Consider the following 115,343-nt stretch of genomic DNA (forward strand, 5'->3'; position numbering starts at 1 on the left):
AAATGCCGTCGGTTGCAAAGGCCATGGTGGAACTCAAGAAGATGGGCCTTGTGAGGCAGGAACCTTACAGCGGCGTGGAACTCACCGAAGAGGGCGAACGCGTTGCCGCCATGATTTTAAACCGTCATATTCTTCTGAAGGGTTTCCTGATTAAGTTAGGCGTGTCCGAAGCGATTGCCGACAAGGATGCTTGCAGCATGGAGCACATTCTTTCGGCAGAAACTCTCGGTAAGATTGAAGATTTTGTGAAGCCGACGGACGCGATTTCGTCGGCTAAAAAATTAAAACCCGCCGCGAAAAACGGCAAAAAAGCAGGTGAATAGTAACATGAGCTGTAATTGTGGTTGCGGCGGCAAGTCGCATACGAAAAAATGGAGTACCGAGCCCAAGTTCTCGGAACTCAAGAAGGGCGACAAGGTAGAGATCGTCGGTTATAACGAGGGCGATTCTGCTTATAAGTCCAAGTTGCTTTCGATGGGCCTTGTGCGTGGCGTGCAGATTGAAGTCTTGCAGGCGGCCCCGCTTGGCGACCCGATTGAAGTGGCGGTGCTTTCTTATAGACTCTCGCTCCGCAAAGAAGAAGCCAACGTTCTCAAGCTGAGGAGGGTATAATGGCTGCCAGAAAACTTTTGACGATTGCAATTGCCGGTAACCCGAACTGCGGTAAGACGGCTCTCTTTAACGCGCTTACGGGTGCACGCCAGCATGTGGGTAACTGGCCCGGCGTGACGGTCGAAAAGAAGGAAGGTTACTTTGAACTGGGCGACCGCCAGATTCGCCTGGTGGACCTTCCGGGTACTTACGCTTTGTTCGCAAATGCCGAAGACGAACGCGCTGCTGTCGACTACTTGCTTAGCCGCGAAGCGAGCCTGATTATTAACATTGTCGATGCGACGAACCTGGAACGCAACCTGTTCCTTACGAGCCAGCTTGCCGACATGAAGATTCCGATGGTGATTGCCGTCAACATGATGGACATTGCCGAAAATCGCGGAATTCAGCTGGACCTCGACGAACTTTCTGATTTCTACGGTGTGCCGTGCATTCCGCTTTCTGCCGTGAGCGAAAAGAGCGTCACTAACTTTATTAGCCAGATGGGCCACGTGCTTGCCAGCCCGATGCCGCTCCCGAAGCAGATGGTTTACGGCGACAAGGTCGAAGAAGCCGTAAAGGTGTTGGAGCCGAAGGTGGCTCCGGTCGCAGAACTTTTGTCGGCCGATGCCCGCTGGGTTTCGCTCATGTACTTGGGCAACGAGAAGAGCTATGCGGATAAGTTTGCCGAAGCGGGCGTGAAGCTTGACAAGGCTGAAGTCGTGAAGATTCTGGGCGAAGAGCCGGAATTCGCGATGGCCGAAAACCGCTACTCCATTTCGCACGAGGTGGCGGGCAAGGCGATTGTTTCTGCGCGCGCCAAGAAGACTTTCTCCGACAAGCTTGACGCAGTTCTTTTGAACCGCTGGGCTGCACTCCCGATTTTCCTGGTCATCATGTATCTGGTGTTCTGGATTGCGGTGACGATCGGTTCTGCGTTCATTGATTTCTTTGACGTGCTGTTCGGTGCAATTTTCGTGGATGGCCTCGGCTACCTGCTGGGCGATGTACTCGGCTGCCCCTCCTTTGTCACGGCAATTCTCGCCGACGGTATCGGTGCCGGTATCCAGACGGTTTCGACCTTCATCCCGGTTATCTTCTTCATGTTCCTTTGCCTTTCGTTCTTGGAAGACTCGGGTTACATGGCCCGCGCGGCCTTTGTTGCGGACCGTTTCATGAGATTCCTCGGGCTCCCGGGTCGTGCCTTCGTGCCGATGATGGTGGGCTTCGGCTGCGGTGTGCCGGGCATTATGGGCTCTCGCGTGCTGGAATCCAAGCGTGAACGCTTCCTCACCATCTTCCTGGTGCCGTTCATGAGTTGCGGCGCTCGCCTTCCGGTGTATGCGCTGTTTGCGGCGGCATTCTTTGGCAAGATGGCGGGCACGGTCGTGTTCCTGCTTTACCTCGCTGGCGTTCTGTTCGCCGTTGCCTACGGTCTCTTCTTGAAGAAGTCCCTATTCCAGGGGCAGGCCAGCAACTTTGTGATGGAACTTCCGCCGTATCATTTGCCCAAGGTCAAGTCCTTGATGATCCACTGCTGGCAGCGCCTGCGCGACTACATCTGGCGCGCCGGTAAGGTGATTACGCTTGCGGTTGCTGTTCTCGGCTTCCTCAATAGTTTTGGTATTGTCGAAAAGATGTATGTCGATGTGAACGGTACCGAGACTGAAATCGTCAAGTCTGAAGATGGCTACCAGATGGTCAAGGAAAACGAGGAAGGCGAAGCTGAAAATGTCGCTCTCCCTGAAGGATTCGTGGTTGATGAAACTAAGGTGGTGAAGGCTAATGAATTCACTGCCGGTAACGGTGACTCCGAAAACAGCTTGCTTTCTACCATCGGTAAGGCGATTACGCCGGTATTCGAACCCTTCGGCGTCGAAAAGGAAAACTGGCCGGCCTCTGTGTCTCTGTTCACGGGCCTTTTGGCCAAGGAAGCCGTTATCGGTACCATGAACTCGCTGTATTCCATGGTGGGGGAAAATGCCGAGGCTCCTGCAGATGGCAAGGCCGCGGAACCCGTTGAAGAACCGAAGGCTGAAGAACCTGCACCGGAACAAGTTGCAGTTGCGGACTCTGCTGCTACAGATAGCGTGAAGGCTGATTCGACTTTTGCCGCTGCTGATTCCGCTGCAATTGCCGATAGTGCCGCAGCACCTGCTGAATCCGCAGAAGTTGTTGCCGAAGCCGCTCCTGCCGAGGCTCCCGCAGAAGAAGCCGCCGCGGAACCTGCTGCAGAAGAAAAGCCGCTTATCGCCGGTGTGGATGAATGCCCCGCCGAAGAAGAGGAAGAAGGTGGCGCACCCGATATCAAGGGCGCTGTGCTCGAAGCTCTCGGCTCGATTCCTGCTAACCTCGCCGAAGTCTTCGGCTCGCTCACCGACCCGCTCGGAACCACCGGCGAATTGGAAGGCCAGGAAGCCGCTGAACTCAAGAAGGAAACTCTTGACAAGATTACCGATGCCAAGGTGCTGACCTGCGAAGAATTCGCTGCCATCGAAACCTTCGGCGAAGAAGAAGAGGATGAAAAGACCCGCGAAGCCGTGTTTGCTAAGCTCGCTGCCGCAGGCCTCGAACTCTCCGAAGACGAAATGGGCGCTCTCGAAGAAGGCGACCTTTCCGAAACCGCCGACATCTATGCGAACCTCCGCTCTTACTTCCACAATCCGGACAAGAACGGTAACCCGGTGGATGGCTTTAACTGGCAGGTGTTTGCGTTCCTCATCTTTATCTTGCTTTATGTGCCGTGCCTTGCCGCCATGGGCGTGGTTGCCCGTGAAATCGGCCTCGGTCTCGCTGTGCTCATGGCGACCGTGCAGACGCTCCTTGCCTGGGCAATTGCCGTGCTCCTCTACCAGGTCCCCGTTGGCGGAAACATGACATGGATTGTCGCCGCCATAGTGGTGCTCGTGGGTACGGGAATCTTCCTCAAGCTCTTCGGCATGAAGGCGAATAAAGAAAAGCGCTTCGAAGACTAACGTTTGGAATCAAGAATAGGGCTGGTGGGCCCAAAACCTGCCAGCCCTTCATTAAAAAGTTTAAGTTAGATTGGTCTAACAAACAAATTAACAAAAAAAACTTGGCACGCATTTTGCAACAACAGCATGTAGAAGGCGATTGCCGAGCGTTTTTGTAGCACTATATGTAAAAACTTGACGGAGTGTTACAGAAACGGGAAAATAGTCCGTCATAGGAGAGAAATATGAAGAACCGTTTGTCATCTAACCTTTTGTTCGGCCTTGCTGCCGCCACCGTGTTTGCGATGCCGGCGTTCGCTCAGGATGTTGCCCCTGCTGCTGAAGCACCCGCGGCAACTCCCGCTGCTGAAGCTCCTGCCCAAGCTGCCCCGGCCCCTGCACAGGATGCCCTTGCTGCAGCACCTGCAGAACAGGCTGCTCCAGCTCCCGCCGCAGAACAGGCAAAGGCCGAAGAACCGGCTTCCGCTGAAGAAAAGGCTCCTGCCGAAAACACGAACCCCGGTGAAGTTGCTGCCGCTGCAGGTAACGCTCTCGATATGCTCAAGGCGAGCATGAGTGAAGCAACTTCTGCCGCCAACATGGAAGTCAAGTTCTCTGGCGAAGTCGAATTCGATGCCTATACGGGCGACGTTTTGAACGATGACGACCTGAACCATGAATACGCATCTACGTTTGACCTGAATGTGGAAGTGAAGTTCAACGAAAAGTGGTCTGCATTCGTGGGCCTCGAAGCCGATGGCGAGACGGATAGCCCCGCTGCTGTCTATAACGGCGCCTACGTTCAGTACCAGCCGGCCGATTTCTTCGCCGTCAAGCTGGGTGACCTGACCTTCTCGGAAGGTGCGTTCAATGCCTACTACGGCTACGATGATCCGGCCGACAATGCTGCGGGCATGAAGGAACACGATATTCGCGGTCTTGAAATTGACTTGGCGGGCCTCGTGCTCGGTTTCGGTTTTGGTCGTGGCGATAACGACTTTGCCGATGACGAAGGCGCAAAGGTCTACGACATTCACGCTGCCTACGATTTCGATATCGCCGGTCAGCACCTGCGTCCGTTCGTTGACTACAAGAGCTTCCAGACGGCTCAGCACAACGAATTCCATGCCGGTGTCGAGGCGGGCCTGAATATCGGTGGCTTTGGCTTTAGGGCCGTGTACGGCTTCCATGCCGATTACCTGGGTGACGACGGCGACGTGGTCGATGGTCAGGACTGGACTTCTACTGCCCACGCCTTCTTGGTCGAGCCGACTTTTGAAGTGGGTATGTTCGATATCAAGACGACCGCCTTCTATGCCATTGTCGATAGGGGCGATGCCGACGAAGATGCGAGCGACCTTGATAACGGCGAAATTCCGGAATACTTCTTCGTGTATGCCGAACCCGCCTTCAAGCTTGCTGAATTCATCAAGCTCGGCATTCCTGTAGAATATCACACCAATACAATGGATGATGACGATGATTCCGCCGCTACGTTCGATGTCGGTGCCCGCGCCTACATTACACCGGTGGAAAACCTCGAAATCACGGCCTTCGGCATGGTGGATATTCCCGTGCAGGATAACGAGGACGATACCGCACTGCGCTTCGGTCTCGAAACCGTATTCAGCTTCTAATTACTTCATAGAATGCTCAAAAAGGGGCTGCGGCAATTGCCGCGGCCCTTTTTGATATGCTTTTCAAGGTTTAGCCTTTACTAATTAGCCGAGGCTTTCTAAATTTAGCGTTGACTAATATATAAGGTGTGTTTTTCGTCTAATCGGAGCCGTCCTATGGAACAAGTAAAGTTAAGCCAGAGCCTTGAAGACTACTTGGAAATGGTGCACATGCTGCGCCTTGCGAACGGGATTGCCCGTGTCCGCGACATTGCGGCGGCGCTCAAGGTCAAGATGCCGTCGGTTGCCAAGGCGGTGATTGAACTCAAGAAACTGGGACTTGTGACGCAGGAACCCTACAGCGGCATTGAACTCACCTCTGAAGGCGCTCTTGTCGCGTCCCAGATTCTGAACCGTCATATTTTGCTGAAGGGTTTCCTGATCAAGCTCGGCGTGTCTGAGGCGATTGCCGACAAGGACGCCTGCTGCATGGAGCACATTCTTTCGGCGGAGACGCTCGAAAAAATCGAGGAGTTTGTGAACACGCCCAGTGAACCGTCGAAAAAGTCGAACGCCGCTAAATCTAAGAAAAAGTAAATCGTTGGTGTATGAATAACGAACCGAAGTTTTCGGAACTAAAAAAAGGCGACAAGGCCGAAATTATTGGATACAACACGGGTGATTCTCAGTACAAGTCCAAGCTTTTATCGATGGGGCTTGTGCGCGGCGTGGTGCTGCAGGTTTTGCAGGTGGCACCGCTCGGCGACCCGGTCGAGGTGAGCGTGCTTTCGTACAGGCTTTCGCTCCGTAAACAAGAAGCCAACGTGCTCAAGTTGAGGAGAGTCTGATGCCTATCGAGAAAGAAGTTTTCACGATTGCGATTGCGGGCAACCCGAACTGCGGAAAGACGGCGCTCTTTAACTCGCTTACTGGCTCGAACCAGATTGTGGGCAACTGGCCTGGCGTGACTGTCGAAAAGAAGGAAGGCCAGTTTAAGCTCGACAACCACACGATTCGCGTGGTGGACTTGCCGGGTATTTATGCACTGTTTGCAAACTCCGAAGACGAGCGTGCCGCTCTCGATTACCTGCTCAAGGGCGAAGCAGACCTGGTCGTGAATATCTTGGATGCCACGAACCTGGAACGCAACCTGTTCCTCACGAGCCAGCTGATGGAAAAGGGCGTGCCGATGGTCTTGGCGGTGAACATGATGGACATCGCGGCGAGCCGCGGCATCCATGTGGACCTGCACAAGCTCGAAGAAATCCTCGGCGTGACGGCGATTGGCCTCACGGCGGTTTCGCCCAAGAGCTGCGAAGGCTTCGTGAACGACTTGCACAAGCTGCTGCACAATAGCCGCGAACTCCCGCTCCCGAAGGCGGTCAAGCATTCCGAAGTCCTGGAAAAACTGATTGAAGAAATTGCGGTGCCGCTCAAGCCCGTAGCCGATAAGCTTGGCGCAAGCCCGCGCTGGACTGCGGTGCAGTATTTGGAGCATAGCGGGCGAGTACTGGAACTTGCCGACGAACTCGGTGTCGAAATTCCGCACGACAAGATTGAAGAAGACTTGGGCGAAGAGGTGGAATTCGCGCTGGCCGATTCCCGCTATTCCTACGCCCGCGACATCGCGAAGGCGGTCATCCGCGACAATACTACCAAGCGCACGCGAACTGACAAGCTCGACAAACTATTCCTCAACCGCATCCTGGGAATCCCGCTTTTCCTTGTCGCCATGTATCTGGTGTTCTGGTTTGCGGTGAAAGTCGGCAGCGCGTTTATCGACTTCTTCGACATTTTGTTCGGTGGAATTTTCGTGGACGGCATGACTGAACTCTTGACTAAGATTGGCGCTCCGGGCGTTGTCGTGGCGCTCTTGGCGAACGGCATCGGTACGGGCATCCAGACGGTATCGACGTTCATTCCGGTCATCTTCTTCATGTTCCTTTGCCTTTCGTTCCTCGAGGATTCTGGCTACATGTCGCGTGCGGCGTTCGTGGCGGATCGATTTATGCGGTTCCTCGGGCTCCCGGGCAAGGCGTTCGTGCCGATGATTGTAGGCTTCGGCTGCTCGGTGCCGGCGCTCATGGGCACGCGTACGCTCGAAAACAAGCGCGAAAGGTTCCTTACTTTGTTCCTGGTGCCGTTCATGAGCTGCGGCGCGCGCCTTCCGGTGTATGCGCTATTTGGTGCGGCGTTCTTCGGCGAAAGCGCAGGGACGCTCGTGTTCGGAATTTACCTGACGGGCATCGTGATTGCGTTGATTTACGGCCTGCTCTTGCGCCATACGGTTTTCATGGGCAAGGAATCAACGTTTATCATGGAACTGCCGCCTTACCATTTGCCCAAGGTGCGCAACCTTTTCCGCCACGCATGGCTCCGCCTCAAGGAATTCGTTTTCCGTGCGGGCAAGGTCGTGCTCATCATGGTGACGGTGCTTGGCTTTATGGGCTCCGTCGGTACTGACGGAAGTTTCGGCAACGACAATAACGAAAAGTCGGTGCTGAGTGCCGTGGGGACGGTGATTACGCCGGTGTTCGAACCCTTCGGTGTCGAACGCGACAACTGGCCTGCATCTGTCGCGCTCTTTACGGGGCTCTTCGCGAAAGAAGCGATTGTCGGAACGCTCAATTCGCTGTATGCGATTGAAGGCACGGGTGGTGCAAACGCTGCAGAAAAGGCGGGGGAGGCCGGCGCGCTTACTACTGCCGACGCGGCCCCGGAAGAAACTGCCGCGGACGAGGGCTTTAGCCTGAAATCTACGGTGAAAGATGCTCTCGTGAGCGTCCCGGCTAACCTGGTAGAAGTCTTTACGTCCATCGCGAACCCGCTGGGCGTCAAGGATGCTATCGAAGAGAGCGAAGGTGCTGAAAACGAAGGGGCGTACAAGACGATGCAGGCGCATTTCAACCTCGGGCGTTTCCAGGTGCTGGCCTACCTGTTATTTATATTGCTCTATGTGCCGTGCCTTGCTGCCATGGGAACCGCCTTCCGCGAGCTTGGGCGCTTCTACGGAACGCTCATGATGGTGTTCCAGACGGTTATCGGCTGGAGCCTCTCGGTGCTGTTCTTCCAGGTGACCTGCGGACATTCTACCGCATGGATCGTCACCTCGGTAGCGCTCCTCGCCGGTGTGGTCGTGAGCCTCGTGTTTATCGGTCGTGACCAGCGCAAAAAGAAGGTCTTCGAGTAGATTTTTGAGGTGCGAAAATCGTAAAGGGCGGCAATGAAAATGCCGCCTTTTTGCTTTACGTGTAGTGTAAATATGGTGTAGTGTTTTACAGAAATTGAAATCTGAAAACGAGCGAAAGCGGCCTGTAATCCTTGTCTTTTACATTTTTGACCATATTTTCAATAATTGGCGAGTGCTTTACATAATTGGCACGATTTTTGCAAATAAAGAGCGCAAAAAGCAAGAAAAGGACTTTTATGAACGCTCAAGCTCTTTACGACCCGATGAACGAACACGACGCCTGCGGTGTCGGCCTGGTCGCCAATATTAATAATGTTGCCTCGCACCAGATAGTGCTGCAGGGCATTACTGTTTTGAAAAGGCTCATGCACCGCGGTGCAGCAGGTGGAGACCCGGAAACCGGCGACGGTGCGGGTCTTTTGCTTTCTATGCCGCACAAGTTCTTCCGCAAGGTGAACGCGAACCTGCCGGAACGCTATGGCGTGGCGATGTTCTTTGTGGACAATACGCTCGAGGCTACTGCCTTTGACGCGAAGATCAAGGAGATTGCCGCTGCCGAGGGCATGCCGGTGCTGAACTTCCGCGAGGTTCCTGTGAATGCCGACAAGATCGGTCGCACGGCCCGCGAAACCCTGCCGCATATCCGCCAGGCGTTCTTCGACGGTTCCGCTTTCGAATCCGACAGTGCGTTCGATATCAAGCTCTATGTGGCTCGCCGCCTGATGGAAAAGGCCTGCAAGGGCTTGTATGTTTGTAGCTGCAGCCGCCGTAGCATCGTGTACAAGGGCCTGTTGCTTGCAAGCCAAATCGAGGGCTTCTACAAGGACCTGAACGATCTCGATTTCGAGACTCCGATTGCGCTTGTCCACCAGCGCTACTCCACGAATACTTTCCCGACTTGGCCGCTGGCGCACCCGTTCCGCTACCTCGCTCACAACGGCGAAATCAACACCCTGCGCGGTAACCTCAACAGCCTGCGTGCCCGCGAGCCGCACCTGAAGAGCGAGATTATCGGTGACGACCTGCAGAAGCTTCTCCCGCTCGTTCCGGCGGGCCAGAGCGACTCGGCCAGCCTTGACAACATGTTTGAGCTTCTCGTCGCAGCGGGTCGTAGCCTCCCGCATGCGATGATGATGCTCATGCCTCAGGCCTGGGGCAAAAAGCATTACCTGGGCCGCGATGTGCGCGGTTTCTTCGAATACGAATCCATGCTTATGGAACCGTGGGATGGCCCTGCCGCCGTCGCGTTTAGTGATGGCGTGAACGCGGGTGCGATTCTCGACCGCAACGGCCTCCGTCCGGCACGTTACACTTTGTGTAAAGATGGCCTCTTTGTGATGGCCTCCGAGACGGGCGTTCTCGACCTCCGCGATGACGAAGTGGAAGAAAAGGGCCGCCTGAAACCCGGTGAAATCATCTACCTCGACCTCGAAAACCACAGGATTTTGAAGAACGCCGAAATGAAGGCTCAGGTGGCGAGAGCCAAGCCTTACCGCCGTTGGGTTGCCGAGAACAAGATGAGCGTCCGCGGGCTCTTCAGCGAGATCAACCCGTCCGACGTTCCGGAAGATATTTTGGTGCAGCAGAAGCGCTTCGGCTACTCGGCAGAAGACCTGAGCATCATTCTGCAGCCGATGGCGAAGAACGGTGCAGAACCTATCGGCTCCATGGGTAACGATGCCGCGCTCGCCGTGCTTTCGGACAAGCCGCAGCCGCTGTTCAACTACTTCAAGCAGCTGTTTGCGCAGGTCACTAACCCGCCGATTGACCCGATCCGCGAAGAGCTCGTGATGAGCCTTACGACCTACATCGGTAACCACGGCAACATTCTGGAAGAAACTCCGGAGCAGGCGCACCTCATCAAGATTCCGCGCCCGATCGTGACCGAAGACGAAATCCGCCGCTTTGAAAATATCGGCGACAAGGCGTTCAAGGCGAAGGTGCTCAAGATGCAGTTCCCGTTGGGCGGTGACGGTTCCGTGCTGGAAGCGGCCTTGCAGAACTTGGCCGGCGATGCCGTGCGCGCCGTGCAGGACAACTACGACATCATCGTGCTTTCGGATAAAAACATCGACTGGGGCTACGTGCCCATGCCTTCGCTTTTGGCAACGGCTTGCGTGAACCGCGCCCTGGTGGAAGCGGGCGTTCGCCCCGAAATCGGCTTGATTGTGCAGAGCGGTGAAGTCCGCGAAGTGATGCACTTTGCGCTCTTGCTCGGTTACGGAGCGACGGTCATCAACCCGTATCTCGCATTCGAGAGCATCACCAATATGTGCCACAACGGCGACCTGGATGTGGACCCGGTGACGGCTGCCGCGAACTACGTGAAGGCTGTGGACAAGGGCCTGTTGAAGATTATGTCGAAGATGGGTATCTCCACGCTCCGCAGCTACCGCAGCGCCCAGATTTTCGAAGCCGTGGGACTGAATCACGAACTCATCGAGAAGTTCCTGCCGGGTACGGCAAGCCGTATCGAAGGTATCGGCCTCGAAGAGATTGCCCGCGAAGTGGGCGAACGTCAGAAGATTGCATTTGCCGATGCAAGCAAGGTTTTGCAGTCGGGTGGCCAGTATGCATTCCGCAAGGAAGGCGAGAAGCACCTGTGGACTCCGCAGTCGCTTGCCGCATTCCGCCAGGCAGTGCAGGGTGGCGACTACGAGAAGTTCAAGGTCTACAGCAAACTCATCAACGACCAGTCTGAACGTCAGGCAACTTTGCGCGGTCTCTTCAAGTTCAAGAAGGCGACCCCGATTGACATTAGCGAAGTCGAATCTCGCGAATCCATTATCCATCACTTTGTGGCGGGCGCGATGAGTCTTGGCTCCTTGAGCCCGGAAGCCCACGAGACGATTGCCATTGCGATGAACCGCATCGGTGCCATGAGCAACTGCGGCGAAGGTGGTGAAGACCCCGACCGCGATACTCCGGCACCGAACGGCGATATCCGCAGTTCTGCGATTCGCCAGGTTGCCTCGGGCCGCTTTGGCGTGACGATTGACTACCTGCGCCATGCGAAGGATTTGCAGATTAAGATGGCCCAGGGCGCAAAGCCCGGTGAAGGTGGCCAGTTGCCGGCTCACAAGGTGAACGAGTTCGTGGCGCGTATCCGTCACTCCATCCCGAACGTGTCGCTGATTTCTCCGCCGCCGCACCATGATATTTACTCCATCGAAGACCTGGCGCAGTTGATTTACGACTTGCGCAACGCCAACCCGAAGGCCCGTGTTTCAGTGAAGCTCGTGTCCGAAGTGGGCGTGGGTACGATTGCCGCGGGTGTGGCGAAGGCTCATGCCGACGTGGTTCTGATTTCCGGTCACGATGGCGGTACGGGTGCATCTCCGCTCACATCCATCAAGCATGCCGGCCTCCCGTGGGAACTCGGTATTGCCGAAGCGGAACAGACGCTCGTGCTTAACGACTTGCGCGGCCGCATCAAACTCCAGGTCGATGGCCAGCTCAAGACGGGCCGTGACGTGGTGGTGGCCGCCCTCCTCGGTGCCGAAGAATTCGGATTTGCCACGAACCTTCTCGTAAGCCTTGGCTGCGTGATGGATCGCAAGTGCCATACCAACAAGTGCCCCATGGGTATCGCCACGCAGGATGCGGATTACCGCAAGCGCTTTGCGGGCAAGCCCGAATACGTGGAAAACTTCCTTTACTTCATTGCCGATGAAGTCCGCGAAATTCTTGCAAGCCTTGGCCTGCGCTCGTTGGCAGAAGCCTGCGGCCGCAGCGACCTCCTGGAACGCGACGAGGCGATTGCCTTCTACAAGGCTCACAACCTCGACTTCTCCAAGATTTTCGAAACCGTCAATGGCGGCATCAAGTCCTTCGATAAGAACTTTGTGAAGGAACCGCTTGAAAACTTCGACCGTCGTGAACTCCTGCCGTTCGTGGCCGACACGCTCAAGAGCGGCAAGGCTGTGGAACTCTGCACGGTGGTACACAACGTCGACCGTACGGTCGGTACGGAACTTTCCGGCGAGGTGGACGAACACTTCGGCGTGAAGGGCCTCCCCGAAGATACCATCAAGGTTCATCTTCAGGGTGTCGCGGGCCAGAGCTTCGGAGCATTCCTCGCTCCGGGTATTACGCTCGACCTCGAGGGCGAAGCGAACGACTTTATGGGCAAGGGCCTCTCGGGCGGTAAGATTATCGTGCGCCCGCCTAGCAATGCAAGCTTCAAGGCCGAAGACAACGTGATTGCAGGTAACGTCATCGGTTACGGTGGAACCTCGGGCAAGATCTTCATCAACGGTCTCGCCGGCGAACGCTTCGGTATCCGTAACTCGGGTATGCTCCTGGTGAGCGAAGGCGTGGGTGATCACGGCTGTGAATACATGACCGGCGGTAGGGTAGTGGTGCTCGGCCGCGTGGGCGTGAACTTCGCCGCAGGTATGACGGGTGGCTTTGCCTACGTGTACGACGAGACGGGTCACTTTGACCTGAGCTGCAACGTGGATTCTGCCGACCTTGAAAGCGTGCTTCCGGGTACCGAGAGCGAAAGCGAACTTCTCGATATCATCAACCAGCACGTTCAGGCGACGGGTAGCGAGAAGGGCAAGCGCATTCTCGAGAACTGGAATAGCGAACGTCCGAAGTTCGTGAAGATATTCCCGGTGGATTACAGGAACGCTCTTTTGAAGGCCCAGAAGGCATAGGGATTTGAGGTTAATATGCAGGAAATCAACCGAATCGCAGACATCTACCGCCCTGTCGAAGAGCGTGTCAAGGACAACAACGAAGTCGAGCGCAAGCTCACCTCGATCGAGGTCATCAATCAGGCGAGCCGCTGTCACACCTGCGGAATCCCGTTCTGCCATGGTGCGGGTTGCCCGCTCGGAAACCTCGTTCCCGAATTCAATGCGGCCATTGCTGCCGGGAATGCGGAACGCGCTTACGATATCATCAGCAAGACGGCGTTCTTCCCGGAGTTTACGGGCCGCGTTTGCCCGGCGCTCTGCGAATCCGCCTGTACCGGCAATGTGCATAACGACCCGGTGATGGTGCGCCAGATCGAAAAGTTCATCATCGAGACCGCCTTCGAGGAAGGTCGCGTGGTGTTGCCGACGGCTGAACCCAACGGCAAGTCTGCCGCTGTCATCGGTTCCGGTCCTTCGGGCCTGTTCGCAGCCGAGGCATTGCGCCGCAAGGGCTATGCCGTCACGGTCTTCGAAAAGCAACCGAAGGCGGGTGGCCTGCTGCGCTACGGCATTCCGAACTGGAAACTCGACAAGTCCATTATCGACCGGCGTATCGCCTTGCTCGAAGCTGCCGGCATCAAGTTTGTCTACAATACCGAAATCGGCAAGGACGTTGCCGCGGAATACATCCATAAGAATTTTGACGAAGTGTTCCTCGCCATCGGTACGCCGAACGCACGTGACCTGAAAATCCCGGGCCGCGAAGCCGAAGGAATCTTCCTTGCTCTCGACTTCTTGCATGGTGCCGAAAAGCCGGGTGAAACCAATCCCGAAAAGTTCAGCGCGAAGGGCCGCAAGGTCTTGGTGATTGGCGGTGGCGACACGGGTAACGACTGTGTGGGTAAAGCCATCCGTGAAGGATGCGAAAGCGTGCTTCAGGTGGAATTCATGCCCAAGCCGCCCGAGGAACGTTCCCCGTCTACGCCGTGGCCCGACTGGCCGTATATGCTGCGCACCAGTTATGCCCAGCACGAAGGCGGTGAACGCCGCTGGAATGTTTCTTCCAAGCAGTTCATTGTGAAAGACGGCCGCGTGGCTGGCGTGGAAGCGGTTCGCGTGGAATGGGAAATGTCCCCGCAGGGTCGTCCGCTCAAGCCGAACGAAGTCCCGAATTCTACCGAAGTCATCGACACCGACCTGGTGGTGCTCGCCATGGGATTCACCGGCGTGCCTGCCGAAGGTATCGTGAACGACCTTGGTCTGCAACTCACTCCGCGTACGGCGATTATCGCTGATCCGGCCCGACACATCCATGCGGTGGGCGACTGTGCGAACGGCGCCTCCCTCGTGGTGCGTGCCATGGCCGACGCGAAGGCGAAAGTCGCGGCGCTGAAGTAACTCTTTGGAGCTGCCCGCGGAACTATGTTCGGATTTTACCGTTTCGCATGCGTTTCTCCGGTGTTGAAGGTGGCCGATACCGCCTACAATACCGAGGAAATTATCAGAAGCGCGAAAATTGCTGCCTCTAACGGGGCGGCTTTTGTCGTTTTCCCGGAACTCTGCATTACGGGTTATACCTGCAGCGACTTGTTCCATCAGGAACTGCTTTTGCAGAACAGTACGCGCAGCTTGTTGAAAATTGCGGAAGCCTTGAAAGATAGCGACGCCGTGATTGCGGTTGGCCTGCCTTTGCGTATATTTGGCCGGCTGTATAACTGCGCCGCCTTCGTGCAGCGCGGCAAGGTGATTGCGGTAACGCCCAAGATACACTTGCCGAACCAGCGCGAGTTCTACGAGAAACGGCATTTTTCCAGCGGGCGCGATTTACTGCGTGGCAATGCGGGTAATGGCTGCGCGCCTCTCCGTTGCTTTATCGAGGGCGCGGGCGAGGTGCCTATCACGAATTTTATTACTGTGAAGGGCTGCGCATCTTGTAATTCGGGTTCCGAAGTTCGCGTGGGCGTGGAACTTTGCGAAGACTTGTGGACTCCTGCGCCACCTAGCGGGGAACTTGCCCTTGCTGGCGCGAACGTTATCGTGAATCTCTCTGCAAGCGATGCGCTGGTAGGCAAGCGCGATTATCGCAGAAACTTGGTGATGAACCAGTCGGCGCGTTGCATGGCGGCCTACGTGTATGCTTCTGCCGGAGTGCACGAATCTACGACGGATATGGTTTTTAGCGGCCACTTGATGATTGCGGAGAACGGGAGCATGCTTGCCGAAAGCAAGCCGTTCTCGCGCGAAACTGAAATTGTCTATGCTGACGTGGACGTGGAACGCCTGAATATGCAGCGTCTGAGCGAAGGTTCGTTCCAGGATTTTGACAGCCGTGCCATTATTGCGCGTGCGGCGACTCTTGACTGCCTGCGTGGTTGCGATATGCTCCAGTACCGCTATGTTTCGCCGACGCCCTTTGTGCCGGGGAATACGGAAACCCGCGATACATCTTGCACCGAGATTTTTAACATACAGTGTGCAGGGCTTGCTAAGCGCCTGGAGGCGACCCGCAGCAAGCGTGCTGTAATTGGCCTGAGCGGCGGGCTTGATTCTACGCTTGCGCTTCTTGTGGTTGCGGAAACGTTCAAGCTGTTGAACCGCCCTGCAAAAGAAATTCTCGCGCTCACGATGCCCGGATTCGGCACGACCAAGCGCACCAAGAACAATGCGGTTGAACTTGCGAAACTCCTGGGCGTGGAACTGCGCACTGTCGATATCCAGAAGGCCTGCCTCCAGCATTTTAACGACATCGGACACGACCCGCAAAAACTCGACGTTACCTACGAGAACGTGCAGGCCCGCGAGCGCACGCAAATCCTGATGGACATCGCGAACAGCGAAGGCGGAATCGTCATCGGTACGGGCGACCTCTCCGAAATTGCGCTTGGCTGGAGCACCTACAATGCCGATCACATGTCCATGTATGCGGTGAACTGCGACATACCCAAGACGCTCGTGCGCCATATCGTAAGCTGGTATGCCGACCGGTCCGCCGCCCTCGCCGCCGTTCTCAAAGACATTCTCGATACGCCCGTCTCTCCGGAACTTCTGCCCGCCGATTCAAGCGGCCAGATTGCGCAAAAGACAGAAAGCATTCTCGGCGCCTACGAGATTCACGACTTCTTTCTGTATCATTTCGCGAAATACGGCGCCACTCCCGAAAAACTGCGCTACCTCGCGAAATACGCCTTCAAGGGCCTGCATATCGACGAAGAAATCGACAAGGCGCTCGCCGTCTTTATCAGGCGATTCTTTACGCAGCAATTCAAGCGCAGCTGTATTCCCGACGGTCCAAAAGTCGGTACCATCTCTCTATCGCCCCGTGCCGACTGGCGTATGCCCAGCGACGCAAGTTTTGGGGACTGGTTCAAAGAAGTTTAATCGTAAAAAAATGTAAGTGTTTTCGCCTCCATATCGAGGCTTTTTTATTTTAATCTAAAATTGAGAAAACCCCGAGACGTTTGTCCCGGGGCTTCTATCATTGTGTGAGGAGTATGTGGATTATGGATAAACCGATTACATGTTGCTGAAGATTTGGAATCCGCTGTAGGATTCTTGTCCGTGTTCGCTTTGGTCGAGGCCGCGGAGTTCTTGCCTTTCCGTGACACGCAGGCCCATTGTCTTCTTGATGACGAAGAAGATCAGGCTAGCTGCACCGAAGCAGGGCAGGGCGTAGGCGGCAACACCGATGAGCTGAGTGAGCACGCTGTAGTTGCCCGTCATGTCGAAGATGCCCACAGCGATTGTGCCCCACACACCGTTCACCAGGTGAACAGAGAGTGCACCGACCGGGTCGTCCAAGTGAAGGCGGTCGAACATGAACACTGCACCGACTACGAGTACGCCAGCGATGGCACCGATAATCCAGGAGGAGAGCGGAGTAACCACGTCTGCACCGGCAGTGATTGCCACGAGGCCGGCAAGGCATCCGTTGAGGGCCATGGTGGCGTCGGGCTTCTTCGAGACAATCCAGCTCGTGAGCGTTGCGGTAATGATGCCTGCGACAGCGGCGAGGTTTGTGGTCACGAGAATCCAGCTAGTAGCCTTCGGGTCACCGCTGAGGGCGGAACCGGCGTTGAATCCCCACCAACCGAACCACAGCATGAATACACCGATGGTTGCAAGCGGGATGTTGTGTGCCGGAATGGCGTGTACCTTGCCGTTCACGTACTTGCCGATACGCGGTCCGAGGATCATCACGCCGGCAAGCGCTGCCCAGCCGCCCACGGAGTGCACGAGGGTAGAACCGGCGAGGTCATGGAAGCCAGCCTTGCCGATGGTGCTAAGCCAGCCGCCGCCCCATGTCCAGCTACCCACAATCGGGTAGACGAGAGCTACGTAGACAATGGTGAATACGAGGAAGGAATTGAGCTTTACGCGTTCGGCTACGGCACCGGACACGATTGTCGCGGCTGTGGCGGCGAACATGGCCTGGAAAAGCCAGTCGGCAAACAGCGTAAAGTGGCCGTTGTAGGCAGAGGTGAAGCTTGCCGGGTTGGCCCAGTCGCCAATGCCGAAGCCTGCGAAACCGAGAATCCCGTTGAAGGTGCCCGGATACATGAGGCCAAAGCCGAGCAAGGCGTACATCGTGATACCGATGGCGGGGACCGCGATGTTCTTGAAGGCAACGTTGGCGGCGCACTTCGCACGCACGAGACCCGCTTCAACGCAGGCGAATCCAAGACCCATGATGAACACCAGCATGGCGCTAATCATGATCCAGATGTTTTCTGTCATAAAGATGGCGTCGCTGACAGGTACGACTTGTGTAACTTCGTTCATTGTTTAAATCCTTTGTGTTTGAATCCCTTGTGTTTAACCAATCGCATCCGATCCCGTTTCGCCGGTGCGGATTCTAATGCACTGTTCCAGGCTCGTGACGAAAATCTTTCCGTCGCCGATTTCGCCTGTGCGTGCGCCCGCGATAATCGCGTCGATGCAGGGCTGCACAAAGTCGTCGTTCACCGCGATCTTTAAGCAAATCTTCTTGAGCAAATTCACTTCGGTAACGACACCACGGAAGCGTTGGTTATAACCCTTCTGCTGGCCGCAACCTAGAACGTTAGTGACAGACATCTTGAAAATGTTTTTCTCGTAAAGGGCTTGCTTTACAAGGTTTAGTCTTTCGGGTTGGATATAAGCTGTAACGAGCTTCATGTTCCTATCCTTTGGTTGAGGTTATCTTGTTACGCCACACCCTATGCAAAAGCCATGCCAAAATTTTTGAAATCGTTGAAATCCTGCGAAAAACAATGAAAATTGCAAATAGTTTCTTGTTTTTTGTATAACGCGACGAGGACTCTGGTTTGGAGACTTTTACGTTTCTTATTCGCGTAATGGAAAAAATTCATAAAATGTAAAAGTCGTTTTTTGCGCTGAGAAATTTTTTAGTATAGGTGCAAGAGTTGAGCAAATCTGCCGTAGGGTTTTTCACTTTTTTGCAGAAAAATTTTCTTCTTTTTGTGCATTGTTGAACGAGAATTTCGTTGCTATATTTTTCCGCGTTCCGCTTCCCTGCTTGCATCCGTACGGATGGGCTGTGACCTTCGAGGTAGGGGAGGCTTAAAATTCAAAGAGGCGATATGCTCGAAGAATTGCATGAAGAATGCGGCGTTATCGGAATCTATAACGGAGATAACGTTGTTCGTAATGTCACCATGGGTCTCTACGCACTTCAGCACCGCGGTCAGGAAAGCGCTGGCTTCGCGGTAACGGATGGCGAAAAAGTCCGCGTCCGTAAATCCATGGGTCTGGTTTCCACGCTTTTAAGAGAACACAACGTCGATGAACTGCAGGGCTTTGCGGGCATCGGACATGTGCGCTACAGCACCACAGGTGCAAGCACTCTTGCGAATGCTCAGCCGATCCTCGTGAGTTGCAAGTGGGGGCAGCTTGCCGTTGTGCATAACGGCAACATCACCAACGCGAACGAACTCCGCGCCGAGATGGAAGCCGATGGTCACATTTTCCAGACGACGTCTGATTCCGAAATCTTGCTACACGAAATCGCGCGCACTCATGCAGATACTTTGGGCGAAGCCATCAAGAAGGCGATAATGAAATTTACCGGGAGCTTTTGCCTGGTGTTCATCAGCAAGGATACGATGTATGTCGCGCGCGACGGATTCGGATTCCGCCCGCTTTCTATTGCCCGCATGGGGAAGGCCTGGTGTGTTGCAAGCGAAACCTGTGCGTTCGACCTGCTTGGCGCGAACTACGTGCGCGATATCCAGCCGGGAGAATTCCTCACCATCACGAATAACGGTTTGCATTCCGAGCGCTTCACGCACAAGGAACGGCAGGCCCATTGCATTTTCGAATACATCTACTTCAGTCGCCCGGATTCTGTAATCTTTGAACAGAGTTGCGACAAGGTGCGCCGCAAGATGGGCAAGCAGCTTGCGAAGGAATGCCCCGTCGATGCTGACATCGTTATTTCGGTGCCCGACAGCGCGACTACGGCGGCACTCGGCTATTCGCAGGCGAGCGGCATCCGTTTTGAGATCGGCCTGCTGCGTAACCATTATGTGGGTCGCACCTTCATTGACCCCACGCAGAACGTACGCGAACAGAAAGTGAAACTCAAGTTCAACCCCATCGTTGGCGTGCTCAAGAACAAGCGCGTGTGTGTCGTCGAGGATTCCATCGTTCGCGGGACAACGCTGAAGATCCTGTCCAGGATGCTCCGTGACGCAGGTGCCCTAGAAGTTCATATCCGTATCGCTTCGCCTCCGGTAGCGCATCCGTGTTTCTTCGGGATGGATTTCCCGAGTCAGGGTGAACTTGCCGCAAGTTCCATGACCCCTGAAGAGATTGCCAAGATGCTGGGAGTCGAGAGTCTCGGTTACCTGAGCGTGGAGGGCATGAAGGAATGCACCGGTGAGGGCGAACATTACTGCGCCGCCTGCTTCGACAACGATTATCCTGATTATATCGGCAGTGACTACCACAAGACCCGCTGCGGTTAAGTTCTAGCCCACCCTTCGGGGTGGGCTTTTTTATGCGTTTTTTGGCGTGAAAAATCACGCAATTATTCCCTTTTGCAATATTCTAGTGTATATTATCAACTTGTTTTGCCACAATTGTATCATGGCAAAAATGCTGAAATTGAAGAAATTTGGCCAAAAGTGCTTAAATTTTACAAAAAATTTGAATTTTGTATCATGAAACTATTGCGTTTCGAAAAAAAAGAGTATATATTCAGTATTGTATGAAACGTGTGATGGAATACCAGAATTTTCGCATCTATGTGCGTGACTTCTATACGGAGCGTAAGCGTAGTTCCGGTTTCACCTGGCGTGATTTTGCCAAGGCTGCCGGGTATTCCTCTCCGGTGTTTCTCAAGTTGGTCTGTGACGACAAGGCTAATTTGAGTGATGTGGGTATCGAACGTGTGGCCAATGCAATGGGCCTCACCGGTGCCGACCTTCAGTATTTCCGCGTGCTGGTGAATTTCAACCAGGAAAAGGATTCCGCGAAGAAGAAGGAACTCTTCAAGGAACTCCGGGCCATCGCCAAGGATAACGAGATGACTCTCGTGGGCGAGGACCAGTACGATTATTACGAATCGTGGATTAACCCTGTGTTGCGCGAATTGGTGCCGCAGGTTCCCGATGCCACACCGGCCCAGATGGCCGACATGCTCGCGTTCGATACGCAGGCAGCTGAAGTGAAGAAGGCGCTCAAGCTCCTGCAGAAGGTGGGGTTACTGGACAAGGATTCCGAAGGCCGTTACGAGCAGTCCTCCAAGGCCATTACCACCGGCAATATCGAAGTGGCGAGCCTTTCTGTGCGTGAGATGCATCGCCAAATGGGGCAACTCGCCGTGCGCTCCCTGGACGAAGTCCCCGTGAATGAGCGCGATGTCTCGGGCCTTACGATTGGTGTTTCTGAAGATGCATACTACCGTATAACGAAGGAAATTGAAGATTTCCGCCGTCGCATTGCATCTATTGTCATGCAGGATACGGATGAAGATCGCGTTTACCGCCTGAACGTCCAGCTTTTCCCGCTGACAAAGAAGATTAAGAAGGGGGAGAAGAATGTTTAACTTCAAGCACATATCCTTGTGTGCAGCAGGGCTAGCGTTCGGCCTCGCCGGTTTGCATTTTGTGGCTTGTACAACCGAAGTTGCGAACGGTGTTAGCGAGGAGACGAATACTGTTGCGGGAATCCTGATGGACGGCTCCGGAAAGGCTGTCGCCGGAGTCCCGGTTTGTGCCCGTCATTTCATGTTCGATACGATCTCGGTAGTTGATACGACAGATTCCGATGGCAAGTTTGGGCTTGCGATTAGCCGCCAGGGACAGTACGGCTTGAGCGCTAGCAAGGATAAGTTTGCCTATTACGGTACTATTAACTACGACGGTTCTGAGGTGAACGTCTCTGCGACGCTCGAAAAGACGGGGAAGGTGGAAGGCGAAATTTACCTGCGTCAGGATACCGCTGCTGCGGGTGTCAAGGTCTACATTCCGGGTTCCCCGTGGGAAACGGAAACCGACAAGGATGGCGCCTTTACCCTCAAGAACGTTCCTGTCGGAGTCCTGCCGCTACTTGCGAAGTCTCCGGACCCGATTCACTTTGTTGATGCTGTCTATGTCGTGAGTGTTTCGCAGAAGTCTACCAGTTTCCGCGGGCCCATACCTACGGGCATGTTTGAATACTTCGCGCAGTCTACCGTCGAGGAAGAACCGGTTGACGATATCGTGAATAACATTGATGCGGTCGGTTCTGCAGAACTGCTGTTCCCGCTTTCTCCGGAATACGGGCTCAGAAGCTGGTGGCCGATGGACTACCTCGCCGATGCCGGAAAGGACACGAAGAAGGTGAACGATGCGCGTGGCGGTACCGATGGTATTCTGCTCTATGGCGTGGATTCGCTCGAGGAAGGGGCTACGGAGAAGGCGCTTGCGCTCTATGGTAGCGACCAGTTCGGTGTTATCGAGGGCGAACGCAGCATTCTCGACAGTGCGAAGGCATTGACGCTCGAAGCCTGGATCCGCCTGGAAAAACCGAGTTCGAAGAACTACCGCATGAACCTTATCGGCAAGCTCGGTTTCGGCTCCAGCGAAGACAAGGACGTATTCAGCCTGGCTCTCGTGCAGGGCGAATGCGGCCGCAAGAATGTTTCGCTCGGGTTCTTTATCGCGGACGGCTCCAGCAATTCGCTTGATTGCGAAGATGCTGCCTTCGTGGATTACAAGCTCTTTGATGAATGGGTGTATGTGACAGCGGTATGGGATGGGAATACTTCTGCGTTATACGTTAATGGGGTAAAGGTGGCCGACAAGGCTGTCTCGGTAACGCAGATAGGTGTTTCTTCCGAGCCGATATTCTTCGGCAAGGAATCCGTAAATCTCAAACTAGACGATGTTCGGTTGAGTACTTCGGCCATAGGAGAATCCGATGTGCTCTACCGTTACTATCTCAAGGGAGGTGCCATATGATCGACAACGAAAACAACCTCGACATCGCTCGCTTCGAAGTCAACCAGAGCGGTCGTATTCTTTCGGGAAACAAGCGGTTCTGCCGCATGTTCGGGTTCTCCGAATCCGAAGTCGTGTGGCATTACATTACCGATTGCTACCGTTATCACGGCGACTGGGAAACCTTCAGCAGCTGTGACAACCTTTCGCAGACGAAGTTCATCTTCCGCATGCGCAACCGTAAGGGCCGTAGTTTCAAGTGCTGCCTCTCGCGTGAAGTTGTGCAGGACGAAAATGGCAGGGTGACCTTCCGCAATACCGTGAGCCGCCTCGGCGAACCCGTGCTTGCCAAGGAAGTCCCGCATGTCGAAGAGAGCCGTTCCGTGGTGTTCATCAACAAGTGTGCCCACTGTGGGGAACAGGTTCGCGTAAATTCGCTTGCCGAAACCCGCATGCGCGTGCTTTGCGATGCCTGTGCCGCGAAGGCTTACCCGGAAGCGTTCAACCTCGCTGCGGCTCAGGTGTAGTTAGATTTCTCGCTCTTCTAGAGCGATTTGGAGGGGAAAAAAACAAATGCCCTGTAATATGGGCATTTGTTTTTCATATTTCATGAAAGGGCGTTATTTCACCGTAATCATCGGGCTCGTTTCGCTCAGTAGGTAGTCCCATTCCTCGCGAATCTTGTTGTATTCGCTCGGGTCGGCGTACAGCGCGAACGTCGTCCAGTTGATGGAGGCCTGGGCCCCTGCGCTTACGCCCTTCTCGAAGCTCACGTAGTCCACGTCGCGGGCGAGTGCCTTCGGGCCGACAACATTCACGCTCTTCCCGTCAGCCGCCTTCACGGTGAGGCTGTAGTGGAACTGCGTCTCGTGCGGCATGCGGATGGGGTGGTGGCGCTTTGCGACCTTGGGCATCTTGAAGAGGCTGCGCTCCCAAACGTTGGGGAACCGCCCCTTCATTTCGCCGCCCTGCCCGAAGTACGCCTTGGACCCGTAGGTGGTAACGAGAACGAGAGGCTTGTTGAAGTCGCCCAGGTTCTTGATTTCGACCTTCGAGATGTTTACATCCGGGATTCCCTGCGACATGAAGTCTTCCATCAGCTTTTCCTGCTCCTTGACTTCGCGACCGTAGAACTTGTTGCGAATCGCCGAAGCAAACTTGCCTTCGAGTGTTACGGAATCGCGGAATTCGCAGGTGCCGTCGTTCCCGATAAAGAGCCTGTGGTCAATCGCAATCTTGTGTTCCTGGTTGTCTTCGAGAATTGGCGTCTGCGTCACGCGGCTGTTCTCGCCGTCGATGATGAGGGCCACCTTGCCTTCCATGTCGAGCGGAACGGGGCGGTCGTTGCCCGTCTTGTCGGTCGCGTCAATCCACATTTCGCTTATGCGGTCCTGCTTGGGCACGTAGAGAATCATGTGGTTGAATTGCTGGATGGTCGGCAGCTGCGAGAAGCCTTCTTCGGTGAGATGGATGGCCGTGAGGTAACTCTTGACGCCGATGGTCGCGAGCATTTCCTTGAGGAGGAGCGCCATGTCTTTGCAGTCGCCGCGGCGTTCCTTTAGTGTCACTTCGGCAGTCTGCGGGATAAGGCTGTGCCCGCCGAATCGGATGTCGCGGTAGCGGATGTCATGGCGCACGAAGTTCGCGATGGCCTTCACGGCCTCGTTCCCGAGCTTGTTGCCTTTAACTTCGAACGCCTTCTCGCGCACGCTCACAGCCTGCTTGAACTGGTGCTTGATGAGGTTCTGGTAGTCTTCGCCGACTTCCTTCCACTGCTGCTTGCCGGTGAGCATCAGGCCTGCGCCAAAATCGCGGTACACGGGCATGTAGAGTTCCTTGCGCGTAACGACCGGGCTCTCGATTTTCCATTCGCGCCCGCCCTTGATGTTCTCGCGCTCGAGCGGTCCGTATTCCTCGGTGGTGAACGCGTTCGTGTCGGCGTACACGCGGAATATGGACTGGCCCACGGGAACGTCCTTGCTGCTCACGAAGTCGGTGTAGGGGATCATGCCCTTCGCCTCGATGGCGGTGCGGCTGAACTGCAGGTAGATGAAGTCGCCCGGTGCGAGTTCCGAGAGCGGAAAGTGCGCCATCTGGCTTTCGTTCTTGCCGCCGATTTCGGTTGCGTAGGTGATGTAGGCTCCGTTCAGGCTTGCCTTCTGTTTCAGGTTCCAGTTGCTGTCGTACACTTCAAGCGCGTTGAGGAATATGCGGTCGTAGCCCGGCAAAAAGTCGAATGTGAACTCGCGGTAGATGGCGGCACCGCGCACGTCGAGGATTTCCATGAGCATTTCTTCGCTCCTGCTCCACGGCTGGTTCTTTTCGGCCTTCAGGCATTCCTTGCGGTAGTGGACCACGGCGGGGAAGTCTCCTTCGACGGCTTCCTGCTTGGCCTTTGTGCTGAGGAGACTCTTGAGATTCGCGGTACGTTCTTCCACGGGTGTGATAGGTTTCTGCAACGTGCGGTTGTCGGCCTTGCCCAAGAATGCCTTCGTGGCACTTAGGTAACTCTTCGCGTCTTCGTTATCCGGCTTGAGCGAGAGCGCCTTGGTGAGGGCCTTTTCTGCCTCGCGGTAGTTGTGGCTGTAGAAGAGGATCTTGCCGTGCATGGTCCAGAGCTTGTAATCGTTCTTGTCCTTCAGGAGCGTCTCTTCGCTGATGGCGCGGGCTTCCTCGTAGCGGCCAAGGAATACGAGCGCGTCCATGAGCGTTTCGCCAAGGTCCTTGCTCATGCCGAACCTGCCGCGGATGCCGTAGAGGATTTCGACGGCTTCGGCGTACTGGTCGAGGCCCATGTAGGTCTTTGCGAGGTACACGCCCAGGCGGCTGCTCGGTTGCGTGTCGTAGAGGCGTTGCACCACAACAAGCGATTGGTGGCGCTGTCCGAGGCCCCAGAGGGCGTCGCTCAGGTTGATGACGTATTCGGGGTTGTTCGGTGTGAACTGGAGGGCCGCTTCCGCACATTCGCGGGCGTGGCTGTAGTCGAACAGGACTTCGTACATTTCGCCCAAAATAGAGAGAAGCTTGCCGTTCTTGCGTACGAGCGGCATCTGGCTTGTAAAGTAGGCGATGCCCGGGCCGTAAAGTTCCTTCATCTGGTAGATAAACCCGCAGTTCACGAGATAGAGCGGTTCTTCGGGGTCCATCTTGTTCGCGCGTTCAAAGTAGCTGAGCGCCACGAGCGGCTGGTCTTCCACAAGGCGGAGGATGCCCACCTGGTTCATCACGGCGGCGTTGAATTTGTTCTGCTTTTGGTCGTCCTTGATTTCGGGTACAGCTCCGGTCTTCAAACCTTCAATAGCGTTATCGATGGCCTTCGCATATTTCTTCTGCGTTGCGCCCTGCGTCCAGGCGGCAATCAAGATTCCGCGGCCGTTCTCGTAGAAGAACCTTCCCTTGTAGGCGAAATCGAAATTCCCGACCATGTGGGTGAGCGTGAATTCCTGGGCGTAGCGGTCGCCGACCTTCACGCGGCGCGCATCGAGGGTCTTGTTGTTCGGGTCTACGCCCAGGCGGGTGAGGAGCACCTTGAACATATCCTGCTGGTTAATCACGTCGGGCGGGAGGATGGCTCCATATACGAATAGCGAGACTTCCTCAGACTTGTCGGTGAGCACCAGGTCAGGGTCGTTGTTCTGCTTCGCGATGCCGTTCCAGAAGTGCCAAAGCGTGTCCTTCGTGCTCCAGGTGTAGCCGAGCGCTGCGGAAGTGTGGCTCTGGATGCGTTCCAGAGAGAGTTCCGGGCCCTGTTCTTCGGCGACTTCGTTCAGGGTAAATCCCTTGAAGAATTCCTTCCATTCCTTCTTTAGGGCGCCTTTTGCAGGCACGTTGTCGGTTGCCGCGAGCGTGAGGGTATAGACGCTGCTGCCGTTGCCGGTAACGAGGCCGCATGCCTCGTACGGGGTCTCGTAGCGCTTGCCCGCGATGTCGAAGAACGCGCCGGTCGTTCCGAACGCCTCTTCGGGATTGAGCTCGCTGAAGGTCGCCTTCTTGCCGCTCGCTTCCAGGCTCTGCATTTCCATCTGGGCGCGGTCCATCAGGTTCATCGGTTCGCCCTCGTCGAGCGCGACTTCGCGCAGCACCGCCCTGCGGCCGGTTGTCGCGTTGTAGAACTCGTAGGGTGCGCCGTCTTCGCCGCCGATCATCGTCCAGTCGCCGCCGGGGAATTTGAAGCTGAAGCCCGCGTTGCCTATTGTGCCGTCCGGGTTGCGAACCGCACTTGCGTTCGCACCCGAGCCCGTCGAAGCAACTTGGTCGCTGTAGTCGTAGTAGTTCTGCGCCGCCGAACTTTCGGATGGGCCCTGTTGCGGGTCAGCATCGGTCAGGGGCTGACCGTTGCCCGCACAAGATACAAGGAAAAACAGCCCGAACAGCGGGGCGCAAAGACTAGCAGTACGAATAAATTTTTCAAGCGTGGAGTTTCTCATGGAGACAAAGATACAAAAACGATTTTGCGAAACCACGCCTCGCTTAATCCCAAGTGGAATATGCCGTCTTGATTGTAAAAATATTTTTTAGATATTGCTGCCGAAAGGCGCCTCTTTCCCGGTATGGAACCCCGTCCGGTTACACGCCGAATTTTTTGTGATGTTATGTTTGGCGGATATTTGGAAATTTCGTTCGATTGTTAGCAGAGAGTTTTTGCCCAGGGGCGTATAAAAAGGTTGATTTTCTTTGTTATATACGCCCTTTTGTTATTTTGTACGTATTTACCGCAAGTGAGTTGTCTTTTTGGGGCGTATAAATTAAGCGTCCTTCGTGGTTTTATACGCCCCTGAGGTAAAAAAAGAATTTTTTTATTGTATATTTCTTTACGGATGTGTGAAGGAGTAAAAAATGAGACATTTGGGATTTTTGGCCCTGGCCTTCACAGCATTCCTTGTCGCCTGTGGTGACGACGCATCCTCTAGTCCGGTAGACAATCCGGTTTCTTCCAGCATTGAAATAAGCAGTTCCGACGAAGCCACGCCGGAGTCGAGTTCCAGCAGCAGTTCCACACTGTCGTCATCCTCGGCGGAGCCTGCCCTGAGCTCAGCCGAAGGGATCGAGGATCTGTCGAGTAGTTCTGCTAAATCTTCGGCAGATATTGCCTTTGGCACCCTCACGGACGAACGCGACGGCAAGACCTACAAGACGGTCGTCATCGGGAAACAGACGTGGATGGCTGAAAACCTCAACTATGAATCGAGATACAGCTACTGCTACGAAGACAAGGCCGAAAACTGTGCCAAGTATGGCAGGCTCTACACGTGGAGCGGTGCGTTGGAATCGTGCCCTGCGGGGTGGGGTTTGCCTTCGCTAGAAGAATTCCAGATCCTCCTTGCTGCAGTAGGCGGGCAGGCCATTGCAGGGAAGGTGCTCAAGTCCACCGAAGGCTGGAAAGACGGCGGCAATGGTACGGACGAATACGGCTTCTCCGCGCTCCCCGCAGGCTACATGCAAGAAGACTCGACGTTCCACAATGTGGGGGAATATGCCCAGTTCTGGAGCACTTCGGGAACAACCTGGGTGTATCAGCTGGAAGCTACCTTCGACAATGATAGTTCGTTCCTGTTCAGTGTCTACAAGGAATTCGCTCTTAGTGTCCGCTGCCTCAAGAGTGCAGGCTCTACGAACGAGGTCAAGGCGACGCCCTGCAAGACTGACAGCACGGATACCTGCGAATACGGCTCGGTGAAGGATGATCGCGACGGGCAGACGTACAAGACCGTGAAAATCGCCAATCAGTGGTGGATGGCGCAGAACCTGAACCTCGAGACAGAAAACAGCTACTGCACCGCCGATTCTATATGCGCCAAGAACGGCCGCTTCTACACCTGGGGCGCCGCCATGGACAGCGTCGGCAAATGGTCCGAGGGGGGCAAGGGATGCGGTCTTAATAAAACCTGCTCGCCGAGTTATCCGGTGCGGGGCGTTTGCCCCTCCGGCTGGCACGTGCCCAGCAAGGATGAATTCGAAATCTTGCGGACGCTTGTTGGCGAATCCGGCCCTGCAGGTACGTTGCTGAAGTCAGTAGACGGCTGGATTGGCGGATTTGTGAATAAGACCGGTGGCCTGATTGTCTATGATAGCCTTGCGACTAACGGCAAGGGCACGGACAACTTCGGGTTTACGGCCTTGCCTACCGGTTATTGGGACGAAATAGTCATGCAGGACAATGGTTTTGTCACGACGTTCTGGAGTTCCTCTGAATACGAGCCCAGCAGGGCAACTCTGCTGTATTTGTCGGCTCTCATGGAAAATACGATGATAGACAGCGGCTCTAAGGGCTCTGCGCGTTCCGTCCGCTGCGTAAAGGATGCTGACTAGCGAGTGCCTTAGTTAGAGCCGAACCGCCCCTGCCGGTCGAGGGGAGGGGCCTGTGGAGTTCCTGTCACAAAAAACATGTTTTTTTCGTCTAGGACTAGTCCTCCGGGGCTATTTTTAGTAAATTTGACGCCAGCAAAGCACCACCCAGAAGGTGGCTAGCAATTTCACAATAAACAAAAGGATCCAATAATGGCTCTCAAACTCGGTATCAATGGTTTCGGTCGTATCGGCCGTATGGTCTTCCGCGCTGCTGTGGAAAACTTCTCCAAGGACATTCAGGTTGTCGGTATCAACGACCTCCTCGACGTCGACTACCTCGCTTACATGCTGAAGTATGACTCCGTGCACGGCGCTTTCAAGCACGACGTTTCTTTCGAAGGCAACTTCCTCATCGTCGATGGCAACAAGATTCAGGTGTTCGCCGAAAAGGATCCGACCAACATCACTTGGGGTGCCCTCGGTGTTGACGTTGTCGTGGAATCCACTGGCTTCTTCCTGACCGACGAACTCGCTCGCGCCCACATCAAGGCCGGTGCCAAGAAGGTCATCATGTCCGCTCCGTCCAAGGACGCTACCCCGATGTTCGTTTACGGTGTGAACCACCAGACCTACGCCGGCCAGGACATCATCTCCAACGCTTCCTGCACCACCAACTGCCTCGCCCCGATGTCCAAGGTCCTCAACGACAAGTTCGGCATCAAGCGTGGCCTCATGACCACCGTTCACGCTGCTACTGCTACGCAGAAGACCGTCGACGGCCCGTCCAAGAAGGATTGGCGCGGTGGCCGCGGCATCCTCGAAAACATCATCCCGTCTTCTACGGGTGCTGCTAAGGCCGTGGGCAAGGTTCTCCCGCAGCTCAACGGTAAGCTCACCGGTATGAGCCTCCGCGTTCCGACCTCCGACGTTTCCTTCGTCGACCTCACTGCCGAACTCGAAAAGCCGGCTACCTACGAAGAAATCTGCAAGGCCATGAAGGAAGCTTCTGAAGGCGAACTCAAGGGCATCCTCGGTTACACCGACGAAGCTCTCGTCTCTACCGACTTCCGCAACGACGCTCGCACTTCCATCTTCGACGTCAAGGCTGGCATCCAGCTCGACCCGACCTTCGTGAAGGTTTGCGCCTGGTACGATAACGAATGGGGCTACAGCAACAAGGTTTGCGAAATGGCCCGCGTCATCACCAAGTAATTGATTTCGGATAAGCGCTAGTGGCGCGGATGTAACGGCCTTCGGGCAACTTGATTTCCGCGCTTCCGCTTGAAACTTTTACAAGAAGCCCCGCTCAATCGAGCGGGGTTCTCTTTTTTATTGAAAGCGTGTTCCCGATAAACTATATTTTAAGATATGAAGTATAGATTTCTTGCTCTCTTGATTTCGTCGGCGTTTATGTTTGCTGCTTGCGGCGACGACAGTTCTTCCACTTCTGTTGACCCATCTTCCGAAGAATCTTCTTCTATAGCAATTCCTGAGGGAACCCGCATCGCAAAACTGGAAGACCTGCTGAAGAATATGGAACTCAAGCTGTTTGACCAGACCGTTTACCTTTCTACTGGCCGCAAGCAGGGGCTTATGGCTTTCCGCATTCCGGACGAATTGTGGGTGGTCACCTATACGGATTTTGCCGATGGCGTAGTGAGCATTGAAAAGGGCAATAGCGGCGTGCAGTATAGCGAAACCGATGCCGCCAAAAAGATTGTGGAAAAAGTGAACGAAGGCTTCAAAATGTCGTTCGTTGTCGATGCGGAAGACAGGATTCTCTATTCCGTAGATGGCTCGGACTATAGCGAAGCCATCAAGGCCAGCGTCGCGGTTCAGAAGGATAAACTTTCCAAGGCCGATTCAATCCAGAATAAGATTTACGAATGCTCTGACGGCGATTCTACGAAGATTTTTAAATTCCTCGATAGTTCGTACGCCTATGAAACTTCGGCCGGCGACAATGTGGTGAACAAGCATGAAGGTCACTACGATATCCAGCGCTCCACGTTGCTGATGCTCCCGTTACGCGAAGAGGATGCATCGCTTTCGATGTTCATCTATTCTGTGGGTACCGACAGCACGATTACCTCACAGGCGGGCGAGTCCATGGATTGCACGATTAAGGATGTCGAGTAAGCTTGGCTGAACCTTGAAAATTGAAAAAGACCTGCTTGTGAGCAGGCCTTTTTTGTACTTTCGCAGCGCTCAAGCGCCAATTGAATTACAGCTTCATATCGGAGAGGCGCGTGTGTTCCACAGCATCAAACTCTTCCTGAATCTCTTTGCTGGGGGCCTTGGTGCAGAGGCTCACGATCACGATGGTCGCAAAGCTAAGCACGAATCCGGGAACGAGCTCGTAAATCTGGAAGATTTCGGCGGAGAAACCGGAGAGGTAGAACTTCCACACGAATGCAGTAATACCGCCGACGAGCATGCCTGCGATGGCGCCCGGAAGCGTGGTACGTTTCCAGAACAGGGCAAGGAGCATAATCGGGCCGAAGCAGGCGCCGAATCCACCCCACGCGAAGCTTACGAGGCTCATTACCACGTCGAGGAAACTCTTGCCCTGTTTAGCGCCTTCGGCGCCGGGCGCTCCCTGCATGGCGACAATGACGGCAATGACGGTAATAAGCACGACCACGCCGCGGCTCACCCACATGACTTCCTTGTTGCTCGCATTCTTGCGGAACAGGTGCTTGTAGAGGTCGTTACTGAAGGCAGACGCCGAAACCAGCAGCTGGGAGTCGGCGGTACTCATGATGGCGGCAAGGATGGCAGCCATGAGGATGGCGGCGACAGCCGGATGGCAGAGCGTCTGGCAGAGAATCATGAAGATGCGTTCCGGGTCGGCGACGGTAATGCCGTTCGCTTCCACATAGTAGCGGCCGAGGATTGCAATCATGATGGCGGCACCGAGGCAGATGGTGACCCAGGTCATGGCGACGCGGCGGGAGAACTTGATGTCTTCGGCGTTCTTGATGCTCATGAAGCGCACCAGAATGTGCGGCATGCCGAAGTAGCCGAGGCCCCAGGCGAGGCTAGAAATCAACGCAATCAGCCCGATGGACTTGCCGGTGGTAGCGTTCGTGAACAGGCTCATCAGGTAGGGATTCTGCGCGTTCACCGCATCCATGGTGGCTGCAAAACCGCCCGAGCCAGCCATGATAATCGAGGGAATGGCGATGACGGCAATGAGCATCATGGTCGCCTGGATAAAGTCGGTCCAGCACACGGCGAAGAAACCGCCCATGAAGGTGTAGCTCACCACGACGACCGCACCGATGATAAGGCCGGTGGTGTAGTTCATGCCGAAGATGGTGCCGAACAATTTAGCGCTCGCCACAAAACCCGAAACCGTATAGAACAGGAAGAACGCGAGAATGAAAATCGAGGCGATGACGCGGATGATTCCCTTGTTGTCGCGGAAGCGGTTCGCAAAGAAGTCGGGGAGCGTGATGGAGTCGCCGCAGAAGTGGCTGTACTTGCGGAGCCTGCGGCCCACGATTTTCCAGTTGAGGTATGTGCCGATCACGAGACCGATACCGATCCATGCTTCCGAGAAACCGCTCACGAAGATAGCGCCCGGGAGGCCCATCAAAAGCCAGCCGCTCATGTCGGAGGCCTGTGCGGACATCGCCACGACCCACTTGTTCATGCCGCGGTTGCCGAGGTAGTAGGCGTTCAGGCTGTTCGCCTTGCGTGAAAAGTACGCCCCGATGCCGAGCATCATGAGCAGGTACAGGATAAATACAGTCAGAACCATGTTTTGCTCCTTTTTTTCCGAAAGATAAATAAAAAATGGATAACATTTTTTTACCTGCCGATTTTGGATGTGATTATGCTTACAAGAGTGGATGGATGTGGCCTTTCCGAAAGAGCGATGACCGATTTTGGATATATTTTAAAAGGATATTTTTTTATTATTTAAATGTGAAGTTGAGCCGAACGGTATGTCGCTATACATTTCTGTAAACATGCTTTGCGCCGTAATGATCATCATCCTGATGTTCATGGTACATCGTGGCGTAATGCATGAGGCAGACCAGAAGACCTTTTTCAACCTTTGCTTCCACACACAACTGCTTTTTTCACTAGATGTTTTCTGGGAACTCCTGGATGGATCCGCTTTTCCTGGTGCCAGGGTCCTGAACTACATTGTCAATGCGGCGTATTTCGCCCAGTGTGGCATCCTCTGCTACTACTGGAGCCAGTATTCCCTATTCCTTTCGGGGAGTTGCCGCTTCTCGGGTACATTCTACAAGGTGCTATTCGCCTTGCCGATGGCCGTCGAGGTGGTGCTATCGATTGCTTCCGTCTGGACGGGCTGGTACTTCACGATTGATTCGGCGAACCATTATCACCGTGGTGACTGGCTCTTTATCCAGGTCACTGTTATGTTTATCTACCTGGTCTATTCGCTGCTTGTGGCGGTCTTTACAATCAAGCGCCAGCGCGACGTGGTGAACAGGAACAAACTTTATGCGATTTCTGCTCTCGGGTTCCTCCCGTTCTTTTCGCAGGTCTTGCAGGCCCAGTTTCCCGGCGTGTCGGTGTTTTGTACCGGTGCGACTCTCGGACTCCTCATCGTATTCTTGGAAATCCAGCGCGAAATGATTTCCCTGGACCCGCTGACGCGCCTCAATAACAGGAACCAGGCTAGCATCTACCTAAGTTCGCGGTTCAAGCAGGACATTCCGGGCAAGAGACTCTACCAGTTTATTATCGACTTGGACAAGTTCAAGGGCATTAACGATACCTACGGCCATATGGAGGGGGATAATGCTCTTGTAATTGTATCTACAGTGCTAAAGCTCGTCTGTGGCCCGCGCGGACACTTTATTTCACGCTATGGTGGAGACGAGTTTGTCGTTTTTGCGAATCTACCGAACAATGCGGCTGCCGATGAGCTTTGCCGTATGCTCGAGAAGAAACTTTCGGACTATTCGAAGGCGCTCCCGTATACGCTTGCGATGAGCATAGGGTATGCAGCCCTTAGGGATGGCGAAAAGGAAGAAGAACTCATGAGCAGGGCAGATGCTTCGCTATACGAAATCAAGAAACGGAAACATGCGGAACGGTAACAGAAATGGATATGTTCAGTTACATAGAGACTAATTTGTTCTGCATCGCGGTTCTCGTGGTAATGCTTATTGCGCTCCGTACTAGCCTGAGTCGCCTTACGAACCAGACTATCCTTACGCACGTGTTCGTGATGCTCATTTGCATGCTGGTTCTGGATACGCTAAAGCTTTTACTGAATGGAGTGTATTTCACTGGTTCGAATTTGCTGACTTGCTCCTTGGCATCGGTTTTCCATGTCATTACCGTATTGCTCTATTTCCAGTGGCTACGCTTTGTGGGTTACAATATGCAACTCCGTTTTTGGCGCGACCGTCGCCTGATGACTCTGATCGCCTTGCCTGGAGTTTTCGCCATTGCGCTCGTGGCAGGGAGCATCAAGTTTGGTTGGGTTTGGAGCGTTGATGAAAATAATCTGCTTTCGCGTGGCCCTTATTATCCAGTATATATCACATGTTGCGGCATCTATATGGTCTTTGCCTGCATTCTGGCTGGGCATCGTATTCCGCTTAAGCGGTATTTTTCGGACCGAGTCCTCTATACCTCGCTTGCCATGTTCGGACTTTTCCCGCTGATCGGTTTGTCTTTTGAACAGACCACCGATTCGGCGCCTTATTCCGTGTATGCGATGGTGCTTTCCGTCTTGCTCGTGTTCCTGGAAATGCAGTCCCGCATGATCTCGACGGACCCGCTTACCAAGCTCAACAACAAGAACCAGTTGAATTCATTCCTGGATTCAAAAATTGGGCAATATACCGAGAATCGCAGGGTCTACCTCTTTGTGCTGGACCTGGACAAGTTCAAGGGAATCAACGATACCTACGGACATACCGAGGGCGATAGCGCGCTGAACATGGTGGCGGATGTGCTAAAGCGTGTTTGTGGTCCGATGGGCTGCTTTATCTCTCGTTTCGGGGGTGACGAGTTCAATCTGGTCGCCTTCCTGGCTAGCGATGCGGATGCGGAATCCCTCAGCAAGACGATTAAGGACGACTTGGCGAGGACATCTGCTTCGCTTCCGTATTCGCTCACCGTGAGTATCGGGTATGCGGCAAGCCGTGGCCGTTCTGAAACCGTGGTGGACTTATTTGCGCGCGCCGATGAGGCGCTGTTCGCTGAAAAGAAGGCGAAACACTAAAATGCGGCCAGTGTTGACTGGTCGCATTAAATTTTTACTTGTCATGCCGGGCTTGTCTCGGCATTGCTGTTGTTAAACGTCGCCGACTTCGCCGGTCGCCACAAAGTTGCGGACGGCTCTTGTGATGCGCATTGAACAGAAGTTCGGCCCGCACATGCTGCAGAAGTGGCTTGCCTTCGCCTGGCTGCCGGGGAGCGTCTTGTCGTGGAATTCCATGGCCTTTTCGGGGTCCAAAGAAAGCGCAAACTGGTCGTTCCAGCGGAAGTCAAAGCGGGCGCGCGAAAGGGCGTCGTCGCGGAACTGCGCTGCAAAGTGCCCTTTCGCAAGGTCAGCCGCGTGAGCGGCGAGCTTGTAGGTGACCACACCGGCGCGCACGTCGTCGCGGTCGGGGAGCCCGAGGTGTTCCTTCGGTGTCACGTAGCAGAGCATCGCGGTGCCGTACCAGCCGATTTGTGCCGCGCCGATGGCCGACGTAATGTGGTCGTAACCGGGGGCAATGTCAGTGGTGAGTGGGCCGAGCGTGTAGAACGGGGCTCCGTGGCACTTTTCGAGCTGGCGCGCCATGTTGTCCTGAATCTTGTGCATGGGCACGTGGCCCGGGCCTTCGATAATCACCTGCACGCCGTATTCCCAGGCAATTTTCGTGAGTTCGCCGAGCGTGTCCAGTTCTCCGAACTGGGCCGCGTCGTTGGCATCGGCGAGGCTTCCCGGACGCAGACCATCGCCCAAGGAAACGGCAACGTCGTAGGCGGCGAGAATCTCGCAGATTTCGCGGAAGTGCGTGTACAAGAAGTTCTGCTGGTGGTGGCGCATCTGCCACAAGGCAAGGATGGAACCGCCGCGGCTCACGATACCCGTGGTGCGCTTGGCGGTGAGCGGAATGTGCTCCAGCAAGAGGCCTGCATGGATGGTGAAGTAGTCCACGCCCTGTTCCGCCTGCTCGATGAGCGTGTCGCGGTACAGTTCCCACGTGAGTTCTTCGGCCTTGCCGTTCACCTTCTCGAGCGCCTGGTAAATAGGCACAGTCCCTATAGGCACGGGACTGTTGCGGATAATCCATTCGCGCGTCTCGTGGATGTGCTTGCCGGTGGAAAGGTCCATCACGGTGTCGGCACCCCAGCGCACGGACCAGGCCATCTTCTCGACTTCTTCTTCGATCGAAGAGGTAATGGCCGAGTTGCCGATGTTACTGTTGATTTTCGTGAGGAAGTTCGTACCGATAATCATCGGTTCGCATTCCGGGTGGTTGATGTTCCCCGGCAGAATCGCGCGGCCCGCGGCGATTTCGTCGCGTACGAATTCCGGCGTAATGGGGGAGCCGGCGAGTTTGATCTTGCCCTCGGCCATCATCTCGTCAAGGCGCTGGTTTTCGCGGATGGCCACGTATTCCATTTCCTTGGTGACAATACCCTTGCGGGCGTAGTCCAGCTGCGTCAGGTGGTGCCCGGCCTTCGCGCGGAGCGGGTGGTGTTCCGCATTAAAGCGCAGGTGGTCGAGCTCATGGTTTGCGCGACGGGCGCGGCCATAAGCAGACGTCATGTCGTCGAGCTGTTCGGCATCGCCACGTTCCATAATCCACGGCTCGCGGAAACGCTCGATACCCTTTGTCACGTCCAGTTTTGCATCCGGATCGCTGTAAGGGCCACTTGTGTCGTACACTGGGACTACGGGCGTCTCGGGGTCTTCGGTCAAAATTTCGCGCATTCCCACGCGGATGTCCGGGTAAATCTTGCCCGGAACATACACCTTGCGGGAATTCATAAATGGTTTAAGTAGAGAATCCATCAGTTCCTCAATTTTTACGCCCGAAATTTAGAAAAAAATGGACTAGTGAAGGACAAATACCGCGATAAACGCTAGCGCAGCAATGACTGCCGCAATTGTGCCGATAATTCCACCGAAGCCGTTCTTCTTTTTTGCGTAGGGGCTGTCCGGGGCGTCGCCGAATTCATTCTCCAAAATCTCATCATAATCCGGCGTTTCGAGGTCGGTAAACTCTGCGCCTTCCTTCCAGCCGGTGTCGGCATCGCTCCCGCAGTGCGGGCAGAACGTGGCATCGTCTTTCAATTCAGAGTGGCAGTGAGGGCAGTACATAATTGATGATTGATAATGGATGATTGATAATGGATGATTGATGATGGATGATGGGGGATGATATTGTCATGCCCGCGCAGGCGGGCATCTCCTTTACTGCATTATAAGTTTTAAGTGCAGCTTCTTTTCTTCTTCGGGGATGATGTCTTCGAGCTTGCCTGTATTGATGTTGTAGCGGTAGAAAAACTTTTCGTATTTATGAGATTTGGGGCTTTTTAAGTTCATGACTTCAAAAATCAGGATTGGATTGTTCCTTATCAGATAATAGTGTTTTATCTTCATGTCAGGAATCTTGACGACTTTTGTTTCCTGAGAATCGATGTCATAGAGATAAAAATCACTGTTGTCGTCATAGTTCAGGAAGCCGTCTTCATTTGAATCAACCCTTGTCCCGATATATGCCAGATAGCGCTTTTTCCCAATTCGAATATAGTTGAGTTCCCAACCGGTAAATCTTTCGTTTATCAATGTTTTGTGAATTTTCTCTATTGATTTTTCGTAAACGAGATTTACAAACAATTCATTGCTAAACACTTTGAGATACGTTGTATCTGGTTTCTTTTCCGGTTTATTTTCTCCGTCTATCGAGAAACTTGACGAATTGTCACTGTCGTCAAAAATCACTTCATCAACTACGGCTTCGTTCAATCTGAATCGTTCCGTGTAAGGTTCCGGCTTTTCCATAGTCCTTGCAATTACGGGAATGACGAATTCCTGCGATTCATTGTCCAATACGTACATATTCTTGTACGAAATGTATTGGTTATATTCTTTTTCCTTAGCGTTTTTTGCCGCTTTGTCTTGCGATATGACTCCGTTGTTTTGATCGTATTTCGCATGCCTTTCCGGTAGCACTTGACAAACCATCATGAAAGCAAAGATGCTCATGGTGATGAAGGTGGGGACTGAAATAATTGCAAACGCAATTCGATTGTATTTTTGAAGCTTGCTCATATAAGTGAATCTATAAAAATAAATCAGCCGTAAAGGTAAAAAAAGAAAAACCGCGCGGTTTAACCCGTGCGGCTTCTAAGTTTTTTGCTTTGTTTGCACTTTCCCGTGAGCAACAAAGCCCTCGGGTGTTAGCCGAGGGCGGTTGCGAGAGCGAGCGCTTGCCGGAGTAATTTAATATCCTAGTGAAGCGCGAGCGGTCTCATTAGAGCTTGTTGTTAGAACCAAGAACGTCGACGATCTTGTGTTCGTACATCTTCTGCATGTTTTCGCGAGCCGGCTTGAGGTACTGGCGCGGGTCGAAGTGTTCCGGATGTTCGTCGAAATACTTACGGATAGCGGCAGTCATGGCGAGACGGCTGTCAGAGTCGATGTTGATCTTGCAAACAGCGGACTTGGAAGCTTCGCGGAGCTGTTCCTCCGGAATACCGACGGCATCCGGGAGCTTGCCACCGTGGGCGTTGATGGTGTCAACTTCGTCCTGCGGGACAGAAGAAGAACCGTGGAGCACGATCGGGAAGCCCGGGAGCTTCTGTTCGATGGCGTGGAGCACGTCGAATGCCAGGGGAGGCGGAACGAGCTTGCCAGTCTTCGGGTCGCGAGTGCACTGTTCCGGCTTGAACTTGTAAGCACCGTGGCTGGTACCGATGGAGATAGCGAGGGAGTCGCAGCCCGTACGGGTAGCGAAGTCGATCACTTCTTCCGGCTTGGTGTAGTGGGATTCTTCAGCCTGGACTTCGTCTTCCACACCGGCGAGCACGCCGAGTTCAGCTTCGACGGTCACGTCGTGCTGGTGAGCGTATTCAACAACCTTCTTGGTGAGGGCGATGTTGTCTTCGTACGGAAGAGCGGAACCGTCGATCATCACGGAAGAGAAACCGTTGTCGATGCAGTCCTTGCAGAGTTCGAAAGAGTCACCGTGGTCGAGGTGGAGCACGATCTGCGGATTGGCGCAGCCGAGTTCCTTGGCGTATTCAACAGCACCCTGGGCCATGTAGCGGAGGATGGTGCCGTTGGCGTAGTTGCGGGCACCCTTAGAGACCTGCATGATCACCGGAGACTTCTGCTTCACAGCAGCCTGCACGATGGCCTGCATCTGTTCCATGGTGTTGAAGTTGAAAGCCGGGATAGCGTAGCCACCCTTAACAGCCTTTGCAAACATTTCCCTGGTGTTCACCAGGCCGAGTTCCTTGTAAGAAACTGCCATTTGTTTTACCTCTTGATTCTTTGGCGACTTGCATCGCCGGTTAAAAGTTACGGGGCTAAAGATAGCATTTTCACCCTGTTTTGTCCACCAATTTCGTCGCCGTTCCGCGCATGCCTGTCCGATTTTCTTGTTTTTACTTGCGCGCCTTGCTGGAGGAATGTATATTAGTGGAGGTGTCTGGTTTTAAGGAGTATCTATGCTTTTCAAGAGAAGCCTGCTAGCGGTGTCGGCCATTGCCTTTATGGCGGTATTTTCGCATGCCGAGGTCACCTACACGCTCCACAAGTCCGCGAACCCGACTGCCGACGAGCAGGACGCCTACAAGCGCATTACGGCCGTGATGGATTCGGCGGTCAAGCTCTACAACACCTACTCTAACCTTTCGAAGTTCATCAACGTTTACTACGCGCCGGGCGTACCCACAGCCGAGGCCAGTAGCAACGGCGACCTCCGGTTTGGAGAGAACCGCAGTTACATGGTGGTGCCCACGGCCATGCACGAGATGGGTCATACGATGGGTATCGGTACGACCCAGGAATACTGGGATGTATGCAAGGATGGTGTTTTCAGGAACGACAAGGTGCAGGCGAAGCTCCGCGAACTGGACAACGACCCGACCAAGGAACTCCATTGCGACTCCCAGCATATCTGGCCCTATGGCCTGAACCAGGCGAGCGAAGCCAAGTCCGAAAAGGACCTGATTAACCATGTGATTCTCGTGGAGACCATTTACCAGCAGCTGTTCAAGGTGGCGTTCTTCAAGGAGGGGAGGATCAAGTCCCTCTCCGAGAGAAAGTGCATGGGCATAACCGCTGACAACGCGCTCGAACTGATGGACTGCTCCGACAATGCGACGTTCGTGAAGATTTTCTCGGTGGGCGACAACCCCGTTACCTACTATGTGCAACTTGGCTCGCGCGTCATCGACATCCCGAACGAGTCGACTGCGGCGGGCGTGAAGGCCTCTACCTATGGCTACAACGGTGGGGCTCACCAGCGCTACGTGTTCGAAGATGCGGGCGTGAACACTCCGCTCACGTTCTTCTTCAAGAACGCCAAGAGCGGGCATTATTTGCAGGCGGTGGGGAATACTGTGGTGCAGAACCCGAAGAAGAATTCCGACGACTTCATCTGGCAGATTATCGAGGACGAAGCTCAGGACACCTCCAAGGTCGATACGAGCGTCGTAGATACGGGCAAGACGGATTCCGCCGGCGATACATCGTCCGTGAAGATCGTGCGCCTGCGGGATACGCGTGTGGACCTGGCTCCGGCAAGGACGTTCGACCTCAAGGGCAGGAGCATCGGCAGGCAGCCCCTCGGCCGCAGCCGCAATACGCACAGGGTCCTTTTCAAGAAGTAAAAACGGCTCATTGCCTGACAATGCAAAAAGCCCGGCTAAAAAGCCGGGCGAAATTTTTGTTTGTTTTAGCGATTACACACCGAAGGCGGCGTCGGCAGCGGCGGCGTTTTCGGCCACGGTTTCCGGGGCGGCGGATTCAGCTGCTGCGGCTTCTGTAGCGGCGAGCGCTTCTTCAGTCACGTCGTTGCTCGCCTTTTCGCTCATGGAAAGCTTGCCTTCCTTGAACTTGTACATGGCGATGGTGGTGGGCTTCTTGTTGAGCTGGATGTAACCCTGACCGGCCTGGTTGTTGAGGAAACGGGCTTCGTGTGCCATCATGACAACGGCACGGAAGACAGAGCCTTGACATTCCTTGCTAGCATAGATATCGTCAAGATAGACTCTCTGATCGGACATCGGGGTACCTCCGAAAAATTTTAGAAGAGGGAGAGGGATTCGAACCCTCGTTACCGTAAAGTAAACACGCTTTCCAAGCGTGCGCCTTCAACCACTCGGCCATCCCTCCAGGATGTGAGGCCAAATATAGATTGATTTCTATCTCTTGTCAACCGATTTTGGCCATTTTTCGCATAAAATTTAGACTTTTTTGCGAAAATTATGAAAAATTATGGTTTCTTATTTCAATTCGTCCCAGACGACCTGCATAAGCGGTTCGAGCGTCTTGGGGGAGAAGTCGAACTTGATGTTTGCGGCCTCGAAGAGCTCCTTTACGGGGCGGCTGCTGCCGAGACTTTCGGCCTTGAAAAGGTCATCGATGGCCTTTTTTGGGTCTTTTTTGAAGTTCGCCCACACCTGCAGTGCCCCAATCTGGGCAATCCCGTACTCGATGTAGTAGAACGGACACTCGAAAATATGGAGCTGTTTTTGCCAGAGGTTCCTACGGACGGCCTCGAGCCCGGTGTAATCCACGCCGGCGTCGTAGCGGTCCATGATTTCGTCCCAGATGTCACTGCGGTCTTCCGCCGTATGGGTGGGGTAGTTGTAGAGCCTGTGCTGGAAACTGTCGACGCTTGCCACCCACGGGAACAGCCAGACGACGTCTTCGAGTTCGCCGAGGGTACTGCGTTCGATGGCTTCCTTGTCGTCGCCGTAGAAAGGCTTCAGGTTCGACATGCCGATGAGTTCCATGCTCATGCTCGCCACCTCGGCAAATTCTGCTGGAACGTCGCGGTACGGGAAAATCGGCTGGCCCGCAAGTGCAAACTGGTGGAAGGAGTGGCCGGATTCGTGCAGGAGCGTGTAGATGTCGCGGTCCGTGCAGGCGGAATTCATGAAAATGAAGGGGAGGCGGCTCTCGTCAAAACCGATTTGGTAGCCACCCGGAGCCTTACCGAGCCTGGAATCCGGGTCGATAAGCTTTTTCGCCTGCATCTCGCGGGCCCACTTGCCTGCCTGCGGGTGGATGCTTTCGAATATCTGGTCCACTTTCTCGATAAGTTCATCGCCGGAAGTGTAGGGCTTGAGCGGTGCGCGGTTCTGCGGGTCTACGCTCAAATCCCAAGGGCGGAGGCGTTCAAGGCCCATTTTCTGGGCGCGGCGCCTGTACATTTCCTTCTGCATCGGGAGAACGAGTTTCTCGATGCTCTCGTGGAAGGCCTCGCAGTCGGCGGGGGAATAGTCAAAGCGGTGCTTCGCAAGGAATATATAGTCGATAAAGTCCTTGCAGTGGGCGTTCTTCGCAATCTTCTTGCGGAGCGAGAACAGGTTGTCGAACGATTTGTCGAGCGCTTCCTTGTCCTGGAGGCGGCGTTCCCACATCGTGCGCCAGGCGCGTTCACGGAGTTCGCGGTCTGTACGCTCCATGTAGGTGGCCATCTGCTGCATGGTCTTCGTTTCGCCTTCGAATTCCACGCTCATGCCGCCGGTAATCTTCTGGTATGCCTGGATTTCCTTGTTTTCTTCGGTCTCGAGCGGAATATTTTCGGGGGAGAACAAATCAAGTGAAACCTGTACGCCCTTGAACCATTCACCAAACTCGCCCTTGAGCGCATCCTTTGCCGGGTGTGCCACGAGTTTCTTGTTCAGTTTGTCGTCGTACTCGTTCATCACGGGCTGGATATTTTCGACAAAGTCCTCGTATGCCTTGGCGGCCTTCTCATCGGCCGTATTGCAGGTCATCGCCACGTAGCGGCGGCAGCTGACTTCGCCGAGCACGGATTCAAGTTCGCTCCAGTCCAGTATCCACTGGCGGAGTTTCTCGGAATCAACCGGTATGTCGCGTTGCAAAAGGGATTGGTAAAGGGCGGCGACGGCTCGGCTGTCGTCTGGATTCAAATCATTGGGAACAAAGTTGCGGTTCATATTCTCTCCTCTAGAATTTTATCGATCCGACCCAGTCGCTTAGAATGCTGTTCAGTACGGACTGCCGTAGGCTATCTTCGAGCGCGACAAGTTCTTCATGCGGGATGTTGTGCCGGATGTTGAAATCGAACGGAACGGATTCGCCTTCTTGCTCAAGTGCGACGACGAGCACTCCCTTGGCATTCAGGCCGGTAATATCCTTGAGCTTGAAAATCCTGTTGTCGATGGGGAAGCTGGTGGAAAGCCGCACCTTCGTTATACCGGGCGCAAGGCGTGTAGAATCCTTGAGCTGTAGCGGCAATTCCATGAGCGAATCCAGGTTTATGCTTGCCGTGAAATCGCGCAGCCAGAGTGTGTCCTGTGCGGAATTCCTGACATCCAGGACAATTCCGAGGTGTGCGCTGCCGACGTCAATCTGGATGATTCCCTTGGCGATGTTCTGCACGAACGCGACGACATTCGGGTTCGGCAGGAGCCCCCCGACAATCGCTCCGCCCAGCTGTTGCATGATGTCGGGGTTGACCGAGACGGAATCGAGCGTCATTTCGCTGAATTCGACCTTTGTCTTGGAAAGGATATCTGCTGCGGAAAGTTTTCGCGCCATGGCGCAGCCCCCGATGGCAAGGACAACGCCGAGAATTGCTACTACGGCGAGCCATGCCCAAGTATTCTTCTTGCAGAAAGCCTTTCGGAGGTTGCGCATGTCGTTCGGTCCTTTACTATTCGCCGAGGCAGTTGTCCATCGCGGCGATAATCTTCTTCTTGTCCATGTGTTGGCCGATGAATACGAGACGGATGATGCGGTCGCCGTATTTCTCGTCCCACACCTTCACCAGGTCGGGATTTTCGCGCAGCAGGCGCTTCTGCTCCTCTTCGCTTTCGCTAGCGAACCAGGGCCCGAAATTCTGTGCGGAAGCCTGCTTGCCGGCCTGCTCGAACAGGTAGCTGTTGTTGCGTTCGTCCTCGAACCACACGAGGCCCTTGGTGCGGATGATGCTCGTGGGGTAGTTGTCAAGGAACGTCTCGAACTTGTCGCGGACAAGCGGACGGCGGCGTTCGTACACGAACGTGCTGATGCCGTACTCGTCGCCGTGCGGATGGTCCTTGTCGTGGTGGTGGCCGCAGTGGCACACGCCGTGCTCGTGGTCGCAGTGGCTATGGTCCTCGTGGTCGTCATCATGGTCGTGATGATGATGATGCTCATGCTCGTCGTGGTCATCATCATGGTCGTGGTGATGATGCTCGTGTTCGTCATGGTCATCACCATCTTCGTTTTCGGGCTTCGTCTCTTTCATGAGTTCCTTGGCCCAGGCGGCAGAGTTCCCGACCTTCTCGAAGTCGAACTGCTTGGTGTCGAGGATATCTTTCATCTCGACCTTGCCGTAGTTGGTCTCGATCATCTTGGCTTCGGGCTGCAGCGCGCGGACAACCGCCTTCACGTGCTCGAGGTCGTTCTTGCTGATGGAATCGACCTTGTTCATGATGATTGTGTTGCAGAATTCGATCTGCTGGATAAGCAGGTTCGCGATGTCTTCTTCTTCGATGTCCTTGGCAAGCAGCTTCTGGCCGCCTGCAAATTCATCGGCGAGGCGTGCCACGTCCACCACGGAGACGATGTTGTCGAGGTGACAGGCGAGGGGGCGACCGTCGCGGCTCTGCAGCTGGCTACCCGCCATGCAGATGGTCTGCGCGATAGGCACGGGCTCGCAAATACCGCTTGCTTCGATGAGGATGTAGTCGAACTTGTTCATCTCGAGGAGTTCGGCAATCTGTTCCAGGAGGTCGGTCTTGAGGCTGCAGCAGATGCATCCGTTGGAAAGCGGCACCACCTTGCCGGAATCTTCCTTCGTGATGTTCCCGCCCTTCTCGATGAGCGTCTGGTCGATGTTCACTTCGCCGATGTCGTTCACGATGACAGCGACGTGGTAACCCTGCTGGTTGTTGAGCACAAAGTTCAGGAGGGTCGTCTTTCCGGCTCCGAGGTAACCGGTGAGCAGCGTTATAGGTACAGATTTCATTTTTATATCCTTCGGATGAAAGTTTTTTTCTTTAAAAAAGGCCGCAGGCCCTGGAGCCGACGACCTGGATTACGTTTTGCGCGAACAGCGGTCGCCTTGTGAGCGACAAGTGCCTAGTATTGACTAGGCGCGGTCGCGAGAGTGAGCGCAGACCGGAGAATAAATCCCCGAGTCTAGCGCAAACGGTCTCATTACAGTTCCGGCTGCTTGCCAGTGAGGCGCACGAAGATCTCTTCGTACTTCGCGAGCGTGTTCTTCACGACGTCTGCCGGAATTTCCGGACCCGGGTAGGTCTTGCCCCAGTCGAGAGTTTCGAGCCAGTCACGGACGTACTGCTTGTCGAAGCTTTCCTGGTTCTTGCCCACCTGGTACTTGTCTGCCGGCCAGTAGCGGCTAGAGTCCGGAGTCAGCACTTCGTCGATCAGGATGGTTTCGCCGTCAATCTCACCGAATTCGAACTTGGTGTCAGCGAGGATGATGCCCTTGGAGGCAGCGTAGTCGCGGGCCTTCGTGTAGATGTCCAAAGACATGTCACGGAGAGTCGTTGCGACCTTTTCGCCAACGATATCGAAAGTCTGTTCGAAGCTGATGTTTTCGTCGTGGCCAACGTCGGGCTTGGTGCTCGGCGTGTAGAGCGGCTTTTCGAGCTTCTGGCAGAGCTGCAGGCCTTCGGGGAGGACATGACCGCAGATCTTACCGGTCTTCTGGTAGTCCTTCCAGCCGGAACCCACGATGTAGCCGCGCACGATGCATTCCACGGAATGGCGGTGGGCCTTCTTCACGATCATGGAACGGCCGCGGAGGTAGTCGGCGTGCTTCTTGAGTACTTCCGGGTATTCGTTCACGTCGGCGGTGATGAGGTGGTTCTTCATGCCGAGGTGCTGGAACCAGAACAGCGAAAGCTGGTTGAGGATTTTGCCCTTACCAGGAATCGGGGTGGGGAGCACCACGTCAAAAGCGGAAAGACGGTCGCTGGCGACCATCAGGAAGCTGTCGCCCAGGTCGTACATGTCGCGTACCTTGCCCTGGTGGAACAGCGGAACTTCGGTAATGGGAGTATCAAATTTTAAGCTCATAGTGAGCCCAAATATAGCAAAAATCAATTAAAATTGCTAAATTTGCCCCCGTCAGGGCCTATCATCCAGGTAGGTTCCTAGTCCGGCACGCCAAAGCGCCTGCCGATAAAGGATTATAAAATGGCAAAGAAAGTTCAGGATGCCCTCAAGGACATCATCTCCCTCTGCAAGCGCCGCGGTTTCATTTTCCCCGGCTCCGAAATTTACGACGGCCTCGCCAACACTTGGGACTACGGTCCGTATGGCGTGGAACTGAAGCGCAACATCAAGAACCTCTGGTGGAAGAAGTTTGTTACGAGCCGCCAGGATGTGCTCGGTCTTGATAGCTCTATTCTTTTGAACCCCCGCGTCTGGAAGGCCTCTGGCCACGTGGGCAACTTCTCCGACCCGCTGGTCGACTGCCTCGCTTGCCACGAACGTTTCCGTGCCGACCAACTCTTGGAAGACAAGCTCGGCGAAGGCTGCTGCGCCGGCAAGAACTTTGACGAAGTCCACCAGATGATGATGGACAATAAGATTGAATGCCCGACCTGCGGCAAGACCGACTGGACCAAGCCCCGCGCATTCAACCTGATGTTCCAGACCGAAATCGGCGTGATCGAAGGCGAAGGCAACAAGGTGTACCTCCGTCCGGAAACCGCTCAGGGCATCTTCGTCGACTTCAAGAACATTGTCGATAACGTCCGCCCGCGCATCCCGTTCGGTGTGGGCCAGATTGGTAAGTCCTTCCGTAACGAAATCACTCCGGGTAACTTCATTTTCCGTACCCGCGAATTCGAACAGATGGAGCTGGAATTCTTCTGTGAACCGGGCACCGAACTTGACTGGTACAACTTCTGGCGCAAGTACTGCTTCGACTGGCTCGTGAACGACCTCGGCGTGAACAAGGAAAAACTCCGCCTCCGCGAACATGCCAAGGAAGAACTTTCTCACTACTCCAACGGTACCACCGACGTCGAATACGAATTCCCGTTCGGTTGGGGCGAACTCTGGGGTATTGCCAGCCGTACGAACTACGACTTGACGCAGCACCAGAACGAATCCAAGGTCAAGCAGGAATACATTGACCCGGTGCAGAACAAGCGCTACATCCCGTATGTGGTGGAACCGTCCCTCGGTGTGGAACGCCTGCTCCTCGTGCTCCTCTGCGACGCCTACGACGTGGAAAAGCTCGAAAACGACGAACGTACCGTGCTCCACTTTGATCCGAAGATTGCTCCGGTGAAGGTCGCCGTTCTCCCGCTCGTGAAGAAGGGCCAGGTGAAGGCCAAGGCCGAAGAACTCTACCAGAAGCTCCTCAACCGTTGGAACGTGGAATACGACGAAACGCAGTCCATCGGTAAGCGCTACCGCCGTCAGGACGAACTCGGCACGCCGTTCTGCGTGACCGTCGACTTCGACACGGTGGGCGAGGGTGAATCCGATCCGGCAAAGCTCGGCTTCGTGACCGTTCGCGAACGCGACTCCATGAAGCAGGAACTGGTCAAGATCGACGAACTCGAAGCTTACCTCTCTGCTAAGCTCGGTTGTTAAGATTCCCTTTGGAATCCTTCCTAGAAATACGTAAAAGGGCCCGGAAACGGGCCTTTTTGCATTTTTGCTCTTGCGAATAAACTTGTAAAAGGTATATTTAATTATCATGAAGAAGAAAAGTCTTTTAGCAATGATTTCGGTGCCGTTCCTGTTTTTCCAGGCGTGCACTACCGATGCTGGTTACGACCCCAGTAAGGACTACAGCAATAAAGAGGCATCTTACAAGGTTGAAGATTTGTATGAAATGCCCTATTGCAGAAAAAATCTTGAATCTATGGTTGTTTATGCCGAATGGGAAGGCTACGATTTCGTGTGTAGTGAAGGCTTCTGGGTGAAACTTCGCCACAATGAAAATGGCTCTAAACTCGACGATCTTCCCGAGTCGTATTATTCCAACGACAATGACGGAGACGATGATAATGGCGGAAACAACAGCGGACTGGATTACCAAACATCCACGATGACGGATTCCCGCGACGGTAAGACATACAAGACTGTCACCATCGGTAACCAGACCTGGATGGCCGAGAACCTTGCCTATAAGACCCTGTATAGCTTTGAATATGATTGGCCCATCGATGATATGAAAATGGGATTGTTCTACGATTGGGATTATGCCGTATATGGAGGTCTCAACAAGAGAGATATCTGTCCGAGCGGCTGGCACTTGCCTTCGAAGAATGAGTGGAGCCAATTGATTGAACATGTCGGTGGCAAGGAGTATGCTTTTAACCTTAAATCAAAAGATTATTGGGATTACGAATCCGGTGTTACGAGTGGGGTCGACAAGTATGGTTTTTCTGCTGTTCCGGCTGGTTACAGGGAAGACGGTCAGAATTACATACAACAAGGCTATAGCTTGGCCGCATTCTGGACAAGTGACGGCTATGATGGGGGAGAAACCTATGCATATGCCTGCATGATGTCTTCTGCTAGCGATAAAATAACCCTGCCGACGGAACAGATTTATAGTTACCTCAACGTGCGCTGCATAAAGGATTAGACAGCCATGAGATATTTTACACTCAGTATTCTTGCGCTATTGATGTTCCTTCTTACATCGTGTGCTTCCGTGCCTTATACCATGACCGGAACGCCCAAGAACCCGAAACCGCTGGATCCATCGGTAGAGGTCGTTGTAGTGAATGCGAAATCGGTACCAGTGCTGCCATTTGATTACACCTATCTGGGCACAATCGAGACGGAGGCTTCCGTGGGTTGCTCAACCGGAGGTACGGTAGAACAGCTTCGCCAGATGGCCCGCGAACTTGGCGCGAACCTTGTTTATGTCAAGAAGGTTGATACCGGCATAGCCTTTGTTTATACGGGCATCGTGATGATGTCGTCACAATGCCTTACCTTGCTTGCTGACTTTATCTATGCGGAATCTCCCCTGATTACCAAATGGCAAGAAGAGGACAAGAAAGCAAAGGCCAAAAAAGAGGGTAAGGAGTAAGGCGATATGATTATACGTAAAGCATATTTTGTTCTGGCCTTTTTCTTTGCTGTGCTGGCTTCGGCTTCGGATCTCTCGGATTTCGAAAAGTCGCTTACCCAGGGTGCTGGAGACTCCGCCTCGGCGTCTTCGGGCAATTCCTTCGAGCAGTCGCTGATGAGTGAGGACGGCTCCAGCATGTCTTATGTCTATCGTGGGCGCGAAGCGCTTATGCAAGCCATCAAGAGCGGGGATACCGCCGAAATCTCGCAGAAGATTTCTGACCTCGACAACATGAAGACGGACGCTGTTTTCCCCTTGGTGAACATTGAGAAGGAAGTCATCTACATGGACAAGAAAATGTGGCGCCAGCTGCTGCAGCACGAAGTGAACCTTTTCAAGACGTATTACGATTCCATCGAACCACCCGATGTGCAATATGCCGAAAATGACGAACTCATGATTTACGTGAAGGACAAGATTGCCAAGATTGACACACAGTCGACCTTGTTCAGTACGGTATCGAGTCAGATAGAAAGATCGAACCTGCAAGAACACGAGAAGATGGAACTCGAAATCGTCCTTCTGCTTCACAATGCATACTCCATGGGCGCTTACCGAAGAATAGCGGAACTTTCGAAGACGTTCTGCGAAAAGTACCCGGACCATCCCGATGTCCCGTGGATAAAGAAGAGCGTCGCCGCCCCGGCCGAACGCATGGACGTGCGCAAGATGTACTATGCGGAACGTGCCGAACGCAAGGAAGAATTTATTGCGAAGAATTTCTACACCGGTGGATTAGGCGTGAACCTGTTCTTTTTGCCGGGAGGCCTTGCTTTCGGGTTCGATGACATGTACCGTTCCGACCTGTTTGAACCGCAGGATCCGGGCCTTTATGCGGAAATTTATCTGCAGGTAAAGAGGTTCTCGCTGAGTGGTGAAATTCTTGGCTCTGGCGTTACAGGGCTTGCTTCGTATAGCCTGGGCCTGGGCTATGTGGTGTACGATAGCCGTTACCTCAAGGTGCGTCCGTATGCCGCTATAGGTTTTCCAGAATTGATTCTAGATGCGAAAGATGATTTCAAGGGTCCGGCTCGTGGTAATGGCGAGGTAACGGTTTTACATAAAGGGAGTACCGAGAGTGTTTCCGAAGGCATGACTGCTACGCTTGCCGTGAACGTTGATTTCAAGTTCATCACTGCGTTCCTTTTCACTTCGAATAACAAATTCTTTAGCATGTCTCTCGTAGGCAAGTTCGGGGTGTCATACATCGAAGCTGAAGGCTATGCTGTTAATGGTTCTGGCGTAACACCGTTCTGTAACTTTGGCCTCGGGTTCCATTTCTGGTAATCAATATGAAAAAACTTATTGTAATTCTTCTGGTTCTGGCTTCTTTCTGTTTCTCGCAAGAACAGGAAGGCGTAAAAAAAGATATCTACAACACTCCTTCCAAGAAGGAACTCTTTAGCCGTGCGCGCGACGTGTTAAAGAAGTCCCTCGAGAGCAAGGATTTCGAAAGGGCGGGCGAGGCGTACGCCTACTTGCAGGCCAACTTGAACGACGGTGCCCCGCTCAGCATTTTCGAAGAATACCTTATTGACATGGAAATGGGGAAATATGCCGACGGTGTCCGCAAGTACGCAAGCCAGCGCCGCATATTGCTGGATTCCTCGTACACGCCCGAAAAGAAGGACGAACGCTATTACGAGAAGGACGCCCTCCACAAGTACCTTTACGACAAGTTCGACCCGTTCACGGAGGCCAAGGCGGATTCCATGGTGAAGCTCGTCGATGCGTCTGATGTGAGCGAAGAAATCAAGGACCTCTATGCGACGATGATCTATGGTGAACTCACCATCGGTTTCGATTTCTACAAGTTCCGCTCGAACACCTTCATTTATCGCAATGTCCGTGATACCGCACGTGCCGACCAGTTCCTGGAACGTGCAAAATCCTTTGTCGAGAAGAACCCCTACACGGAACATACCGGCTACCTCAAGAACAGTGTTATTCCCTTTGTCGAAAAAATTGTGCAGCGCTTGCGCGACTTCCGCAAGGATCCTCTAAAGCACAAGTACTACACCGGCGGTATGGGTGTGTATGCGGGTTTTTGGGCGGGCTTCTTGACGGGCGACGCTACCGACTACCTCCACACGGAAATGGGGTCGAGCTTCAATTTCGAAGGCTCATTGCAGTGGGGGCGCATCTCGCTTAACTTCTTCTATAATTACGGGCTTATAAGCAGGCCGGCGGATTATCAGTGGGATGATTACGAAGACGAACTGATTGGGCTTACGCTGGGCTTTACCGCCTTCGATTCCCGTTTCGTGAGGGTTGAACCGTTTATCGGCTTTGCTACCTACGATTTTATGTGTGCCGACGCTAGCTCCAATGTCTTTGTTCTCGGTCTCAATACGGATGTTCGCCTCTTTGTCAAGAAACCGCAACATTACGGCGGTTTCGCGTTTGCCCTTGTGGCGCGTCTCAAGTACCAGGCGAATTTCGGAACTCTCGATTACTACGAACGCGGCATCATTGATGATTCGGAAACGGGTAAGGATATTGAAGCGGGATTTGTTGCCCACCAGTTCGGCATAAACCTTGGCCTGTTCCTCTGGTAGGGCGTGTTTCTTTTCTTCACTCAATAAACGAAAAAGACCTTCATTTGAAGGTCTTTTATCGCGGGATAGACGAGGCTTGAACTCGCAACCTCCGGCGTGACAGGCCGGTGCTCTAACCAAAATTGAGCTACCACCCCAAATCGTTTCCGATTTTCGGTAGTGGGCGATAACGGATTCGAACCGCTGACATTCTGCTTGTAAGGCAGACGCTCTGAACCAACTGAGCTAATCGCCCGGAATTTTAATCCTGCTTGTCCTGCTTTTTGCCGGTGAAGAGGATTCCGAGGGGAATCACGACCATGTAGGCAACAACCAGGATAAGGGGTGCAACCGTGAGGCTGACCGGATTATCTGCAGGGCCAGTGGCGAGGCAGAGGAATCCAATAACGAGCAGTAAAACGCCGATGGCAATAAGAATGATATTCTTTTTATTCAACATTTACTACGTCCTCTTGATTACGTGCCAAATATAAAAATATTTCCCTTGTTGTCAACCAAAAATAAAGAATGCGGGCGAATTTTTGCCCGCAAATGACTTAGTATTCCTGTAATCCCTCGTTGTCGACAGGTACGGGTTGGGGCGGAGGAGTTTGCTCTTGCCTTACGGCCTTGGGCTCGTTGGTTCCGTTATCCCATGCGCTCCCGTTGGACTGGAACGGGGAGGTGTTCCAAGCGTCGCCGCCAGCAAAGCCTCCGTTGTATTTTCCTTGCTCGTTGACAATCGGGTTCGAGTAGTCGAGCGGGATGTAAACTTGATCCGGATAAGCCTCGTATACGTAGAGGGTAACGAAGTAGGTCAGAAATCCCCAGAGTATGGAAGAGGTCGTTATCTCGCGCTGGATGCTTGTTCTTCCGACGACGTTGCCGTTTTTGACCGCTTCGAGTTCAAGCGTGTGGGGCGTCCCACGCTGCGGAATCTTGCAATCCTGGCTATCTTCGCAAAGCAGGATCCCGTCACCGTAGACCTGGTAGCTCCTGCCGTCAGTCGTCTGAATATGAGTCTGACTTAGGTAGCAACCGCTAAGCGATAACGCCAAGACCGGAAGGATGTATTTTGCGATACGCACGATTGAACCTTAGAAACCGTAACCGAACTTGAGATCGAACATGAAGCCCTGGAACAGTTTGCTGGATTTATTTGGAAGTTTCTTGCTGTAGCCGCCGGTGTAGTCGTTCCAGACATCTTCCGAGACATATTCTTTCGGCTCCTCAAGCTTGTAGAAGTCCACGAAATACTTGACCTCGAAGAAGAGCGCAATGGAGCTTGCTCTGTTGAACATGATGCCTGCACCGCCGTAGGCTCCGACACCGGAAGAGGTATAGGTGTAGGTATCCGTTCTGTCTTTGGTCGTGACACGGTTTCTTTTGACACTGTCGTCGTATTCAGAACTGGTGTACGGATGCGTAACGTCGGTGTTGAAATCGACGGAAGAGAGGTTGAGGCCGCCACCAATGTAGGGCGCAATGAACTTGCGGCCGAACGGGTAGTGGATGGAAATGCCGATGTCTGCATAGCTATAGCGGTTGTCTGTTCCCATTCCCCAGAAGTTCGCATCGAGCCCGATGAGGAGGGTCTGGGTATCATACATGCCGAACAGATTCACACCCGGTGTCATTTCTACGATGGGGGAGAGCGGAACCATACCTCCAATACCGATACCAAAGTAGGAGTTCACCTTCTTGCGCTTCGGGAGCTTGGTCTCGTTCTCGGTGACATTATAGATATCCTGGTCGGAAGTTGCCTTTTCGCGGGTGCCGATATTACGTGCTACACGCTGAATAATGGGGTCGAAATCGTCAGGATTGGCAGCCTTGAGGCGGTCTGTCCAGATGGGAGCGTCTTGCGATGTGGAGTACAGTTTGAAGGAGAGGATGACGCTTTCACCAAGTCGGGTGAATTCCGCGATGATGTACTTGGAACAACCTTTCGCGACCGCCTTATTCTTGACAGTTTCCTGTTTTTCGATGGTAACGCTATCCTGGGCAGAGCCCTCGATGAGGATGAAGCGGCCGTCATCTTCGATGTAGGTTTTCATCAGTTTCATGGCGGCGATGCCGTAGTCGCTGTGGATGTTCGTGGTACCGACGGGTGCCATGTATACCTTTTCAGCGGCAAAAGAACTGATAGTCAAAATCGCTGCAAATAGTGCTATGTGTTTAATGAGAGTCTTCATGTTGGTTCTCCTTGTCTTTGTATTCAAATATATAAAAACGGAGATAAAAAGGATAACCTTATGGCCGAAATGGTATGATAAGGTGATTTTACGGCTTATATATCGACAAAAGGTGTTTTTTGGGGGATGAGCAAACTTAAAAGGTCCCGCTTTTGCGGGACCCTTTGAACATTATTTCTTCTTTTTCTTGGTTTCGAGCCATTCGTCGAAGGTGATGCTACGGTCGAGAACTCCATCCGGAGTGAGTTCAAGCACGCGGTTTGCGACAGTTTGAACAAACTCATGGTCCTGCGAGCAGAAGATGATGGGGCCCTGGAATGCGGTGAGGCCGTTGTTGAGGGCGGTAATCGCTTCAAGGTCCAGGTGGGCCGTCGGTTCGTCGAGCAAGAGGCAGTTTGCATTGCTGAGCATCATGCGGCTGAGCATGCAGCGCACTTTTTCGCCACCGCTGAGCACATTCGCGCTCTTGAGGGCTTCTTCGCCGGTGAAGAGCATGCGGCCGAGGAACCCGCGAATGAAGGTTTCGTCCTGTTCCTTGCTGTACTGGCGAAGCCAATCCACAAGGGAAAGGTCCGTGCCGAAGTAGGCGTCGTTGTTCTTCGGGAAGTAGCTGTAACTGATGGTGTTGCCCCACTTGAGCACGCCATCGGGGCACTTGGTCTCTTCGGCAATCAGCTGGAAGAAGGCTGTCTTGAGTGTGTCGTATTCGCCGACGAGTGCTACTTTGTCCCCATTATTGAGACTAAAGTTAAGGCCCTTGCAGACGATGCCGTCACCGCCGTCAAGGTCGGCGTTCTTGACTTCGAGCACGATCTTGCCCGGTTCGCGGTCCATCTTGAAGTTGACCCACGGGAACTTGCGGCTCGATGCCGGCATTTCTTCGACGGTCATCTTGTCCAAAAGCTTCTTGCGGGATGTAGCCTGCTTGGCCTTTGCTGCATTGGAAGCGAAGCGGCGGATGAACGCCTTCAGTTCTTCGATCTTTTCTTCGGCGCGGCGGTTCTGGTCCTTTCTCTGCTTCTGGGCCAATTGGCTCGCTGCGTACCAGAATTCGTAGTTGCCGCCGTAGAGGTTGATCTTGCCGTAGTCGATATCGCAGGTGTGCGTGCAGACCGCATTGAGGAAGTGACGGTCGTGGCTCACCACGATGACGATGTTCTCGAAGCGTTCGAGGTAGTCTTCGAGCCAGCCGACGGTTTCCAGGTCAAGGTGGTTCGTCGGTTCGTCGAGCAAAAGGATGTCGGGGTTGCCGAACAGCGCTTGGGCGAGGAGCACGCGGATCTTTTGTCCACCGTCGAGGTCGGCCATCAGGCTGTAGTGGAATTCTTCGGGAATGCCGAGGCCCTTCAGGAGCACAGCGGCGTTCGAGTCGGCTTCGTAGCCGCCGATTTCGCCGAAACGGGTCTCGATTTCCATGGCCTGCATGCCCTGTTCTTCCGTCATTTCGGGCAGTGCATAGAGTTCGTCGCGCTTTTTGCCCAGCTCGTAGAGTTCGGGGTAACCCATCATGACGGTTTCGAGAACGGTGTTCTGTTCGTAGGCGAAGTGGTCCTGCTTGAGGACGGCGATACGTTCGCCCGGATCCTTGCTTACCTCGCCGGTGTTGGGTTCGAGTTCGCCAGAAAGGATCTTGAGGAAGGTAGACTTGCCGGCGCCGTTCGCGCCGATGACTCCGTAGCAGTTGCCGCGCTTGAAGGAGAGGTTCACTTCCTTGAAGAGGACGCGGCTACCGTATTGAAGACTGACATTAGAGACGTTGAGCATGTATTATATAAATAGGGTTAGGCTTGGTTTGCTTTTTCCAGTTCGCGGGCGTTGATGATGAGCATCTGCAATCTGTTCTCGATGTTCGCGAAGCTCGTATCCGGATCGTAGTCGAGGGAGAGGATCTGGATGTGCGGGCAACGCTCCTTGACGGCCTTGGTGAGGCCGCGGCCACTGATGTGGTTGGCAAGGCAGGCGAACGGTTGCAGGATGATGTGGCTGTTGATGCCGTGGCGCGAGTTGTACAGGATTTCGCCCGGGATAAGCCAACCTTCACCGGTGTTGTAGGTGGGGTCGATAATCTCGGTGACGTAGTCCTTGAGTTCGTAGCAGTCGGCATGGTGCTCGTAGAGCTTGAACTTGTGCATCGACTTGCGGGCAGTTTCCACGGCGTGCGTGTAAACCCTTGCAGTCACGCCGCCTTCGACGCGGTCCATGAGCGGGTTGGCGGAGAAACCGCGCTTGATCTTTTCGGCGCGAACCACTTCATCGACGCGGAAGAAGTCTGTCATACCGGGGAGGTAGACTTCCATGCCGTTGTTCATCAGGTAGTTCTCGATGAACCCGTTCGCGCTTGGGTGGTAGTTCATGAGGATTTCGCCGAGCACGGCCACGCGCGGCTTGCGGATGCCCTTCTTGCGTTCTTCTGTAATTTCGACGCCGTTGAAAGCCTCGATGCACTGCTCGAAGACTTCGATGAGCTTGGAGGGGCGCACCAGCTGGGCGGTGGTCAGGTGACCGGCCACTGCGATGACCTTCGGCATCCATTCGTCATAGACCTTCTGGGTGTCGCCGGCATTGACTTCGTAGGGGCGCAGGGCGCGGTACATGATTTCGATGGCGTCCATGGTCACGAGGCCCCACAGCATGTGGAGGCGGAAGTCGAGACCCAGCTGGAAGCCGGGGTGCATGCCCTTGTAGTCCACGCCTGTCGTGATGATGGTGACGTCCTTGAAGCCGGCTTCGTCGAGGGCCTTACGGGCAAGCACTGCGTACTGCACGGCACGGCAGTTTTCGCAGTTCTTGGCAAGGCACATGGAGACTTCGTTCTGCGGCACGTTGGGGTGATTGACGAGCCACTTGAGGGCTTCGCCGATGTTCACCTGGCAGGGGAAGCAGATATCGTTGTGGACGAACTTTTTGCCGAGCTCGATGGCTTCCTTGTCAGCCACGGGCAGGTATTCGGCAATGTAGCCTTCGCGCTTCATGTATTCGCTCGCGAGCACGGTAAATGCGGGCGAGAGGTTCGGCGTCAAAATGCGGCGGCGTTGCTTGTCTTCGGCGACGAACGGCGTGTGGTACAGCGGTTCGTTGCTTTCGGGCTTGTCGGGGAGGTTTGCCGCACGGCGTGCCTTCACCGTCTCGATAAAGCTCTTGATGCGGATGCCCACCGGGCCGCGGGCGTCACCTTCGTCGAGCTTGAGCATGAGCATTTCCTTGTTGGAATCGCGGTGCATCATGCGCAGCATTTCGTCGGTCAAGATGGAATCATGGCCGCAACCGAAGCTCACGATCTGGGCAAGTTCGATGTTCGGGTCCTTGGCCGCGATCATCGTGGCGCCAATCATGCGTAGGTGGAAGGTGTTCTTGATTTCGATACGGGTGTGGCTCGGCACATCCTGGTCGTACACGCCCGGGAGTGACTCGGTGGTGAGCACTGGAATGCCCATCGCCGTAAAGTGACTTGCGATGTTGTGGTTGATGAGCATGTCCGCATGGTACGGGCGGCCCGCAATCACGACAGCGAAGGTGTTCTGGGCACGGACATCGTCGAGAATCTTCTGGCCTTCCTCGAGGAGCGTGGTGCGGTAGCTCTGGAGAGCCTTCTCGCCTTCGTCGACGGCCTTGTTCAAAAGCTTCTTGTCGAGTTTCCAGTTCTCGTGGAACCAGTCGACGGTCTGGCTGCGGCGGAGCTTCGTGTTGAACCAGTGGAAAATCGGCTGGTCCATCGGCACGCCATAGTTCTTCTCTGGCTCGTCGGTGTTCTTGCAGACGTTGGGGTAGGCCTGCACCACGGGGCACACGGAGGTGGCGGTAAACTTGGTGTGGTCGCTCGGGATGGCAATCATCATCGGGAAGAAGATGCGGTCGACCTTCTTTTCGATGAGGCTGAGCACGTGGCCGTGCACGAGCTTGGCCGGGAAGCACACGGTGTCACTGGGCACGCTGTGGAGGCCGGCTTCGAACATCTTGTAGTCGCTCTGGCGGCTTACGACGACGGTGTAGCCGAGGCTCGTGAAGAACGCCTTCCAGAAGGGGAGGCTGGCCCAGAATTCGAGGGCGCGCGGGATACCGATGGTCTTCCCGTTGTTGGGGGCGAGCTTTGCCGGGGCATAGTCCTTCACCAGAAGCTGGTTCGTGCGCTTGATCATGTCAGGCACGGCGAGCATCTTCTTGTTGATTTCGGCGATGAGGGCCTTCGTCTTCGGGTCGTTCGGGTCGGCGGTGACTTCACCGCGTTCGCAGCGGTTGCCGGTAACGAAGCTCTGGCCGTCACTGAAGGTGACGATAGTGCGGGAGCAGTGGTTGGTGCAGTACTGGCAGAGCTGACCCGGCTGGTTGTGCCAGCTGAAGGTCTTCATGGCCTCGAGGCCGATGAAACTCGACTTGAGGTCAGGATTTTCCTTGCGCTTCTCTTCCATGTACTTGCGGGTGAGGAGCGCGATACCGATGGCGCCCATTTCGCCCGGACGTTCGGGACGGATGGGCTTAAGGCCGGTGTACTGCTCGAAGGCGCGGAGGACCGCGTTGTTCTTGAAGGTACCGCCCTGGACCACGACCTTCTTGCCGAGGGTGTTCAGGTTACGGATGCGGATGACCTTCGTAAAGACGTTGTTGATGATGGAACGGCAGATACCCGCGATGATGTCTTCGGGCTGCTTGCCGTCGCGCTGTTCCGTGATGATGGAACTGTTCATGAACACCGTGCAGCGGGAACCCAGCTGGGAGGGGCTCTTGGCGTTGAATGCGAGTTCGGCAATCTTTTCCATCGGGATGCCGAGGCTGCGGGCGTACGTTTCGATGAACGAACCACAACCCGAGGAGCAGGCCTCGTTCAGGATGATGCCGGTGACCACGCCGTCCTGGACGGAGATGGCCTTCATGTCCTGGCCACCGATGTCGAGGATAAAGCTTACGTCGGGGCAAATCTTCTGGGCGGCGTTCGCGTGGGCGACCGTTTCCACCGTATGGTAGTCGGCATGGACGGCCTTGGCGAAGAGCTGTTCACCGTAACCGGTAGTACCTACACCCAGAATGTTGAGCTTTACGCCGTATTCTTCGTAGCGGTCAGCGAGTTCGTTCATGGCGCGCTTCAGCACGGCGAGCGGTTCACCGTCGTTGCTTGCATAGAAGCCGTCGACCACGTTATCCTGCTCGTCGAGGAGTACGAACTTGGTGGTGGTGGAACCGGCGTCGATACCGAGGTACACGTTGAGTTCGGTACCGGAGGCAGGCTGCGGGTAGTGGTTATCGGCCATCTTGTGTTCTTCGAGGAACATCTTGTATTCGGCATCGTTCTTGAAGAAGAGGTCGGCGGCAGCCTTGGCCTTGTTTTCGGCCTGGCGGATTTCATTAAAGTGTACGAGGGCGTCCAGGGAGCCTTCCATGCGGTATTGGCATTCCTGGTCGGCGAACATGGACCCGAGCGAAAGGGCTGCACCCATGGCGACGAGCACTTCGGAGTGTTCTGGCACAATAGCCTGCTCGTCGGAGATGCCCAGACGTTCCTTGAAGGCGCGTACGAGAGTCGGGTTAAATGTGAGCGGGCCACCCTCGAAAATCACGGGCGGCTTGATTTCCATGCCCTGGGCGAGGCCACCGATGGTCTGCTTGGCGATGGCGTGGAAGCTCGAGAGGGCGATATCTTCCTTGGCGATGCCGTTGTTGAGCATCGGCTGGATGTCCGTCTTCGCGAACACGCCGCAACGGCCCGAAATCTCGTAGACCTTCTGGCCGCGCTTGGCAAAACCTTCGAAGGCTTCTGTCTTGATACGGAGGAGTTCGGCCACCTGGTCGATAAATGCGCCGGTACCGCCCGCACACACGCCGTTCATGCGCATGTCGCTGGCGATGAGCTTGCCGGTTGTTTTGTCTTTTTCGAAGAATACGACCTTCGCGTCCTGGCCGCCGAGTTCGATGGCGACGCGCGATTCGGGGTAGGTGGCGCGCACGGCGAGGGCGTTTGCCACCACTTCTTGTACAAAGAAGGCGTGCGTGGCGTCGGCGAAGGGCTGGCCACCGCTACCGCAGAAGGCGACCCTGAAATTCTTGTCCGGGAAGAGCCCGTGGGCCTCCCGCAGCACCTCGAAAACCTTTTGCGCCTGCATGGCGTTGTGGCGCTGGTACGTGTAATGCAAAAGCTTGTTGGTCTCTGGATCGACAACCGCAATCTTCACGGTGGTGGAACCAACGTCCACGCCGACCCATAAATCGTTCTTCATATTGCTCATAGTGGGCGTAAAGATAGAAAAATTGGGGTGGGTCTAATTGGCAAACGGGGCCGTTAAATGCCAAAATTCGCAAAAAAAAGGATTGAGTTTTTTTGTTGACATCTGCATCGACGATTGCTATTTTTTATTAAACAAACTCACAAACCTTTCAGAAGGAGAATTCTATGAAAAAATTGGCCGTGCTTGCCATAGCGTTTGGCTTTGCCTGTGTACCTTCGTTCGCCCAGTATGACGATGATTACGGCGATACCCCCCGCCGCAACCGAAGATGACAGCTACTCTACAGAGGAATCCACCCAGGCTGAACCCGCCGAAGAAAGCGTGTCCGCCGCTCCTGCCGCGGAAAAGTCTTCTGAAGATACCGACTACCAGAAAATCCGTCTTGGCGGCCATATCGGTGTCGGCGTGGGCGGTCTTGGCGACCTTACCGGCGTTGGCGGCTATGTGGGCGGTTCCCTCCGTTACTACATCAACAAGCAGTTGGCTGTCGCTCCCGAAGTGAACTTCATCTTCCGCTATTTCTATGAAACCAGCGACCGCGTTTCCCTTGGCAATGGCTACGAATACGAATATGAACAGGGCATCTCGCAAATCCTCATGGACGTGCCCTTGCTCGCCCGCTACGAACCGCTTTCTTTCCTCTACGTGGAAGGCGGCCTCCGTCTTGCGTTCTGCCTTGCCGACATGTTCTCGGCGCAGTACAACTACTATGATTCCTACGACAACGAGGTCGATTACGCAAGTGATCTTGTCGCCGCCGAAGACATTGAGACCAGCAGCGTTTATGTGTCGCTTGTTCTCGGTGCCGGTGCGCAGTTCCACCAGGGTGGCCACGACATGAATGTCGGCCTCCGCTTCATGTACGACTTCAACAGCGTAAGCGATGACGTTAAAGACAAGCCGAGCGCTTGGAACATCCAGCTTTCGATGACCTACCTCCTCTAGTGTAGGTCCCGTTGAACGGCAAGTCGGCCCGGCTTCTAGCCGGGCTTCTTGTTTTTAGCGGGTTTCTTTTTTTATATTTCGCTCCGATGAACTATCTTGCTCTTGATTACGGTGAGCATCGTGTCGGAGTCGCTTTTGCCGATTCCGAGTTGCGTATGGCTTTCTCTCGCGAAACTATTGACCAGAAGACGACAAACTTGTTTGTAAGGCTCGATGAACTCGTGAAGATAAACAAGATTGACGCCTTTGTAGTGGGTATGCCCTATCACCCCGATGGTCGTGCCGATGGCAAGAACGTGGTTGTAGAAAAGTTTATCGAGGATTTGAAACTACGATTCCCGGGGTTACCTGTATACACGCAGGACGAGTCGTATTCCAGTGTTCAGGCGCAGGAAAAGACGTCTTACTTTAGCAAGAAGAAAAAACAGAAAAATAAGGCGGTGATTGATCAATTGGCCGCAGCGATTATTCTTCAGAGATGGTTAGATGAAAATGGCTAGAATGCGCTAACCGTTATTTTTTCTTTTTGTTGCGAGTTCGTTCAATATAAGACTGGTATTTCATCTTTTCTGCAGCTTCGCGAATGGGGGCTGCATTCTTTTCGTATGCGGTGGAAAACTCTTCCCAGAATTCAGATGGATTCTTGTATAGGACCTTGACAACGTTGTAAAGGTCAAAGGTTATGGGCGTCTTTTCGCCTTTTTCCCATTTTCCCAATGTTGTTCTCGAAACGCAGGCGTTGTTGCTGATGTACTGTTGGGAATAGTCTAACTTATCCCGTCGCGCCTTTATGACATACGCGAGAGTCTCGTCAAAAATACGTTCCTCTTCAGTTTTCAGTTTCACGGAGGGTAATTCTAGGGAAATAATCCTTCGTTTTGTGATAACATATGTTATCCATTTTCTGTAAAACTTGTAAAATATTTGTTACGTTTGGTGTAGGCTTGTTAAATCGTAGAAGAGGCAATATTGCCTAGCATTATTATTAGAGAGTGCGTTTTTAATTATTTTTGCGGTTAAAAACAGGAGATTTTATGTCTGTACAAGTGATGGTTAATGGTATTCCGGGCAACATGGGTCGCATCGTGGCCGAAACATGCGTGGCCCGTGGCTTGGAACTGGTCCCGTATTCCCTGACGGGTGAGATTATCGTGGAAAACGAATCCGTAGTGGCGGGGAAGACCATCCAGCTCTTGAAGCCCTCTAACCGCGAGGAACGCATCGGTGAAGTGCTTGCAAAGTATCCGAACGTTATCTGCATCGACTACACGCACCCGTCGGCCGTGAATGACAACGCCGCTTTCTACGTAAAGCACAAGATTCCGTTCGTGATGGGTACCACCGGCGGTGACCGTGATGCGCTTGCGAAGCTCGTGGCCGATGCAAACCACCCGAGCGTTATTGCCCCGAATATGGCAAAGCAGATTGTCGCTTTCCAGAGCATGATCGAGTTCCTGGCAAGCGAGTTTCCGTCTGCATTCGACGGCTATAAGCTTTCCGTGGTCGAGAGCCACCAGAAGACCAAGGCCGACACGAGCGGTACGGCCCGCGCGGTCGTGGGCACCTTCCAGAAGATGGGCTTTGCCTACACGCCGGACGATATCGAGAAGGTCCGTGACGAAAAGGAACAGATGGAACGCATGCACGTGCCCGAGGAATACCTCGGCGGTCACGCCTTCCACACCTACAGCCTCGACAGCGCCGACGGCACCGTTCATTTCGAGTTCCAGCACAACGTGTGCGGCCGTAAGATTTACGCCGAAGGCACCGTGGACGCCGTGAACTTCCTCGCCGAGCAGATTGCCGCCGGTACCGCCAAACCCTTCAACATGATGGACGTCCTGCGCTCCGGAAAGATGAGGTAAATGCGTTCTTATATCCTCCGCCGCCTGCTTTTGATGATCCCGACTCTTATCGGGATTTCGCTGGTGTGCTTCATCCTCATCCAGCTCTTGCCGGGTGGCCCTGTGGAGGAAATGATTTCGCGTGCGCAGCAAGCCGCCGCCATGAAGGGCGGGGTAGATGCCTCCAAGGCGCTCTCGCCAGACCAGATAGCCCAAATCCAGGCGTACTTCGGTTTTGACCAGCCGGCCTGGAAGCGCTATCTGACCTGGCTCTGGAACGTGCTGCACTTGGACCTGGGTTCAAGCTACACCTACGGCCTCCCGGTCTGGGATGTCATCGTGAGCCGCTTCCCGATTTCGCTGTTCTTTGGTATCACGTCGTTCTCTCTGAGCTACCTGATCTGCATCCCGCTTGGCCTCTGGAAGGCTGTGCATCACGGGAGCAAACTCGATTCGCTTAGCTCGGGCGTGATTTTCTCGGGCTACGTGATGCCGGGATACGCACTCGGTATCTTGCTCATCATCTTCCTTGCGGGCGGTTCGTACCTCGATATATTCCCGCTGGGGGGCCTTACGAGCGATGATTTCGAAGAATTTAGTTTGTTTGGGAAAATTGCGGATTTGGGCCACCATCTAGTATTGCCTATCTTCTGCTACATGATTGGGGAATTCGCGTTCCTCACGTTCCTCATGAAGAATTCCGCGCTCGAGGAACTGGGTAAGGACTATATGCGCACGGCGCTCGCGAAGGGAATGAACTTCAACCAGGCACTGGTGCGCCATGCGCTCCGTAACGCGCTTATCCCGATAGCCACGCGCCTTTCCGAAATTTGCACCTTGATGTTTGCGGGGGCCCTCCTTATCGAGAAGGTCTTCGATATCGACGGCATGGGTCTCCTCTACTACAACTCCATGGTGAACCGCGATTACAACGTGGTCATGGGCATCATCTTTCTGAGTAGCCTTATGGCGATGGTGGGGCGCCTCTTCAGCGACATCCTCTATACGCTCGTGGATCCGCGCATCAAGTTCTCGTAGTAGTCATTAGTCGTTAGTTGCCGGTTACCAGAAATTGTAAAGCACCGATGGTGCTTTTTTTTTATAAAAAAACTTGCGGCCATTAACTTTTTTCTCCTGTCTTTTTTATATTACGTAACATGAGTAACGAATCCCTGCAAATTTCTCCTGTTATCAAAGGCTATCTGCTTTCCCGCGGCTATACCGAGAATTTTACCGTTTCCCCGATTGCGGGTGCGGGTTCGGGTCGCCAGTATTTCCGTATTTCCGAAGAGAAACTTTCCTGCGTCTTGCAGGTGTGTGCCGAGGTCAATGACGATTTCCGCCATTTCGTGGATTATTCCAAGACTTTCCGCAACTACGGATTACCGGTGCCGCAGGTCTTTGCTGTCGACGAGACGGCGTGCCAGGTGCTTCAGGAAGATTTGGGCAAGCGTAACCTCCTGGACGAGGTGGCCCCCGTGAACGAGGGCGTCCGTTCGGGCAACGAGAGGATTCTCTACCCGACGGTCATTGACGCGCTTGTCAAGTGGCAGGAAGCCAGCCAGGCCATCTTCAGTTCGCATACGGAACTCTGGATCCGCCGCTTCGATTTTGCCGCCCTCAAGTGGGAGACGGATTACTTTACGGATAATTTCCTGAAGGGGCATTGTGGCCTGAAGGAAATTCCGCAGTGTGTCAAGAATTTCTTCTCGCTGCTTGCGGTCTCCGTGGATGCGCAGCCCAAGCTGCTCATGCACCGTGACTTCCAGAGCCAGAATATCATGGTCCGCCCGAATTCCGAAATCGCCTTCGTGGATTTCCAGGGAGCACGTCGAGGGTCTGCGTTCTACGATATCGCAAGCCTCCTGTGGGACCCGTACGTGAGCCTGCCGGTATCGATGGTGAAGGACTTCTTCGAATACTGGCGCATGCAGAACAAGCGTGTGCAGGCCTACACCAAGGAAGATGCCTGGGAAAGCTTTATCCATGCGAGCTTGCAGCGCGTGATGCAGGCGCTCGGTGCCTACTGCTTCCTCAGCAAGGTGAAGGGTATCCAGAAATTCGAACAGTACATTGAACCGGGCACGCGCCAGCTCAATGCTCTGCTTGCGGAATTCAGCCTGATTGTCAAGGCGACTGAACCGGAAGCCATTGAATTTATCAAGAAAACCTTGGTATAATCGCATATACTTGTTTTTGGAATGGAGTGGCAAGTGGACGGTATGGTTCCTGTCTATACGAAATTGTATAAATCGACCGTGACCTTCAATGAAGCGCTCGGGTATGCTTATGATGCGCTTGTCCATGCGGCTTCGTTTGATGCCATGGGTGCATGGAAGGCTTTATCGGAACGCGTGAAGCAGGGAATCTATATGGGCGAGGGGCTGCTTTTGCCGCATACCCGCATTTCTGGGCTTCCGCAGCCCCTGATGGCTTTTGCTGTTTGCCCGGCAGGTTTTTCGGGAATCGAAATCCGCAATAACGAAAAGGCTCAGTTCCTCTGCGTTCTGCTTTCACCGATGGAATCGGCGACAGCGCATACGCAGGTCATTGCGGGAATGGCAAAGCGGTTGCTCGATCCGGAATGGAAAAAGAAAGCCCTCGCCGTGATGTGCGACGAGGACGTTAAACTTCTTTTTTAAGCCCGCTTGATTTTTACCACTGCACCGAGCCTGTAGCATAGGCACGGTACCCTTCGTAGTCTCCGAAGTAGCGCGTGTAACCTGTACGGAAACTTATCCAGTGCCAAGGGGTAAGCCCGATGGTCGCACCGATTTCAGTGTATCGCTTGGTGGTTTCGTCGTTGAGGAAATCCTTGTCAGTGGCGTCAAAGGGGCCGTGAATATCCGAAATGTTTCCGCCGAATGCTGTGTCTTTTGCGACACTGCTTGCAAACAGGGTGGCGTTGATGAATTTGTATGTAGCACTGACTTCGGTGTGGATTTCCTGGCTGTTGGGGCCAAGGTCGCTACCTAGGCTCTGGGCATAACTTGCATAGGTGTAGCCGCCGCCCTTGTGATGCGTGTAGACCCAGGGCTCGACTCGCGTGTATTCCGTGAACATGTCTAGCCTGACGGGGCCCACGTAGATGCTGTCGCGGGCAAAGCCAATCGTTGCGGCCCACTTGTTGCCCCACCAGCTGTCATCGAACATGCTCGTTGGCGACTTCATGTCGTCCCAGAGGAGTTCTCCGTAGAATTCCCAGTGTGGGAGGGTGCGTACACTCAGGTCGAACGCAAGCGATATATTGTCCTGGTCGCCTTGCAGGTGCTCCTGGAACACGTAGGGGATGAACGGGATGACGTATGCCCATTCGAAATGGCGGTCTGCGCTGTCGGCGTCGGCATTGGGATTGGTGTGCGCCAGTTCCGTTGTGGAACCATATAGCGATGTTTCGGAAAGGCCTACCGTTATATTCTTGGGAAGGTGTAGATCGAGCCTGTGGGCGTGCAGGTATTTTGCCTTGTTCTTTACTTCGAATAGCCTTGCCGCATATTGCGTATATTCGATGGGGCCAATCTCAAATCGGTAGCCGAAATAGGGCGTAGGTGCAGGGTCGGCGATTCGGCTCGAGGAATCTTGCCACGGACGGTAGAAACTGTTTTCGCCACGGAGTATTACGTGGTTCCTACGTGCGGGGCCGAATTCGATATAGTCGAAACCGGCGAGGAGGGTGAGCGGCTTGAGGGTGTAGTCCATCTTTGCGGTAAAGAGGTCCCATGTACGCCTGCTCTCGCTCTGCTTGTTATAGGGAATGCCTTCGCTTGGGTTGTAGAAGTTATCGCTGATGTCCCGGTTGGTGAAGTCGGTGCTCACCTTGACAAATGCATCGAAATGGAGCGATTGCGTAAAGTACCCGTCGAGGAAAAGGCGGACGGACATGTCGTTGTCGTAATGTGTCGGCGCATTCGTGAGGTTCGTGATGGCCAGGGAGTCCATGAGTTGGCCACGGATGTTTACGAGGTATTTCTTTGAAGAATCCTTGAATGCAAGGTGCGTTACGGCGGGATCGCCACTATGGTTTGCGGCGAAACCTGCGGTGGCAAAAAGGCTAGTGGCAAGGGCCAGGAGGGCGGCCTTGCATGCAGTGGACATCTTGAAAAATTTCATGGGCGTTACCATAGTGCTGCCTTCATCAGGGTAAAATGGTGCTTGACGTAAGCGCGGGCCTGCTTGCCGCCCGGGCAGAAACAGCGGGGGAGGCTTGCCGCGATGCGGACAAGGCTCCGCGTGAACCTAAATGATTTCGAAAGTATGAATCCGCGGAAACCGAAATGCTTCTTGAACACGTACTGCTGCGCGCGGTCGTGCTGCAGGGCGCGTCTCGTATTGCTCTGGGCGGAACCTCCACCTAGGTGGGTCAGCGCTACGTCGCCGGCGACATAGAACCTTGTGCCGAGACGGCGCGCGCGAAGGGCCAGGTCTGCATCTTCGTAGTACATGAAGATCTTTTCGTCGAAAAGCGTGCCGCCTGGATTTTCTTTGCAGAGGGCATCGTAGAGGTCTTTCCCGAACATCCAGCATACCGCCGAGGTCCAGTGGACTTCGGCGAGGCTGCCCTGTGCCGTTTGCGTGGGAGTCCCCTGCAGGATTTTTGCGGCGGAGGCTTCGTTTCGGAAGGCGTTCTTGAAAAATGCGATACTCCCGATTCCCTCGGGCCCGAGCCCTGCGAAATAGTTGGGCTGCTCGCTCCCGTCCGGATTCTTGACGGTGGGCGCTACGACGGCGAACTTGCCGCCTTCGCCCTGTGCGAGGCTTTGGCTTTTTTCCCAGGCGTTGCGCAGTTGCGGAATTGTCTCAGGCTGTAGCCTTGTGTCGTTATTCAACAGACAGATGGAATCGAATGCTTCGCCGTCTTTAATCAGGCCGTTGAGTGCAAGGTTGTTGGCCGCCCCGAATCCGATGTTCTTCGGGCTTGCGTACAGGTGTACTGCCGGGAATTCCCTGCGGATGTTTTCGGGTGTGCCGTCAGTGCTCGCATTGTCGGCGACGGCCACGACAAAATACTCGGAATCGTTCAGTTGCGCCGCCAGGTCGTTCAGGCAGTTCCGGGTCATTTCCCAGCCGTTGAAGGTCACGAGGACTATGGCAGTTCTTTCGCTCATGATTTCTTCCAGATTTTTTTTGCGAGCGGAAGCCCGATGGCGGTAAATAGAACTTTCTTGATTAGGGCGCATGCCGGAACGCTTTCGAAAAGGACATTCCTGTTGGCGAAAATCCACGGGATTTCAAATGGCATGAAGCTGCTGCTTAGGCGCTTTTGCGAAAGGGAGAGCAGGTGCTTCGTGAAAACGATTTCGTCGGGTGAGAGCGAGAGCCGATCGCTGTTGGCGATAATCATCTGTAGCCAGCGGACCTGTATTTCGAGGGTCTTGCTCATTGCCGGCGCGGGCTTGCCGCCTACGGCATTTGATTCGTGCAGGCGGTACTGCACGACGGCATCGTCAATCGCCTTGATTCCGCCGTTCCTCTCGGCAATCATCGCAACCCAGCGGTCGTGAACGGTCACGTCTTCTGGAATGGGGAGGATCTTGTCGAGAAGTTCCGCCCTGAAGAGCGAAAGGCAACCGGTGACATTGTTGATGCCTGCGATTTGGGCCTTGAGCGGAATAGATTTCTGTATGAGCGCTTCTTTGCGCCAGGAGTCGCGGAGGATTTTCCCGTCCTTGTCGATGACTTCGGCATCTCCGAATACGAGCGCGCTTTCGCCGAGGAGCGATTCGAGTTTTTCGAGTTTGTCTTTTTTCCAGACGTCGTCCTGGTCGGCAAGCGCAATCAGATCGCCTGGCTGAACGTATTGCCTGGCCTGTTCAAGCCCGGTGGCAAATGCCTTGCGGTGACCGCCGTTCTGTTCTTGCCTGAAAATCTCGAGCGGGAGTTTTCCCTTGAAGGATTCGAGTATCTCGACGCTGGAATCCTGCGAGGCGTCGTCGATGGCGATGACCTTGTCTGCTGGGCGGCTCTGGCCTACAAGCGACTGGAGCATTTCTTTTAGAAAACGCTCTCCGTTGTAAGTGGCAAGCACGATATAGATGCGGCTCATTTCAGGCACCCCTCGGCAAAAAGCTTTTCAAAGATGCGGGAAACGTTTCGCTTGAAGTCATTGTCGGTGCGGTCGAGGAAAAGGCGCTTCTTTAAATCCTGGAATTCGGCCTCGTTCCAGTTCTCGGCGTAGTGCAGGATTTTTTCGGCGGCATCGCCAGCGGAGCCTTCCTTGAAGAGCATCCAAGGGGGCAGGATGTAGTCTTCTGTGTACTCGGCGTCGGCGACAAGCACGGGGCACCCGCACTGGAGCGCTTCGAACAGCACGATTGGTCCGCTTTCGAAGTGTGACGGAATCAGGAGCAGGTCGATGTCCTTGATGAGTTTTTCCTGCACCTTTTCCGGAGGCATCCAGCCCGTGAATTCGACAAGGTCTTCGACGCCCTTGTTCTTGAGCTTTTGGCGCAACGCACTTTCGTGCGTACCTTCGCCGATAACCGTGAAGCGCACGTCGGCATTCTGTTCCTGGAGCAGGCGGGCGATTTCGGGCAAGATGTCGTGCCCCTTCTGTTCGAAGAATATGCGACCGACGATGGCGATGTTCAGGGAAGACTGCGGTTTTCTAGGCGGTGCCGAGATATCCCATGCAAGCGGGTTCAGCAGCGTTTCGACATCGCTTTTTACGAACCGTGCCATAAGGCGCTTCTGGTATGGCGAATTTACAATCCAGCGGTCTACCTTGCTGTAGATTCTATTGGCGAGGATATCGCGTATCCATCCCAGGTTTGCATGAGTTTCCTTCTGGGTGAAGGCGAGCGGGAGGTAGGATACCGTAGGGATGCCCAGCCGTTTTGCTGCCCACAGTCCGGGCAGGCAGCGCTCAATGTTGCCGGGGCAGAGCACCAGGTTCTGGACGCCGTTCTTTTTGAACAGTTCTTCGGCCTTCTGTGTCTTTCCGCCGAATCGGTCCCGGATAATCGGGAAGGGCGTTTCGGAATGGTAGGGGAGCCTAACCTGCTTTACGCATTCGGGGAGGAATCCTGCAAACTTTTCGCACGAATAGAAGAACGTGACATCGTTCGTTTCGGCAACGATGGAGGCTATCCTTGCAGAAAGGATTTCCTGGCCGCCCCATTCGGGAGCGTCGCTGTAGAAACTAATGGATTTCTTGCAGGTAGAAGACATCAATTGTAATATAGAAAGTTGCTATATTCTAGACGATGGCGAAAAAAAAAAAGGTCCTTTTTGTCTGCGACAAGAACGAACGCACGAGTTTTGGTCGGTTGACCATAAACTTGCTCGATGCCGTACATGAAAAGTATGATGCCCACGTGCTTTGGCTCAAGACTCCGAAGTTTTTCCCTGATGATGCCGTTGCAAAAAAGTCTGCCCCGGTCCCGGTTGCAGATGCCCGCGGGTTCACTGCGCACGAAATCTGGGCGAAATCGCTTTACACGGGTTTTTTCACGTTTCCTTCCGCCTTCCGGAAGATCCTTCGCGCTATCAAGCCGGATGTGGTTTTCTTTATCCGCCCTGAGTTGGGGTTTCTTGTCAGGGAATCGATTGCCGCGACTTGGGATGCAACGACCATAATGTTCGTGCACGACACGTTTGCCGAGACTCTCTACCCGCATAGCATCAAGTTCAAGCTCCTGAACATGTTCTTTGTCCGCGGGACACTCTGTGCGGACGGCTTTGTCTACAATTCGAACTGGACGCGCCAGGAAGCGGCCAAGTATTTTGGCAAGAAGATGGCCGACGCTCCTGGGAAGGTTATTGGCTGCCCGATCGATTCCGCGTTGTTCAATGCGCCGGAAACTCCCGTGACGAAGGAGGAACGTGCCGCATTCCGTAGAAAGCATGGAATGCGTAATTTCCAGGGCATGTGCCTGAACGTGAGCCTTGATGAACCGCGCAAGAATATCGATACGTATTTCGAGATGGCACGCTTGCGGCCCGATGTGGCCTTTGTGCGTGTAGGCAAGTTCTCGGATCGCTTGCGCGCGATAGTGAACGAGAAAAAACTGTATAACGTGTTCCATTTTAACGAATTCAGCGCTGTGGAATTGCGGGACTTTTATCGCCATGCCGATTTGATGGTTTATCCGAGTTTCTTGGAAGGCTTCGGGCTTCCGCCTATCGAGGCGATAGCTTGCGGCACGCCTGCGGTGTGCGCAAGGGCATCGGCGGTCGAGGAAAACCTGGACGGTGTATGCCCGCTGGTAACGCCCGCCGATGATGCGGAAGCCTACGCTCGCGTGTTGGACCGCGTACTTGCCGGCGAGAATGTCGTTGACGATGCTGCCGCCTGCAAGCTTCTTGAATACTGCTCCATGAAAAGTTTCACGGAACGAGTGGTTGAGTTCCTTGAAACTCCCGGCTTGTAATGCGCCGGGATTTTAGGGTTTCAGAAAAGTTCCGCTAGGAAATCGCTCTTGAGTTTGCTCAGGAGTGTCGCCTTGTCGCGTTTTTCGAATATTTCCTTGCGTTTTTTCCAGATAAAGTAAGAGACCTTCGGGTTCTTTACGAGGAAGCGTAAGTTGTGCAGAATCCCGAACGACTTTACAAGCGCATAGGCGAAGTGCTTTGTTGCCTTTGTGCCGGTTTCGGAAAGGTTGCCCGTGGTATTTGCTACCAGGTATGGGACGGAGAACATCTTACCGCCGGCATGGAGCATGCGGAATGCGAAATCTGCGAACATCGTGCTTTGGGTAAGCGTGTCGTCGAGCCTGCCGGTGCGTTGCATGATCCTGCGAGAAAAGACTGCTAGATACGGGTACGGTGCTGCGACAAAACGCATTTTTGCGTTCTCATCGAGCATCTTTAGGCCGGTCTTTTTATCCAACGCGTAGCCTGAAAGGAATTTGCCTGCGGCGGTATCGTGTATGCGAGGTGCAAACGCGTCGACCATCGGGAAACTCGAAATGCACTCGGCGAGGTCGTTTAGGAATTGCCGGTCAATCGCGATGGACCTGTGTGCGAATACGATCCATTCCGCCTCACTGTTTTCGAGGTTCGAATTCAGGTTGTTGCCGTAGAACCATCCGAGTGCATCGTCGGTAAACGGTGGGGTGAAGGGGTGATTTTCTTGGCTTGGATCTTCTGTGGAATCCCACACGAGGACATCGAATTGCCGCATTACAGACCCAAGCGCAGACCGATGCGGTGTTCTACCCCGAGCCCTTGAGCGAGGTACGAGAAGGCGTAGTCGATGGAAAACATCTTGCTAGTGTAGCCAAGACCGGCGCTCAGCATGCGGGCGTATTGCGATTCGTCAGGACGGCTGTTTGCCGAAATGAGTTGCTTGAAGTCGCGTGTGATGTCAAGCCATGCTCGTGTAAAGCCTGCGCGTATAAAGAAATTCTGGCCTAGAGCGTATTCGCCTGCGAGTGCAAATCGTGATTCGGCGAATCGCGGAAAATCACTTTCAGTCATGATAGTGAGTCGCGGCAGGATGACTGGCCTGTAGTACAGTGAAATGCCGAACAATTGCGACATAGGGTAGAAATCGTCTTCGCCGTCGTCGATGTAGTCGCGCAGGAGCATGCCGAAGTCCCTGGCAACGATTGCTGCACCGAAAATCTTACTGTCAGATTGCCAGGATATGCCCCAGTCGAATGCGGCGCCCATTGCCATCCTGTCGCCCTTATCGTCGGTGAGCTGTTCTGCTGCGAACTTGATGGTCGCGCCCACGTTGATGTGGGTCATGGCGTACGAGACGGTTGCCGTAGCGAGTTGGCTTAAAGGATTGTATTCCTTGCCTGTTTCCAGTCCGTACTCATCGTAGCCGGTTATTGTTCCGTAATCAAGCCAGTTGTACGAAATCTGGTACAGGAAATTTCTGTAACTCGATGTGTACGAGATAGAACCCTGGTTATCGGCCATTGCGCCTGTTTGCCAGTGGATTTCACCAATACGTTTCGTTCCGTCCGGCAAGCGGAGTGCGGCCGGATTCAACTGCACTATGGTCGGGTCGTTCGTGGGGTATGCAGATGCGGCTTTTTCGAGCGAGGCGTTACGCGGACTGTCGAACGTGCTCATGAACGAGAAGACTTCCTTGCCTTGGTCGTTCTGCGAAAAGTATGCACTCGCGCACGTAGGGAGCATCAGACTCCATAACACAAGTGACAAAACTCTTCTTTTAAAGTTCATGTGGTAAATTTACAAAAAAACGAAAAAAAAGACCCACAACCTTTACAAAAAAATCGATTTTTAATATATTTGGAGCGCTCGGGCTATTAGCTCAGTTGGTAGAGCAACGCCCTTTTAAGGCGTGGGTCGAAGGTTCGAGCCCTTCATAGCTCAGTGAAAATCCGGTTCCGTAGTTTCGGGATCGGATTTTTCTTTTACGCGTCTCCTTACTTGCTCTCGTGCTTGCTCATGCAGTGGAGGCTTCCGCCTTCTTCGATGACGGTACGGCTGTCTAGCCCGATGACGAATCTTTCGGGATATACGCTTTCGAAATACTTCTGCGCGATAGCATCGTTCTTGCACTTGTATTTCGGGTAAATTAATCCGCCATTCACGAAGATGAAATTCATGTAGCTCGCGGGGAGAATCTGGCCGTCTTCGAGTTTCCTCTGCGGGGGGAGTGCTAAAGTGTCAACTTTGAAATTCTTGCCGTAGAACGCATTGAGCCAAGTCTCGATGAGGTACTTTGCCTCTGAGAGAACCTTTGCGTTCTTCGATTTCATGTTGGAATCCCAGGCCATGACGAGTCTGTTCTTGGATACGAATCGCGCGACGTTGTCGATGTGCCCGTCGGTGTGGTCGCCGTTCAGACCGTGGGGGAGGATGAGCAGGCTCTTGAGGCCGAGCGTTTCGCAAATCGACTTGATGACCTTGGAAAGTTCTTCCTGCTTGTTGCGGTTCTTGCCCACGAGGCAGTCGAGCGTGGTGATTCCGAGTCCGTCACCGTTCACTTCGATGGCGCCACCTTCGAAAATGTAGGGAATCTTTTTCCCTTCTTCGTAACCGATGGCCTTTGCTATGCGGGCGGGAATCTGGTTGTCGTTTTTCCACGGAGGGAACTTTGCGCCCCAGGCGTTGAAAACGGCTTCGGAAACGACGGTCTTGCGCCCTTTTTTCACGAAGAACGGGCCGTAGTCACGGATCCAGATATCGTCTGTCTTGATGACGTGAAAGTTAACAGGGAATGCCGTGCCACTGAGTGCATTCATTTCGGCTTCCGTCAGGAACGTCTTGTTTGGAATAAGGACGTTCACCGGCTGGAAATCGCTGATGGTGCGGATGAGGTCGATATAGAACTTGCGGATCTTGATGCCGCGTTCGCCATACCAGTTCTGCTTGTTGTGCGGGAAGGAAAGCCATGTCGCCTTCTGGTCCTCCCATTCTGCCGGGTAGCGGATTGTTGCTAAAGCCATGTTAGTTGCCCCAGATTTTGAGGATGTCTTGGTACAGGTCTATACGGCGGTCGCGGAAATGCGGCCACCAGCGGCGGTTTTCCTCGGTTTCGACGAGGTCGAGTTCCACAGTGGAGACTCCGAGGAATTCAGGGGAGCACTTTTCGAGAATGTAGCCGTCGGGTGCGGCGGCGAAACTCGTGCCCCAGAACGTGAGGTGGCCTTCGGTGCCGCCACGGTTTGCCGCAATCACGAAGGTGCGGTTTGCAATCGCGTGGCCGCGCATGACGGTCATCCAGCTGTCCTGCTGGCGCGGGTAGATTTCCTTAGGCTCGCTGTCCATCCAGCCGATGGCGGTGGGGTAGATGAGCACATCTGCGCCCTTGAGGCTCATGATGCGGGCGGCTTCCGGGAACCACTGGTCCCAGCAGATGAGCACGCCGAGGGTACCTGCGCTTGTCTTGATGGGCTCGAAACCTGTGTCGCCCGGGATGAAGTAGTACTTCTCGTAGAAGGCGGGATCGTCGGGAATGTGGCTCTTGCGGTAGAGGCCGGCAATGCTGCCGTCGCGCTCGAACACGAAGGCGGAATTGTGGTAGATGCCGCGGGCGCGCTTCTCGAAGAAGGGGAACACCACGACGGCGTTCAGTTCCTTTGCGATGGACTGCCACTGGCCCACAATCGGGTGGTCCTTTTCGATGGCGAGGTCAAAGAAGTCCGCGTTCTCCTCGAACGGGAAGTATGGCGTGTGGAAGAGTTCCGGCAACACGACCAGGTCGTAGCCCTTGCCCTTGAGGGCACGGGCCTGTTCCACGTACCAGGCGTTATTCGAATCGAAATCGCCTGTCCATTTGCCTTGCAGCGTGGCTACTTTAATCTTGCTCATATAGTCATCCCCGCGATTGTAGTTGTCATTCCGCGTTTTTGTCATCCTCGCGCAGGCGAGGATCTACTTACTTTTCGAAATACTCCTTGGCCTTGGCGATGACGTCTTCGACCTTGACCATGGTGAATTCCTTTTCGTTGCGGAACTTCCATTCGACTTCACCGTTGGCGAGGCCCTTCTTGCCGATGGCGATGCGCACCGGAGAACCCCAGAGGTCGGCGTCCTTGAACTTCACGCCCGGGCGTTCGTCGCGGTCATCCACGAGCACGTCGATGCCGGCGGCTTCGAGTTCCTTTTCGAACTTTTCAGCAAGTTCAACGAGTTCGGCTTCCTTGCCGATGGGGACGATTTCCACCTGGAACGGAGCGATGGACTTGGGCCAGATCGGTCCGAAGTCATCGTGGCTGTTTTCAACGACGGAAGCCATCAAGCGACCCACGCCGATGCCGTAGCAGCCCATGATGGCGGGAGCGGTGGTCTTTTCGGCGGTGAGGTACTTGGCACCCATAGATTCAGAGAACTTGGTGCCGAGTTTGAAAATGTTACCCATTTCGATGCCGCGAGTTTCGGTGAGGAGTTCGCCGCAGCAGGGGCACTTGCAGACTTCGCTCGCTTCGGCGATGTCGGCCACTTCGAACTTCGGGAAGTCGCGCTTCGGGTTGCAATGCTTGAAGTGGTAGCCTTCTTCGTTTGCGCCCGTCACGAGATCGAAGGAATCGGCAATCGCTTCGTCCACGATAATGCGCGTGTCGTGAGAATTGATCGGGGACGCAAATCCCGGAACCATGCCGCAGGCCTTGATGAGGCTGTCTTCGGCAGGGTAAAGTTCCTTCGCCTTCAGCAAGTTGTGAAGCTTGATTTCGGAAACGTCAAGGTTGCCCGGAACCACGACCGTGATGAGCTTGCCTTCGAAGTCGAAGAACACGCACTTGGCGGTCGATTCAGCCGGGACGTTCAGGAACTTGGTGAGTTCGTCAATGCTTTCGCTGTTCGGCGTGGCGACCTTTTCGAGGGCTGCATTTTCGTCGCCCTTGAACGGCACGCGCTGGAACTTCGCGATTTCGCGGTTGGCCTGGTAGCCGCACTTCTTACAAAGAATCAAGTAGTCTTCGCCGTTCGGAGTGTCGAGCATGAATTCGTGAGCGACCTTACCGCCCATGATACCCGTATCGCTCTGCACCACCACCGGTTCAATGCCCACGCGACGGTAGATGCGGAGGTAGGCGTCGTATTCTTCCTGGTAGTGACGGTCCAGGTCTTCCTGGCTGGTGTGGAAACTGTAGGCATCCTTCATCAGGAATTCGCGGACGCGGATAAGGCCGCCGCGGGCACGGGCTTCGTCACGGTACTTGGTCTTGAACTGGTAGAGCATCACCGGCAGCTGCTTGTAGCTGTTGAGCACGTAGCGCACGAGGTCGGTCATGGCTTCTTCGTGCGTCATAGCGAGCACCATGTTGTGGTTGTTGCGGTCCTTGAAGCGCAGGAGTTCTTCGCCGATGGCCTGGTAACGGCCCGATTCGCTCCAGAGTTCAGCGGTCTGCACCACCGGCAGGTCCACTTCGATACCGCCAATCTTGTTCATTTCTTCGCGGATGATGTTCACGATCTTCTGGATCACGCGGAAGCCCATGGGCATCATGGAATAGATACCGGTAGAGACGGGCTTGATGTAGCCGCCGCGCATGAGGAAGATGTGGCTGGGCATGGTGGCATCGCTCGGCGTTTCGCGGAGCGTCACGTAAAAGTACTTGGAGAGTTTCATTTTGTTGCCTTTTTTAGATTTTTCGCGCAAAATTTAACTTTTTTATAGGGCCTTGTCATATTTCGGTCTGTTCATTGATCTTTCAAATTTCATGCTCTTACATACTAAAGTAGGGAAGGTCTGTGTTTAGTCCGTAAAAAAACGTTGGTTGTTAATTTGTTTGTTACGATTTTATGCGCGTGGATACCTGAAATTACAGACTAAAGCGGGCGGCCCCCCATTTTAGTCTGTATTTTTGTCTCTGAGCGGGGGAGTTCTCCTCTTTTTTTACGGACTAAATATGGGTTCCAGCTCTTTTGGTCCGTAAAGGGCTGAAAAATGGTCATATTTAGGGTGTTTTTTCTTTGTTTTTAGCTTCGTTTGCTGCTTTGTTTACTAATTTTCAGCCCAAATTGCATTTTTGCCTGGGTCCTGTGACCAGATTCGCCAATTCCACTGGTGCAAGAGCAGGGAAACTCGGACAAAAACATGTAATGAAACAACAATCAAAAAAAGGAATGGCTATAATGGCTACTATCACTAAGGAAAAAGCTGCAGAACTCACCGCCAAGTTTGGTGCAAACGAAAAGGACACCGGTAACGTCCGCGTCCAGATCGCTATCCTCACGGAAAAGATCAAGAATCTGACGGAACACATCAAGAGCCACAAGAAGGACTTCCACTCCCTCCGTGGTCTGTCTGCCATGGTTGCCAAGCGCCGCAACCTCCTCAAGTACTACGGTGAGCAGGACATTCTCGCTCAGCGTGCTCTCATCAAGGAACTCGGTCTCCGCGGCTAATCTGCGGACTGGAGATAATCTATGTCTATTGACGCATACCATCAAAAATACGGCAAGATGCTCGACCCGAAGGAAGTGTCCGTTACGCTCCCTGACGGCCGCGTCATCACGTTCGAAACGGGCCGTATTGCCAAGCAGGCACGCGGTGCCGCAGTCGCCAAGATGGGCGACGCGTTCGTGCTCTCTACTGTCTGCTACGGCGAAGAGAAGGAAGGCGATTTCTTCCCGCTGACCGTCGAATATCGCGAAAAGGCCTACGCTGCTGGTCGCCTCCCGGGCGGCTACAACAAGCGCGAAGCCGGTCGCCCCTCCGACGAGGAAACTCTCTCTGCCCGTATCATCGACCGCCCGATTCGCCCGATGTTCCCCGAGAACTTCACGCGCGAAGTCCAGGTGATTGTGCAGGTTCTTTCTGCCGACCGCAAGTTTGCACCGGATGTGCTCGGCGTGTCTGCAGCATCCCTCTCCATCGGTCTTTCCGAACTGCCCTTCGAACAGCAGGTTGCCGCCGTGCGCGTGGCCGTTGTCGATGGCCAGAACGTCGTGATGCCCACCTACGAACAGATGGCCTGCGCCGATCTGGACCTGGTGGTCGCCGGTACCGAAGATTCCGTCTGCATGGTGGAAGGCGGTGCCTACGAAGTGTCCGAAGACACGATGATCAACGCAATTCTCGCCGGTCACGAAGCCATCAAGCTCATGTGCAAGGCCCAACAGGAACTGGTGGACCGCTGCGCTAAGCCCAAGATGGAACTCAAGCCGCAGCACGTTGGCGAAGCCCACGAAAAGCTTCTCGCCACGGTGAAGGAAGTCGTGTGGGACGAACTGAACAAGGACGTCCACTCCAACATGGTGAAGACCGACTTCTATCCGGCTATGGCAGACCTCTGCGCGAAGATGCTCGAAGACGAACGCATTCTCGCCATCATCGGCAAGGACGAAGAACAGGATCCTGCTCTCGTCGCAGACGCGAAGGCAATCTTCAGCGACTACGAACGCACTGCCATGCGCGAAATGATCTTGAACGAAGACGTGCGCCTCGACGGCCGTACGACGACCGAAGTCCGCCCGATCGAAATCGAACTCGGCGTTCTTCCGAGCGCCCACGGTTCTGCGATCTTCCAGCGCGGCGAAACCCAGGGTCTCGTGGTCTGCACGCTCGGCTCCAAGGCCGACGAACAGCGCTACGAAAGCCTGCAGGGCGAAGGCTCCAAGAGCTACATGCTGCATTACAACTTCCCGCCGTACTGCGTGGGTGAATGCAAGCGCCTCGGCATGAGCCGCCGCGAAATCGGTCACGGCCACCTCGCCGAACGTTCTCTCGCTGCCGTTCTTCCGCTGCCGGAAGACTTCCCGTACACCATCCGCGTGGTTTCCGAAATTCAGGAATCCAACGGTTCTTCTTCCATGGCCTCTGTTTGCGGTGGCTGCCTCAGCTTGATGGATGCTGGCGTTCCTATCAAGGCTCCGGTCGCAGGTGTCGCCATGGGCCTCATCTCCGAAAAGGGTTCCGTGAAGGAAGGCGGCAAGATCAAGATCTTGACCGACATCACCGGTACGGAAGACCACCTCGGCGATATGGACTTCAAGGTGACGGGTACTGCCGAAGGTATCACTGCCTTCCAGATGGATATCAAGATCCGCGGCATTACGCCGGAACTCATGCGCGAAGCTCTGGAACAGGCTCGCCAAGGCCGTCTGCACATCCTCGGCAAGATGGCTGAACTCGGCCTCGCCGCTCCGCGTCCGAAGGTTTCCGACAAGGCTCCGACCATGATCAAGATGCGCATCCCGACCAACAAGATTCGCGACGTCATCGGTTCCGGTGGCTCCGTGATCAAGGGTATGCAGTCTCAGACGGGTTGCACGATCAACATCGACGACGATGGCAACATCGACATTGCCGCCCCAAGTGGCAAGGCCGCTGCAGTCTGCCGCCGCATGATCGAAGAACTCACTGCCGAACCCGAACCGGGCCGCAAGTACAAGGGCAAGGTCAAGACGATCCAGCCGTTTGGCGCATTCGTCGAAATCCTCCCGGGCCGCGACGGTCTCGTGCACATCTCCGAACTTGCTGACCACCGCGTCGATAAGGTCGAAGACGTTGTTCACGTCGGTGACGAAGTCGAAGTGCTCTGCCTCGGTGTTGACCCGAAGGGCAAGGTGAAGCTTTCCATGAAGGCTCTGCTCCCTCCGAAGGCCGCCCCGGCTGAAGCTCCGGCCGCTGAAGCCGCTCCTGAAGCACCTGCTGCAGAAGCCGCTGCTCCGGAAACTCCCGCTGGCGCTACTGAAGCATAATTCGTTTATACGAAATTGAAGACGCCCGGCTTAACCGCCGGGCGTTTTTTTTTACTTAGTAAAGTTGCTACTTTGAGAACAAATGCTTGAATGCGGCGCCGAGCCCCTGGGCCTTCAGGTCGGACCAGAACGTTGTCGGGATGGCGAGCAGTTCGGCGATGGGGCGAGGGAACTTCTTGAAGATGTACTGCCTGCGCTTCATGCCGATGCGCACGTTCTCGGGACGCCAGTTGCTGCCGAAGTGGTGGATGCTCACGGTCTCGTCGGCGGTGTTGATTGCCCCGTCCAGGAAGCGCTTGGGCGAGAAGTACCATTCGGGCAGGATGTCGAGCCCGTTGAACTTGTCGCAGGCGTTCGCGAGAATCTGCGGGAGCACGAGCTGCTCCACCTTCTCCTCGCTGTATTCGTAATGTCTTTCAGTGTAATACTTTAGTGCCTCGCCGATGATGGGCGAGTTCTTCTCGGCTCCGAGGAATGACGGTTCGATGCGCTTGGAACCGTTCTCGTACCCGAGGATGTACTTGCGGTCGAGCAGGTGGTTTGGCGACATTAGGAGCTGCACGTCGGAATCGAGGTAGATGCCGCCTTCGGTGTATAGCGCATATAGGCGGACAGCATCAGCGGCGAATGCCCAGTTCCCCTGATCCATGGCCTCCAGTATCCAGGGAATACCAGTAGCCTTCGCCTTGCGATAGTCCCAGAAGATGCAGTTGTAATCGCCTAAGTATTTCTCCCAAGATTCCATGCAACGCTGAACCTTTTCTGGAAAAGGCTCGTTAGATAACCAGCAGTAATGAAAAATCTTCGGGATCATAAATCATACTCCATCTGTACCCTTATTTTAACTTTTTTTTTGGAAAATGGAACATGTTTTTTACAATTTTATTTGGAAAAATGACCTGAAAATGATTTTTTGCTAAATTTGGGGTATGACCAAGTTTAGCGAATTCCCGTATGTTGCCGACCGCTTTAACGCCGTCCGCAGGGAAACTGTACAAGTCCGCGTTGGCGAGGCTTTGATAGGGGGCAACGCCCCCATTTTAGTTCAGTCCATGACCACAACTAAGCCCAAGGACGTCGAGAAGACTGTGGCCGAGACTTTGGCGCTCGCCAAGGTGGGGTGTGGCCTGGTTCGCATTACCGCTCCCACATTTGCCGATGCGCAGGGCCTCGAAGAAGTGATGAAGCGCGTGCGTGCCGCTGGCTGCACTGTGCCGGTTTCTGCCGACATCCACTTCCAGCCGAAGGCCGCGTTCGAGGCGCTCAAGTGGGTCGAGAAGGTCCGCATCAATCCGGGTAACTTTGTCGACACGGGAATTTTGACGCTTGACCAGCAGACGGACAAGTCGTTCGACGAGGGCAAGGAAAAGGTTGCAGAAGCCTTCACGCCTTTTGTGCAAGAGGCCAAGCGCCTGGGACGCGCCATCCGCATCGGCGTGAACCACGGTTCGCTCTCTGCCCGCATGATTTACCGCTACGGCGACACGGTGGAAGGCATGGTGGAAAGTGCCATGGAATACCTGGCCGTGTGCGAGGCCGAGCATTTTGACCAGGTCGTTTTAAGTTTGAAGAGCAGTAACCCGCGCGTGGCGATTGCCGCCTACCGCATGCTCGCCGCCCGCATCAAGCAGGAAGGCTTCAAGCCGTACCCGTTCCACGTGGGCGTGACGGAAGCGGGCGCGGGTGCTGACGGACGACTGAAGTCGGCCGCGGGCATCGGCGCACTCCTGCTCGATGGCCTGGCAGATACGATACGCGTTTCCCTGACCGAAGATCCGGTGGCCGAAGTCCCGGTGGCACAGGAACTCATCAAGGTCTGCGCGTTGCCTACTGCACCGACGGCATTTAACGTGCCCGTATTCGAGAAGGACCCGTACCATTACGAACGCAGGGCGACAACGCCTGTCGCAATTTCCGGCGTGGAAATCGGTGGCTCTAGCCCGGTGAAGGTCGGCGTGAAGGCCGATGCGATTGCACTTACCGGCGAACGCCGCAAAGCGGAATTTGCCCTCCCGAGCTTGAGCGAAAAGCCGATTGTTGAATTCAAGGATGCGATGGACATCGCCGGTTTCGCCCAGAATCCGGCCTCCGTTCCCGCGGGTTCCGTGTTCTGCTATACCGGTGCCGAGATGGTCTCCGGCGTGCGCGCATTAGCGGCGGCTCTGGAGTCGGCGAAGCGCCAAGACCCGATTCTGCTTTACGCCAAGATTAACGACAACGAAACCGAGACCCTCCGCGTGTCCGCCGATATCGGAAGCCTCGTGACGGACGGTCTTGGCGATGCCGTCGTTATCGACGGCTACAAGGGCGCTAAGGAATGCGTCCTGCTTGCATTCGACATTTTGCAGGCCGCCTACTGCCGCCGCAGCAAGACGAACTTCATCAGCTGCCCGAGCTGCGGCCGCACCCTCTACGACATCCAGCAGGTGATGGGCAAGATCAAGGCCCGCTTCGGTCACCTCTCGGATATTTCCATCGGCATTATGGGCTGCATCGTGAACGGCCCGGGCGAGATGGCGGACGCCGACTTCGGCTACGTGGGCGGTGGCCCCGGCCGCATTACCTTGTTTGAAGGCAAGACGGCGGTCAAGAAGAACATCCCCGAAGAGGACGCCATCGAGGAACTCGTGAATTTGATTAAGGAGCGTGGTCGCTGGATTGACCCGTAACGCGCCCCTCAAGATTTTAAACATTAACAAAGGACATAAAAATGGCAACTATTAAGACGATGAACAACATTTCCAAGAAAGGCTTGAGCCTGTTTGGCTCGTTCTACCAGGTTTCCGACTCCGTCGAGAAGCCGGATGCCATCTTGGTGCGTTCCGCCCAGGTTGATACCGACAACTTTGACGGCCTGCTGGCTGTCGCCCGCGCCGGCGCTGGCGTGAACAACATCACTATCGACAAGGCTTCCGCGAAGGGCATCTGCGTGTTCAACACTCCGGGTGCAAACGCCAACGCCGTTGCCGAACTCGTGATGACCGTGCTCGGCATGGCCGTCCGTAACGTGGACAAGGCCGCTGCTTGGGTCAAGAACCTCGACACCACCGATCCGGACCTCGCGAAGACCGTCGAAAGCGGCAAGAAGAAGTTCGCCGGCATGGAACTCGCAGGCAAGACCCTCGGCGTGATTGGCCTCGGCAAGATCGGCGTGCTCGTCGCCAACTATGCCCGTTGGAAGAACATGCGCGTCATCGCTTACGAACCGTATCCGAACGCCGCCAACATGCACGAACTTTCCAACAAGGTTGAAATTGCCGACCTCGACACCGTGATTGCGAAGTCTGACTTCCTCACCGTGCACGTTCCGTTCATCAAGGGCGTGACCGAGAACCTCCTCAACCGCAAGAACCTCGCCGGCTTCAAGGGCAGCTACATCATGAACTTCGCCCGCGGTGGCATTGTGGAAATGGCCCCGGTCAACGAGATGCTCGCTTCCGGTTCCCTCCAGGGCTACCTCTGCGACTTCCCGGATGCTGACCTCATCAAGAACGACAAGGTGACCTGCTTCCCGCACCTCGGCGCTTCCACTGAAGAAGCCGAAGAAAACTGCGCCGTGATGGCCGTCGAAGAACTGAAGGACTACATCGAATTCGGTTGCGTCCGCAATTCCGTGAACTTCCCGGCCCTCGTCGATCACCCGCATGCCGGTGTCAAGAGCCGCGTCGTGGTCATCAACCAGGACGTTCCGAACATGATTTCCGAAATCACGAAGGTGTTCGGTGCCGAAGGCATTAACATTGCCTCGTTCAGCAACAAGAGCAACGGCAAGATCGGCTACAACCTCGTTGACGTCGAAAGCAAGGTCGATGACTCCATCATCGAGAAGCTCTCCAAGCTTGACAAGGTCATCAAGGTCCGCGTGATCCACTTCTAGGATTTTTGATGTCATCCCCGGCTTGACCGGGGATCTTCCTTGAAAAAATTAGTCTCCGCATTGCGGAGGCTTTTTGTATATAAACAAAAGAATCGCTACTTCTGCCTACACATCAGTGCTTCTTTCATCGTGTATTCTTCGTGCTTTTTCTGGTTGCCCTTGCGCTTGTAGAATTCTGCGATGTTGTGTATCACGATGCAGTCTGTTGGCTCCAGTTTGTGGGCTTTTTCTAGATAAACTATCGCGCTGTCGTTCTCCTGGAGCATGTGCACCACGCTCATGGCGTTTAGTGCCTCTACGCTGTTGGGGAGGAATTTGAGCATTTGGCGTGCGAGCATTTCGTAGCAGGCGTCGTTCTCCTTTTCGAAATGTTGCCTGGCGGCAATCGTGAATTCGCCTTCCAGGAGTTTGTCTGCGTCGGCGATTTTTTGCCCGCCCTTGAGTTCGCATTTGTCCTTTTTCGTCTTTAGCAGTTCATGGATTTTCTCGAAATACCTGGCCTGCGCCTTGCAGTTTTCCATTTCGCCGTTTAGCTGGACCTGCCCGAGCCAGATGTCGATTCGGTACGGGAACCGCTCGAGTGCGGAATCCAGAATTGCGGATGCGTCCTGGAGGCTTCCGAGGGAATAGGCCGAGTGTATGGAGTTGCTCGATGCCCGGATTTCTGTCTTTATCGCCTTGTTCGCCCTTGCAATCCATTCTTCGGGTGTGTCGGCGAACGCTTGCGCGAAATATACGGCCAATAGGGTAAATAAGATTCTCTTCATGCCTCTAATTATAGTTTTTTTCTACTTTTCTTTACAAAATAGGATTGTTGGAATGAAGATTCTTGTGACTGGTGCGGCGGGTTTTATCGCCTCGAAGATTATGGCGATGCTTTCGGCCCGCGGGGACGAGGTTGTCGGGCTTGACAACATCAACGACTATTACGATGTGCGCCTCAAGTACGGGCGCCTATGGGAAAACGGCTTCCGTTCGGCGAACGGTGGAGTGCTTGCCGAGATACCCTTCGGGCAGATGCTTGAAAGTTCGACGCTCGCGGGCGCTCGTTTTGTGCGCATGGACCTTGCCGACAAGGAATCCATCGACAAGCTGTTTGCTGCCGAGAAGTTCGACAAGGTGGTGAACCTCGCGGCTCAGGCTGGCGTGCGCTATTCTATCACGAACCCTTATGCTTATATGCAGAGCAACATGGTCGGGTTCCTGAACATCCTTGAGGCATGCCGCAACAACAGCGTGCCGTACCTGCTCTACGCCTCGTCAAGTTCCGTGTATGGCCTGAACAGCAAGGTGCCCTACAGCGAGGATGACAAGGTCGACAATCCGGTTAGCTTGTATGCGGCAAGCAAGAAGAGCAACGAACTGATGGCACATGCCTACTCGAAACTCTACGGAATTTCTGCGACGGGACTGCGCTACTTTACGGTTTATGGCCCGTGGGGACGCCCTGACATGAGTCCGATGCTCTTTGCCCGCGCCATCTCGAAGGGCGAGCCCATCAAGGTGTTCAACAACGGCGACATGATCCGCGACTTCACCTACATCGACGACATCGCGGAAGGCAGCGTTCATGCGCTCGACCACATGCCTGTCGCCGCGGAATGCCCGAATGGCGTGCCCTACAAGGTGTACAACATCGGCTGCAGCCATCCGGTGAAACTGATGGACTTTATCGCCGAAATCGAGAACGCCTATGGTGAGCCCGCGAAGAAGGAATTTTTGCCGATGCAGCCGGGCGACGTTTACCAGACGAATGCCGACACAGCGAAACTCGAGGCGGAATGCGGCTACAAGCCCCACTGGAGCCTGCACGACGGTATCGCCGAGTTCATGAAGTGGTACAAGAGCGACAAGAACCCATTGAGGTAGATGATGCGCGGTTCACGGGCGGTTGTTGCGGTACTGTTACTTGTCAGTGTGCTCCTAGCGGCTGACGTGTTTGTGCTGCCTGCCGTGACGCCCGAACTCAAGGCGAAGGCTTCGGAATACTATAACAACGAGTGCAAGGGCTGCCATCGCTGGGCGCGCAAGTTTGCGGCGCCGCCCATGAAGGATAACGTCGCGCAGTATGTAGAGAATCCCGAGGCCCTGGTGCAGTACCTGATGAAACCGGAGCCCAAGCACCCTGACCAGTGGGATCCTATGGAAATTGCGCCCATGAGCGAGAGCGATGCGAAGACGATGGCTGCGTGGCTGTTGTATATTTTGGAACATCCGGACGACCCCGGAAGGCCTAAGTAGCAGGAGCTGTGCTTGAAGTATTGGATGGGTGGCATTTTTGCGGTTGTGTGCGCGTTCTTTTTGGCGGATTTCCTCTTTTGCCAGAAGGCGACTCCCGTGCGTGTTGGTGCCGATACGAGCGGCCCCTCGTCCATTGCTTTTTTCCATGCGCTTCATGGCGATTCAATTGGTTTGGCCTGCACGGCATGCCATACGGGTGCGGCATCTGCTGCCCGCGCGTATATGCCGGCGAAGGCGGACTGCATGGATTGCCACCGCCTGCCGCTCACTGAAAATCCCGGAATCGAGAAGCTGGATTCGGCGCTGGCCGCCGCTCCGGCATACCCCTGGGAGCACGAGCCCGAATTGCCGGAGCACGTGGTGTTCCACCACGGGGTACACGCGGCCGCCGGAGTCGAGTGTGCGGAATGCCACCGCAGTTTCGCGGGCGGTTCTTCCCAGAAGGCCGGCGCGACCCGCGGTCCTGCCCAGAAGGCTGACGTGTACGGCGACGACAATTTCAGCATGCAGATGTGTATCGCCTGCCACAGGGGCGATACGTTCAAACAGAAGAATTTCAAGCGGGCGGCCACCTACTGCGCCGCATGCCACAGGTAGTTTATGGATAGGCGCGAATTCCTGAAACTTTTCTCGATGACGGTAGCGGGCTTCGCCCTGTTCGGCTGCCGTGACGGCCTGTTCGGTACTCCAGTCAAACGTGCGGCGGCTCCGAAGCTTGCCGACTTCGAGAACGAGGTGCGCCTCGCTCTCTCCAGGATGAAGCCCGGGATGGAACTCGTGCGAGTGCCGATACCCGCGGCTCTCAAGACTCCGGGCGCATCCTCGGAAAACCGCTTCGGCATGGCTATCGACTTGGATGCCTGCGATGCCTGCGGCAAGTGTGTGCTTGCCTGCATCCAGGAGAACAACATCCCGCTTTCGGGCCCGGAGCAGATTGCCCGCGGGCAGTTCATGCACTGGATAGAACTTTTCGGCGGAGCTCCTGCGATGTGCTTTCACTGCGGCGACGCTCCCTGTGAGAAGGTTTGCCCGACGGGTGCTGCGAACCACACACCCGACGGCGTCTCCGCGATGATGTACAAGCGCTGTACCGGGAGCCGCTTCTGCGGGGCGAACTGTCCGATGGGTGCCCGCAAGTTCAATTTCGATGACCCGATTGCTTCGGGCCGTTCGCTCAAGTTTAACGCCGGCGTTCCCGTCCGCGAGAAGGGCGTGATGGAAAAGTGCTCGCTTTGCCTGCAGCGCCTGCAGGACAGCCGCCAAGATTTCAAGGCTCTTCACCCGCTCGAAAGCTGGCGTGGTCGCGGCGTGACGACGGCCTGTGCCGCCGCCTGCCCGAAGAACGCCATCATATTCGGCAACTGGCTCGATGATAGCTCCCCGCTGGTAGTTGCCGCCAAGAACCGCGTGCTTTATGCCCCGAAGGCAATCGCATCGCTCGACCCGTCCATCGTCTACATGAGGGGGCGTCGTTGATTTTCCGCATCCTCCTATATGCGGGCCTTGCGCTCCTGTTGCCCGGTTTGGCCGCGCTCGGATATTCCCTCTGGGAAGGTCCTGCCGCTTGGTCGCTTGATGCGCGTACCTTCTGGGGAACACCGATAAGCCTGTTCGTGTTCTGGATAGGCCTTGCCCATGCGGGGACGCTCATTTCGGCCATTCTCCTTGCACTCGGTGTTTCGCTAGACCGTCGCACTTCGATGCTTGCCGAACTCACGACGTTGTGTGCGCTCGTCGTTGCGGCCGTCTTCCCGCTCATGCATCTCGGTGTGGTGGAAAACTTCTACATGGTTATTCCGTTCCTCGATGCACGTGGAACCTTCGCCAACGTCGGGTCCCCGCTAGTCTGGGACTTCTGTTGCATCGCCATCTACGCAATTCTCTCGCTGGTATTCTTCGTCATTCACTTGCTTTCGGACCGCTTCCAGGCACTCGAGAACTTGCGCCGCCCGATGGCGTGGCTGCTCTTCCCGCTGGTGCTCTGGGTGCATACGATCGTGAGCCTCGATTTCGCGGTGACGTTCGTGCCGGAGTGGCGCGGGGCGTTCTTCCCGCTGTACTTTATCGCGGGCGCCATCTATTCGGGCCTCGCTATGGTGAACGTTCTCCTTGTGGCCGAGGGCTGTCGTGTCCGCATGCTCGAGAAGCTCATGGTGGCTGGCTCCTTCGTGATGCTTGCCTTCTGGGCCTGGAACTTTGCGCTGAAGGGCGACTGGAATTTCTCCGTTTTCGCTTTCGGGGCGCTCCTGCCGCAACTCTGGTGGGTGTCCACCTTCCGCGAGAGTGCAATCGGCCGCCTGTTTGTATCGGGCTCGGTGCTGCTCGGGCTGTGGCTTGAACGCTTCTATCTCGTGATGCCTGCCGAACCGCGCGAGTTCGGGTGGATCGATATGGGCCTTATCGTCTTCTCTGTCGGGTTATTTACAACGTTGCTTGTGCTATTGCGCATAAAGTTGCGTAAACCCATCGAAGGGGACGAACTACTGTTCGGTGAAGTGGACGAAAAACCTGCCCCTGTCGTGGAACACCATACGGAACCGCTTACAAGTCGCGAATTTATCGTATTGCGCTTCCCGCTGCTTGTCGGTGTACTCGTGGCGCTAGTCTACACGCTCTGGGCGGTCTCGAGGCCGGCATTCGATACGGTCGCCCTCGGGCTCCCGAACGTGGCAGCGTTGTTTTTCCCGATTGTGGCGCTTGTGGCCTCTGTCGTGCTTTGTGCACGCCCGGCCTGGAACATCGGACGCGGTTCTCGATATCTGAAATTAATCATTATTGTATGTGTTGCTTTATTTGCCTTCCTTGCGGGAATGTTCTATGCGGGCGGATCGTCTACTCCTTCGAAGTATTTGACAGGCGTGGATATCCCTCAGTTTGTGGAGGGCGGCTCTGCGGTCGTTCCCGATTCCCTCCATGCCCGCGCTATGTGGAATGCTCGTTGCAGTAGCTGTCATGGAACGGATGGCAAGTTCAACGAGAAGTTTATCCGCGAATTCTATCCGGTTCCGCAGAAACTGACTGCTGCTCGGCTTGATTCCCTCGGCGAGGATTCGCTTGTGCATGTGATTTTGAACGGTCGAACCAACATGAATCCGTATGGAGACCGCATTACCGAGTCGGAAGCTCGCGCTCTTGTGCGGTACATGCGTTCGCTCGCCCCGGCAGACATCCCGGCGCCCGAAACAAATGAAACAACGGAGGCCGCCCCATGACCCCGTTGATGAATGCCTTTGCTTGCCTGCTCTCGCTTGCCATGGCGCAGTTCCTGTGGCATCGTCCTATCAGGCTATTCAAGGAAGCGTTCTTCCTGTTCCTTTCGCTTGTCGTGTTCGGTTTCTATGCGTTCCTTGCCGGCGATATGTCGCAGCCGATGATGGAATCATACCCGTTCCGCATGCTTGCTCTTTGCCTGTGTTTCTCGACGACGGCACTTCCGAACAAGCGTCGCCGCTACCTGCTCATGGCGCAGGTGATGTGGCTGTGGATTGAATTCTTTGGCGGGATTTCGCTTTACTACCATGGAATCGATATGCCGTGGACACGCATTATTGCGATATGCGTGTCGGTGTTTGGCTCCACGTTCCTCTCGCGAATCTCGCAGGGTATGGAATTCGCCCTGATGGCCTACTGGATTGCCGTCTGGGTGTTCTTCTAGGCGTGCAAAAATTCGTTTAGGCTACGGGTCGAGCAGGTCGCCGCGCAGCACTTCTATTTTGTCGCCGATAAGGCTTATGATGTTCGTCGGGTTGATCTCGATTGGGCCGCAGTCGACCATCATTTCAACGGAGTGTTCGAAGGTCTTCCAGATTTCATCCGGTTCGTAGATGTCCTCTTCCGAAAGTTTCGCCGCCGTGCTCAGGATGGGCTTGTCGAAATGCTGGAACAGTTCCTTGAAAAACGGGTGTGTGGGCATGCGCACGCCTATTTCGGGGCGCTTTACGTCGAGCCTGCGTGCGATATGCGGGTCGGCAGGCAGGATGAACGTATAGGGTCCGGGTACGCGGGGCTTCATGATGTTGAAGGCGAAGTTGTCGATGCGGGCGTAGTCGGTTGCCGAACGGATGTCGGGGATGATGAGCGCCATGAAGAACTTCTTCATCGGCTTCTTTAGCGCGTAAAGTTTGTGGATTGCCTTCGGTGACTCGGCGTTACAGCCGACGGCGTAGCCGGATTCGGTGGGGTAGAGTACGAGACCGTCGTCCTCGAGGGCGGCAGCGGCAAGCTTTACGATTCTCGCCTGCGGATTCACTGGATGTACTTCGAAACGCATGGCGATAATATAAAAAAGGGGCGCGGAGACGGCTCTTGCAATAGCCCGGAATATATGTCGCTAGCATTGTGGAATGACCTGCGAGCCTTCGAAGGCGTTCTTGATATGGCTGAACTGCAGCGGTTTTAGGTACACGCGCGCCGAAAGCACGTCGAAACGGCAGGGCTGGTCGAAACCCTTGGGGGCATCGTCCCGGTGCGTGTGTAAAAAGTGGCAGGCGGTTTTCCAGATTTTCTTCTGCTTCGCTGCGTTCACGCGCGCCGCCGGGTTACCTTGCTGGTTGTTCCATACGGATTTTACCTCCACGAACACGATGGTATCGCCTTCGCGGGCGACAATGTCGAGTTCTCCTCCCTGGTAGGCGTAATTGCGGGCGATAATCTCGTAGCCGAGCCTGCGCAGGTATGCCGCCGCCTGCGACTCGATGAAGTTGCCCTTGGGGCGGTTCGAGGCTTTATTGCCTCCGTCTTGCGTGTTTTTAAATTTGCGAATCATTTGCAAATTGTGGCTATCTCTTTTTATCATGTTTTTCCTCTATAAAAAAAGAACACGCGTTGATTCGCATGTTCTAATAGGGTCGCCCTGCTTACGGAGCTATGTTTAAACTTGCTAGTGGAGTTCCATTCCGAGCATCTTTATTTCCGATATGGCGAAGTCCTTGTTGTCGGCGTCGTAAACTTCGTCAAGGTAGATCTTGATTTCGCTTGTTTCCATCGCCTGGATTGTCGGGTACTGCATTCCCTTGATATTGTCGAGCAGGACTTTCTGCTTGAATCCTTCCTTTGTTTCCAGTGTGAGCGACTTGGGCTTCTTGAATATGCGGAAGCGGTCGCCGAACGGGTCGTCGACAGATTTCTGGTAACCGACGGCGAAACCGATGTGGGTGATGAGTGTTACGTTGTCAAAGAACATCGTAAGCACTGGATTCTGCGGCTTTGCGGGCATGGCAGTGAGCCAGGCCGTTTTGAGGTCGCCGTCTGTGAGGTTGTCGAGCGGGTATCCGCCCGAGACGTCTGCCTCGATAGCGGACTGTTCAAAGTTTCCGATGGCGTCGTCCCACTCGATGTCACGAAGCGTGTTTTCGGGCTTGTACGTGAGCATTAGGAGCACCATCAGCAATATGATGAGCGGGAATAGGGAAATTGCGAGAGCAGTAAGACGCCTGCGGATGACGCGCACACTGGCCGGGATTTTTGTTGCGGCTTCGGCGATGGACGTGGTGCCGTGGCGGAGCAGGGACTGCTTCTTGCCGAGTTTCATGTTCCCGTGGGTTTCTTTTTGCGGGAAAACCTGGTCACAGTCGTCGAGGAATTCCTGCATGTCGTGGTAGCGCTCGTTGAGTTTTTTCTTGAGGCACTTGAGGATAAGTTCCGATAGTCCCGGTGGCATGTCGGGGCGGAACTGTCTTGGGTCCGGAGGCGGTTCCTGCACGTGCTTGAGTGCGATTTCTACGGGGCGGTTCCCCTGGAAGGGAAGGCGGCCACAGGTCATCTCGTACAAGATAACGCCCATGCTGTAGATGTCGGACTGGAGCGAAACCTCGTCACCGTGGCACTGCTCAGGGCTCATGTATTCGGGCGTTCCCATTGTCATGCCCGTCTTGGTGAGCCTGTCTTTTTCCATCTCCTGGATGTAGGAAATGCCGAAGTCCATCACGTACACGCGGTTGTCGCGGGTGAGCATGATGTTGGAGGGCTTCACGTCGCGGTGGACGATACCCTTGCTGTGGGCGTAAAGGAGGCCGCGTGCAATCTGGCGGATAATCAGTTCGATGGCGTCAAAGGGGAGCTTGCTCTGCTTCTGGAGAACGTCGGAAAGCGAGTAGCCCTGCACGTAGGTCATCGCGATAAAGAGCTGGTTGTTCTGCTTTCCGAAGTCGAAAACGTGCACGATGTTCTGGTGGTCCAGTTCCTTCATGGCCTGGGCTTCCAGGTAGAATCGCTGGATTGCTTCGCCGTCAGCGGAGGCGTCCAGGATCTTGAACGCGACTTCGCGCTTGAGTTTCTTGTCGAGAGCCTTGTAGACTAGCCCCATTCCCCCTTTGCCGAGTGTGCCGATCAGGTCGTAGTTGTCGTTGAACGGACGGGGAAAATGCTGTACGTCGTTTGCGGTCATTTTGCTTTTTTCGAACTGTGGAGAATTATTGCGGTAATTATACAAAATATAAGGGCGAGCGTTAGCGCGGAAATGGCGTTACGCATGTTGTCGGGGCGTTCCAGCAGCAGGTTCAGGAGCGAACTTTGGTTGTAACGCGACCAGACGATGGTCGAAAGCCACTTGCCGATATGTTGCATCTGGTCGAAGGGCACGAGCGCTCCGGCGAGTGCTACCTGCGGGATGATGATGAGTGGCAGGAAAGCGTTTGCCTGCCCGGAATTCTTGGAAAGCGAACTGACGAGCAGGCCCATAGCCACAGCGGGCGCAACAGTGCAGGCGAATGTGGCCGCAAGCAGGGCGGGCGAGGGGTGCACGGTAATGCGGTAGGCGACAAATGCGTAGACGATTGCGGTCTGGATAAACGCCGCGATGGAGGGGAGTAGCAGCTTGCCTGCATAGTAGGGGATTGTCTTTTGACCCTTGCGCAGTTCACCGCGGACGATCTCTTTTTCTTGTACGATTTCGCGGATGGAAAGCGATAGTGCAAACCAGTTGGCGCACAGGATTATCGCGAAGGAGACGGTCCACAGCGAGGACGACGCCGAGAAAATCTGCGAGAAGAGGAAACCGATGATGAACGGCTGCAACAGGAGTGCTGCTGTCTTTCCCTTGTCGCGGAACCACTGCTTGAGCAGGAGTTTCATGCCGTACAGGAGCGATTCGCTGTTGCTGCGGCTCGAAAAGTAGATGTGCTCGCAGTTGTTCTGAACGGTGTCGCGGCTTGCGATGCCCGATTCCTTCCAGGCGGAAGAAGCATCGTGCCCGAGGTTCGAAAGGATTGTCTCGGGGTCGTTAGTCTTGAAATACTGGTAGGCGGCTTGCGGCGTCCCGTAGAATCCCTGTTCTCCGCGGTGTAGCACGAGTACCTTGTTCGCGATGTGGAGCGCCTCGTAACTGTGCGTGGTGAGGATTATCGTATGCCCGAGGAAGGCGAGTTGCTTTAAATGCGAGCAGAGGATGCGTGAATTGAACGGATCGAGGCCCGAGAGGGGCTCGTCGAGAATGATGAGGCCCGGATTGCCCATGAGTTCCGCGGCGAGGGCGACACGGCGGTGCTCGCCGCCGCTCAGCGTCTTTATGCGGTGCGTACGGCGGTCGCTGAGCCCGAAAAGTTCGCAGAACTTTTCGAGTCGCCCTTCGGCGTTCTTGCGGAAGTCGTGTGAATCCATCGCGATTCTGGCTCCGTGACGGAGCGTTTCGTCGACGGTCAAGTCTTCGCGCAGTGGCGGGTCTTGCGAGAGTATGGCGATGCGCTCGCGTATTTTTTTGCAGCGGTAGTCGACGCCGCCGATTTTCACTTCGCTATCTTCGCCCTTGCGGTAAGTGCCTTCGAAGAGCTTGAGCAGGCTTGACTTTCCTTGGCCGGATCGCCCGATTATTGCAAGTATTTCGCCTGCGGGCAAATCAAAATCTATGCCCGAAAGCAGTTGTTTTTTGCCGGCGAAAACGTCTAGATTGCGCACATGGATATCGAACCCTACGGACGCTTTCCGGAGCAATACCGCCCCGTCCTTTACTGCGATTTCCGTCTGGTCGTAGTGGGTCGTTTCTCCTTCGTTCAGGAGAATTTTCTTGTAGCGCTTGCCGTTCTCATCGGTTACCGCGTGCCTGAACTGGAGTTCTGCTCCGTTCGCATTGGCCTTGAACTGAATTTCGTTTTTAAAGCCTTCCTCGTCAATTTCGTACTTTGCAGGGGAATCGGTGAGTTCGATTTTTTCCACTTCGTCGTTCACGTCGAACAGCAGCAGGGAAAGCTCTCCGTCCTTCAGGTTCGCGCGCATCTGCTTTACGCCAATCCCGATGACATCGCCGTCGTGGATTTCCGAATCGGTGACCTGTACATCGTTCAGGAGCGTGAAACTGTTTTCGGTGAGGCTCTTGATGCGCCATTCGGGGCCGGCCGCGGTCTCGATGCGTTCTATGATGGCATGTTCTCTCGACACGAACCGTTCGGGGAAGTGGAGGTCGCTTCCTTCCTTTCGCCCTATGGTAAAGGGCCTGTCCTTGCACGGTGTGACGATATGGAACATGGTGCTTACCCGCGGAGCGATTTCACTCCGCGCTCAAAACGTTCACAGGCTTTCGCAAGCGATTCGTCGCTTGCCGCATAAGAGAATCTCATGCAGGTGTCATCGCCGAAAGCGGCGCCCGGCACAATAGCAAGCCCTTCGCTTTCGAGTAGGAACTTGCAGAAGTCGATGGAACCCTCGATTTTTGTACCTTCGGGGGTTGTTTTCCCGTAGAGTTTGCTGACGGGGAGGAACAGGTAGAATGCGCCTGCCGGGGCCTTTACGCTTTCGCCGAGAATGGCGGACATGCGTTCTACCATGAAGTCCCTGCGCTTTTTGAAAGCGGCGCACATACTTTCGGTGCTTGCCTTGCCCATTTGGAGTGCGGCAAGGGCCGCGTATTGCGCCACGTTGCTCGGGTGGTGCGTTGCCTGTCCCTGGATTTTGCCGATGATCTTTGCAATCGGTGCGGGCGCGGCGTCATAGCCGATACGCCATCCCGTCATGCAGTACGATTTAGAAAAGCCGTTCACGACAATCGTGCGTTCCGGCATCCCGTCGAATGCGGCGGCACTGACAAAGCTTCCGCTGTAGGTGAAGTATTCATATACCTCGTCAGAGATGCAGTAGATGTCTTTTTCGACAATGACTTTTGCAAGGCTTGCGAGCTCTTCGCGCGAATATACGGAACCGGTCGGGTTGCACGGGTTGTTCAGGAGTATTGCTTTTGTCTTGTCGGTGCAGGCTTCGCTGAGTTGCTTTGCCGTAATCTTGAAGTCGTTTTCGATACCGGCCTGCACAAATACGGGCTTGCCGCCGAGCCACTTTACGAGTTCAGGGTAGGTGACCCAGTAGGGCGCGGGTATAATCACTTCGTCGCCCGGGTTTACAAGCGCTGCTAGCGCATTGAACACGGCGTGCTTCGCCCCGCTAGTCATGATAATCTGTTCGGGAGCGTAGTCGATGCCGTTTTCCTTCTTGAGTTTTTCGGCAACGGCCTTGCGCACCTCGAGAATGCCTACGGGTGCGGTGTAGCGCGTTTTGCCGGTACGTATGGCTTCGCAGGCGGCGTCCTGGATGGGCGTGGGAGTCGGGAAATCAGGTTCGCCGGCACCGAGGCTCACGACGTCCTTGCCGTCGGCAATCATCTGCTTTGCAAGGGTGTCAATGGCGACAGTGAGCGATGCTGCGATGTTTTCGGTTTTTGTAGAAAGTGCGCGTGTCATTTTGCTTTTTTCTGGGCCTGTTTAATTCGGTAATGGTCGAGGGCTCCCGCAATCAGGGGGTAGATGGTAAACTGCGACATGAATATGCAAAGCAGTCCGAGGAGCAGGACCTGGCCGATGCTACGCAGGCCGGGGTGAGACGAAATCATGAGGCCGTAGCAGGCGATAAGCGAAGCCATCTGGCTTATGGCGATGCCCGAGAACTTCTTCTGCATCACCGTGAGGGCCGTATCGCCCTGCTTGCTGTAGAACGCACTCCAGAGCTGTAGCGAACCGTCTACGCTTGCGCCGATGATGATGGGGAAGGCTAGCGAACTGTACACGGAAAGCTCGATGCCGAAAAGCCTCATCAGTATGAGCAGCCAGCTCATGGCAAAAATCGAGGGCAGGATAGTGAATATGGCGCGGGTCAGCCTGTTGTAGTAGAGCAGGAGCAGGAACCATACCAGGAAACTCCCGACGGTGATGGTCTTGTCGAGATTCTGTAAGATCTTGTCGAGAATTGCGGCACGGATTACCGGGAGGCCAGTGGCGAGGTATTCATTGCCTTGTGTGCCCTGCAGCTTCTGGATGTCCTTGTAGAGCTTTCGGCAGGCGAGCCCGTCGGTGGGGTCGATGGTGTGGAAAATGAATGCGAATACGCCGTTGTTGCCCTTCTTGTCGCGGAACTTGTTCAGTACGTTCTTGGGCTGGTCGTATGTATCCAGGTTCCTGCGGGCAAGAGATTCCTTGATGAGCGCGAAGGCCTTGAGTTCCCTGGAATCCATTTTCGCGGTGAAGTTGCCGGTCAGCATTTCTTGCAGGGAATCGAGTTTTGCCTTGCGCGAATCGCTCATGTTAGGTCCGAACTGGGCCAGGGTGTACATGCTTGCGATGGTTGGAATGGCCTTTTTCTTTTTCAGGTTGATGAAGTTCCTGTACAGTTCCTTGCCGACTTCTTCATCTGCAAATTCGATAATGATGGGGTCGTATTCGGGGAAGCCTGTTTGCGCAATAAGCGAGTCTGCGGTGGAGGCAGGTTTCTGTATTTCGGTCTTCTTGAAGTCATAGAAGAACTTGAGGTTCTTCCCTCCGTAGATAAGGCAGGCGAGGCTTGCTACGGATACGATGACGATGAGGACGATGTTCAGTGTACGGGGGAGAAGCTGTATGGTGTAGTCGCGGTTGATGCGGAAATCGTTCACGGCAAATGGACGCTTCTTTTGGAATACGCGCAACAATGCGGTCGTTACGAGGATGGTGACAACCCAGTTCAACAGTGTGCCGAGGCTCCCGAGTACGGCGAGTTCCTGCAGGCCCGGTAGCGGTACGAGGATCATGCATGCGAAAAGGCCGGCCATGATGCACGTGTACGCGCATGTGGAGGGCCCGATTCCGAGTACGGCGCTCTCGATGCAGAGCTGTGGGGGTAGGTTACGCGCACGCTCCAGGAAGTACCGCTTGAGTACGTGGCTTACGACCTGGCAGGCCTGCCCCGGGAGCACAAGCGCGAGCAGGAGCGTAAAGAGATTTATGCGCCCGTAGATGAGGGCCGCAAGCGCAAGCGTGTAGAGAATGGGGAGCGCCGTTGCAATCGACGAGATGACGATGAGTTGCGGTTGCCTGTAGAAATGGATGATATACAGGAGCAGGATCAGGAGCGCAGTGAGTTTTCCGGCGAGCTTTGCTTCGGGGAGCATCGTGTTGCCCTGCCGTATGGTGTCGTGCACCTTGCCGGTGTAGAACACGCTGACTTCTTTCCCGTTAATGATTTCGGAGAGATACTCGCTTGTCCTCGAAAGTAGCGCGCGGCTCGCCTTGAGGTCGGTGTGGGAATTCGTGGGGTAGATGTCCACTACGCGGATTGTCCCTTCTCTATTCGAGAACCTTTCGGACATAAGGCCAAAGTACTTGTCCTGCAGGCTTTCGAGATCGGCCTGCGCTTTAGCTGTTGGTGCCTCGGAGGAATCTTTTTCGACAAGGTCTACAAGGAAGGGATTGCTTTTGGAAAGGGCCGCCCTCTTGAGGATGGCAACGCGACTGATGATGGTATCGAGGTCGCTTTCCTCAATGTAGAGGAGCGAATTGCGCGTGTAAAAGTCGACGTCGGTCTCGAAGTCCACGAAATGGACAAGGGAGTCGTTCTGTAGGCGTTCGGCAAGCGCTTTTGCCGTGTTGTAGTTCAACAGGCTGTCTTTGGCTTGAAGGACCACGGTAAGGCTTCCGAGTCCGCCGAAATCCTTCTCGATTTTTTTGTAGTCGCTATTTTCCTGGTTGAAGAAGGATAGCGTGTCTTGCAGTTGGATGTCCCAACGCAGGTTGCTTATGGGGTACGCGCTCATCAAGGCAAGGATTGCGCTCAATGCGAGTACCGCAATCGGTAGACGCGTGAGCCTCCTGACGATTTTACTGACAAGCGTGAACATCAGTTACAATATAACTAATCGTCGGCCCCTGTATATCGAGTTTGTTGCGAATGTACTACTTGTCGCACGTTTTGAAGAAGCAACTGCGGGCGCCCGTATGGCAGGCGACCTGCGGGCCCTTCATGCGCACTTTGAACAGAAGCGCATCGGAGTCGCAGTCGGCGCTCCATTCTACGACGGTCATCACGTTCCCGCTGGTGTCTCCCTTGTGCCAGTATTCCTTGCGGCTACGGCTCCAGAACACCATTTCGCCACATTCGTGCGTGCGGCGGAGGGCTTCCTCGTTCATCCATGCCATCATCAGCACGTCGCCCTTGTCGGCGTCCTGCACGATGGCCGGTGCGAGTTTCACTCCATCCACTTCGACTTCGAACTTGACTTCCTTAATCAGGTCTTCGAATTTCATCTTATCCTCGCACCTGGCCGTTGCCGCGCAAGATCCACTTGTAGCTGCAGAGGCTTTCCACGCCCATCGGGCCGCGGGCGTGCAGTTTGTCGGTAGAGATGCCCACTTCGGCGCCGAGGCCGTATTCGCCACCGTCGGCAAAGCGCGTACTCGCGTTCACCATCACGCTGCTGCTGTCCACGTTCGCCACGAAGTAGTCCTGCACGCTTGTATCTTCTGCAACAACGGCTTCCGTGTGGCGGCTGCTGTTTGCTTCGATGTGGTCGCAGGCTTCGGCGACGTTATCGACGAACTTGACGCTTGCCTTGAGGGCGAGGTATTCGTGATGGTAGTTAGAGTCGTCACCGATGTCCTTGATGCGGCTGTCGTGGCTCTGGGCGTCTTTGTTGCCGTAGAGTTCCACGCCGCGTTCCACGAGGGCGTCAAGCATCTTCTTCACGTCGTTTGCGGCGAGATGGCGGTCGAAAATCACGCATTCCATGGCGTTGCACACGCCGGTGCGCTGCGTCTTCGCGTTAATCAGGATGTTGGTCGCCTTCTCGATGTCGGCGGACTTGTCGATATACACGTGGCAGATGCCGTTGAAGTGCTTGATGACGGGAATCTTGCTCTGTTCAACGACCGCGCGGATCAGGCGTTCACCTCCGCGGGGGATGACGAGGTCAAGGCAATCGTTGCGTTGCAAGAGCATGCCCACCAGGTCGTGGCTCGTTTCGGTCACGAGCTGCACGGCATCCTTGTTGACTCCGTTCTGCTCAAGTGCCGCATGGAAGATTCCGGCGAGGCACTTCGCGGAGTTGAGCGATTCCTTGCCGCCACGGAGAATCACGGCATTGCCCGCCTTGAAGCAAAGGCAAGCACCGTCGATGGTTACGTTCGGGCGGCTTTCAAAAATAAAGAACACGGCGCCGATAGGCACGGCCACGCGGCTAATCTTGATGCCGTTCTTCAGTTCGCGGCTTTCGAGCACGCGGTTCAGCGGGTCGGCAAAGGCGGCGATTTCTTCGGCTCCTTTGGCCATGGCTTCGATGCGGGCGTCGTTCAGGGTCAAGCGATCCATCTTCGAGTCGTCGAGTTTTCCGGCGGCAGCCTCAAGGTCGAGCTTGTTGGCGGCGAGAATGGCCGGCTTTTGCTCGCGGAGCAGTTTTGCCACGAGGTTCAGCACCGCACTACGTTTTTCTGCGCTCAGGGTGCGGATTGTCTTGCTTGCGTTTTTGGCGTTTTTTGCCAAGATTTCGGAATACTCTTCCAAGTTGGAATAATTTTGAGTCATGTTTTTAATATAGAAAATTGATTTTAGTCACACAATAGTGTATTTTAATGGTACAGGTTTGTTTTTACCCGCGACATTAACTTATAGTCGCGAGGTATCGGACTTGGGTGCTTGGCTCGGCGTGTTCTCTCCACGCCGAGTCTTTTTGATACCGCTCGCGCTGTGTTTTGGGCTTTTTTCATGAAAAAGACAGACTAAATGCAGGCCCCTGTGGGTTTAGTCTGTAATTTATTAGTTTGTTTGTATTAAAAATGAGCGAAAAAGTCGTTTTGGAGGGCGTCAAAGGGGCGAAATCGTCAAAAAGTCGTTTTTTGCGGGCGATTTCTGATTAATTTGTTTGTAATTTTACGGACTAAATGTGCCACCCTTCGCATTTAGTCTGTCAAAACGGCGGAAAACGCCTGTTTTTTTTTGCGCGACTCTCGAAACGAAAAAAAAGCCCCGCCGCGAGGCGAGGCTTTAGAAATTCATTGCGAAATTCTTAGAGCAGGTTCACGATGGCGGTGAACAGCGCGTCGGCGAGGGCGTTCGTTTCGAGGCCTTCGAACACGCTGAACTGGTTGAACATGATCTTGCCCTTGCCGAACGGGATCATCTGCATGTCCACGCCGGTCTTCACATCGCCGTCCTTGATGCTCACGGAGCGGGCGAACACGGTTGCGCCCGGCAGTTCATTCAGGGAGAGCCCTGGCATCACTGCGGCCGCATTGTGGTCGAGCACGCTTGCGCCGCCGAACACCGGCAGGAGCGCCGAATCCTTCGGGAGGTAGTGCAGGCTGATGCCGTTTGCACCGGTGCTCCAGTTTGCTTCGACCGTGCAGTCGAAGTTGTGGCTCTGGTTCATGAAGTCGATGTCTTCGGGCGTCATGTCCGAAAGCAGGAGTGTCTTGCCGCCATTCTTCGTGACGTCGACAATCTTGTTGAGGATTTCGTCGGGCCAGGAACTCAGGTTGGCCGTAAAGATAATCTTCTCCGGTCCGGTGAGAGCTGCAAGTGCGTCGCTGGATTCTTCGCTGTTGTCGAGGAAGCAGACCTTTTCCATAGCGCTCTTCACGTCGGCGCTTTCCATCACGATCAGGTCTTCGGTAGAGGAATGGACTTCCTTGCCGTTGTCCTTGAGGGTGATACGGATCTGGAACTTGCCCGTGTTGCGCGGGGCCATGAGCGTGCAGATGCCGAGCTGCGTAAGGCTTGTCTTGCCGGTGGTCTCCTCGGGGACCATTTCCTGCTTGTTGAGTTCTTTTCCGCTTGCATCAATGAGGCTAACGTCGACAGAAACGTTTTCGAGACGGCCGTTGTTGAGGAGCGTGAGCTGGAAACTGACTTCGCTCTGCGGGGCGACCACGTGTTCAAGTTCGCTGATAAGCACGCGGCTCGGGGTCGTGATTTCCTTGCAGAATTCCTCGAGGCCCTTGCTCTTGCGGTTCTCGTCGCAGATGCCGCAGAAGTCGGTGCCGAAGTCCGCCCACTGTTCCAGGAAGAACCCGGAAATCTGCGGGTTACTCTGGAAGGCGGTAATCTGGTCGAGCTTGCTCTTTGTTGCAATGTTGCGGGAGCATTCGATGAACGAGGCGACGGAGTCCCACACGGAAAGGCCGGATTCCTTGACGAAGGTTTCGATGGCCTTGTACGTGTTCTTGACGGCCTTCTGGTTCTTGACGCCGCGCGGTCCCTTGATGTTGGTCGCGGAGTTCGGGAGCAGGGTGTGGTTCTTGATGGTCACCAGCATCTTGTTGCTGACGTCGGTCGCGGAGCTGTCTTCGCCGTCCTGGAAGTGGCTGTCGCCGAAACCGGAATCGGGCACCATCAGTTCTTCCTCGTCCTTGTTGAAGCAGTGGGCGAGGTAGTGCGTGTAGGCGGCGTTCGGGGTCATCCTCGGGCGAACCGAGAGCGAGGCGAACTGCGAAATGCGGTCGACGGAGACGGGGAGGAGCTTGCCCGTATCCTTGCGGAAGTTGCCTTCGTTGTCGATATAGATACTATCGAGGTTGCTGATAGTCGGGCGCGTCATGTCGACAGGGCTGATGGCGTTCAGGAGCTTGTTGCCGTTCTGGAGCATAAACGTGCCGTTCTCGGAACCGAGCACCCAGGCCGCGATACATGGATGGTTGTGCTGTTCCTTGACGATATCGTTGATGAGGTTCTTCGCGTAGTCTAGACCGGTTGTCGTGGAACGCATCGTGTGGATGGGGAATTCCTGGAAAACAAGCAGGCCAATTTCGTCACAGATGTCGAGAGCCTCGTTACTCAGGGGTGCGCCACAGCTGCGGATGGCGTTGAAGCCTGCAGCCTTCACGGCGAGGAGGTCCTTCTTGAGGTTCGGGTTGTTCGTTGTCCAGAGGCCGCCCTCGCTCCACTGCTGGTTATAGCTTACGCCCTGGAGTTTGAGGATGGAGTCGTTCAGGTAGAAGTCGCCCTTGATGCAGTCGAACTTGCGGAAGCCGAATGTGCGCACTACGGGGAATGCGTATTCGGGGGCTTTGCCCTTGCCGGACTTGATTTCCATCTGGACTTCGACGGCAAACATATTGGGCTTTTCGGGGCTCCACACGCACTTGCTACGGTTGAAGTCCTTGATGCCGAGCACCAGGCGGTAGGTCGTGTTTTCCTTGTCGAGTTTCGGATTGTCCTTGAACCATTCGTACACGTCGCCGTTCGGGTTACGCATGAGGATGCGCAGGCGGGTGCTGAAACCGCGGGGGTTGTTGAACGCGATTTCGAGCGTCACGCGTTCCTGGTCCATGTCGGGTTCCACGTGCAGGTCCGAAATGAAGGCGGCATTGCCGAGAATCAGGTCGACATGGCCGAAAATGCCTCCGAACGGGTACTGCGTCCAAGGCAGGCCGACCGGCACTTCGCTCGGGTGGGCGTAGCGGTCGTTGGCGCCTTCCTTGGTTTCGCGCCCGAAGTCGATACGGCTGTTGGCGGCACCCATGTTGGCCACGCGGATGCAGAGCACGTTCTCTTCGCCGAGCTTGATGGCCTTCTGGGTCTCGAGGATAAACGGGGTGTAGGAGCCAAAATGGTCGCCGAGCAGCTTGCCGTTAAGCCAGATGGTGGCGTGCGTGGCGATACGTTCAAAACGGAGGAAAATGCGCTTTGTGACCTGTTTTTCGTCTTCGATGGTAAAACGCTTAAAATAGAACGCGCAGTCTTGCGACATCAGGAGCTTTTCAAACGACCTTTCCCAGATATGCGGAACGGATACTGTTTCCGTGTCTTCGGGGTAGGTGGCGTACCAGCGGTTGGAAATGCCGGAATCTTCAGTGTCCCACTTCATCTGCCAGTCGCCGTCAAGGCTCATAATCTTATTCATTCGGATGTCCTTTATAAAAATTTGGCGTAAAAGATAGAATTTTAGAGGCTAGGCGGTGGGTTGGAGGGGAAAGAAATATGCGAAAAATGATGTTTTTTATGGGATTTGTCTTTACAAGACTCTAAACTTTTCTATATTTGGGGTCCCAATAGCAACCAAAAAAAGGATTACAAAAATGTATTCTATTGTTGAAACAGGTGGTTTCCAGTATAAAGTCGAGCTGGGCAAGGCCTACAAGGTCCCCACGATTGACGCCGCTGTTGGTTCCGAACTGGAGCTCAAGTCCGTTCTTCTTTTCTCCGGAAAAGAAGTGCAAGTCGGCACCCCTGTCCTGAATGACGCCTCCGTGAAGGTCGAAGTTCTTGCCCACGGCAAGTACGACACCGTCATCGTGTTCAAGAAGAAGCGTCGTACCCGTTACGAACGTCGTAACGGTCATCGTCAGGGCTATACCGAGGTGCTGGTTACGGAACTTCGCTCCGGCGCAGAATCCGCAAAGGTCGATTCCAAGGTTATCGAACGCAACCGCGCTCGCGTGGCTGCCCTTGCCAAGCAGAAGGAGCAGAACAAGCCCCTTACCCGCAAGGAAAAGATTGCCCAGGGCATCGCCAAGCCGGCCAAGGTCAAGAAGAACTCTCTCCGCAAGGCTAAGGAGGCTTAATCCATGGCACATAAGAAAGGTCAAGGTTCCGTACGTAACGGCCGCGATAGCAACGCCAAGTATCTTGGTGTTAAGAAGTACGCAGGCGAAGTCGTCAAGGCTGGCAACATCATCGTTCGTCAGCGTGGTTCCCACTTCCACAAGGGCACCAACGTCGGCATGGGCAAGGATTTCACCTTGTTCTCCCTCGTTGATGGCGTCGTGAAGTTCGAACACGTCGATGCGAAGCGCCAGAAGGTCTCCGTTTACCCGGAAGAAGCCAACTAAACCGCTTTGAACGAATTTGAAAACCGGACGCGAAAGCGCCCGGTTTTCTTGTATATATATAGTTTGCGATGACTTTATGCCGCGTTTTTGCGGGCCTTCTTTTCCCTATAGATAATCACGGCAAACCACACGATTCCGGCAAGGATCATGAGGCTGCAGAGGGTCTGGCCGCGGCTCATGCCGAAAAGGTCGACACGGCCAAGGTGGGCATCGGGCCTGCGGAAGAACTCGATGAAGAAGCGGAATATGCCGTAGCCCATCAGGTAGAGGCAGGGCATCTTGTCGCGCAGAAGAGGAATGCGGCGCAAGTTATAGAGGAGGGCGAACAGGATGACCCCCTCGAAGAGCATTTCGTAGAGCTGGCTCGGGTGGTGCAGAATCGGGTTTGTAACCGGACTGTCGTGCGCCATCGGGAAATACATGCCGATTCCGCTCGTGGTCACCTCGCCGAAGAGTTCCCCGTTGATGAAGTTGCCGTAACGGCCCCAGGTATAGGCGAGCGGGGCGGCGAGGAAGCAGAGGTTGAGCGTCTTCCACACGTCCATCTTGTTGCGCTTCATCCCGATGATGGCAAAAATTGTACCGAGAATCATGCCGCCATGGTAGCTCATGCCTGCAATTCCCGTGAAGTGCCAGCCAAGTGCATCGTGCGTGAGGGGGAGGATTATTTCCGTCGGGTTCGCGAAGTAGTAGCCCGGCTTGTAGAAGAATACGTACCCGAGACGCGCCCCGATGAGGATTCCTGCGATGGCCCATACGAAAAGGTTGTCGAACTGCTCCTTCGTATACCCGAGTTTCTCCTTCGAGTTGATTTTCCACATGGTGAAGTAGGCGGTAAAGAAGGCAAAGATATACATCATGCCGTACCAGTGGACTTGGAAGTTCAGGATAGGTATAGTGAATGCTATTCCGTCAAAGTAAGTCGGTATCAGGTTCCACCAGGTCGGTTCCATATTGTCCTCGTATTTTGTTCTAAATCTAGTAATTGCCGCGCGTTATTTTTTTGGCCAGAGGGTTTGGTGTGCCCAGTAGTTCATTATCATGGCGGCCACCTGGCATGCGGGCTGTGAGCGGTAGCCTTGCAGGTCATGCACCTGCATGATGACGACGATGATGGATTTCGAGGGGTCGTCCTTCGACTGCGCGAACCCCATGAACCATTCGTAGCGTCCGTATGGATCCTGCCCGTCGAGCGAACCCGTCTTTCCGCCGATGTTCAGCGCGTTGAAGTTCTTGCGGGCCATGTTGCGTGTCGAAATGTGCTTCCTTGCGGTCCCGTTCGTGACGGAGCGGATCATTGCCTGGCGTAGCCCGTAGTACGTGTTCTCGCTGAACTTGCCCACATCGAGCGCGATACGCGATTTCGGGGCGTAACCGGGCACGTCCTTAGCCCACGGGATTTCAAGCGGTTGCTTCATCAAGATGGAACGTACCTGCGCTGCGGCAAGGAGCGGCGTGAGGGTCGTTGCTTCGGTAAATCCGCAGCTCGCTTCGGCAAGCCCGTAACCGCTGTCGGGCGGGTTGTAGACGGAGCGTCCTGGAATTCCGCCCGGGAAGTTCATGTTGTAACCAAGGTTCCTTGCGGCCTCGCGGAGGCGCTTTGCACCGGTATTCATCCCGATGATGGCAAGCGGCGGGTTTGCGGACTTCGCGTAGGCGTCTTGCAGTTCGATTGTCGGCCCGCTGTAGTTTTCGGGCACGCGCAGCTGGTTCTTGTACAGCGTATGGTGTGCGCCCCTGTCCGGAATGGGGGAGTTGAGCGAGTAGCGGTTGCTTTCCATGGCGGCGGCAATCGTGATGGTTTTTGCGAGCGAGGCCGCGGGGAACGACCCCTTCACGAAATAGTCGGGGCTGTTCTGCACCTTGTAATCCTTCGTCTCGCCCCAGGCGATAATCTCGTTGCTCTTGGGTTCTACGACCAGGATGGCGCTGTGCATGGGCCTGAAACGGCGGAGCATGTTGTCGATTTTCTCGGCGAGGAACACGTCCTTCTGGGCCTTGATATGTACGGAATCTACGGGGTCGTTTTCAGGAATTGATTTTGCTGCGGTATCTGCGGATGCGGAATCGATTTCTTTCGGTGCTGCTTCAGTGGCGGCTTCCATTGATGCCTTGGCTTCGCCGAAAAAAAGGCTCTTTGCTGCGGACTCGGTTAATGTATCCCTCACCTTGATTGCTCGGTGCGCTTCCTTGAGCGAATCGATGATGGAAGAATCCACACGGAGTGTGTCCTTGATCCATTCTTTGGATGTCGCCGTAGGATCATTGCCGTTTACGACGAATCCTGTCGGTTTCGTCGCCTTTTCGCCGCTCTTGAATATGCACGAACCAATCAGGGCGCAGGCTGCAACAAAAATGGCGATAGCAATACAGCGGTTACGTAATCTCTTCTTGTAGGGGAGTCGGTTCTGGGGGTCGTAGTAATATTTCATCGGGTTACTTGAAAATAGTCTTGCGGTAGTAGGCGAGCTCGGCAATGCTCTCGCGGATATCGTTCAGGGCCTCGTGGCGCTTTTCCTTCTGGAATTCCTCGAGTTTCGGGTACCAGCGGAACGTGAGTTCCTTGATGGAACTTACGTCGATGTTCCTATAGCAGAGCCAGTTCGAAAGGTTCGGCATGTACTTGTACATGAATCGCCTATCTTGCGTGATGGAGTTCCCGCAGAGCACGTTCTTTGTCTTTTCGGTAAAGGGCTTGATGAAGTCGAGGGTCACCTGCTCGGCGTCGGCGGTGGAGTACCGCGAATGGCGGCAGCGGTCCACGAGCCCGCTTGCCGTATGGTGCGTTGTATTCCATTCGTCCATCGACTCGAAAACGTTTTCGTTCTGGTGTACGGCGATGACCGGCCCTTCGGCAAGGATGTTCAGGTCAGCGTCGGTGACGATGGTCGCGACCTCCAGGATGACGTCCTTTTCAGGGTCGAGTCCGGACATTTCAAGGTCCATCCATACAAGGTTATGGGAACTCTTCTTTTTTGCCATATTGACTGCAAATGTAGTTTTTTATGGATATTTTGAACCGTATATTAGTCAATTATCATCTATTTTGGCTATCTATCAAATAACTTAGCGGATGAGAATAAAAACACTTTAATGTAAGAAAATTATTTGCTATATTCGCGCTCGTTAATTTGTTATACAGGAAAATACTATGGAAGAAGTAGTTATCACCGGTATGGGCTGTGTTTCGGCCCTTGGAAATTCCCCCGACATTCTCTGGGACAACCTTTTGCAGGGCAAGTCCGGCATTGCCAAGATTGACAGGTTTGACGTTTCTGCACTGCCTGTCCAGATTGCGGCTGCGGTCAAGGAATTTGACGGTTCCGAATTTTTCAGCAACAGAGACCAGTCCAGGTTCTCGAAGTGCATCCAGTATGCGGTCTATTCCGCCTTCCAGGCCTTGAAGAATGCGGGTATTGACCCGAAGGCCGAAGATCCCTCCCGTTCTGGCGTGATTATCGGTGCCGGTATCGGCGGTATGGCTACTTATACCGACAATGCGGTGACCTGGGGTACCCGTGGCCCGAGCCGTGTTTCGCCGTTCTTTATCCCGATGTCGATTACGAACATGCCTGCTGGCGAAGTTTCCAACCGCACTGGCTGGATGGGCCCCTGCTTCGCAGTCGTTTCTGCCTGCGCAACTTCGAACCACTCCATCGCTGCCGCTTACGACGCTATCCGTCTGGGCCGTGCCGACATCATGCTTGCCGGTGGTACCGATGAGACGGTGAACCCGCTCGCCCTGGCCGGCTTTACCAATATGCATGCCCTCTCCAAGCGTAACGATGACCCGGAAACGTCTTCCCGCCCGTTCGACAAGGACCGCGACGGATTCGTGATGGGTGAAGGTTCCGGCATCCTCGTGCTCGAGAGCCTCTCTCACGCCAAGAAGCGTGGTGCCAACATCCTGGCCCGCGTCGCTGCTGTAGGTATGAGCGCCGATGCGCACCATATGTCCGCCCCGCGTGAAGACGGCGAAGGTGTGCGTCTCGCTATCGAGATGGCACTCCGCGATGCAGGAATTTCCCCGAACGACGTTGGCTACGTGAATACCCACGGTACATCGACTCCGCTCGGTGACGTCGCTGAATGTTCCGCACTTGAAAAGGTTTTTGGTGCGCGCGACAGCCTGAAGGTGAACTCCTCCAAGAGCATGATTGGCCACGCTCTCGGTGCCGCCGGTGCCCTCGAAGCCATCATCACGGTGAAGTCCCTGCAGGACCAGATGATCCATGCGACAAAGAACGTGTTCAACCAGGACGAACGCATCCACCTGGATGTCTGCGCCAACAAGAACGTGTCGCACTCCTTCAAGTACGCCCTGTCCGACGGCTTCGGCTTCGGTGGCCAGAACAGCGTGCTCCTGCTGGCCCGCGACTAGTTCACACATTCCACATTAGTAAAGCCTCCTGGAGTTCAGTCTCCAGGGCTTTTCTTTTTCTATCTTTGCGGCTGTGAAACGTCTTTCGACATGGATATTCCTTGCTTGCGTCCTGGCTGTTTTTGCCGGGCAGTCCATTGCGGCTCCTTTTGACCCGCCGACATGGCGCGATTCCACATGGGATTACCGCAGTGAGGATTCCGTCGACATTAAATCTGATATTTCCTGGTGGAAAGTGGGGACCGTCGGTGGAGTTGCGCTTTCTTCCTATGCGGCAGCCTACATTTTTGTATTCGCAAAGGGATGGTGGGACAATGATTCGAGCCATTTCCATTTCGAGAATGATTTCAAGTATGCGCTGAATCTTGACAAGTTTGGCCATTTTGCCGCAGGCGTGATTCTCGGAGAAAGTTTTTACGAAGGTTACCGCTGGGCGGGCCTTTCCGAATTCAAGTCGTACCTTTTCGCAGGCCTCTCCGCGATGGCAACGCATATCGCCATCGACGTGAAGGACGGCTATTCGCCTGCCTGGGGATTCAGCATTTTCGATGTGCTTTCGGGAACCCTGGGTGGATTTTGGCCGATGGCCGAGCGCTACGTTCCCGTGTTCAAGTATGTAGACCTCAAGTGGAGTTACTGGATAAATTCAACATATTTTTACGACAAGACAACTCATCGTGGCGATGCCGTCTTTACCGACGACTATGTGAACCAGACTTTCTGGGCGTCCTTCAAGCCGTACCGCTTGCTGCCCGCTAGTGTGCGGAAGTATTACCCGAGCTGGCTTGCGTTTGCCGCAGGCTTGAGCATTGACGAAAAGGCGATGGACTTCCATGCACCAGACAAGGAAAGGCATCGCGAAGTCTACCTGGCGCTTGACTACGACTTGGAAGCGTTCCGCCCGCAGAGCCGTATGGCGCGTACGTTTATCAAGTACCTGAACTACTTTAAACTTCCGGCCCCGGCAATACAGGTTTATCCGGAATTTAACTGGTACCTGCTTTACCCGATAAAGTTCTAGGAGGCTCGCATGAAGAAGATTCTCATTGCCGGTTGCCTGCTTGCAACATGCGTTCTTGCGCTCCCGCAGACGGGTACGTTCCGCGACAGCCGCGACGGCAAGACCTACAGGACGGTCGTTATCGGAAGCCGCACGTGGCTTGCGGAGAACCTTGCCTACAATGTGGATGGCAGCGCGTGCTATGCGGATAAGCCTGAGAACTGCAAGAAGTATGGCCGTCTCTACACGTTCGAGGCGGCAAACAAGGCGTGCCCTGCGGGCTGGCACCTGCCCGAGAACGACGAATGGAAACGCTTCCGCACGTTTATCGAGGACAGTGACGGCAAGGAGGCTGCCTGGATGAGCCTAAAGTCCCGCGACAAGTGGGATGGCAGCGACCGTTACGGGTTCGATGTCGTGCCTGCGGGCAAGGCGACCGACGAATACCTGGAACTGGGTGTTTCCGCGCATTTCTGGAGTTCCACGGCCGAGGACGGCGATGCCTATGGCTGGCACCTGGCCCCTCCGGGCGATTTTGCGGTGGAATTCGACGTGAGCAGCAACATGTATTCCGTGCGCTGCCTCAAGAATTACTAGAAACTGAAGAGAAAGGCAATCATGGTCCCGAGCCAGAGCACGATTGCCGCATAGAGACCGCCGAGAAGGTCGTCAGCCATCACGCCCCATGCTCCCGGGAGTTTTTCGATCTTGTGTATTCCGAGCGGTTTCAGGATATCGAAGAAGCGGAACAGCCCGAAAGCAATGGCCAGGTAGACAGGGTATTCGTCAATTAAACTACAGGGTATGAAAGCCAGTGCCATAAAGACGCCACAGACTTCGTCGATGACAATCCAGCCCGGGTCTTCGGTGCCGGTATCCTTCATCGCCTTATTTACGAATGGAATTGCGGCAAAGAACACAACAAGGGCGGCGGCCAGGAAAAAGAAGTTTATGAACAGACCAAAAATTTCGCTACCGACGAATATGTAGGATTCGAATTCGAACAGTTTGCAGGCTAGAACTGTCATGGGGTAGGCGACAATCGCTGCGGCAAGGCTTCCCATGGTGCCGGGGGCCTTCGGGCTCATTCCCGAGCCGAAGAACGTCACGACAAGCGTGGTAAGCCAGTCCGTCTTGCGCCATTCATGGGGTACGCGCTTCTTCCCGTATTTCTCTTTCAGTTCTTCCTTGTTCATACTTCGTAAATTCCCGGTTCACGCCAGTTTTCGTCGCGGTTGCTGTTCATGCTCTTGTCCGAAACGCTTTCGGCTGGGTGTGCCGGCCAGGGCGATTCTACGACTTCCTTGATTTTTTCGGCTTGAACTTCGCGCTTCTTTTTCCAGTTTTCCAGCTGCTCCTTGAAAGCGGCGCGCAGCCTCTCCATGCCGATATTTTCCTTGGCGCTTATCTGGATGGCTTCCGGATAGTTCTGCAACAGTTCGGTACGGCGCGCCTCGGAGGCGACTTCCACCTTGTTGAATACGCGCAGGCGCGGCGTTTCCTTGCTGATGATGCCTTCGAGCGTCTTGTGCGTGACTTCGAGGTGCTCGCGGTAATCCGGCGCGCTTCCGTCGACGACTTCCAGGATGCAGTCGGCGTGGGCGGCCACCCCGAGGGTGCTCTTGAAGGTCTCGATGAGGTTGTGGGGGAGCTTGCGGATAAATCCGACGGTATCGGAAAGGATGATGTTCTCGCCATCGAGGAATAGCTTGCGCGTGGTGCTGTCGAGGGTGGCGAACAGTTTGTCTTCCACATAGACGTCCGCACCGGTCAGGCGGTTGGTGAGCGTCGACTTGCCGGCGTTCGTGTAGCCCACGATTCCCACCTGGAAGATGTCGTTGCGGTTCTCGGCCTGGCTTTCGCGCGCCTCCTCGATTTTCTCGAGTTTCTTTTTGAGTTCCTGGATTCGCTTGCGGATCATGCGGCGGTCTGTTTCCAGCTGGGTTTCGCCCGGGCCCTTGGTGCCGATACCGCCATTGTGCTGGCGGCAAAGGTGCGTCCAGGCGCGGGTGAGGCGCGGCATCATGTACTGCAGTTGGGCGACTTCCACCATCAGGCGGCTTTCGGCCGTAATGGCGTGCTTTGCGAAAATGTCGAGGATGAGGCCCGTACGGTCGAGCACCTTGATTCCGGGGAGGCGCTGTTCGAGGTTCCTTACCTGCGAGCCGGAAAGGTCGTCGTCGAATACGACCATCTTCGCGTTTTCTTCTTCGAGGGCGCGCTTGACCTCGTTCACCTTGCCTTCGCCAATGAGGGTAGCCGGGTTGAAGTTCTGGACGCGCTGCAGGAAACTTTTGACGACGACTGCGCCTGCGGTTTCGGCAAGTCGCCCGAGTTCTGCGAGCTGTTCGCTTGCCATCCAGTTCCGCACTTTCGGGGTCGAAATCCCCACGAGGATGCAGCGTTCCTTTTCTTGCTTATGTTCTGCGGGCTGTTTCATTCTGCCTATCTAGCAATTTCCGTTCAGTTTCAGGAACCAGTAGTCTTCGCTGTTGATGCTGCTGCCTTCGGGCGAGGCGGCGTCGGCGAGCTTCGCGAAATCCGGTGCATTCTGGCCCTGCACGTTATTATCCGGCACATCCGTTTTGGGTGTATCAAAATCCTTGTTGTCCATTTCAGCCATGCGCAGAATATAACAAATTCTATATTACTGCACATGAGGTTGTGGCTTTCGACATCCCCTGACGATTTTTCCGCGGAGTTTGACGACATCGAGGAGATGTTCAAGCGCGGTCTTACGCGCCTTATTCTCCACAAAAGGAATGCGACCGAAGCGCAGTACGAACGCTGGCTCATGGCCCTCCCGATGGAATACCGCGACCGCATCTGGGTGCGTGGAACACCCGACATGGCGGAACGCCTGGATGTTCGGGGCTGCATCATCGAAGCTTCCGTGCTTGCAGGCGAAATCCCCGAACGCTGGAAGCGTATCAATTGCATCGCGCTATGCCGCAGCCTTGAACAGCTGGAATCGCTCCCTGAATGGGTCGTGGGAGCCCTGATTGGCCCCGTATTCCAGCCGCAATCCGTCTACGAACCGGTCGAGACACTCGATTTCGGTGGTCTGGCAGATAAATTAGCAGAAAAAAGCCTGCAGGCCATCGCCTTCGGGGGCATTGACCACGAAAATCTGGAAGAAATCAAGAAACTTCCTCTACAGGGAATCTCCGTACTCGGTGGAGTCTGGAACTATGCCGACCCGGTAAATGCTTTCGTCAAGCTCAGCCACGCCTGCAATATCTAGCGGTTGCGTATTTTTGAAATTCTCGACATTCCGTTATCCAGAATTTCTTTCTTGATATATACGCCGTCATTATCCGGTTTTGCATTGAGCCTTTGGCCGTTCATGCTGAAGTATTCCGTACGGACGACTTTGCCCATGAACTTGAGGTCGAAAACGTTCTTGCCTGTATCTTTTACGATACGGATTGTAGTGGTATCCGGTTCCTTATACGGCTTGTCAGGGTCGTCTACGACCAGCTTGATTTTTGCCTGGCTCTTGCAGCCGGTCTCGTTCGTGTAGGTCACGGTGTAGTAGCCGCTATAGTCGCCGTCTACATTCTTGAGCGTGTTCTCGCGGGTGGTGGACTTGAATCCTCTGGGGCCTTCCCAGCTCCAGATTTTGCCGTCCCACGGGTGTGGGCCGAACTGCACCGTAGCGCCCTTCGCAACCTTCAAGTCGAGGGTTTCGTTCCAGCCGTCTTCGCCGACCTTTACGTAGGGGATAATCTTCGTGCCGCTGCATGGGCCTACGATCTTTTTGCCATCACACACGCCGATGGAATCGGGTATGTCGATAATGCGTGGCTCGAAATCCTTGGAGGGGAAGGCCTTCAGGAGGGCAGAGGTTTCTTCGGCTGTAATCGGGAGTACCGTGCCGTGCCTCGGGGTGAAAGCCCCCTTCATTTCGGTATTCTGCACGAACGTGAAAGTGTTGAGGTCGGGGCTGCTCGTGAACTGGTAATGGCCGTTGTTGTAGCAGTCGTACATCAGTATCCAGGAATTCTGGTTGATGAGCTTGAATACTCCGGCGCCCTCTACGGCCTCGGTCGTCTGCTGTAGGGCCTTGCTGGGCTTGCTCCACTGCGACCCGGAGGCGGCTCCGCTTTTGGGCAGGAGCGTCTGTGCGGTCACCTTGCATATTCCGCCGTCGCCCTCATTCTTGTAGAAGGCGTGGTACAGCCCGTCTATCTTGTTGTAGACGATGTCCATGTCGATGGTGGATTTTCCGCGGTCAAAGAAGTGTATGGGGTCGCCTTCCAAATCGGTAAAGTTCTTGTTCGAGTAGGCGTAAAATACTTTGTCGTAGCTGATGGTGCCGTCGTTGGTTAACAGCGAAAAATAAACGAGCGGGCGGCCCTTGGTGCCGTCTCCGTTATCGTAGGTGTCGTCCCAGAATGTTTCGGGGGCCCACACGCGGGTCACGTTCGCGAAGTTCTTGCCCTTGTACTTTTCGGGGAAGTGTACGGTGCTGTGCTCCCAGTTGATGAGGTCGCGGGAGCGCATGAGTACCATGCCGCGGTTGCTTGCCCAGCCTTCGGCGCTCTTCATGTCGGTATTCACCATGTAGAACCAGCCGTCGGGCGCTCGCAGCACGTGCGGGTCTCGGAGCCCCTTCTTGATGCTTACCGTGTCGGCGCCCACCACGCGGTTCCCGTTATTTATCGCGGTAAAGTTGTAGCCGTCGTTGCTGAGGGCGTAATAGATGTTTTCGTTGTTGTTTGCCGGGAAATACGCGAAAAGGTAGTTGGAGTAGGGCTCGTACCCGTGGATGGAGACCTTGATCGGTACATCCTGCGTCTTTGTGCTTAGGCCGTCGTGGACGGTCGCCGTGAGGGTTACTTCCTTGTTTTCTCCGACAAACCTTCCGTTGATGTGTCCGTCATGGGTGAGGAACAGGGTATCGCTGCTTTTCCACGTGATGGGGAAGGTCTCTCCGGCAATCTTAATCGTATCGAGGAGGGAGAGGTCGGTATAGAGGTCCTTGGCCGTGTTGCCTAAGCTCATGCTTACGCTGTCGACTGCGCACCAGAACGGGGCGACGACATCTTCCTGGGCAAGGACCGTTGTGGAGAAGGCCACGCCCATGGTGAGTGTTGTACATAAAATGCGTTGGTTCATACTCTTTTCCCGGTATCCTCTACAATATATATACAGGATGCGTAAATTTCCTGAAAAAACCCTATTTTGTATAGAAAAATTGTCCATTGGGAGCAAAATCGCATTTTTACGCGCTTTTTATCTTACATATTCCATTTTGGAATAGAATAGGTTGATTTATTTTGATTTTTAAGCATATATTTGGGCTATGGAACAGGCAAGAGCCAAGATTTTAGTTGTTGACGACACCAAGACCAACATTGAGGTCCTGGAAAACGTATTGATGGATTTTTATGACGTTTATGTGGCAAAAAACGGGAAAAAGGCGCTAGAAATTGCCGAAAAGGTCCTTCCGGACCTGATTCTTCTCGATGTAATGATGCCCGAAATGAACGGTTATGAAACTTTGAAAGTCATGAGGGAGATGGACACCCTCAAGGATATTCCTGTATTTTTCCTGACGGCAAAATCCGATAACGAGAGCGAGCAGACCGGTCTCGACCTGGGTGCCGTAGACTATATCGGGAAACCCTTCAACCCGCAACTTGTCCTGTTGCGCGTGAAGAACCAACTGGAATACAAGCGGCAGCGCGACCATCTGCATGAACTTGTCGACGAGAAGACGGCGGACTTGCGCCGTACCCTGAAGGTCATGCTCACGAGTCTTGGCTCGCTGGCCGAATTCCGCGATCCCGAGACGGGCGAGCACATCAAGCGTACACAGGTCATTGTACAGCGCCTGGCCGAGGTCCTCCAGAAGAACCCGAAGTTCGCACAGGCGATTCCTTCGAGCGAGTACGTGGACTACTACGCGACTGCGGCCCCGCTGCACGATATCGGCAAGGTCGGTATCGAAGACGAGATCTTGCGCAAGCCTGCAAAACTTAACGAGCAGGAACGCGAGATCATGAGCAAGCACCCGAAAATGGGCTACGACGTGCTCATGGATGCCACCAAGGAACTGCACGATAACCCGATGGTGA

At 54.5% G+C, this 115,343-nt stretch carries 95 protein-coding genes and 4 tRNA genes (2 of these 99 cut by a window edge); 50 read left to right on the forward strand and 49 right to left on the reverse strand.

The window, feature by feature from the left end; translation table 11 throughout:
- The 10 genes from B7994_RS05140 to B7994_RS05185 form a co-directional block, all read left to right on the forward strand.
- Window positions 1-323, forward strand: the 3' portion of a protein-coding gene (locus B7994_RS05140) for a metal-dependent transcriptional regulator (RefSeq protein WP_088637398.1). It extends 115 nt beyond the left edge of the window; the window shows 323 of its 438 coding nt (coding positions 116-438); its start codon lies beyond the left edge, outside the window; the stop codon is at window positions 321-323.
- A gap of 4 nt (window positions 324-327) precedes the next feature.
- Window positions 328-612, forward strand: a complete 285-nt coding sequence (locus tag B7994_RS05145) for a FeoA family protein (RefSeq protein WP_088637399.1) — start codon at window positions 328-330, stop codon at window positions 610-612.
- Window positions 612-3,566, forward strand: a complete 2,955-nt coding sequence (gene feoB, locus B7994_RS05150) for a ferrous iron transport protein B (RefSeq protein WP_088637400.1) — start codon at window positions 612-614, stop codon at window positions 3,564-3,566. The genes B7994_RS05145 and feoB (B7994_RS05150) overlap by 1 nt, the downstream gene beginning before the upstream one ends.
- A gap of 224 nt (window positions 3,567-3,790) precedes the next feature.
- Complete coding sequence (locus B7994_RS14155; RefSeq protein WP_088637401.1) at window positions 3,791-5,182, forward strand: hypothetical protein; 1,392 nt, start codon at window positions 3,791-3,793, stop codon at window positions 5,180-5,182.
- Window positions 5,183-5,338: 156 nt separating this feature from the next.
- Window positions 5,339-5,758: a metal-dependent transcriptional regulator gene (locus B7994_RS05160; protein WP_088637402.1), complete on the forward strand. Its 420-nt coding sequence runs from the start codon at window positions 5,339-5,341 to the stop codon at window positions 5,756-5,758.
- Window positions 5,759-5,769: 11 nt separating this feature from the next.
- Window positions 5,770-6,009 carry a FeoA family protein gene (locus B7994_RS05165; RefSeq protein ID WP_072799394.1) on the forward strand — a complete coding sequence of 80 codons (240 nt, stop codon included), beginning with the start codon at window positions 5,770-5,772 and terminating at the stop codon, window positions 6,007-6,009.
- Window positions 6,009-8,351: a Fe(2+) transporter permease subunit FeoB gene (gene feoB, locus B7994_RS05170; RefSeq protein WP_088637403.1), complete on the forward strand. Its 2,343-nt coding sequence runs from the start codon at window positions 6,009-6,011 to the stop codon at window positions 8,349-8,351. Before B7994_RS05165 ends, feoB (B7994_RS05170) begins: the two co-directional genes overlap by 1 nt.
- Window positions 8,352-8,587: 236 nt before the next feature.
- Complete coding sequence (gene gltB, locus B7994_RS05175) at window positions 8,588-13,012, forward strand: glutamate synthase large subunit (protein ID WP_088637404.1); 4,425 nt, start codon at window positions 8,588-8,590, stop codon at window positions 13,010-13,012.
- Window positions 13,013-13,027: 15 nt separating this feature from the next.
- On the forward strand, window positions 13,028-14,392 hold the full coding sequence (locus B7994_RS05180) for a glutamate synthase subunit beta (protein WP_088637405.1): 1,365 nt from the start codon (window positions 13,028-13,030) through the stop codon (window positions 14,390-14,392).
- A 24-nt stretch (window positions 14,393-14,416) separates the two neighbouring features.
- A complete protein-coding gene (locus B7994_RS05185; protein ID WP_088637406.1) occupies window positions 14,417-16,372 on the forward strand; it encodes an NAD(+) synthase in 1,956 nt (651 codons plus the stop codon).
- Between the two features lie 135 nt (window positions 16,373-16,507).
- Here the strand turns inward: B7994_RS05185 and B7994_RS05190 are convergent, their stop codons facing one another.
- Together B7994_RS05190 and B7994_RS05195 are read right to left on the reverse strand one after the other, a co-directional pair.
- On the reverse strand, window positions 16,508-17,773 hold the full coding sequence (locus B7994_RS05190; RefSeq protein ID WP_088637407.1) for an ammonium transporter: 1,266 nt from the start codon (window positions 17,771-17,773) through the stop codon (window positions 16,508-16,510).
- Window positions 17,774-17,806: 33 nt separating this feature from the next.
- Entirely contained in the window at window positions 17,807-18,148 is a 342-nt protein-coding gene (locus tag B7994_RS05195) for a P-II family nitrogen regulator (protein ID WP_088637408.1), read from the reverse strand.
- Window positions 18,149-18,573: 425 nt separating this feature from the next.
- On the opposite strand from B7994_RS05195, the gene purF reads away from it, so the two are divergent.
- The 4 genes from purF to B7994_RS05215 all read left to right on the forward strand — a co-directional run bounded on the left by purF (window position 18,574) and on the right by B7994_RS05215 (window position 22,943).
- Complete coding sequence (purF, locus tag B7994_RS05200) at window positions 18,574-19,959, forward strand: amidophosphoribosyltransferase (protein WP_088637409.1); 1,386 nt, start codon at window positions 18,574-18,576, stop codon at window positions 19,957-19,959.
- Window positions 19,960-20,201: 242 nt separating this feature from the next.
- Window positions 20,202-21,041, forward strand: a complete 840-nt coding sequence (locus B7994_RS05205; RefSeq protein WP_088637410.1) for a TIGR02147 family protein — start codon at window positions 20,202-20,204, stop codon at window positions 21,039-21,041.
- Window positions 21,034-22,437: a LamG-like jellyroll fold domain-containing protein gene (locus B7994_RS05210; RefSeq protein ID WP_088637411.1), complete on the forward strand. Its 1,404-nt coding sequence runs from the start codon at window positions 21,034-21,036 to the stop codon at window positions 22,435-22,437. Before B7994_RS05205 ends, B7994_RS05210 begins: the two co-directional genes overlap by 8 nt.
- A complete protein-coding gene (locus B7994_RS05215) occupies window positions 22,434-22,943 on the forward strand; it encodes a PAS domain-containing protein (RefSeq protein ID WP_088637412.1) in 510 nt (169 codons plus the stop codon). The genes B7994_RS05210 and B7994_RS05215 overlap by 4 nt, the downstream gene beginning before the upstream one ends.
- 93 nt (window positions 22,944-23,036) lie before the next feature.
- Here B7994_RS05215 and B7994_RS05220 read toward each other — a convergent pair whose 3' ends face one another.
- A complete protein-coding gene (locus B7994_RS05220; protein ID WP_088637413.1) occupies window positions 23,037-26,843 on the reverse strand; it encodes a transglutaminase domain-containing protein in 3,807 nt (1,268 codons plus the stop codon).
- Window positions 26,844-27,252: 409 nt separating this feature from the next.
- On the opposite strand from B7994_RS05220, the gene B7994_RS05225 reads away from it, so the two are divergent.
- The 3 genes from B7994_RS05225 to B7994_RS05235 all read left to right on the forward strand — a co-directional run bounded on the left by B7994_RS05225 (window position 27,253) and on the right by B7994_RS05235 (window position 30,843).
- The gene (locus tag B7994_RS05225) at window positions 27,253-28,725 is read left to right on the forward strand and encodes a fibrobacter succinogenes major paralogous domain-containing protein (RefSeq protein WP_088637414.1); all 1,473 of its coding nucleotides are present in this window, start codon (window positions 27,253-27,255) and stop codon (window positions 28,723-28,725) included.
- A gap of 189 nt (window positions 28,726-28,914) precedes the next feature.
- Window positions 28,915-29,916 (forward strand): type I glyceraldehyde-3-phosphate dehydrogenase, encoded by a 1,002-nt coding sequence (gene gap / locus B7994_RS05230; protein WP_088637415.1) that lies wholly within the window; start codon window positions 28,915-28,917, stop codon window positions 29,914-29,916.
- A gap of 156 nt (window positions 29,917-30,072) precedes the next feature.
- Window positions 30,073-30,843, forward strand: a complete 771-nt coding sequence (locus tag B7994_RS05235) for a hypothetical protein (protein ID WP_088637416.1) — start codon at window positions 30,073-30,075, stop codon at window positions 30,841-30,843.
- Window positions 30,844-30,928: 85 nt separating this feature from the next.
- Here B7994_RS05235 and putP read toward each other — a convergent pair whose 3' ends face one another.
- A complete protein-coding gene (gene putP / locus B7994_RS05240; protein ID WP_088637417.1) occupies window positions 30,929-32,470 on the reverse strand; it encodes a sodium/proline symporter PutP in 1,542 nt (513 codons plus the stop codon).
- A 211-nt stretch (window positions 32,471-32,681) separates the two neighbouring features.
- On the opposite strand from putP, the gene B7994_RS05245 reads away from it, so the two are divergent.
- Window positions 32,682-33,788 (forward strand): GGDEF domain-containing protein, encoded by a 1,107-nt coding sequence (locus tag B7994_RS05245; protein ID WP_158213080.1) that lies wholly within the window; start codon window positions 32,682-32,684, stop codon window positions 33,786-33,788.
- Window positions 33,789-33,793: 5 nt separating this feature from the next.
- Window positions 33,794-34,924 carry a GGDEF domain-containing protein gene (locus B7994_RS05250; protein WP_088637419.1) on the forward strand — a complete coding sequence of 377 codons (1,131 nt, stop codon included), beginning with the start codon at window positions 33,794-33,796 and terminating at the stop codon, window positions 34,922-34,924.
- A gap of 72 nt (window positions 34,925-34,996) precedes the next feature.
- Here the strand turns inward: B7994_RS05250 and thiC are convergent, their stop codons facing one another.
- The 4 genes from thiC to B7994_RS05270 form a co-directional block, all read right to left on the reverse strand.
- Window positions 34,997-36,709 carry a phosphomethylpyrimidine synthase ThiC gene (gene thiC, locus B7994_RS05255; protein ID WP_088637420.1) on the reverse strand — a complete coding sequence of 571 codons (1,713 nt, stop codon included), beginning with the start codon at window positions 36,707-36,709 and terminating at the stop codon, window positions 34,997-34,999.
- Window positions 36,710-36,751: 42 nt separating this feature from the next.
- Window positions 36,752-37,018 carry a zinc-ribbon domain-containing protein gene (locus B7994_RS05260; protein WP_233143057.1) on the reverse strand — a complete coding sequence of 89 codons (267 nt, stop codon included), beginning with the start codon at window positions 37,016-37,018 and terminating at the stop codon, window positions 36,752-36,754.
- A gap of 93 nt (window positions 37,019-37,111) precedes the next feature.
- The gene (locus tag B7994_RS05265; RefSeq protein ID WP_088637422.1) at window positions 37,112-37,972 is read right to left on the reverse strand and encodes a hypothetical protein; all 861 of its coding nucleotides are present in this window, start codon (window positions 37,970-37,972) and stop codon (window positions 37,112-37,114) included.
- Between the two features lie 202 nt (window positions 37,973-38,174).
- Entirely contained in the window at window positions 38,175-39,176 is a 1,002-nt protein-coding gene (locus B7994_RS05270; RefSeq protein ID WP_072797481.1) for a class II fructose-bisphosphate aldolase, read from the reverse strand.
- Window positions 39,177-39,372: 196 nt separating this feature from the next.
- On the opposite strand from B7994_RS05270, the gene B7994_RS05275 reads away from it, so the two are divergent.
- Complete coding sequence (locus B7994_RS05275) at window positions 39,373-40,539, forward strand: RICIN domain-containing protein (RefSeq protein ID WP_088637423.1); 1,167 nt, start codon at window positions 39,373-39,375, stop codon at window positions 40,537-40,539.
- A gap of 72 nt (window positions 40,540-40,611) precedes the next feature.
- Here B7994_RS05275 and B7994_RS05280 read toward each other — a convergent pair whose 3' ends face one another.
- The 6 genes from B7994_RS05280 to B7994_RS05305 form a co-directional block, all read right to left on the reverse strand.
- Entirely contained in the window at window positions 40,612-40,935 is a 324-nt protein-coding gene (locus B7994_RS05280; RefSeq protein ID WP_144063762.1) for a hypothetical protein, read from the reverse strand.
- Window positions 40,936-40,959: 24 nt separating this feature from the next.
- Window positions 40,960-41,044 (reverse strand) — tRNA-Ser (locus B7994_RS05285).
- Window positions 41,045-41,154: 110 nt separating this feature from the next.
- Window positions 41,155-42,840, reverse strand: a complete 1,686-nt coding sequence (locus B7994_RS05290; protein WP_088637425.1) for a M3 family oligoendopeptidase — start codon at window positions 42,838-42,840, stop codon at window positions 41,155-41,157.
- Window positions 42,841-42,850: 10 nt separating this feature from the next.
- Window positions 42,851-43,543, reverse strand: coding sequence for a hypothetical protein (locus tag B7994_RS05295; protein ID WP_088637426.1), 693 nt, complete (start codon window positions 43,541-43,543; stop codon window positions 42,851-42,853).
- A gap of 16 nt (window positions 43,544-43,559) precedes the next feature.
- Complete coding sequence (locus tag B7994_RS05300) at window positions 43,560-44,858, reverse strand: GTP-binding protein (protein ID WP_088637427.1); 1,299 nt, start codon at window positions 44,856-44,858, stop codon at window positions 43,560-43,562.
- 191 nt (window positions 44,859-45,049) lie between these two features.
- The gene (locus B7994_RS05305; protein ID WP_088637428.1) at window positions 45,050-45,934 is read right to left on the reverse strand and encodes a phosphoribosylaminoimidazolesuccinocarboxamide synthase; all 885 of its coding nucleotides are present in this window, start codon (window positions 45,932-45,934) and stop codon (window positions 45,050-45,052) included.
- Window positions 45,935-46,054: 120 nt separating this feature from the next.
- Here B7994_RS05305 and B7994_RS05310 point away from each other — a divergent pair, with 120 nt between their 5' ends.
- From B7994_RS05310 to B7994_RS05330, 5 genes are all read left to right on the forward strand, one after another.
- Window positions 46,055-47,467 (forward strand): glycine--tRNA ligase, encoded by a 1,413-nt coding sequence (locus tag B7994_RS05310; RefSeq protein ID WP_073192198.1) that lies wholly within the window; start codon window positions 46,055-46,057, stop codon window positions 47,465-47,467.
- Between the two features lie 106 nt (window positions 47,468-47,573).
- Entirely contained in the window at window positions 47,574-48,470 is an 897-nt protein-coding gene (locus tag B7994_RS05315; protein WP_088637429.1) for an FISUMP domain-containing protein, read from the forward strand.
- Between the two features lie 6 nt (window positions 48,471-48,476).
- On the forward strand, window positions 48,477-48,923 hold the full coding sequence (locus tag B7994_RS05320; protein ID WP_088637430.1) for a hypothetical protein: 447 nt from the start codon (window positions 48,477-48,479) through the stop codon (window positions 48,921-48,923).
- Window positions 48,924-48,929: 6 nt separating this feature from the next.
- Window positions 48,930-50,252, forward strand: coding sequence for a hypothetical protein (locus B7994_RS05325; RefSeq protein WP_088637431.1), 1,323 nt, complete (start codon window positions 48,930-48,932; stop codon window positions 50,250-50,252).
- A 5-nt stretch (window positions 50,253-50,257) separates the two neighbouring features.
- Window positions 50,258-51,523: a hypothetical protein gene (locus B7994_RS05330; RefSeq protein ID WP_088637432.1), complete on the forward strand. Its 1,266-nt coding sequence runs from the start codon at window positions 50,258-50,260 to the stop codon at window positions 51,521-51,523.
- A gap of 61 nt (window positions 51,524-51,584) precedes the next feature.
- Here B7994_RS05330 and B7994_RS05335 read toward each other — a convergent pair.
- The 7 genes from B7994_RS05335 to B7994_RS05370 form a co-directional block, all read right to left on the reverse strand.
- Window positions 51,585-51,660: transfer RNA gene (locus tag B7994_RS05335), tRNA-Asp, on the reverse strand.
- A 23-nt stretch (window positions 51,661-51,683) separates the two neighbouring features.
- Window positions 51,684-51,758 (reverse strand) — tRNA-Val (locus B7994_RS05340).
- 6 nt (window positions 51,759-51,764) lie between these two features.
- Window positions 51,765-51,962, reverse strand: coding sequence for a hypothetical protein (locus B7994_RS05345; protein WP_088637433.1), 198 nt, complete (start codon window positions 51,960-51,962; stop codon window positions 51,765-51,767).
- Window positions 51,963-52,059: 97 nt separating this feature from the next.
- Window positions 52,060-52,560 carry a hypothetical protein gene (locus B7994_RS05350; RefSeq protein ID WP_088637434.1) on the reverse strand — a complete coding sequence of 167 codons (501 nt, stop codon included), beginning with the start codon at window positions 52,558-52,560 and terminating at the stop codon, window positions 52,060-52,062.
- Between the two features lie 39 nt (window positions 52,561-52,599).
- Window positions 52,600-53,697, reverse strand: a complete 1,098-nt coding sequence (locus B7994_RS05355; RefSeq protein WP_144063764.1) for a hypothetical protein — start codon at window positions 53,695-53,697, stop codon at window positions 52,600-52,602.
- Between the two features lie 171 nt (window positions 53,698-53,868).
- Window positions 53,869-55,461, reverse strand: coding sequence for an ABC-F family ATP-binding cassette domain-containing protein (locus B7994_RS05365; protein WP_088637437.1), 1,593 nt, complete (start codon window positions 55,459-55,461; stop codon window positions 53,869-53,871).
- 17 nt (window positions 55,462-55,478) lie between these two features.
- Window positions 55,479-59,912 (reverse strand): acyl-CoA dehydratase activase, encoded by a 4,434-nt coding sequence (locus tag B7994_RS05370; RefSeq protein WP_088637438.1) that lies wholly within the window; start codon window positions 59,910-59,912, stop codon window positions 55,479-55,481.
- A gap of 228 nt (window positions 59,913-60,140) precedes the next feature.
- Between B7994_RS05370 and B7994_RS05375 the strand changes: the two genes are divergently transcribed.
- Both B7994_RS05375 and ruvX read left to right on the forward strand, forming a co-directional pair.
- Entirely contained in the window at window positions 60,141-60,857 is a 717-nt protein-coding gene (locus B7994_RS05375; protein WP_144063765.1) for a porin family protein, read from the forward strand.
- Between the two features lie 86 nt (window positions 60,858-60,943).
- Window positions 60,944-61,357, forward strand: coding sequence for a Holliday junction resolvase RuvX (ruvX, locus tag B7994_RS05380; protein ID WP_144063766.1), 414 nt, complete (start codon window positions 60,944-60,946; stop codon window positions 61,355-61,357).
- A 13-nt stretch (window positions 61,358-61,370) separates the two neighbouring features.
- Here the strand turns inward: ruvX and B7994_RS05385 are convergent, their stop codons facing one another.
- Window positions 61,371-61,703, reverse strand: a complete 333-nt coding sequence (locus tag B7994_RS05385) for a helix-turn-helix domain-containing protein (protein WP_158213081.1) — start codon at window positions 61,701-61,703, stop codon at window positions 61,371-61,373.
- 188 nt (window positions 61,704-61,891) lie between these two features.
- Here B7994_RS05385 and dapB point away from each other — a divergent pair, with 188 nt between their 5' ends.
- The 4 genes from dapB to B7994_RS05405 all read left to right on the forward strand — a co-directional run bounded on the left by dapB (window position 61,892) and on the right by B7994_RS05405 (window position 65,343).
- Window positions 61,892-62,722 carry a dihydrodipicolinate reductase gene (gene dapB, locus B7994_RS05390; RefSeq protein WP_088637442.1) on the forward strand — a complete coding sequence of 277 codons (831 nt, stop codon included), beginning with the start codon at window positions 61,892-61,894 and terminating at the stop codon, window positions 62,720-62,722.
- Window positions 62,723-63,739 carry an ABC transporter permease subunit gene (locus B7994_RS05395; protein ID WP_088637443.1) on the forward strand — a complete coding sequence of 339 codons (1,017 nt, stop codon included), beginning with the start codon at window positions 62,723-62,725 and terminating at the stop codon, window positions 63,737-63,739.
- Between the two features lie 119 nt (window positions 63,740-63,858).
- Window positions 63,859-64,881: an aminoglycoside phosphotransferase family protein gene (locus B7994_RS05400; protein ID WP_088637444.1), complete on the forward strand. Its 1,023-nt coding sequence runs from the start codon at window positions 63,859-63,861 to the stop codon at window positions 64,879-64,881.
- A 21-nt stretch (window positions 64,882-64,902) separates the two neighbouring features.
- The gene (locus B7994_RS05405; protein ID WP_233143059.1) at window positions 64,903-65,343 is read left to right on the forward strand and encodes a PTS sugar transporter subunit IIA; all 441 of its coding nucleotides are present in this window, start codon (window positions 64,903-64,905) and stop codon (window positions 65,341-65,343) included.
- A gap of 13 nt (window positions 65,344-65,356) precedes the next feature.
- On the opposite strand, the gene B7994_RS05410 is transcribed toward B7994_RS05405, so the two are convergent.
- The 4 genes from B7994_RS05410 to B7994_RS05425 are packed head-to-tail and all read right to left on the reverse strand — an operon-like array spanning window position 65,357 to window position 69,868.
- Window positions 65,357-66,796, reverse strand: coding sequence for a hypothetical protein (locus tag B7994_RS05410; protein WP_158213082.1), 1,440 nt, complete (start codon window positions 66,794-66,796; stop codon window positions 65,357-65,359).
- A 20-nt stretch (window positions 66,797-66,816) separates the two neighbouring features.
- A complete protein-coding gene (locus B7994_RS05415) occupies window positions 66,817-67,806 on the reverse strand; it encodes a glycosyltransferase family 2 protein (protein WP_158213083.1) in 990 nt (329 codons plus the stop codon).
- Window positions 67,803-68,744: a glycosyltransferase gene (locus B7994_RS05420; RefSeq protein ID WP_088637446.1), complete on the reverse strand. Its 942-nt coding sequence runs from the start codon at window positions 68,742-68,744 to the stop codon at window positions 67,803-67,805. Before B7994_RS05420 ends, B7994_RS05415 begins: the two co-directional genes overlap by 4 nt.
- Entirely contained in the window at window positions 68,741-69,868 is a 1,128-nt protein-coding gene (locus B7994_RS05425; RefSeq protein ID WP_088637447.1) for a glycosyltransferase family 4 protein, read from the reverse strand. Before B7994_RS05425 ends, B7994_RS05420 begins: the two co-directional genes overlap by 4 nt.
- Before the next feature lie 35 nt (window positions 69,869-69,903).
- Between B7994_RS05425 and B7994_RS05430 the strand changes: the two genes are divergently transcribed.
- Window positions 69,904-71,070: a glycosyltransferase gene (locus B7994_RS05430; protein ID WP_088637448.1), complete on the forward strand. Its 1,167-nt coding sequence runs from the start codon at window positions 69,904-69,906 to the stop codon at window positions 71,068-71,070.
- Window positions 71,071-71,090: 20 nt separating this feature from the next.
- On the opposite strand, the gene B7994_RS05435 is transcribed toward B7994_RS05430, so the two are convergent.
- Complete coding sequence (locus B7994_RS05435; protein ID WP_088637449.1) at window positions 71,091-71,822, reverse strand: hypothetical protein; 732 nt, start codon at window positions 71,820-71,822, stop codon at window positions 71,091-71,093.
- On the reverse strand, window positions 71,822-72,790 hold the full coding sequence (locus tag B7994_RS05440) for a hypothetical protein (protein ID WP_233143061.1): 969 nt from the start codon (window positions 72,788-72,790) through the stop codon (window positions 71,822-71,824). The genes B7994_RS05435 and B7994_RS05440 overlap by 1 nt, the downstream gene beginning before the upstream one ends.
- Before the next feature lie 125 nt (window positions 72,791-72,915).
- On the opposite strand from B7994_RS05440, the gene B7994_RS05445 reads away from it, so the two are divergent.
- Window positions 72,916-72,988 (forward strand) — tRNA-Lys (locus B7994_RS05445).
- Window positions 72,989-73,041: 53 nt separating this feature from the next.
- On the opposite strand, the gene B7994_RS05450 is transcribed toward B7994_RS05445, so the two are convergent.
- From B7994_RS05450 to B7994_RS05460, 3 genes are all read right to left on the reverse strand, one after another.
- Window positions 73,042-74,067 carry an agmatine deiminase family protein gene (locus B7994_RS05450; protein WP_088637451.1) on the reverse strand — a complete coding sequence of 342 codons (1,026 nt, stop codon included), beginning with the start codon at window positions 74,065-74,067 and terminating at the stop codon, window positions 73,042-73,044.
- A gap of 1 nt (window position 74,068) precedes the next feature.
- On the reverse strand, window positions 74,069-74,932 hold the full coding sequence (locus B7994_RS05455) for a carbon-nitrogen hydrolase (RefSeq protein ID WP_088637557.1): 864 nt from the start codon (window positions 74,930-74,932) through the stop codon (window positions 74,069-74,071).
- Window positions 74,933-74,999: 67 nt separating this feature from the next.
- On the reverse strand, window positions 75,000-76,694 hold the full coding sequence (locus tag B7994_RS05460) for a proline--tRNA ligase (protein ID WP_088637558.1): 1,695 nt from the start codon (window positions 76,692-76,694) through the stop codon (window positions 75,000-75,002).
- 506 nt (window positions 76,695-77,200) lie between these two features.
- Here B7994_RS05460 and rpsO point away from each other — a divergent pair.
- Complete coding sequence (rpsO, locus tag B7994_RS05465; RefSeq protein WP_072810239.1) at window positions 77,201-77,473, forward strand: 30S ribosomal protein S15; 273 nt, start codon at window positions 77,201-77,203, stop codon at window positions 77,471-77,473.
- A gap of 57 nt (window positions 77,474-77,530) precedes the next feature.
- On the forward strand, window positions 77,531-79,771 hold the full coding sequence (gene pnp, locus B7994_RS05470) for a polyribonucleotide nucleotidyltransferase (RefSeq protein WP_369832759.1): 2,241 nt from the start codon (window positions 77,531-77,533) through the stop codon (window positions 79,769-79,771).
- Window positions 79,772-79,838: 67 nt separating this feature from the next.
- On the opposite strand, the gene B7994_RS05475 is transcribed toward pnp, so the two are convergent.
- Window positions 79,839-80,585, reverse strand: a complete 747-nt coding sequence (locus B7994_RS05475) for a glycosyltransferase family 32 protein (protein WP_088637453.1) — start codon at window positions 80,583-80,585, stop codon at window positions 79,839-79,841.
- Between the two features lie 115 nt (window positions 80,586-80,700).
- On the opposite strand from B7994_RS05475, the gene ispG reads away from it, so the two are divergent.
- Together ispG and B7994_RS05485 are read left to right on the forward strand one after the other, a co-directional pair.
- On the forward strand, window positions 80,701-82,440 hold the full coding sequence (gene ispG / locus B7994_RS05480; protein ID WP_088637454.1) for a (E)-4-hydroxy-3-methylbut-2-enyl-diphosphate synthase: 1,740 nt from the start codon (window positions 80,701-80,703) through the stop codon (window positions 82,438-82,440).
- Window positions 82,441-82,481: 41 nt separating this feature from the next.
- Complete coding sequence (locus B7994_RS05485) at window positions 82,482-83,648, forward strand: phosphoglycerate dehydrogenase (RefSeq protein ID WP_073115843.1); 1,167 nt, start codon at window positions 82,482-82,484, stop codon at window positions 83,646-83,648.
- A 95-nt stretch (window positions 83,649-83,743) separates the two neighbouring features.
- Here the strand turns inward: B7994_RS05485 and B7994_RS05490 are convergent, their stop codons facing one another.
- On the reverse strand, window positions 83,744-84,415 hold the full coding sequence (locus B7994_RS05490; protein WP_088637455.1) for a tetratricopeptide repeat protein: 672 nt from the start codon (window positions 84,413-84,415) through the stop codon (window positions 83,744-83,746).
- A gap of 52 nt (window positions 84,416-84,467) precedes the next feature.
- On the opposite strand from B7994_RS05490, the gene B7994_RS05495 reads away from it, so the two are divergent.
- From B7994_RS05495 to B7994_RS05520, 6 genes are read left to right on the forward strand one after another with little or no spacing between them, the layout of a single operon-like run.
- The gene (locus B7994_RS05495) at window positions 84,468-85,517 is read left to right on the forward strand and encodes an NAD-dependent epimerase/dehydratase family protein (protein ID WP_088637456.1); all 1,050 of its coding nucleotides are present in this window, start codon (window positions 84,468-84,470) and stop codon (window positions 85,515-85,517) included.
- Window positions 85,518-85,889: a hypothetical protein gene (locus tag B7994_RS05500; RefSeq protein ID WP_088637457.1), complete on the forward strand. Its 372-nt coding sequence runs from the start codon at window positions 85,518-85,520 to the stop codon at window positions 85,887-85,889.
- A 12-nt stretch (window positions 85,890-85,901) separates the two neighbouring features.
- Window positions 85,902-86,486, forward strand: a complete 585-nt coding sequence (locus B7994_RS05505; protein WP_144063768.1) for a cytochrome c3 family protein — start codon at window positions 85,902-85,904, stop codon at window positions 86,484-86,486.
- A gap of 3 nt (window positions 86,487-86,489) precedes the next feature.
- Window positions 86,490-87,365, forward strand: coding sequence for a 4Fe-4S dicluster domain-containing protein (locus B7994_RS05510; RefSeq protein ID WP_088637459.1), 876 nt, complete (start codon window positions 86,490-86,492; stop codon window positions 87,363-87,365).
- Window positions 87,362-89,101, forward strand: coding sequence for a c-type cytochrome (locus B7994_RS05515; RefSeq protein WP_088637460.1), 1,740 nt, complete (start codon window positions 87,362-87,364; stop codon window positions 89,099-89,101). The genes B7994_RS05510 and B7994_RS05515 overlap by 4 nt, the downstream gene beginning before the upstream one ends.
- Entirely contained in the window at window positions 89,098-89,544 is a 447-nt protein-coding gene (locus B7994_RS05520) for a hypothetical protein (RefSeq protein WP_088637461.1), read from the forward strand. The genes B7994_RS05515 and B7994_RS05520 overlap by 4 nt, the downstream gene beginning before the upstream one ends.
- A gap of 21 nt (window positions 89,545-89,565) precedes the next feature.
- On the opposite strand, the gene B7994_RS05525 is transcribed toward B7994_RS05520, so the two are convergent.
- The 9 genes from B7994_RS05525 to B7994_RS05565 form a co-directional block, all read right to left on the reverse strand.
- On the reverse strand, window positions 89,566-90,159 hold the full coding sequence (locus B7994_RS05525; protein WP_088637462.1) for an L-threonylcarbamoyladenylate synthase: 594 nt from the start codon (window positions 90,157-90,159) through the stop codon (window positions 89,566-89,568).
- 60 nt (window positions 90,160-90,219) lie between these two features.
- Window positions 90,220-90,654: a YraN family protein gene (locus tag B7994_RS05530; RefSeq protein ID WP_088637463.1), complete on the reverse strand. Its 435-nt coding sequence runs from the start codon at window positions 90,652-90,654 to the stop codon at window positions 90,220-90,222.
- Between the two features lie 114 nt (window positions 90,655-90,768).
- A complete protein-coding gene (locus tag B7994_RS05535) occupies window positions 90,769-92,274 on the reverse strand; it encodes a serine/threonine-protein kinase (RefSeq protein ID WP_088637464.1) in 1,506 nt (501 codons plus the stop codon).
- Complete coding sequence (locus B7994_RS05540) at window positions 92,271-94,346, reverse strand: ATP-binding cassette domain-containing protein (RefSeq protein WP_088637465.1); 2,076 nt, start codon at window positions 94,344-94,346, stop codon at window positions 92,271-92,273. The genes B7994_RS05535 and B7994_RS05540 overlap by 4 nt, the downstream gene beginning before the upstream one ends.
- 5 nt (window positions 94,347-94,351) lie before the next feature.
- Window positions 94,352-95,551 carry a pyridoxal phosphate-dependent aminotransferase gene (locus tag B7994_RS05545; protein ID WP_088637466.1) on the reverse strand — a complete coding sequence of 400 codons (1,200 nt, stop codon included), beginning with the start codon at window positions 95,549-95,551 and terminating at the stop codon, window positions 94,352-94,354.
- The gene (locus B7994_RS05550) at window positions 95,548-97,956 is read right to left on the reverse strand and encodes an MMPL family transporter (protein WP_088637467.1); all 2,409 of its coding nucleotides are present in this window, start codon (window positions 97,954-97,956) and stop codon (window positions 95,548-95,550) included. The genes B7994_RS05545 and B7994_RS05550 overlap by 4 nt, the downstream gene beginning before the upstream one ends.
- A 55-nt stretch (window positions 97,957-98,011) precedes the next feature.
- Complete coding sequence (gene hisI, locus B7994_RS05555; protein WP_088637468.1) at window positions 98,012-98,362, reverse strand: phosphoribosyl-AMP cyclohydrolase; 351 nt, start codon at window positions 98,360-98,362, stop codon at window positions 98,012-98,014.
- A 1-nt stretch (window position 98,363) separates the two neighbouring features.
- The gene (locus tag B7994_RS05560) at window positions 98,364-99,635 is read right to left on the reverse strand and encodes a glutamate-5-semialdehyde dehydrogenase (RefSeq protein ID WP_088637469.1); all 1,272 of its coding nucleotides are present in this window, start codon (window positions 99,633-99,635) and stop codon (window positions 98,364-98,366) included.
- A gap of 481 nt (window positions 99,636-100,116) precedes the next feature.
- The gene (locus B7994_RS05565; RefSeq protein WP_088637470.1) at window positions 100,117-102,951 is read right to left on the reverse strand and encodes a glycoside hydrolase family 2 protein; all 2,835 of its coding nucleotides are present in this window, start codon (window positions 102,949-102,951) and stop codon (window positions 100,117-100,119) included.
- 175 nt (window positions 102,952-103,126) lie between these two features.
- Between B7994_RS05565 and rplU the strand changes: the two genes are divergently transcribed.
- Both rplU and rpmA read left to right on the forward strand, forming a co-directional pair.
- Window positions 103,127-103,612 carry a 50S ribosomal protein L21 gene (gene rplU, locus B7994_RS05570; protein WP_088637471.1) on the forward strand — a complete coding sequence of 162 codons (486 nt, stop codon included), beginning with the start codon at window positions 103,127-103,129 and terminating at the stop codon, window positions 103,610-103,612.
- Window positions 103,613-103,615: 3 nt separating this feature from the next.
- Window positions 103,616-103,879, forward strand: a complete 264-nt coding sequence (gene rpmA / locus B7994_RS05575) for a 50S ribosomal protein L27 (protein WP_088637472.1) — start codon at window positions 103,616-103,618, stop codon at window positions 103,877-103,879.
- Window positions 103,880-103,953: 74 nt separating this feature from the next.
- Here the strand turns inward: rpmA and lgt are convergent, their stop codons facing one another.
- Genes lgt through orn form a run of 3 tightly spaced genes read right to left on the reverse strand, consistent with a single transcriptional unit; the run spans window position 103,954 to window position 106,861 of the window.
- Window positions 103,954-104,832, reverse strand: a complete 879-nt coding sequence (lgt, locus tag B7994_RS05580) for a prolipoprotein diacylglyceryl transferase (RefSeq protein WP_088637473.1) — start codon at window positions 104,830-104,832, stop codon at window positions 103,954-103,956.
- A 42-nt stretch (window positions 104,833-104,874) separates the two neighbouring features.
- Window positions 104,875-106,311: a penicillin-binding transpeptidase domain-containing protein gene (locus B7994_RS05585; RefSeq protein WP_088637474.1), complete on the reverse strand. Its 1,437-nt coding sequence runs from the start codon at window positions 106,309-106,311 to the stop codon at window positions 104,875-104,877.
- Window positions 106,312-106,315: 4 nt separating this feature from the next.
- Window positions 106,316-106,861 carry an oligoribonuclease gene (gene orn / locus B7994_RS05590; protein ID WP_088637475.1) on the reverse strand — a complete coding sequence of 182 codons (546 nt, stop codon included), beginning with the start codon at window positions 106,859-106,861 and terminating at the stop codon, window positions 106,316-106,318.
- 169 nt (window positions 106,862-107,030) lie between these two features.
- Here orn and fabF point away from each other — a divergent pair, with 169 nt between their 5' ends.
- The 3 genes from fabF to B7994_RS05605 all read left to right on the forward strand — a co-directional run bounded on the left by fabF (window position 107,031) and on the right by B7994_RS05605 (window position 109,857).
- Window positions 107,031-108,260 (forward strand): beta-ketoacyl-ACP synthase II, encoded by a 1,230-nt coding sequence (gene fabF, locus B7994_RS05595; RefSeq protein ID WP_088637476.1) that lies wholly within the window; start codon window positions 107,031-107,033, stop codon window positions 108,258-108,260.
- Window positions 108,261-108,333: 73 nt separating this feature from the next.
- Entirely contained in the window at window positions 108,334-109,281 is a 948-nt protein-coding gene (locus B7994_RS05600; RefSeq protein WP_233143063.1) for a YfiM family protein, read from the forward strand.
- 9 nt (window positions 109,282-109,290) lie between these two features.
- Window positions 109,291-109,857: a fibrobacter succinogenes major paralogous domain-containing protein gene (locus B7994_RS05605; protein ID WP_088637477.1), complete on the forward strand. Its 567-nt coding sequence runs from the start codon at window positions 109,291-109,293 to the stop codon at window positions 109,855-109,857.
- On the opposite strand, the gene B7994_RS05610 is transcribed toward B7994_RS05605, so the two are convergent.
- From B7994_RS05610 to B7994_RS14045, 3 genes are read right to left on the reverse strand one after another with little or no spacing between them, the layout of a single operon-like run.
- A complete protein-coding gene (locus B7994_RS05610; RefSeq protein ID WP_088637478.1) occupies window positions 109,854-110,456 on the reverse strand; it encodes a phosphatidylglycerophosphatase A in 603 nt (200 codons plus the stop codon). The genes B7994_RS05605 and B7994_RS05610 overlap by 4 nt on opposite strands.
- A complete protein-coding gene (gene hflX, locus B7994_RS05615) occupies window positions 110,453-111,700 on the reverse strand; it encodes a GTPase HflX (protein ID WP_233143064.1) in 1,248 nt (415 codons plus the stop codon). Before hflX ends, B7994_RS05610 begins: the two co-directional genes overlap by 4 nt.
- A 9-nt stretch (window positions 111,701-111,709) precedes the next feature.
- Window positions 111,710-111,883 carry a hypothetical protein gene (locus B7994_RS14045; RefSeq protein WP_158213084.1) on the reverse strand — a complete coding sequence of 58 codons (174 nt, stop codon included), beginning with the start codon at window positions 111,881-111,883 and terminating at the stop codon, window positions 111,710-111,712.
- A gap of 33 nt (window positions 111,884-111,916) precedes the next feature.
- On the opposite strand from B7994_RS14045, the gene B7994_RS05620 reads away from it, so the two are divergent.
- Window positions 111,917-112,504, forward strand: a complete 588-nt coding sequence (locus B7994_RS05620; RefSeq protein ID WP_088637479.1) for a thiamine phosphate synthase — start codon at window positions 111,917-111,919, stop codon at window positions 112,502-112,504.
- Here the strand turns inward: B7994_RS05620 and B7994_RS05625 are convergent.
- A complete protein-coding gene (locus B7994_RS05625) occupies window positions 112,501-114,381 on the reverse strand; it encodes a glycoside hydrolase family 43 protein (protein ID WP_088637480.1) in 1,881 nt (626 codons plus the stop codon). The genes B7994_RS05620 and B7994_RS05625 overlap by 4 nt on opposite strands.
- Window positions 114,382-114,568: 187 nt before the next feature.
- Between B7994_RS05625 and B7994_RS05630 the strand changes: the two genes are divergently transcribed.
- Window positions 114,569-115,343 carry the 5' portion of an HD-GYP domain-containing protein gene (locus B7994_RS05630; protein ID WP_088637481.1) on the forward strand. The gene runs 296 nt beyond the window's last position, so 775 of the gene's 1,071 nt are visible here — the first part of the coding sequence; it begins with the start codon at window positions 114,569-114,571; its stop codon lies off the right edge, out of view.

The organism is Fibrobacter sp. UWR2, from assembly GCF_002210285.1.
Taxonomy (GTDB): Bacteria; Fibrobacterota; Fibrobacteria; order Fibrobacterales; family Fibrobacteraceae; genus Fibrobacter.

Excerpts from the sequence above, each read along its gene's own strand:
- B7994_RS05375 (WP_144063765.1), top strand. The coding sequence starts at position 60,141 with ATGACGATGATTACGGCGATACCCCCCGCCGCAACCGAAGATGACAGC.
- B7994_RS05425 (WP_088637447.1), bottom strand. The coding sequence starts at position 69,868 with ATGTCTTCTACCTGCAAGAAATCCATTAGTTTCTACAGCGACGCTCCC.
- B7994_RS05165 (WP_072799394.1), top strand. The coding sequence starts at position 5,770 with ATGAATAACGAACCGAAGTTTTCGGAACTAAAAAAAGGCGACAAGGCC.
- B7994_RS05395 (WP_088637443.1), top strand. The coding sequence starts at position 62,723 with ATGCGTTCTTATATCCTCCGCCGCCTGCTTTTGATGATCCCGACTCTT.
- B7994_RS05195 (WP_088637408.1), bottom strand. The coding sequence starts at position 18,148 with ATGAAGCTCGTTACAGCTTATATCCAACCCGAAAGACTAAACCTTGTA.
- B7994_RS05610 (WP_088637478.1), bottom strand. The coding sequence starts at position 110,456 with ATGAACAAGGAAGAACTGAAAGAGAAATACGGGAAGAAGCGCGTACCC.
- B7994_RS05160 (WP_088637402.1), top strand. The coding sequence starts at position 5,339 with ATGGAACAAGTAAAGTTAAGCCAGAGCCTTGAAGACTACTTGGAAATG.
- purF (WP_088637409.1), top strand. The coding sequence starts at position 18,574 with ATGCTCGAAGAATTGCATGAAGAATGCGGCGTTATCGGAATCTATAAC.
- B7994_RS05290 (WP_088637425.1), bottom strand. The coding sequence starts at position 42,840 with ATGAACCGCAACTTTGTTCCCAATGATTTGAATCCAGACGACAGCCGA.
- B7994_RS05300 (WP_088637427.1), bottom strand. The coding sequence starts at position 44,858 with ATGAAATCTGTACCTATAACGCTGCTCACCGGTTACCTCGGAGCCGGA.
- B7994_RS05550 (WP_088637467.1), bottom strand. The coding sequence starts at position 97,956 with ATGTTCACGCTTGTCAGTAAAATCGTCAGGAGGCTCACGCGTCTACCG.
- B7994_RS05250 (WP_088637419.1), top strand. The coding sequence starts at position 33,794 with ATGGATATGTTCAGTTACATAGAGACTAATTTGTTCTGCATCGCGGTT.
- B7994_RS05490 (WP_088637455.1), bottom strand. The coding sequence starts at position 84,415 with ATGAAGAGAATCTTATTTACCCTATTGGCCGTATATTTCGCGCAAGCG.
- B7994_RS05565 (WP_088637470.1), bottom strand. The coding sequence starts at position 102,951 with ATGAATAAGATTATGAGCCTTGACGGCGACTGGCAGATGAAGTGGGAC.
- B7994_RS05500 (WP_088637457.1), top strand. The coding sequence starts at position 85,518 with ATGATGCGCGGTTCACGGGCGGTTGTTGCGGTACTGTTACTTGTCAGT.
- B7994_RS05525 (WP_088637462.1), bottom strand. The coding sequence starts at position 90,159 with ATGCGTTTCGAAGTACATCCAGTGAATCCGCAGGCGAGAATCGTAAAG.
- B7994_RS05220 (WP_088637413.1), bottom strand. The coding sequence starts at position 26,843 with ATGAGAAACTCCACGCTTGAAAAATTTATTCGTACTGCTAGTCTTTGC.
- B7994_RS05585 (WP_088637474.1), bottom strand. The coding sequence starts at position 106,311 with ATGAAATATTACTACGACCCCCAGAACCGACTCCCCTACAAGAAGAGA.
- lgt (WP_088637473.1), bottom strand. The coding sequence starts at position 104,832 with ATGGAACCGACCTGGTGGAACCTGATACCGACTTACTTTGACGGAATA.
- B7994_RS05210 (WP_088637411.1), top strand. The coding sequence starts at position 21,034 with ATGTTTAACTTCAAGCACATATCCTTGTGTGCAGCAGGGCTAGCGTTC.
- B7994_RS05185 (WP_088637406.1), top strand. The coding sequence starts at position 14,417 with ATGTTCGGATTTTACCGTTTCGCATGCGTTTCTCCGGTGTTGAAGGTG.
- B7994_RS05620 (WP_088637479.1), top strand. The coding sequence starts at position 111,917 with ATGAGGTTGTGGCTTTCGACATCCCCTGACGATTTTTCCGCGGAGTTT.
- rplU (WP_088637471.1), top strand. The coding sequence starts at position 103,127 with ATGTATTCTATTGTTGAAACAGGTGGTTTCCAGTATAAAGTCGAGCTG.
- B7994_RS05235 (WP_088637416.1), top strand. The coding sequence starts at position 30,073 with ATGAAGTATAGATTTCTTGCTCTCTTGATTTCGTCGGCGTTTATGTTT.
- B7994_RS05275 (WP_088637423.1), top strand. The coding sequence starts at position 39,373 with ATGCTTTTCAAGAGAAGCCTGCTAGCGGTGTCGGCCATTGCCTTTATG.
- B7994_RS05205 (WP_088637410.1), top strand. The coding sequence starts at position 20,202 with ATGAAACGTGTGATGGAATACCAGAATTTTCGCATCTATGTGCGTGAC.
- B7994_RS05265 (WP_088637422.1), bottom strand. The coding sequence starts at position 37,972 with ATGAGCAAGCTTCAAAAATACAATCGAATTGCGTTTGCAATTATTTCA.
- feoB (WP_088637400.1), top strand. The coding sequence starts at position 612 with ATGGCTGCCAGAAAACTTTTGACGATTGCAATTGCCGGTAACCCGAAC.
- B7994_RS05245 (WP_158213080.1), top strand. The coding sequence starts at position 32,682 with ATGCTTTGCGCCGTAATGATCATCATCCTGATGTTCATGGTACATCGT.
- B7994_RS05415 (WP_158213083.1), bottom strand. The coding sequence starts at position 67,806 with ATGAGCGAAAGAACTGCCATAGTCCTCGTGACCTTCAACGGCTGGGAA.
- fabF (WP_088637476.1), top strand. The coding sequence starts at position 107,031 with ATGGAAGAAGTAGTTATCACCGGTATGGGCTGTGTTTCGGCCCTTGGA.
- rpmA (WP_088637472.1), top strand. The coding sequence starts at position 103,616 with ATGGCACATAAGAAAGGTCAAGGTTCCGTACGTAACGGCCGCGATAGC.
- ispG (WP_088637454.1), top strand. The coding sequence starts at position 80,701 with ATGACCAAGTTTAGCGAATTCCCGTATGTTGCCGACCGCTTTAACGCC.
- B7994_RS05520 (WP_088637461.1), top strand. The coding sequence starts at position 89,098 with ATGACCCCGTTGATGAATGCCTTTGCTTGCCTGCTCTCGCTTGCCATG.
- B7994_RS14155 (WP_088637401.1), top strand. The coding sequence starts at position 3,791 with ATGAAGAACCGTTTGTCATCTAACCTTTTGTTCGGCCTTGCTGCCGCC.
- B7994_RS05455 (WP_088637557.1), bottom strand. The coding sequence starts at position 74,932 with ATGAGCAAGATTAAAGTAGCCACGCTGCAAGGCAAATGGACAGGCGAT.
- B7994_RS05315 (WP_088637429.1), top strand. The coding sequence starts at position 47,574 with ATGAAGAAGAAAAGTCTTTTAGCAATGATTTCGGTGCCGTTCCTGTTT.
- B7994_RS05535 (WP_088637464.1), bottom strand. The coding sequence starts at position 92,274 with ATGACCGCAAACGACGTACAGCATTTTCCCCGTCCGTTCAACGACAAC.
- B7994_RS05485 (WP_073115843.1), top strand. The coding sequence starts at position 82,482 with ATGGCAACTATTAAGACGATGAACAACATTTCCAAGAAAGGCTTGAGC.
- B7994_RS05355 (WP_144063764.1), bottom strand. The coding sequence starts at position 53,697 with ATGAAGACTCTCATTAAACACATAGCACTATTTGCAGCGATTTTGACT.
- B7994_RS05225 (WP_088637414.1), top strand. The coding sequence starts at position 27,253 with ATGAGACATTTGGGATTTTTGGCCCTGGCCTTCACAGCATTCCTTGTC.
- gap (WP_088637415.1), top strand. The coding sequence starts at position 28,915 with ATGGCTCTCAAACTCGGTATCAATGGTTTCGGTCGTATCGGCCGTATG.
- B7994_RS05215 (WP_088637412.1), top strand. The coding sequence starts at position 22,434 with ATGATCGACAACGAAAACAACCTCGACATCGCTCGCTTCGAAGTCAAC.
- B7994_RS05435 (WP_088637449.1), bottom strand. The coding sequence starts at position 71,822 with ATGCGGCAATTCGATGTCCTCGTGTGGGATTCCACAGAAGATCCAAGC.
- B7994_RS05280 (WP_144063762.1), bottom strand. The coding sequence starts at position 40,935 with ATGTCCGATCAGAGAGTCTATCTTGACGATATCTATGCTAGCAAGGAA.
- ruvX (WP_144063766.1), top strand. The coding sequence starts at position 60,944 with ATGAACTATCTTGCTCTTGATTACGGTGAGCATCGTGTCGGAGTCGCT.
- B7994_RS05560 (WP_088637469.1), bottom strand. The coding sequence starts at position 99,635 with ATGACTCAAAATTATTCCAACTTGGAAGAGTATTCCGAAATCTTGGCA.
- B7994_RS05270 (WP_072797481.1), bottom strand. The coding sequence starts at position 39,176 with ATGGCAGTTTCTTACAAGGAACTCGGCCTGGTGAACACCAGGGAAATG.
- gltB (WP_088637404.1), top strand. The coding sequence starts at position 8,588 with ATGAACGCTCAAGCTCTTTACGACCCGATGAACGAACACGACGCCTGC.
- B7994_RS05330 (WP_088637432.1), top strand. The coding sequence starts at position 50,258 with ATGAAAAAACTTATTGTAATTCTTCTGGTTCTGGCTTCTTTCTGTTTC.
- putP (WP_088637417.1), bottom strand. The coding sequence starts at position 32,470 with ATGGTTCTGACTGTATTTATCCTGTACCTGCTCATGATGCTCGGCATC.
- hisI (WP_088637468.1), bottom strand. The coding sequence starts at position 98,362 with ATGAAATTCGAAGACCTGATTAAGGAAGTCAAGTTCGAAGTCGAAGTG.
- B7994_RS05475 (WP_088637453.1), bottom strand. The coding sequence starts at position 80,585 with ATGATCCCGAAGATTTTTCATTACTGCTGGTTATCTAACGAGCCTTTT.
- B7994_RS05295 (WP_088637426.1), bottom strand. The coding sequence starts at position 43,543 with ATGCGCAACCTCCGAAAGGCTTTCTGCAAGAAGAATACTTGGGCATGG.
- B7994_RS05495 (WP_088637456.1), top strand. The coding sequence starts at position 84,468 with ATGAAGATTCTTGTGACTGGTGCGGCGGGTTTTATCGCCTCGAAGATT.
- B7994_RS05530 (WP_088637463.1), bottom strand. The coding sequence starts at position 90,654 with ATGATTCGCAAATTTAAAAACACGCAAGACGGAGGCAATAAAGCCTCG.
- B7994_RS05145 (WP_088637399.1), top strand. The coding sequence starts at position 328 with ATGAGCTGTAATTGTGGTTGCGGCGGCAAGTCGCATACGAAAAAATGG.
- B7994_RS05320 (WP_088637430.1), top strand. The coding sequence starts at position 48,477 with ATGAGATATTTTACACTCAGTATTCTTGCGCTATTGATGTTCCTTCTT.
- hflX (WP_233143064.1), bottom strand. The coding sequence starts at position 111,700 with ATGAAACAGCCCGCAGAACATAAGCAAGAAAAGGAACGCTGCATCCTC.
- B7994_RS05460 (WP_088637558.1), bottom strand. The coding sequence starts at position 76,694 with ATGAAACTCTCCAAGTACTTTTACGTGACGCTCCGCGAAACGCCGAGC.
- B7994_RS05625 (WP_088637480.1), bottom strand. The coding sequence starts at position 114,381 with ATGAACCAACGCATTTTATGTACAACACTCACCATGGGCGTGGCCTTC.
- feoB (WP_088637403.1), top strand. The coding sequence starts at position 6,009 with ATGCCTATCGAGAAAGAAGTTTTCACGATTGCGATTGCGGGCAACCCG.
- B7994_RS05450 (WP_088637451.1), bottom strand. The coding sequence starts at position 74,067 with ATGGCTTTAGCAACAATCCGCTACCCGGCAGAATGGGAGGACCAGAAG.
- B7994_RS05410 (WP_158213082.1), bottom strand. The coding sequence starts at position 66,796 with ATGTCCACTGCATGCAAGGCCGCCCTCCTGGCCCTTGCCACTAGCCTT.
- B7994_RS05400 (WP_088637444.1), top strand. The coding sequence starts at position 63,859 with ATGAGTAACGAATCCCTGCAAATTTCTCCTGTTATCAAAGGCTATCTG.
- B7994_RS05370 (WP_088637438.1), bottom strand. The coding sequence starts at position 59,912 with ATGAGCAATATGAAGAACGATTTATGGGTCGGCGTGGACGTTGGTTCC.
- B7994_RS05440 (WP_233143061.1), bottom strand. The coding sequence starts at position 72,790 with ATGCTCCCTACGTGCGCGAGTGCATACTTTTCGCAGAACGACCAAGGC.
- dapB (WP_088637442.1), top strand. The coding sequence starts at position 61,892 with ATGTCTGTACAAGTGATGGTTAATGGTATTCCGGGCAACATGGGTCGC.
- B7994_RS05420 (WP_088637446.1), bottom strand. The coding sequence starts at position 68,744 with ATGAGCCGCATCTATATCGTGCTTGCCACTTACAACGGAGAGCGTTTT.
- B7994_RS05545 (WP_088637466.1), bottom strand. The coding sequence starts at position 95,551 with ATGACACGCGCACTTTCTACAAAAACCGAAAACATCGCAGCATCGCTC.
- pnp (WP_369832759.1), top strand. The coding sequence starts at position 77,531 with ATGCTCGACCCGAAGGAAGTGTCCGTTACGCTCCCTGACGGCCGCGTC.
- B7994_RS05325 (WP_088637431.1), top strand. The coding sequence starts at position 48,930 with ATGATTATACGTAAAGCATATTTTGTTCTGGCCTTTTTCTTTGCTGTG.
- B7994_RS05430 (WP_088637448.1), top strand. The coding sequence starts at position 69,904 with ATGGCGAAAAAAAAAAAGGTCCTTTTTGTCTGCGACAAGAACGAACGC.
- B7994_RS05180 (WP_088637405.1), top strand. The coding sequence starts at position 13,028 with ATGCAGGAAATCAACCGAATCGCAGACATCTACCGCCCTGTCGAAGAG.
- B7994_RS05190 (WP_088637407.1), bottom strand. The coding sequence starts at position 17,773 with ATGAACGAAGTTACACAAGTCGTACCTGTCAGCGACGCCATCTTTATG.
- B7994_RS05310 (WP_073192198.1), top strand. The coding sequence starts at position 46,055 with ATGGCAAAGAAAGTTCAGGATGCCCTCAAGGACATCATCTCCCTCTGC.
- B7994_RS05305 (WP_088637428.1), bottom strand. The coding sequence starts at position 45,934 with ATGAGCTTAAAATTTGATACTCCCATTACCGAAGTTCCGCTGTTCCAC.
- orn (WP_088637475.1), bottom strand. The coding sequence starts at position 106,861 with ATGGCAAAAAAGAAGAGTTCCCATAACCTTGTATGGATGGACCTTGAA.
- rpsO (WP_072810239.1), top strand. The coding sequence starts at position 77,201 with ATGGCTACTATCACTAAGGAAAAAGCTGCAGAACTCACCGCCAAGTTT.
- B7994_RS05605 (WP_088637477.1), top strand. The coding sequence starts at position 109,291 with ATGAAGAAGATTCTCATTGCCGGTTGCCTGCTTGCAACATGCGTTCTT.
- B7994_RS05365 (WP_088637437.1), bottom strand. The coding sequence starts at position 55,461 with ATGCTCAACGTCTCTAATGTCAGTCTTCAATACGGTAGCCGCGTCCTC.
- B7994_RS05260 (WP_233143057.1), bottom strand. The coding sequence starts at position 37,018 with ATGTACTGCCCTCACTGCCACTCTGAATTGAAAGACGATGCCACGTTC.
- B7994_RS05345 (WP_088637433.1), bottom strand. The coding sequence starts at position 51,962 with ATGTTGAATAAAAAGAATATCATTCTTATTGCCATCGGCGTTTTACTG.
- B7994_RS14045 (WP_158213084.1), bottom strand. The coding sequence starts at position 111,883 with ATGGCTGAAATGGACAACAAGGATTTTGATACACCCAAAACGGATGTG.
- B7994_RS05510 (WP_088637459.1), top strand. The coding sequence starts at position 86,490 with ATGGATAGGCGCGAATTCCTGAAACTTTTCTCGATGACGGTAGCGGGC.
- thiC (WP_088637420.1), bottom strand. The coding sequence starts at position 36,709 with ATGGATTCTCTACTTAAACCATTTATGAATTCCCGCAAGGTGTATGTT.
- B7994_RS05405 (WP_233143059.1), top strand. The coding sequence starts at position 64,903 with ATGGAGTGGCAAGTGGACGGTATGGTTCCTGTCTATACGAAATTGTAT.
- B7994_RS05540 (WP_088637465.1), bottom strand. The coding sequence starts at position 94,346 with ATGTTCCATATCGTCACACCGTGCAAGGACAGGCCCTTTACCATAGGG.